Source organism: Streptomyces sp. NPDC001604 (assembly GCF_042893475.1).
GTDB lineage: Bacteria > Actinomycetota > Actinomycetes > Streptomycetales > Streptomycetaceae > Streptomyces.
In genome coordinates this window covers 901,943-1,012,351 of sequence record NZ_JBIAUY010000001.1, presented here as the reverse complement: position 1 = coordinate 1,012,351, position 110,409 = coordinate 901,943, and the positions used below count along the sequence as shown (strand labels likewise).

Below are 110,409 nucleotides of genomic sequence, written 5' to 3'. Positions count from 1 at the left end.
GCTGCCGCACGGCCTCGGCGCCTCCCTGCCGGCCGCCGACACCCGTGCCAAGACCGAGGGCACGTTCCCGTACGCGGCGGACCTGTGGGCCGAGGGCCTGCTGTGGGCCGCCGTACTGCGCTCCCCGCACCCGCACGCGCGCATCGTGTCCATCGACACGTCCCACGCGCGCGAGATGCCGGGCGTACGGGCCGTCGTCACGCACGAGGACGTGCCGGGCACCGCCCGCCACGGCCGCCGCAACGCCGACCGGCCCGTGTTCGCCTCCGACGTCGTGCGCCACCACGGCGAGCCCATCGCCGCCGTCGCCGCCGACCACCCGGACACCGCGCGGATGGCCGCCGCGGCCGTCATCGTCGAGTACGAAGTACTCGACCCGGTGACCGACCCCGAGCTGGCCTTCGAGGCCGAGCCGCTGCACCCCGACGGCAACCTGATCCGGCACATCCCGCTGCGGCACGGCGACCCGGAGGCGGCGGGCGAGATCGTCGTCGAGGGCCAGTACCGCATCGGCCGCCAGGACCCGGCCCCCATCGGCGCCGAGGCCGGCCTCGCCGTGCCCCGCCCCGACGGCGGCGTCGAGCTGTACCTCGCCTCCACCGACCCGCACGCGGACCGGGACACCGCCGCCGCCTGCTACGGCCTCGAACCCGAACGCGTCAAGATCGTCGTCACCGGAGTCCCCGGCGCCACGGCCGACCGCGAGGACCAGGGCTTCCAACTCCCGCTGGGCCTGCTGGCGTTGAAGACCGGCTGCCCGGTGAAACTCACCGCGACGCGCGAAGAGTCCTTCCTGGGGCACACGCACCGGCACCCGACCCTCCTGCGCTACCGGCACCACGCCGACGCCGAGGGCCGGCTGGTGAAGGTCGAGGCGCAGATCCTCCTCGACGCGGGCGCGTACGCCGACACGTCCTCCGAGGCCCTCGCGGCCGCCGTCGGTTTCGCCTGCGGCCCCTATGTCGTTCCGAACGCCTTCATCGAGGGCTGGGCCGTACGCACCAACAACCCGCCCTCCGGCCATGTGCGCGGCGAGGGCGCGATGCAGGTGTGCGCCGCCTACGAGGCCCAGATGGACAAGCTGGCGAAGAAGCTGGGCATGGACCCGGCGGAACTGCGCCTGCGCAATGTGATGGCCACCGGGGACGTACTCCCGACGGGCCAGACGGTGACCTGCCCGGCCCCGGTGGCGGAGCTGTTGCAGGCCGTCCGCGACTTCCCGCTCCCCCCGCTGCCCAAGGACACCCCCGAGGACGAGTGGCTGCTGCCCGGCGGCCCCGAGGGCGCGGGCGAACCGGGCGCGGTGCGCCGGGGCGTGGGCTACGGCCTGGGCATGGTGCACATGCTCGGCGCGGAGGGGGCCGACGAGGTCTCCACCGCGACGGTCAAGGTCCAGGACGGCGTGGCGACCGTGCTCTGCGCGGCCGTCGAGACCGGCCAGGGATTCACCACGCTGGCCCGCCAGATCGTCCAGGAGACCCTCGGCATCGACGAGGTGCACGTGGCGCCCGTCGACACCGACCAGCCGCCCGCGGGCGCGGGCTGCCGCGGCCGCCACACCTGGGTGTCCGGCGGCGCGGTGGAGCGCGCGGCCAAGATGGTCCGCACGCAGCTGCTGCAGCCCCTGGCGCACAAGTTCGGCATGTCGACCGAGCTGCTCCAGATCACCGACGGCAAGATCACCTCGTACGACGGTGTCCTGTCGACCACCGTCACCGAGGCGATGGACGGCAAGGAACTGTGGGCCACGGCCCAGTGCCGACCGCACCCCACGGAGCCGCTGAACGAGGCCGGTCAGGGTGATGCCTTCGTCGGCATGGCGTTCTGCGCGATCCGCGCGGTCGTCGACGTCGACATCGAACTCGGCTCGGTACGGGTCGTGGAGCTGGCGCTCGCCCAGGACGTCGGCCGGGTCCTCAACCCGGCCCAGCTGGCCGCCCGTATCGAGGCGGGCGTGACGCAGGGAGTGGGCATCGCCTTGACGGAGAACCTGCGCACCGCGCGCGGGTTGATCCGCCACCCCGACCTGACGGGCTACGCCCTGCCGACCGCCCTGGACGCACCCGACATCCGGATCGTCAAGCTCGTCGAGGAACGCGACGTGGTCGCACCCTTCGGCGCGAAGGCCGTCAGCGCGGTGCCGGTGGTCACCTCCCCGGCCGCCATCGCCTCCGCCGTACGGGCCGCCACGGGCCGCCCGGTGAACCGGCTCCCGATAAGACCGCAGGCCGCCGTGGTGACCGACCGGTGACCGTGCCGGGTGGCGTGTACTTCGCGTGAGGGGCGTCGTCGTCATCACCGGCGTGATCGCGTCCGGCAAGTCGGCGGTGGCGCAGGCGCTGGCCGTGGGGGTCCCCCCACGCCTTTGAGGCAGCGTGGGAGGCGCAGCTCCGGGGCGGGAACGGGCGAGGGTGCCTTGAGCGTCCTGTGGTCCGGGGTGTCCTGTGGTCCGGGGCGTTGTCAGTGGCGGGGCGTACTGTTCTGAGCAGTGGGGACGGCCGCCGGAGTCGTACGGCGCGACGACGCCTGCCCGGCCGCGCCCCGCACGGGGACTGTGAGCAGACACATGCGCCGAGGCACATGTGACGAAGCACATTCGGGGGATGCAATGAGCACGACCGGTGCCGCCACGGCGGTGATCACGCTGACCGAGGACCAACTCGATCCGTACGTCACGCACGGGGCGACGCGCCGCTGGCTGACGGGGCCCGGACTGCCGGGCGACAGCGGCCTGTTCACCTTCGAGGAGCTGGTCCGTGAAGGCCTGCGGACGGTCGGGGACTCCACGGGCGACCCCGACCGCCGGCTGGCGGCGGAGCTGCGGGACCAGCTGGTCATAGGTGCGCTGCTCGACCCCCGGGGCCTGGAGACGGAGTCGGTGCTGCTGGACGGCGCGACGGGGGAGATCGCGACGACGTACTTCCTGCACGACCGTCCCGACCTGATGGACAGCCGCCCGCTGGCCCCGTCGCTCGGCACGCTGGTGAGGTTCGCGACGGCGGCGGACGAACTGGCGGGGCTGCGCGGCAAGTTCGCGTCCTACGCCGGCCGCTTCGGCCCGAAGGCGGCGGCGGAGGCGTCCCGTCATCTGCTGGCGGTGTTCGAGGAGGGCACGGACGGCGAGGTGCCGCCGTTCTGGAAGATGGCGGCCCTGATCCGCCCCCTGTCCCTGGTGGCGGGTCCGGGAACGGCCTCCGGCCTCGCTCTCGACCTCCCCGCCCGCCTGCTGGACGGGGAGTTCGGCCACGGCAAGGTGTGGCGCTTCGAGGACGTCGACTTCCCCTCCACCCTCACGCACGAGCCGACCCGCCGCTTCCTGCGCGACACGGGCCTGCCGGAGGACGGCGTGCTCTTCCACCTGGACACGGACGTCCCCCTGCCGACCCTGGCCGAGCACTACGCCTACCAGGGCCCGGACGGCTTCGATCCCGCCCGACTCCCGCACAGGGCTTCCCACTTGATACGGCTCGGCCATCTCATCGAGGACAACAGCCTGGTGGTCGACGGCGAAACGGGCGCGGTCCTCAACTGGAGCGAGCCCGACGCCACCCTGTACCCGCTGAACACGGACGTCTCCACCCTGGCCTTCACCCTCTGGCTCCTGCACCGCGAGAGGGCCATCGACGAGGACCTGGCAGGCGAGCTGACGACCGAGGCCTACGACCAACTGGCCACGACGATGATCCACACCCTGTCGACCATCGACCCGACCACCCTCACGACGGAGCCCGGCCGGCACTACTGGACGGAGGCGTTCCAGGACGAGGCGGGCGGGGTTCTGTGACCGCGAACGGGGAGTGGGCCGGAACACGCTGAGGGCGGCACCCTCAGCGGATGCCGCCCTGTCGTTTTGCCTGGTCAGGCAGGAAGAGGCCGTGGCGGGAATTGAACCCACGTACCTCGCTTTGCAGGCGAGTCCCTAAGCCACTCGGGCACACGGCCGTGTCGATGCGGAGCGCCTGGCTCCGTTCCGAACTCGGTGAAACGACCGTACGGCGGGGCCGGGAGGGGGCTCAAGGGAAACACGGGGGCTGCAACGGGACTGCCATACGGCGTTCATGAACGGGTGGCTGCAGGCTTGGGTGAGTACGCGATTGCGTCGGCCGCCCGTCTGGTACCAAAGTGGCCCCAACAGTGGTACCGTCATGGTATGGCTATGAACCTTCGTCTGCGCGACGACCAGCAGGAGGCGCTCAAGCTGCGTGCCGAGGAGGAGGGGCGCAGCATGCACGCCATAGTGCTTCAAGCGATCGACCGGTATCTGGAGCAGGAAGCGGACCGCGCCACCGTCCGTCGGCTGGGGGCGAAGTACGCGGCGGGCCACGCCGATCTGCTGCGGAGGCTGGGAGAGTAGATGAAGTACCTCACGGTCCAGGAGGTCCTGGACCTGGCGGAGCTGGCGTGCGGGGAGCAGACGCAGGTTGCCGTGCGTGACCTGGGTCTGCTCACCTCGGCCGTCCACCGTCCGCAGTCGCAGATGTTCGGCGTGGAGGCGTACACGGACCTCTTCGAGAAGGCTGCGGCACTGCTTCAGTCGCTAGTTCTGAACCGTCCACTGGTGGACGGCAACAAGCGCATGGGATGGATGTGCACCGTCGTCTTTCTCGACGTCAACGGCACGGAGATGCTCGACGTCGATCAGGACGAGGCGTACAAGCTCGTGATCGAGGTGGCGTCCGGCGGCCTGGAGGACGTGGCGCTGATCGCTCTCCGTCTGAGGGCGCTCCACGACGCGATGTGACGTGAGTCCCACCCGCGGGCGGCCCGGCCATGTTCGCGCGTTGGCTGCGTCGGCCCGCCGGTAGGGTGGCCCGGTTGTCATACCCAGCCGAGCCGCCCCAACCACCCACGGAGACCGTGACTACCACCGCCGCCAGCTCTGCCTCGCACTCCCACCATCTCTCTCCCGCCTTCCCCGGCCGTGCCCCCTGGGGCACCGCCAGCAAGCTGCGTGCCTGGCAGCAGGCGGCGATGGAGAAGTATGTCCAGGAGCAGCCCCGCGACTTCCTCGCCGTGGCCACCCCCGGCGCCGGCAAGACGACCTTCGCGCTGACGCTCGCCTCCTGGCTGCTGCACCATCACGTCGTGCAGCAGGTGACCGTGGTCGCGCCGACCGAGCATCTGAAGAAGCAGTGGGCGGAAGCGGCCGCGCGCATAGGCATCAAGCTGGACCCCGAGTACAGCGCGGGCCCGCTCGGCAAGGACTACCAGGGCGTGGCCGTCACGTACGCCGGTGTCGGCGTGCGGCCCATGCTGCACCGGAATCGGGTGGAGCAGCGCAAGACGCTGGTCATCCTCGACGAGATCCACCACGCCGGTGACTCCAAGTCCTGGGGCGAGGCCTGTCTCGAGGCCTTCGAGCCGGCCACCCGGCGCCTCGCTCTCACCGGTACGCCGTTCCGCTCCGACACCAACCCCATCCCCTTCGTGACGTACGAGGAGGGCAACGACGGGATCCGGCGGTCCGCCGCCGACTACACCTACGGCTACGGGAACGCGCTCGCCGACCACGTCGTGCGGCCCGTCATCTTCCTCTCCTACAGCGGCAACATGCGCTGGCGCACGAAGGCCGGTGACGAGATCGCCGCCCGGCTCGGCGAGCCCATGACCAAGGACGCGATCAGCCAGGCCTGGCGCACCGCCCTCGATCCGCGCGGCGAGTGGATGCCCAGCGTGCTGCGCGCCGCCGACCAGCGGCTGACCGAGGTCCGTAAGGCCATCCCGGACGCGGGTGCCCTGGTCATCGCCTCCGACCAGGACTCCGCGCGGGCCTACGCCAAGCTGATCCGCGAGATCACCGGCAACAAGGCGACCCTCGTCCTCTCCGACGACGCAGGCGCCTCGAAGCGGATCGACGAGTTCAGCGAGAGCAACGACCGCTGGATGGTCGCCGTCAGGATGGTGTCGGAGGGCGTCGACGTGCCACGCCTCGCGGTCGGCGTGTACGCCACCACCATCTCCACTCCCCTCTTCTTCGCCCAGGCCGTCGGCCGCTTCGTGCGTTCGCGGCGGCGCGGCGAGACCGCCTCCGTCTTCCTCCCCACCGTCCCCGACCTCCTCACCTTCGCCAACGAGATGGAGGTCGAGCGGGACCACGCCCTCGACAAGCCCAAGAAGGAGGGCGAGGAGGACCCGTACGCCGAATCCGAGAAGGAGATGGAGGAGGCGAACAAGGAGCAGGACGAGGACACCGGTGAGCAGGAGGAGTTCTCCTTCGAGGCGCTGGAGTCCGACGCCGTCTTCGACCGGGTGCTCTACGACGGTGCCGAGTTCGGCATGCAGGCCCACCCGGGAAGCGAGGAGGAGCAGGACTACCTCGGCATCCCGGGGCTCCTGGAACCCGATCAGGTGCAGCTCCTGCTCCAGAAGCGGCAGGCCCGGCAGATCGCGCACAGCCGCAAGAAGCCGGACGCCGAGGCGGACCTGCTGGAGCTGCCCGCCGAGCGCCGGCCCGTCGTCTCGCACAAGGAGATGATGGAGCTGCGCAAGCAGCTCAACACCATGGTCAGCGCCTACGTCCACCAGAGCGGCAAGCCCCACGGCGTCATCCACACCGAGCTGCGCCGCACCTGCGGCGGCCCGCCGAGCGCCGAGGCCACGGCTGGACAGCTGCGGCAGCGCATCGCCAAGGTGCAGGAGTGGGCCACGCGCATGCGGTGAACGGCCGTTGCGGGCCGAAGCCGTTGCGCCGTACGTATCGGGACATACACAGGTACTCCCTCCCCGTGTGTGCCCGGATTCTGGACGGAGACTTCCGCTCAGCGAACCCCCTTCGCTACTGTCCGGCTACGCACACGCCCCGTGGCAGCGCCGCCGCGGAGCGCAGCCGTGAAGCGACGCGGCCCGGCAGCGGCCGGGCCGCCGGCCGATCGGCGGCCTCTGTTGCGCGTCACCGACGGGACTCGGTGACGCACTGCCGCTCGGAGGTCGCCGACCTCACCACTTGGAGGAGTGGGCGTCGTGACCGCGGAGACCTCTCAGACGCTCGACCGAGGACTGCGAGTCCTCAAGCTGCTGGCCGATACGGACCACGGGCTGACCGTCACCGAGCTATCCAACAAACTGGGCGTCAACCGGACCGTGGTGTACCGGTTGCTCGCCACGCTGGAACAGCATGCGCTCGTACGGCGTGACCTGGGTGGCCGCGCCCGGGTCGGGCTGGGGGTGCTCAGGCTCGGCCGACAGGTGCATCCGCTGGTGCGGGAGGCCGCGCTGCCGGCGCTCCGGTCGCTGGCCGAGGACATAGGCGCGACGGCCCATCTGACGCTGGTGGACGGGGCGGACGCGCTGGCCGTGGCCGTCGTCGAACCGACGTGGACGGACTATCACGTGGCGTACCGGGCCGGGTTCAGGCACCCCTTGGACCGGGGCGCCGCGGGCAAGGCGATCCTTGCCGCGCGGGCCAAGCCTGCGGGGGAGTGCGGGTACACCCTGACTCATGGGGAGTTGGAGGCGGGGGCCAGTGGGGCCGCGGCGCCGCTCCTCGGGGTCACCGGGGTCGAGGGCAGCGTCGGCGTGGTGATGCTGGCCGACGCGGTCCCGGAGCGGGTCGGGCCGCGGGTGGTCGATGCGGCCCGGGAGGTGGCCGAAGCCCTTCGCTGAGCCGCGGGAGGGTTTGGCCGATGCGCCAAAACGCTCCCCTCACCTCTGGCCGATCCTCTCGCCGCTGTCCGCCCGTCCGGCCGCATCATCAGGGGCCAGGCAGTGGAACAGCGGAGAGGGCGACCAGTGGACGCAGTCAGCATTCAAGCCGAGGTCGGGCGGCAGACAGTCCCGCTCGACCTCACCGCCGATGTCGTCGCCCTCACCCGCGCCCTGGTGGACATGCCCTCCGAGAGCGGGCAGGAGGGCCGGATCGCGGATGCCGTCGAGGCCGCCCTGCGGGCCCTTCCCCATCTCACCGTCGAGCGGATCGGCAACTCGGTCCTCGCACGTACCGACCTCGGCCGACCTCAACGAGCTGTGCTCGCCGGGCACTTGGACACCGTCCCGGCCGCCGGGAACCTCCCTTCACGGCTCCACCAAGACCGCGTCCACGGCCTCGGTGCCTGCGACATGAAGGGCGGCGTCGCCGTCGCCCTCCGCCTCGCGGCCACCGTCCCGGCCCCCACCCGCGACCTCACGTACGTCTTCTACGAGTGCGAGGAGGTCGAGGGCGACCGCAACGGGCTGCACCGGATCGCCGCCGAGCGGCCCGAGCTCCTTCGAGCGGACCTGGCGATCCTCATGGAACCCTCCGACGCGGGCGTCGAGGCCGGCTGCCAGGGCACTCTCACCGCCGACATCGTGGTGCACGGCTCCCGCGCCCACACCGCCCGCTCCTGGATGGGCGTCAACGCCGCGCACCTCGCCGCCCCGGTCCTCCAGCGGCTCCACGACCACACGCCCGAGCGCGTCGTGATCGACGGGCTGGAGTACCGGGAGGGCCTGAGCGCGGTCGCGGTACGCGCCGGGGTCGCCGGGAACGTCGTACCGGACGAGTGCGTGATCACCGTCAACTCCCGCTTCGCGCCCAGCCGTTCGCCGCAGGAGGCGGAGGAGTACGTGCGCGGGCTCTTCCCCGAGTACGAGGTCCGTGTCACCGAAGTGGTGCCCGGCGCCCTCCCGGGGCTGGACCGCCTCGACGGCCTCGTGTCCGCTCTCGGCGCCCCGCCCCGCCCCAAGCTCGGCTGGACGGACGTGGCCCGGTTCGCCGCGCTCGGCACACCCGCCCTCAACTACGGCCCCGGAGACCCGACACTGGCGCACACGGCGGGGGAGTACGTACCGGTCGAGCACCTGCGCTCCTGCGAGGAGCACCTCAGGAAATGGCTCCTTCAGTCCCTTTGAGCCCTGTGATCCCTTTGAGCCCTGCCAGTGTCCTCAACTGAAGCCACAGCACCAGCCGTTCGTCGGGGTCGTCGAGGTCGATCCCGACGTGCTGCTGTGCCTGCTTCAAGCGGTAGCGGCAGGTGTTCGGGTGCACGGCGAGCAGCTTCGCCGCGCCCGCCATGTCGCAGCCCGCGTCGAACCAGCTGACCAGGGTGCGCGCATAGTCGGTGCCGTGCTGCTCGTCGTACGCCAGCACCCGCCGCCACGCCCCCGCGCTCAGCTCCCGCCGCTCGCCCAGCACTTCCGCGAGCCGCAGCAGCGTCACCCGCGGGCGCACCTCGTCCACCGTCGCCACCGGCAGCTCAGGTCCGAGCACCCGCAGCACCAGCTCGGCGTCCTCCCGCGACCCCACGACCTCCGCCGGCCCCGCCACCACCTCGCCCAGCGCCGCCCGCACGGGCACCCGCAGCGCCTGCCCGGCCCGCGCCACGATGTCCTCGGCCAGCCGCTTGTGCCGCGCGCCCGGCCCGGGAAGGACCGCGTACACCACCCCGTCGACCAGCACGCACGCGTGCCGCCCGTAACGGGCCTCGCACTGCAGCCGTACGACGTCCAGCAGGCGCAGGGCGGTCTGCTCGGCGTCCGGGAGGCTCGCGGCGTCCAGTACGAAGGCGGCCACCCGGACCGCGCCCTCGAGTCCCAGGCGGTCGAAGGCGGTCGACGGGTCCGCGGTGCCGTCGAGCAGCCGGCGCAGCAGGTCGCTGTTCTGGTGGCGGGCCAGCTCCTGGGCCGCTCGGGCCCGCAGCAGGAGCAGGGCCGCCGTGGACGCGCCCTGCGTCAGGGTTTCCTCGGCGTCGGGTGCGAGCGTGCCGTCGTCGACCACCCAGACCGAGCCGAGCGTCTCGCCGCCCGCGCGGACGGCGACCGCGAGACGCGGCAGGTCGCCGTCCCGGAGTGCGGGCATCCGTACCGGCCCGGGAGAAGCGAACAGCACCCGGTACTGCTCGCTGTTGGGTGTGCTGGCCGGCACCTGCAGGCCGAGGATGCTCTGCCGCCGGTCCTCGTCGACCGGCTGGCCCGGCACGGTGGAGTAGGCGAGGATCCGCTGGCGCGGGTCCTCCACGGCCGTCGCCCCGCCGGTCGCCGCGGCGACCGCGTCCGCGAGCGCGAACAGGTCCCCGAGCCCGTTCACCGACGGTGCGGGCCGGGCCGCGATCGCCGAGGACAGCAGCAGGTGGACGTGGTGCCAGGCCGCGTCCTCGTCGACCGACAGCAGCGCGAGGCCGTGTGCCTCGGCCTCGCCGACCGGCCCGTCCGGGCCGCGTACGACGAGCCCGGTCATCCCGGCCTCCGCGGCCACCCGGACGAGGGGACCGGCCGCCGCCGCCCGCACGCCCACGGCCAGCAGCAGCGCGCCCGGCACATGCGGCAGCGGGGCGTGGGCGTCGTACAGCAGGACCTCGGTCACCTGGGCGGCGAGTCCGTCGGGGGCCGTGTGCAGGCGCAGTGCGGGGCCGCCGATGACGTCCAGGAGGTCGCCGAGGGTGCAGGCGTCCATGGAGGGCTCCTCAGTGCGGGGGCTGTGGTCGAACGGCCGCGATTGGCCGATTCCCAAACGAACGTACGCATCCGTTGTGCAGACGCACAACCCGGAGCGGTCGCCTCCCCTCGAAACTCGACCCATGACCCTCGACAGCCCGCCCGGAGTGAGCATCCGCACCGTCCACGACGTCGCCGGTCTAGCCGCCGTCGCCGACTACTTCAGCGAGGTCTGGCAGACCCCGCGCAGCGCCCCGCCGTACCCGGCCGAGGTGCTGCACAGCCTCGCCCACGCGGGCGGCGCCGTGCACGCCGCGTACGACGGAACGCGGCTCGCGGGAGCGTCGGTCGCGGTGTTCGGGCCGCAGGGGGACGCGTACTCCCTGGTCGCCGCCGCCGACCGGGGGCTCGGGTACACCGTGAAGCAGGCCCAGCGCGCCTGGGCCCTCGGCCTCGGCGCCCGCACCATGCGCTGGACCTTCGACCCGCTGGTCGGCCGCAACGCCCGCTTCAACCTGGCCAAGCTGGGCGCCACCGGCACCGAGTACCTCGTCGACTTCTACGGCCCCATGTCGGACGGCGTGAACGACGGCGACGAGAGCGACCGGCTGACGGTGACCTGGGAGCTGGCGGCGCCGACCCCCACGTACGAGACCAGGGACCGGGACACCGCCCCCGGCACCCACACCGCCCCCGACGGCGCGACGCTCGCCCGCCGGGACCCGGCCGGCCGGCACATCTGGTGCCGGGTACCGGACGACATCGTCCGGCTCCGCGCCGCCGACCCGGAGCTCGCCCTGCGCTGGCGGTATGCCGTCCGTGAGGTGTTCACGGAGGCCTTCGCGCAGGGGTTCAGGGCGACGGGGATGTCCCGTGACGGCTGGTACACCCTTTCGAGAGAGGCAACGGCATGAAGCTGGAGCGTGTGGAGATCGTCCATGTGGAGATCCCGCTGGTCACCCCGTTCCGTACGTCCTTCGGAACGATGACGACGAAGGACACCTTCCTGCTCCATGTCATGACCGACGAGGCGGAGGGCTGGTCGGAGTTCGCCGCCGACCCCGAGCCGCGGTACTGCTCGGAGTTCGTGGCCGGTGCGGAGATCGTGCTGCGGGACTTCCTGCTGCCGCGCATTGCGGCCCTTCCGCAGCTCACCGCGGCCGCGCTCGCCCCGGCCATGGCGAAGACCAAGGGCCATGAGCTGGCGAAGGCGGCGCTGGAGACGGCGGTCCTGGACGCGGAGCTGCGCTCGTACGGCATGCCGCTCGCCACCTATCTGGGCGCGGTGCGCGAGCGGGTCCCCGCGGGGGTGTCCGTCGGCATCAAGGACTCCGTCCCCGAACTGCTGGACGACGTCGAGCGCTATCTCGCCGAGGGCTATGTCCGCATCAAGCTGAAGATCGAGCCTGGCTGGGACGTGGAGCCGGTCCGGGCGGTCCGCGAGCGCTTCGGCGACGCGCTGCCCCTCCAGGTCGACGCCAACACGGCGTACACCCTCGCCGACGCCGAGCATCTGCGGCGCCTGGACTCCTTCGGGCTGCTGCTGATCGAGGAGCCGCTGGACGAGAACAACCTGTACGCCCATGCCCAGCTCCAGCGGCGTCTGCAGACGCCCGTCTGTCTCGACGAGTCCCTGCACAACGCCCGTGACACCGCCTCCGCCATCGCGATGGAGGCCTGCCGGGTCGTCAATGTGAAGCCCGCGCGCGTGGGCGGCTATCTGGAGGCCCGCCGCATCCACGACGTGGCGCACGCCCACGGGGTGCCCGTGTGGTGCGGCGGCATGCTGGAGACGGGAGTCGGCCGCGCCCCCAACCTCGCCCTGGCCGCCCTGCCGGGCTTCACCCTCCCCGGGGACACCTCCGCCTCCAGCCGCTACTTCGCCGAGGACATCACCGAGCCGTTCGTCCTCAAGGACGGCCACCTGCCCGTCCCCACCGCGCCCGGGATCGGCGTCGAACCGCTGCCGGACGCACTGAGGCGGTTCACCAGGGAGAAGCGAGACCTGTACGTGAGCCGACCGACACCTGGCCGGAAGTGACCGTCACGTTAGATTGATCCCGTGCTCTCTCGCCTCACACGCCCCCAGGCCCTCGCCGTCTGTGCGCTGCCCGTCGTGGCGCTGATCGCCACCGCGGTCTTCGCGCCGCTGCCGTTCTCGCTGGCGCAGCCCGGGCTGACGGCGAACGTGCTCGGGGACAACAAGGGCACCCCGGTGATCACGATCTCCGGGGCGAAGACCCGGCACACGAGCGGGCAGCTGCGGATGACGACGATCGAGGCGACCAACCCGGACGCGCATGTCTCGCTGGGCGATGTGATCAGTGCCTGGTTCGCCACGGACCGGGCCGTCATGCCGCACGACTCGGTGTACCCGAGCGGGCAGTCCACCAAGGAGATCGAGCAGCACAACAGCGCGCAGATGAAGCAGTCCCAGAACGCGGCGACCCGGGCCGCCCTGGACTACCTGCACCTCAGCGACAAGAAGGTCAAGGTCACGCTGAAGCTCGCCGACGTCGGCGGCCCCAGCGCCGGGCTGCTGTTCACCCTCGGCATCATCGACAAGCTGGACGGGAACGGCAGCGGCGGCGACCTCACGGGCGGCCGCACCATCGCAGGTACGGGGACCATCGACGGCGACGGGACGGTCGGCGCCGTGGGAGGCGTGGCCCTCAAGACGCAGGCCGCGCGCCGGGACGGCGCGACCGTCTTCCTGGTGCCGAAGGCGGAGTGCTCCGACGCCAAGTCGGAGCTGCCCAAGGGCCTGCGGCTGGTCCCGGTGACCACGCTGAAGGGCGCGGTGAACGCACTGCTGGCGCTGGAAACGGGCAAGGGGTCCGTCCCCAGCTGCTGATTCAGGCGGTGTCCTCCAGGGGGTGCTGCCGGCGCAGGCAGCCGCTGGTGGGTCGACCGCATCACGATGCGGTCGGATGGATCGATGATGCGCAGAGTCGACCTACTTCACGAAACCCTCCGCCTTCATCCACTCCAGTGCCACCTGATGCGGGTCCTCCCCGTCCACGTCCACCTTCGCGTTCAGTGACTGCGCCACGTCGTTGTTCAGCTTCTTCGTCACCGGGTCCAGGACCTCGGCGATCGCCGGCCACTTCTTCAGGGTCTCGGTGTTGATCTCCGGTGCCACGTTGTAGTTGGGGAAGAACTTCTTGTCGTCCTCCATCACCGCCAGGTTCATGGACCTGATGCGGCCGTCGGTGGTGAACACCTCGCCGTAGGTGCAGCTCCCCTTCTTCACCTGGGTGTAGATGATCCCGGTGTCCATCTGGGTGACGTTCTGCGCGGGCACGCTCATCCCGTACGCCTTCTCCATGCCCGGCAGCCCGTCCGCCCGGTTGGCGAACTCGCTCTCCACGCACAGGGTCACCGCGCCCGGGTCCTTCTTCGCCAGCGCGGCCACCTCGGACAGCGTCCGCGTGCCGTACTTCTTGAAGTTCGCCTGGTTCATGGCCAGCGCATAGGTGTTGTTGAGCCGTGAGGGCGGCAGCCAGGTCAGGCCGTGCTTCAGGTCCGCGTCGCGCACCGCCTGCCACTGTTTCTGCGGGTCGGGGATCGGCTCGCTGTTGCCCTGGTACGTGATCCAGGCGGTGCCCGTGTACTCGTACATGGCGTCCACGTCGCCGGTCTTGACCGCCTCGCGTGCGCCGATCGAGCCCTGGATACCGGTGCGGTCCAGGACGTCCGCGCCGGCCGCCTGGAAGGCGATGCCCATCATGGCGCCGAGAATGAGCTGCTCGGTGAACGACTTGGACGTGACGGTCAGATGGGCGCCGTCGAGCGGCTTGCCATGGCCGATGGAGCCGGGCTGCACGGCGTCGACCATGGGGGAGCCGCTCTGCAGGCCGCAGCCGGAGGCGGTCACCAGGGCCCCGGCCAGCAGCAGGCACGTACGCCCTCTCATGTCCCCGCCTCCAGCCCGCGCGGCCTGAGCAGGAGTTCCGCCAGCGAGGCGAGCCAGTCCACCAGCAGTGCCAGGGAGACCGTGAGGATCGAGCCCAGCACCAGCACCGGCATCCGCTGGGTCGTGATGCCGGTCTGGATCAGCACGCCGAGGCCCCCGCCTCCGCCGAAGGTCGCCAAGGTCGCGGTACCGACGTTGAGGACCAGTGCGGTACGGACTCCCGCGAGGATCAACGGGACGGCGAGCGGCAACTCCACGCGCGACAGCACCCCCACGGGGGACATGCCGATGCCGCGTGCCGCCTCCAGCAACGTCGGGTCGTTGGCCTTCAGACCTGCGATGGTGTTCGACAGCACCGGCAGGACGGCGTAGATCGTGATGCCGATCAGGGCCGACTTCATTCCTGTGCCGAGCCAGATGACCAGCAGCGCCAGCAGGCCGATCGCCGGGGTCGCCTGGCCCATGTTGGCGATCGTCATCGCCACCGGGGTGGCCTTCCGGAAAGCCTTGCGAGTCAGCAGGATCCCCAACGGGATCGCGATGACCAGGACGAAGAACGTGGAGATCACGGTCAGTTGGATGTGCTGCCAGAGGGCCTTGGAGACCGCACCGCCCGAGAGCGCGTTCTCGGAGATCGAGTCGAGGTCGGCCTGCTGGAACCACAGCCAGGTCGCGAGCAGAAGGGCGACGATCACGGCGGGCAGGAACGTCAGCTTCTGCCAGGTGATGCGTGGCTTCAGGGGGCTCGGCGCCGGCGGCGGTGCCTCGGCCTCCTGCAGGGCCTCCTGTTCGGCCGGCCCGGGTTCCTCCAGCTCGTCGGGGGCGATCATGCCTTCGTCACCCCGCCGGGGCCCTCCTGCTCGGCGTGTGTCTGGGCGGCCCGCAACTCCTCCAGCTCGTGCTGGGCCTCCAGTGCCTCCAGCCGGTCCGCCTCCATCAGCTCGTGCACGGAGTTCATGAGCGTCTCCACGTCGACGACGCCCTCGTACTCGCCGCGCCGCCCGGTCACCGCGACCCGCCCGGCGTTGTCGGTGAGGACCGCCTCCAGGGCGTCCCGGAGCGTGGCGTCCCTGGTCACCGTGTCGTTCACCAGCGTGCCCGCCCGGGCGAGCGAGCCCCGCGCACGCATGAGGTCGCCGCGCCTGAGCCACTTGTAGGGGCGGCCGCGCTTGTCGAGCAGCAGGATCTCGTCGGTCCTGCTGCCGCGCAGCCGGTTGAAGATCTCCTGGAGCGGGTCGTCGAGGGTGACGGTCGGGTAGTCGGTGATCTCGACGTCCCTCACGCGCGTCAGGTTCAGCCGCTTCAGGGCGGCCCCCGCGCCCACGAACCCGGACACGAAGTCGTCCGCCGGGTTGGTGAGGATCGCCTCCGGGGTGTCGAACTGCGCGATGTGGGAGCGTTCGCGCAGCACGGCGATGCGGTCGCCGAGCTTGATCGCCTCGTCGAAGTCGTGCGTCACGAACACGATCGTCTTGTGCAGTTCGTACTGCAGCCTGATCAGCTCGTCCTGGAGGTGGTCGCGGGTGATCGGGTCGACCGCGCCGAACGGCTCGTCCATCAGCAGGACCGGCGGATCGGCCGCCAACGCCCGTGCCACGCCGACACGTTGCTGCTGCCCGCCCGACAGCTGCCGCGGATAGCGGGCGCGGAACTCGACCGGGTCGAGGCCGACCAGATCGAGCAGCTCCTCCACCCGCGACCGGATCCGCGCCTTGGGCCAGCCGATCATCTTCGGTACTAGGGCGATGTTCTGGGCGACCGTCATGTGCGGGAACAGGCCGGCCGACTGGATGGCATAGCCCACCTTGCGGCGCAGCTTGACCGGATCAATGTCGGTCACGTCCTCACCATTGATCCGGATGCGACCCCCGGTCGGCTCGATCAACCTGTTGATCATCTTGAGCGTGGTCGACTTTCCGCATCCGGACGGGCCGACGAAGACGACGAGCTCGCCCGCCCTGATCTCCATGTTGACGTTGTCGACGGCGGGGCTGGGATTGCCCGGATAACGCTTGGAGAGGTTCTCCAGCTCGATCGTCGCCCCATGGGTGGCCTCAGGCACGGATTCCCCTGGAGATGGTCAGCCTTCCGATCAGGACGTACGCGGCGTCGAACAGCAGTGCGAGGACGATGATCCCGAGGGTGCCCGCGAGGACCTGGTTGAGCGCGTTCTTGCTGCCCAGCGAGCCGATACCGCGGAAGATCTCGTTGCCGAGGCCCGGCCCGGAGGCGTAGGCGGCGATCGCGGCGATGCCCATCAGCATCTGCGTCGAGACCCGGATGCCGGTCAGGATCGGCGGCCAGGCCAGCGGCAGCTCGACCCGCACCAGCCGCATCAGCCGGGACATCCCGATGCCCCGCGCCGCGTCCACGAGCGACGGGTCGACCCCGCGCAGGCCCACGATCGAGTTCCGCACGATCGGCAGCAGCCCGTACAGCGTCAGCGCGATCACCGTGGGCGGCACGCCCAGGCCCACGATCGGGATGAGCAGACCGATCATGGCGAGCGAGGGAATGGTCAGGATGGTCGAGGTGCTCGTGGTGGCGAGGCTCCCGGCCCAGGTGCTGCGATAGGTGACGATGCCGATCAGTACGCCGATCACGGTCGCCACGACCATGCACTGGAACACTGCACTGGCGTGCTGGTAGGCGTCGGTGAGCAGCTGCTGGTGCCGGTTGCCCAAGTACTCCCAGAAGCTCACCCGCGCTCACCCCCGGCCGTCGGCTAGGTCCTCTCGACGTCCTGGGCCGCCTGTTCCACCAGCGGGATGATCCGCAGCGGAACCGGGTTCTCCATCACGATGGCGGTGGCGGCCCGGACAATGCCATCAAAACCGACAACCAGGTCGATGACCCGCTGGAGATCGGCGTTGGAGCGGGCCACCAGCCGGCACAGCATGTCCCCGCTGCCGGTGGTGGTGTGCAGTTCGAGCACCTCCGGCACGGTCGCCAAGTGCGCGCGGACGTCGGCCCCTTGGCCCTGCCGGATCTGCAGGGTGGCGAAGGCGGTGACGGGGTACCCGAGGGCCGCCGGGTCCACCTGCGGTCCGAACCCGCGGATGACGCCATTCGACTGAAGCCGGTCCAGCCGCGCCTGCACCGTCCCGCGCGCCACCCCGAGCCGCCGGGACATCTCGAGGACCCCGATCCGCGGCTCCCGCGCCAGCAGCACGATGATCCGGCCGTCCAGACGGTCGATCGCCACAGCCGCCTCCCTGGTGTGGTGGTCATCCTGTACAGAAGACCGGGAAATCCCGGCCACTGACTGAACACATTGCCCAGCAGAAAAAGAAACTATTGCGCACCTTGCCGCATGGGGATGAGGCTGCCGCTATGACGCAGACCACACACCACACTCCCGACACCGCCCGGCAGGCCGACCCCTTCCCGGTCAAGGGAATGGACGCGGTCGTCTTCGCCGTGGGCAACGCCAAGCAGGCGGCGCACTACTACTCCACCGCCTTCGGCATGAAGCTGGTCGCGTACTCCGGACCGGAGAACGGCAGCCGCGAGACCGCCAGCTACGTCCTGGAGAACGGATCCGCCCGCTTCGTCCTCACCTCCGTCATCAAGCCCGCCACCACCTGGGGCCACTTCCTCGCCCGGCATGTGGCCGAGCACGGCGACGGGGTCGTCGACCTCGCCATCGAGGTCCCGGACGCCCGCCGCGCGTACGCCTACGCGATCGAGCACGGGGCGAAGAGCGTCGCGGAGCCGTACGAGCTGAAGGACGAGCACGGCACGGTCGTCCTCGCCGCGATCGCCACCTACGGCGAGACCCGCCACACCCTCGTCGACCGCTCCGGCTACGACGGGCCCTACCTCCCCGGCTTCGTCGCCGCCGCCCCCATGGTCGAACCGCCCGCCCAGCGCACCTTCCAGGCCATCGACCACTGCGTGGGCAACGTCGAGCTCGGCAGGATGAACGAGTGGGTCGGCTTCTACAACAAGGTCATGGGCTTCACGAACATGAAGGAGTTCGTGGGCGACGACATCGCCACCGAGTACAGCGCGCTGATGTCGAAGGTCGTCGCCGACGGCACCCTCAAGGTCAAGTTCCCGATCAACGAGCCCGCCATCGCCAAGAAGAAGTCCCAGATCGACGAGTACCTGGAGTTCTACGGCGGCGCGGGCGTCCAGCACATCGCGCTCAACACGAACGACATCGTGCAGACGGTCCGCACCATGCGCGCGGCGGGCGTGGAGTTCCTGAACACCCCGGACTCGTACTACGACACCCTCGGCGAGTGGGTCGGCGACACCCGCGTGCCGATCGACACGCTGCGCGAGCTGAAGATCCTTGCCGACCGCGACGAGGACGGCTATCTGCTGCAGATCTTCACCAAGCCGGTCCAGGACCGTCCGACCGTCTTCTTCGAGATCATCGAGCGGCACGGCTCGATGGGCTTCGGCAAGGGCAACTTCAAGGCCCTGTTCGAGGCGATCGAGCGGGAGCAGGAGAAGCGCGGCAACCTCTGAGTAGTCTGGCCGCATGGCCAGGATCAACGACGTCGGAGGCACGGAGGGCTTCGGCGCCGTCGACATCACCGACGACGCCGAGCCCTTCCACGCGGACTGGGAGGCCCGGGTCGTCGGGCTCCTCGGGGCCCTGCGCGCGCAGGGGATCTTCAACACGAACGAGTTCCGGGACGCCATCGAGTCGATGCCGCCCAGGGAGTACCTGGCCGCGTCGTACTACGAGCGCTGGTTCGAGGCGATCCGCACCCTGCTGGAACGCAAGGGCGTGATCAAGCCGGGTGAGCTGGACGGGCTCGATGGCTGACGGCGACCGTTTCCCGCCGGGCACGGCCGTCCGCACCTTCCACCACGACCCGCCGCACCACACCCGCCTGCCGCGGTACGCCCGCGGCAAGCGCGGCATCGTGGTCGAGCCGGAGGGGCGGGCGGAACTGGCCGACGTCAGCGCGCAGGGTCGCGGGGACGCGCCCGTCGAGCAGGTCTACGCCGTCCGGTTCGCGGCCCGTGACCTGTGGGGCGAGGGCGACCACCACGTCGTACTGGACCTGTGGGAAAGCTACTTGGAAGCGGACGAAGAAGGTGCGGCCCGATGAGCGGTGACCACTCCGACGCGACGATCGCGCAGCGGGTACGGCGCCTGGAGACCCTGCTGGAGGAGAAGGGGATCGTCTCGGGCGCCCGGCTGGACGAGATCATCGACGCGTCCCTCACCGGCGCCTCGCCCGCGAACGGCGCGCGGGTCGTCGCCCGCGCCTGGACCGACGCCGACTTCAGGGCGCGGCTCCTGGCGGACGGCACCGCGGCGGTCCGAGAACTCGGCTACATGGAGGGCTCGTACCAGCGCCTGCGGGTCGTCGAGAACACCGCCACCACCCACAACGTCATCGTCTGCACCCTCTGCTCCTGCTACCCGCTGCGCCTGCTCGGCCCGTCCCCGAGCTGGTACAAGTCCGAGGCCTACCGCTCCCGCGTGGTCCGCGAACCCCGCGCTGTACTGGCGGAGTTCGGCCTGGAGCTGCCCGCCGGCACGGAGATCACGGTCTGGGACTCCAGCGCCGAGACCCGCTACATGGTCCTCCCGCGCCGCCCCTACGGCACGGACGAACTGGGCGAGGACGAGCTCGCGGCCCTGGTCACCCGCAACGCACTGATCGGAACGGCGGCCGTCTGACCTTCCGGCGGTTCCGGATGCCCTAGTCCTCCTCGGCGCTCGGACTGCCCGTCGGCACCGGCTCGTCCGGCGGGTCGCCCAGTGCCGCCAGCGCCTGCTTCGCCAGCGGCACCCGTAGCGGCGAGAAGGACGGATTGATCCGCAACGCCTCCTGCAGATGCCGCCGCGCGGGCCAGACCAGGTCCAGCTCCTGCTCGATCATGCCCCGGTGGTACGCGTACAGCGCGCTGCGCACGGCGCCCCCGTGCGCCCTGTCCGTCGCCGCCATGGCGAACTTCAGCGCCCCCTTGTCGTCCCCGGCCATGTGCAGTGCCCACCCCAGCGCGTCCGCCACCTCGGTCCCGGGCTGCCGCCGCCACTCGGCGCGCAGCAGCCGCACGGCCGTCTGCGCATCCCCGTGGTCCGCCTCGAACACACCGCGCACCAGGTCGTCGTCCACACCGCCCGCCACCTCGTCCTGCACCCGGGTGCCCAGCACGTCGTACTCCGCGCGGGCGGCATCCGCCATGCCCAGCGACTCGTACAACTCGCCCAGCTCCAGGGCGTACTGGGGGCACGGCTGCTTGTCGAGCGCCACCCGGTACGCGTTCAGCGCCTCCGTGGTACGGCCCAGTGCCGCCAGTGTCCTGCCCTGCCCGGCCTGCGCGGCCCGCTGGTCGGGGTCGAGCCGCACCGCCGCCTGGAAGTGCCGCAGCGCCTCCGCCAGGTCCCCGCGCTCGAACGCCAACTGCCCGGACCGCTCCAGCCATGCCGCCTGCTCGGCCGGTGTGCCCGCGGCCGCCGCAGCGTCCGACAGGGCGGCCGCTGCGTCCTCCCGCCAGCCCCGGTCGCGGTAGAGGGCCGCGGCCCGCGCCCGCACGGCGGCCGCCCCGGGGTGCAGCTCCAGCAGCCGGTCCAGGGTCTTCTTGGCCGCCTTGTAGTCGCCGAGCCCGGTGTAGGCGTCGATCAGCAGCGGATACGTCGTCCACCGCTTCGGCTCGAGCTTCAGCGCCGCCTCGCCCCAGGCCCGCGCCGACCGGAAGTCCCGGCGGGCGTTCGCCAGCGCCGCCATGCCGTCCCGAGCCGCCGTGTTCCCCTTCTCCCGGACCTTCAGCGAGGTCCGCAGCGCCCTCTCGGCCCGCGGATAGTTCGACGCGTCCGCGGTGCGCCGACCCTGCTCCACATAGGCCGTCCCGAGCACCGCCCACGACTGCGCGTCCTCGGGATGCGCCCGCACCCGGGCCTCGCGTCCCGCGATCAGCATGGCCAGGTCCGGCAACGCGGCCGGCACCCCGGAGGTCACCGCCGTCAGCGCCTGCGCGCCCGGCGCCGGAGCGGGCGCCACCGGCCGGGGCGCGGCCGCCCGCTCCCAGGGCCACAGTGCCAGCGCCCCGCCGAGCACGGCACACCCCGCCACGGCGGCGATCAGCACCCGCCGGACCGGACGCGGGCGGCGGCCCTCCGCTTGCTTCTCCATGGCGATCACTGTGCGTCAATACGACGAGCACATCCCGGCATACGTCCGGTGCCGTAGACGGGGTTCACACCGATGGCCCCGGGTGCGACGCTGTGATCATGAGCCGTATCGAAGCGCCTCGCGACGAAGTGACAGGCAACCTCGTCGACCGTCTGCTGGGCGGTCTGCCCGCCGAGGCCGTCCTGACCGACCCGGACGTCACGGCCTCCTACGCCAACGACATGGCGAGCTTCTGCCCGGCCGGCACCCCCGCGGTGGTCGTGCTGCCCCGCACGGTCGAAGAGGTCCAGCACGTCATGCGCATCGCCACCGAACTGCGCGTCCCGGTCGTCCCGCAGGGCGCCCGCACGGGCCTGTCGGGCGGCGCCAACGCCTCCGACGGCTGCATCGTGCTGTCCCTGATCAAGATGGACCGCATCCTGGAGATCAGTCCCGTCGACCGCATCGCCGTGGTGGAACCGGGCGTCATCAACGCGGCCCTCTCCCGCGCGGTCGGCGAACACGGCCTGTACTACCCGCCGGACCCGTCCAGCTGGGAGATGTGCACGATCGGCGGCAACATCGGCACGGCCTCGGGCGGTCTGTGCTGTGTGAAGTACGGGGTCACGGCCGAGTACGTGCTCGGCCTGGAGGTGGTGCTGGCCGACGGACGGCTCATGTCCACCGGCCGCCGTACGGCCAAGGGCGTCGCCGGCTACGACCTGACCCGGCTCTTCGTCGGCTCCGAGGGCTCGCTCGGCATCGTCGTCAAGGCGATCCTGGCCCTCAGGCCGCAGCCGCCGCAGCAGCTGGTGCTGGCCGCCGAGTTCGCGTCGGGCGCCGCCGCCTGCGACGCGGTGTGCCGGATCATGGAGGGCGGCCACGTTCCGTCGCTGCTCGAACTGATGGACCGTACGACGGTCAAGGCGGTCAACGACCTCGCGCACATGGGCCTCCCGGAGACCACGGAGGCCCTGCTCCTCGCGGCCTTCGACACCCCGGACCCCGCCGCCGACCTCGCCGCCGTCGGCGCGCTGTGCGAGGCGGCGGGCGCCACCCAGGTCGTCCCTGCCGACGACTTCGCCGAGTCCGAACTGCTGCTCCAGGCGCGGCGGTTGTCGCTCACCGCGCTCGAAGCCGTCAGCGGCACGACGATGATCGACGACGTGTGCGTGCCCCGGTCCCGGCTGGGCGAGATGCTCGAAGGCACCGAGCGGATCGCCGAGAAGTACCAGCTCACCATCGGGGTCGTCGCGCACGCCGGCGACGGCAACACCCATCCGACGGTCTGCTTCGACGCCGCCGACCCCGACGAGTCCAGGCGCGCCCGCGAGTCCTTCGACGAGATCATGGCCCTTGGCCTGGAACTCGGCGGCACGATCACCGGCGAGCACGGCGTGGGCGTCCTGAAGAAGGAGTGGCTGGCGCGCGAGATCGGCCCGGTGGGGGTGGAGATGCAGCGGGCGGTCAAGCAGGTCTTCGACCCGCTGGGCATCCTGAACCCGGGCAAACTCTTCTGACGGCCGGACTCCGTCACTGGGCGAGCAACTGGTCGAGCGCGGCGTCGATCCCCAGCTGCTCGCCCTCAGTCCCCGGGGGCACCACCCGCAGCGTCCGCTCCAGCCAGGCCGACACCTGGGCGGCCGGCGCCTCCAGCAGGGCGTCGCCGTCGGGTGAACTCAGCGCCATCAGAACGACGCTGCGCCCCTCCGACTTGGTCGGCCACACCCGAACGTCCCCGTGCCCGCAGGCCCGGAACACGCCCTCCACCAGGAGGTCGCGGGAGAACGTCCAGTACACGGGGTTCTCGGAGTTGATGTGGAAGGTGACAAGGACGGCGTACGGGTCGTCGGTGCGGTAGCCCAGCCGGGCCGGCACCGGAATGCTCCGCTCCGGCGACAGGATCAGTCTGAGCTCCAGCTCGCGCTCCACCACGGTGTAGTGCATGTTGTCCGGTTCCTCTCTCGGGCAGGTGTACGGGGCCCTGCGGGTGGGCCCGTACACGTGGAGAGAGGAGCGGGGCGCGAGCATTACGCGGGTCCGGAGAATTTTTTTCGGAACGTGTGTGTACGGTGCGCGGCGTTGCCCGGAAAGGGGTGGGACCGGCGGGGCTGTCGGTGGGGGTTGCGCCCGTCTGGCTGTGCTTTCCCGGGGGTCAACCCCCGGACCCCCGGCCGAACGATGCGTGGCTCCCCGGGTTCCACTCGTGTGAAGTACATGTACGAGGTTGCCCGGAAAGGGGTGGGACCGGCGGGGCTGTCGGTGGGGGTTGCGCCCGTCTGGCTGTGCTTTCCCGGGGGTCAACCCCCGGGCCCCCGGCCGAATGATGCGTGGCTCCCCGGGTTCCACTCGTGTGAAGTACATGTACGAGGTTGCCCGGAAAGGGGTGGGACTGGCGGGACTGTCGGTGGGGGTTGCGCCCGTCTGATAGATGTGGAGGCCCCCATATTCACCCCCGAGCAGATACGGGACGACGGACATGAGCGCCCCAACCCCGGCACCCGGTGACAACAGGCCCCGCGAAGGGTATTACCCGGACCCGTCCATTCCCGGATATGTCCGGTACTGGAACGGTGCGTCCTGGGTGCCGGGCACCAGCCGTCCGGCCCCGACGGACGGCGAGTCGCTCGCCCCGCCGCCCGGCAGCGACCCGGCTCCGATCGAGGAGACGGGACCGCACTTCTTCGACGAGGACCCCGTGCCGCAGTCGGCCCCGGCCCAGCACGGCGGCCGCCCCGAACCCGCGGCAGCCTGGGGCGCCGACAGCTCCCAACAGTCCGGCTTCGGCGGCGACCAGGACCGCCGGGTTTCCTGGGGCAGCCCGCGGTCCGCGGACCCGCGCCTCGCCGACGCCGCCCCGGCCCAACCGGACGGCCAGGCGTCCCGCACCGACGGCACGGCGACGATCCCCCCGGCGGACTCGGACGCGGACGCCCCGGCCCCGGACGGCACCTTCGTGTTCCGCAGGCCGACGGCGCAGACCGGGGAGACGGAGCCACCGGCGGCCGGCCGAGGCATCCCCGGCCCCGGTGGCCCCGCGGCCGACGAGGGCACCATGACGTTCCGTGCGCTGTCCCAGCGCACGGGCAGACAGGGCGGGGCGCAGAACGGCAGCACGGGGGCGCCCGGCTTCGGCGCGGGCAAGGCGGCCGCCGACCGCGCCGCAGCGGCGCAGGCGCAGCCCGCCCCTTCGGGCCCCCAGCAGGCCACCCCGGTGATCCCGCCGCAGGGCGGCGGCGCCCGGCCCGCAGCGGCTGCCCAGCCCCCCGCCCCCGTCGCCACCCCCATGACCAGCGGCCCCGGCGGCGGCCAGCACTCCTGGGCGCAGCAGGTCCACCGGCTCGCGGGCGCCGACGAGGACCAGCCCGTGGCCCCCTGGAAGCCGCCGGTCGAGGACATCTTCCAGGCGGCCGCCATGCGCCAGGCGGCGGCCCGCCCCGCAGGCCTCGGCAAACGGCTGGCCGCCCGGCTGCTGGACACCGTGGTCCTCGCGGGCGTCACGGCGGTGGCCGCCGTACCGCTCGGCGCCAAGGCCGTCGACCACGTCAACCAGAAGATCGACGAGGCCAGGCTCTCCGGCCAGACCGTGACCGTCTGGCTGCTGGACGGCACGACCTCGGTGTACCTGGGCATCGTCCTGGCCGTCCTGCTGGGCTTCGGCGTTCTCTACGAGGTGCTGCCCACCGCCAGGTGGGGCCGCACCCTCGGCAAGAAGCTGCTGGGCCTGGAGGTGCGGGACATCGAGGCGCACGAGCCGCCGACCTTCGGCGGGGCGCTGCGCCGCTGGCTCGTGTACAGCGTGCCCGGTCTGCTCGGCGTCGGGGTCGTGGGCGTCCTGTGGTGCCTGTTCGACCGTCCGTGGCACCAGTGCTGGCACGACAAGGCCGCGGGTACGTTCGTCGCGGGCTGACCGCATACGACGTCTGCCCCAGGTGATCCGGTACTCCGGACGGCCGTTCGCCGGATGCGGAGCCGGGAGGTTCGCGGTCCACTCGGGCCATGAGCAGCGAACCGCCCCCCGGATCCGGCGGACCGCCGGAGGACGACCCGTTCAGGAAGCAGCCCCCTCCTGGCCAGGGGTCGGGCTCACCGTACGACGGCCCCGGCGGCGGGCAACCCCCGCCGTACGGCGGTGACCCCTACGGCGGCGGCCAGTACCCCACGGACCCCCTCGCGGGTATGCCCCCGCTCGCCGACAGCGGCAGGCGCACGCTCGCCCGGATCATCGACCTGATCCTCGTGGGCGTCGTGGTCTGGCTGCTCACCTGGGCCTTCAACGTCCACGAGTACGACGTGAACGGCAACAACCTCTCCTACACCAAGTCCTTCGCGCAGTCGCTGATCGCCGCCGTGCTCTACATCGGCTACGACACGTATCTGATCAGCAGGACGGGACAGACGCTCGGCAAGAAGTGGCTGAGCATGCGCGTCGCCAACCTCGACAACGGCTCCACGCCCTCCGTACAGACCTCACTGACCCGCGCGGCGGTGCTGTGGATCCCGTTCGCGTTCTGCTGCGCGTGCATCTGGACCGCGATCGCGGGCGGCTGGAGCTACTTCGACCGCCCGTACAAACAGGGCCTGCACGACAAGGCCGCCAAGACCGTGGTGGTCAGCACCCATTGAGGCGGCGGGTCAGGACGCGGCGCGCTCGTGCACGGGCTCGGGGACCGTGGCCGGTACGGGGACCTCCTGCTCCGCCTCCACGGTCGCGGGCTGCCGGACCGCGACCACCCTGGGCCTGGGCAGTGGGACCGTCATGGCGACCAGTAGCCCGAGGGCGAGAGCCGCGAAGGCGATGACCGCGATCCCCACGCCCGAACTCGTCTGCGACAGCAGCAGCATGGCGAGCGTCGAGAAGATCACGGTGCACGAACCGTAGACGAGCTGGGCGGGCGTCGGACGAGGCATGGCAATCGTGTCCTCGGAAGTGGGGGTACACGGGGGAGTCGGCCTGGGTTTCTGCCGATTTCCGGGCAGTCCGCCAACCGACTCTAATCGCGTGCATGCCCGAGTGGAACGAACGGTAAGCGTGACCTAACCAACAGTGCCGGTGCACAGGGGGCGCACGGAGTCATGGCGTCCATCAAGTGGACGTTCGAACGCGCCGGTCAGGGTGTCCGTAAAGCGAACGTGAACTCCGCATAGTGCAATTGTTGTGTTCAAGTCAAGGTCTGTTTTTTCTTACCGACCTCTAGTCAAATTGCGTCACTTGACTTGCCACCTTGACCAAGAGGAACTCAAGTGACCCCAAAACCCTGGACGTTCAGAGCAACCGCGGTCGGCGTCGCGCTCGCTGCGGCCACCGCCACGTTCTCGACGTTCGCCGTGGCCCAGGCCGCCGACCCGGCCGCGACGGCCACCCGTGACCGCCATGACCCGGCGGCGGTCAGGAGCATGGAGCAGGACGACCTCGACGGTCCGCTCTCCAAGACCCGGGATGCCCAGCGCCAGGAGGCCCTGAACCAGGTCATATCCGGCCAGGCCCAGGTCAAGGACCGGGGCGGCTCGCAGGTCGTCCAGCTGAAGGGCAAGAAGGGCGACCGCAAGTACGTGGAACTGGGCCGGGAGAAGACCGACAAGATCTTCACGATCCTGGTCGAGTTCGGCGACAAGACAGACAGCACCTACGGCGGCACGGCGGGCCCCGCGCACAACCAGATAGCCCGGCCCGACCGGGCGAAGGACAACTCGACCGCCTGGCAGGCGGACTACAACCAGAAGCACTTCCAGGACCTCTACTTCGGCACCGGCACCGACTCCATGAAGTCCTTCTACGAGAAGCAGTCCTCGGGCCGCTACTCGGTGGACGGCGAGGTCGCCGACTGGGTCAAGGTCCCCTACAACGAGGCCCGCTACGGCAACAACGCCTGCGGCTCCACCAACTGCCCGAGCGTGTGGAACGTCGTCAGCGACGGCGTGAACGCGTGGGTCGCCCAGCAGAAGGCGGCCGGCAAGTCCGACGCCGCCATCAAGACGGACCTGGCGAAGTTCGACCAGTGGGACCGCTACGACTACGACGGCGACGGCAACTTCAACGAGCCCGACGGCTACATCGACCACTTCCAGATCGTGCACGCCGGCGAGGACGAGTCCGCGGGCGGCGGCGCCCAGGGCAAGGACGCGATCTGGGCGCACCGCTGGTACGCGTTCGGCAGCGACACCGGTGTCACCGGCCCCGCGGGCAACAAGCTGGGCGGTGCGCAGATCGGCGACACCGGCATCTGGGTCGGCGACTACACCATCCAGCCGGAGAACGGCGGACTCGGCGTCTTCGCCCACGAGTACGGCCACGACCTGGGCCTGCCGGACCACTACGACACCACCAACGCCGGTGAGAACTCGACCGGTTTCTGGACGCTGATGTCCAACGGTTCCTGGCTCGGCCGCGGCAAGGACGCCATCGGTGACCTGCCGGGCAACTTCAACGCCTGGGACAAGCTGCAGCTGGGCTGGCTGAACTACGACACGGCGAAGGCCGCGACGAAGTCGAAGCACAAGCTGGGTGTCGCCGAGTACAACACCAAGAACAAGCAGGCGCTGGTGGTCTCGCTGCCCGACAAGGCGGTCACCACCGACGTGGTCACCCCGGCGCAGGGTGCGTCCCAGTGGTGGAGCGGCAGCGGCAACGACCTCAAGAACACGCTGACCCGGTCGGTAGACCTCACGGGCAAGTCCAAGGCCACCCTCGCCCTCGACGGTTACTACGACATCGAGGCCAACTTCGACTACCTCTACGCCGAGGTGTCGACCGACGGCGGCGCCAACTGGACCCCGCTGGACGGCACGGTGGACGGCCAGGCCGTCCCGCGTGACGGCAGCGGCAAGCCGGCGCTGACGGGCACGGTCGACGGCTACAAGAAGCTGTCGTACCCGCTGGACGCCTACGCGGGCCAGAAGATCGGACTGCGCTTCCGGTACCAGACCGACGGCGGTGTGGCGCTGAAGGGCTTCGCGGCCGACGAGATCACGGTGACCGCGGACGGTACGGCGCTGTTCAGCGACAACGCCGAGAGCGCTGACCCGGGTTGGACCGCCACCGGCTTCTCCCGCATCGGCGCGTCCTTCACCAAGGACTACAAGCAGTACTACATCGCGGAGAACCGCCAGTACGTGTCGTACGACAGGACCCTGAAGGTCGGCCCGTACAACTTCGGCTTCTCGGCGAGCCGTCCGGACTGGGTGGAGCACTACCCGTACCAGAACGGCCTGTTGATCTGGAAGTGGGACACCTCGCAGCAGGACAACAACACCAGCCAGCACCCCGGTGTCGGCCTGGTCCTGCCCGTCGACTCGCACCCGGCGCCGCTGAAGTGGTCCGACGGCACGCTGATGCGCAGCCGTATCCAGTCCTACGACTCGCCGTTCAGCCTGTACCGCACGGACGGCATCACGCTGCACAACGCGGACGTCGAGACGAGGCTCCCGTCGTCGAGGGGCGTGCCGGTCTTCGACGATCACGCGAGCACGTACTACGACGAAGCGACCCCCTTCGCCGGCGTCAAGATCACTGACACCAACACCAAGATCAGGATCGTCAGGGAGGCCAAGGACGGCTCGACGATCAAGGTCGAGGTCGGCCCCGCGGTGAAGTAGTCGGCATTTCCGCAGGTCAGAAGCGTATCGGCGGCGACCCCCTGGCGGGTCGCCGCCGATCGTGTTTAGGTGCGTCCTGTGCTTCCCTTATTGACACCGGTAACGACATCGACTCGCACGGGGGTGTGACTGCATGGCCGCAGGAGGTTTCTGCAAGCTGCCGACAGGCAGCGTGGTGGTGGCGCTGAACCTGCCCAGCCCCACCGCCGACGGCACGGGCTGCATACGCTTCCTCGTGCACGCCCAGAACCGGGCGCGCGCCCTGACCAGGCTGCGCAACCTGGGCATGCGGGCGGTCTACCTGAGGGGCAACGCCGCCCCGCCGACCCCCGACGAGATCACCGCGGTCCTGCACCACCCCGACGGCCTCATATGGCGCACGGCACCTGACATCGGTGTCGTGCACGGCCCGGAGCTTCCCCAGGAGCTGTGGCACCCGGTCAGGGCCCTGCTGAGGCAGCGCCCTGAAGGGGCGCGAGGAACGGCGCGACCAGCCACAATGGACCTGTAGACGCCCGACCACCCAGCGCGGCACCCCAGAGCGCGCACGCTCAGGCAACCACAGGCTTCCCGGACAACTCCACACCCGCCGAGCGCAGCTCCTCCAGAGCCCGCTCGGTGGTGTCCTCGGCCACTCCCGCGGTCAGATCGAGCAGCACCTGGGTGCGAAACCCCTCCTTCGCGGCGTCCAGCGCGGTGGCGCGCACGCAGTGGTCGGTGGCGATCCCGACGACGTCGACCTCCTCGACCTCCCGGGCGCGCAGCCAGTCGGCGAGCTTCACGCCGTGCTCGTCGGCCCCCTCGAACCCGCTGTACGCCGCCGCGTACGCCCCCTTGTCGAAGACGGCGTCGATCGCCCCGGAGGCGACGGCGGGCGCGAAGTTCGGGTGGAAGCCGACGCCCTCGGTGCCCGCGACGCAGTGCGCGGGCCAGGAGTGCCGGAAGTCGGGGTTGTCGGCGAAGTGGCCGCCGGGTGCGATGTGGTGGTCGCGGGTGGCCACCACGTGGCGGTAGCCGGAGCCGCCCGCCTGCCCGATCAGCTCGGTGATGGCGGCGGCCACGTCGGCACCCCCGGCCACGGCGAGGCTGCCCCCCTCGCAGAAGTCGTTCTGCACGTCAACGACGATCAAGGCGCGGCGCATGGTGGGTGTCCTTCTCGACGATGGGGTCGGGGGAGGGGTGCGGGCCCGGCCATTGAACTTCCGAGCGTATTGAGTTCCCGTCCGGTAGGGGAGGGGGCGTCACGGGGCGTATCCGGCGGCACCTGCTTTAGCTACCCGAGCGCCCGTGTACGTACTCCGTCGGAATGACCGGTTCCCCGCGCGAGAGCTGGGTCGCGGACAGCGGCAGAGTGGCGCGCGCGGCCGTGTGCCGGTCGCGTACGACGTCCAGCGGCTCGCGCGCCACCACGTCACCGCCCTTGACCAGCTCGACCAGCAGCTGCCGGTCCGCCAGCTCGGGCGGGACGATGCCGGTGCCCACGACCTCGGCCTCCGCCACGCCGTCGGCGTCGAGGCGCCGCGCGGCCCACTTGCGGCCGCCGATGGACGTCTTGCCGCCGCTGGACTTCTTCGCCACCGGCACCAGCGGAGCCTTCGGGTCGTCGGACTCGGCGCGGGCCACCAGTTTGTAGACCATCGAGGCCGTCGGGTGCCCGGACCCGGTGACCAGCTGCGTCCCGACGCCGTACGCGTCCACGGGCGCCGCGGCCAGCGAGGCGATGGCGTACTCGTCGAGGTCCGAGGTCACGATGATCTTCGTGGCCGTCGCGCCCAGCTCGTCCAGCTGCTGCCGCACCCGGTGCGCGACCAGCAGCAGGTCGCCGGAGTCGATGCGTACGGCGCCCAGCTCGGGCCCGGCGATCTCGACGGCCGTGCGGACGGCCTCGGCGACGTCGTAGGTGTCCACGAGCAGGGTGGTGTTCCGGCCGAGCGAGTTCACCTGGGCCTGGAAGGCGTCCCGCTCGCGGTCGTGCAGAAGGGTGAAGGCGTGCGCGGAGGTGCCGACGGTCGGGATGTTGTAGCGGAACCCGGCCGCGAGGTCCGAGGTGGAGGCGAAGCCGCCCACGTACGCGGCGCGCGAGGCGGCGACGGCCGCGAGCTCGTGGGTGCGCCGGGCGCCCATCTCGATCAGCGGGCGGTGCCCGGCGGCCGAGGACATCCGGGAGGCGGCCGCGGCGATCGCGGAGTCGTGGTTGAGGATGGAGAGGATCACCGTCTCCAGCAGCACGCCCTCGGCGAACGACCCCTCGACCCGCATGATCGGCGAGCCCGGGAAGTACACCTCGCCCTCCGGATAGCCCCACACGTCACCGGAGAAGCGGTAGGAGGCGAGCCACTCGAGGGTCGCCTCGTCGACGATGTTCCGCTCGCGCAGGAAGCCGAGGACGCCCGCGTCGAAGCGGAAGTTCTCCACGGCGTCCAGGACCCGCCCGGTGCCGGCCACCACGCCGTAGCGCCGCCCCTCGGGCAGCCGCCGGGTGAAGACCTCGAAGACGCTTCGCCGTTCGGCCGTACCGGCCTTCAGGGCGGCCTGCAGCATCGTGAGCTCGTACTGGTCCGTGAAGAGCGCCGTCGAGGGAACGTCCACCGGCAGCCCAAGGTCCGCTGTGTTCATGGCAAGGAATGGTACACCCCTTTGCGTCAGTGTGACGATTTGTGGGGCCCGTGGCAGCATGGGCTGTGTGACGTCACCCGCTCCCCTTGAGATCGAACGGACCGAATCTGCGGAAGAGGTCTTCGCCGTACCCGAGCCGGACGTCCCCTGGGTCACGATCGTCCACAACGACCCGGTCAACCTCATGAGCTATGTGACGTACGTCTTCCAGACGTACTTCGGCTACACCAAGGACAAGGCCACCAAGCTCATGCTCGATGTCCACCACAAGGGCCGGGCGGTCGTCTCCAGCGGCACTCGCGAGGAGATGGAACGCGACGTGCAGGCGATGCACGGCTACGGACTGTGGGCCACCCTCCAGCAGGACCGGAAGTAGCGACTCAACCTGATGCCAGGAACCTTCGAACCGCTCCCCGGCGGCGGCGCGGCCGTCGCGCTCGACGACGTCGAGATCTCCATCATCCGGTCGCTGGCCGTCCAGCTCCTGGAGCTCGTCGGACCCGGCCCCGGTGAGGACGCCCCGGACGACCCGCTGGCCGAGCTCTTCGCCGAGGGCCCCAGCGAGCCCCCGAAGGACCCCGTCCTCCGGCGGCTCTTCCCGGACGCCTACAGCGACCCGGAGGGCAGTCCCGGGCCCGAGGAGGCGGAGGAGCAGCGGGCGTACTCCGCCGAGTTCCGCCGCTACACGGAGAACGACCTGCGCGCCGCCAAGCGTGAGAGCGCCCTCGCCGTGATCCGCTCCCTGGACGCACTCACACCGGCGGGCGACGGCGGGGCGATCCTCAAGCTGTCCGCCGAGGAGTCCCGGCTGTGGCTCGGCACTCTCAACGACCTGCGCCTGGCGATCGGCTCCCGCCTCGAGATCACCGACGAGGACGACACCGACCTCCTCTACCGACTCCCGGACGAGGACCCGCGCAAGCCGATGGTGATGGCGTATCTGTGGCTGGGCGGCCTCCAGGAGACGCTCGTCTCGACCCTTATGCCCTGATCCAAGGCGTGCGGCGTTCGCTCAGAGGACGCTCAAATCCGGATAACGATGAGGTCACCAGGGTCGCCTTCTATGCGCCCGTGGGGTGGCCTTTGTCCGGTTCTCCCTGTGGCGTGCGCCACATTTCGCTCGGACGATCAAGCTTGCGGCCGTGATAAATCTTCACGACCGCCCGGCGAACACCACCCATGTTCAGCCGGGTGCGCCACCGAGCCGGCGGATCGCCGGCCAGGCACGGGCGGGTCCGCAGAACCCGCCCAGCTCCATCTATCCGGGGGGATCGAGACCCGATCCGGGGCCGACGAGAGGCCCGGGGTCGGAATGGAGAAAGGCGCACCACCACATGACCTCCGCTCAGGTCGGTACGGACAACGCCCCCGAGGGGGCCGAAGAGGGGTACGAGCGCGGGCTCGGCAGCCGCCAGGTCCAGATGATCGCGATCGGCGGCGCCATCGGCGTCGGCCTCTTCCTGGGTGCCGGGGCGAACATCGCCAAGGCCGGCCCCAGCCTCATCTTCATGTACGCCCTCGCGGGCGTGATCATCTTCTTCATCATGCGGGCGCTCGGCGAGCTGCTCCTCTACCGCCCGGTCTCGGGCTCCTTCGCGGAGTACTCCCGCGAGTTCCTCGGCCCGTTCTTCGGCTACTTCACCGCCTGGACGTACTGGCTGATGTGGGTCGTCACGGGCATGGCCGAGCTGACGGCCGCCGCGATCTACGTCCACTACTGGTTCCCGCACATCCCGCAATGGACGACCGCCCTGGTCTTCCTGGTGATCCTCTTCGGGGTCAACCTGATCTCCGTGAAGCTCTTCGGCGAGCTGGAGTTCTGGTTCTCGATGGTCAAGGTCACCGCGCTGATCGGCATGATCGTGATCGGGCTCGGCGTCCTCACCTTCGGCTTCAGCGCCGCCGGTGACACCGCCTCGGTCGCCAACCTCTGGCAGTTCGACGGCTTCTTCCCCAAGGGCGTCGGCTCGTCCCTGATGACCCTGCAGGGCGTCATGTTCGCCTACCTCGCCGTCGAGCTGGTCGGCGTCACGGCCGGCGAGTCCGAGAACCCGGAGAAGACCCTCCCCAAGGCGATCAACACCCTGCCCTGGCGCATCGCGCTGTTCTACGTCGGCGCGCTCACCGTCATCCTCTGCGTGGTCAAGTGGACCGAGTTCGCCGAGGGGGTCAGCCCGTTCGTGAAGGCGTTCGCGCTGATCGGCATTCCGGCCGGCGCCGGCATCGTCAACTTCGTCGTCCTGACCGCGGCCCTGTCCTCCTGCAACTCGGGCATGTACTCCACGGGCCGCATGCTGCGCACGCTGGCGGACAACGGTGAGGCCCCGCGCGCCTTCGCCAGGCTGTCGGCCTCCAAGACCCCGGCCCTCGGCATCACCGTCTCCGTCGCCTTCATGGGCATCGGCGTGGTCCTCAACTACATCGTCCCGGAGAAGGCGTTCGGCTACGTCACCTCGGTGGCCACCGCGGCCGGCATCTGGACCTGGCTGATGATCCTGATCAGCCATGTCCTCTACCGCCGCGCGGTCGTCGCGGGCCGGCTGCCCGCCTCGTCCTTCCCGGCACCGGGCGGCGCGGTGTGCTCGTACATCGCGATCGTGTTCCTGCTCTTCGTCACCGGTCTGATCGCCTACGACGCCGACTCCCGCGTCTGCCTCTACGTGATGGCCGGCTGGGCGGTCGTCCTCGGCATCGGCTGGGCGGTCCTCAAGGCGAGCAACCCGGAGGTCACCCGGCGGCGCGAGCCCGAGCTGGAGAAGGTCGGCTGACCCAGCTCTCTGTTCGGCATCCGGGCCGTCCCGTACCACCCATCGGTACGGGACGGCCCATCTGCTTGTCCTGGCAGTCCCCCTGCATATCCTGACGAACATGCTGACCATCACCCAGGCCCTCGTCGACCAGATCGTCGCGCACGCGCGCAAGGACCACCCCGACGAGGCGTGCGGCGTCGTCGCGGGCCCGGCCGGTTCGGACCGCCCCGAGCGGTTCATCCCGATGCTGAACGCGGCCATGTCGCCCACGTTCTACGAGTTCGACTCCGGCGACCTGCTCAAGCTCTACCGCGAGATGGACGACCGCGACGAGGAGCCGGTGGTCATCTACCACTCCCACACCGCGACCGAGGCCTACCCCTCCCGCACCGACATCTCCTACGCCAACGAGCCCGGCGCCCACTACGTCCTGGTCTCCACCGCGGACACCGACGGCCTCGGCGACTTCCAGTTCCGCTCGTACCGGATCGTGGAGGGCGAGGTCACGGAGGAGGAGGTCACGGTCGTGGAGGCCTACTGATCTCGCGGTTCGGTCAGAATTCGTCCAGTATGCGAGATCACACTCCGGGACCGGCTCCGGGAATCGATACGATGACCCCATGGTTTTCCACGACGTGAGCGACAAGACGCCGGGCATGCTGCTCGTGGCGCGGCTGCACGTCGACCTGTGCAGGCTGCAGAGCGCCATCTGTACGCGCTGATCCCTGCCGCCGTACGGCCGTGAGCCGCGGCGCCTTGTGCACCACACGCTCCACTGCGCTGCCGCGCGCCCACCGACTGACTACTCCCGACAGGAGCCCTGAGCCATGGCCATCGAGGTCCGCATCCCCACCATCCTTCGCACCTACACCGCCGGCGAGAAGGCGGTGGAGGGCAACGGGGACACCCTCGCCGAGCTCTTCGCCGACCTCGAGACCCGGCATGCGGGCATCCAGGCCCGCATCGTGGACAACGGCGAGCTGCGCCGCTTCGTCAACGTCTACCTGAACGACGAGGACGTCCGCTTCCTCGAGGGCATCAACACCAAGGTCGCCGACGGCGACAACGTCACGATCCTGCCGGCCGTGGCCGGCGGCATGGCCTGATCCGCATGCGCTACGACTCCCCGCTGGCCGCGGTGGGCAACACACCTCTGGTGCGCCTGTCGCGGTTGTCGCCGTCCGAGGACGTCCGCATCTGGGCCAAGCTGGAGGACCGCAACCCCACCGGCTCGGTCAAGGACCGCCCGGCCCTGCACATGATCGAACAGGCGGAGAAGGACGGCCGTCTGACCCCGGGCTGCACCATCCTGGAGCCGACGAGCGGCAACACCGGCATCTCGCTCGCCATGGCCGCGAAGCTCAAGGGCTACCGCATGGTGTGCGTGATGCCCGAGAACACCTCGCAGGAGCGCCGCGACCTGCTCGGCATGTGGGGCGCGGAGATCATCTCCTCCCCGGCGGCGGGCGGCTCCAACACCGCGGTCCGGGTGGCCAAGGAACTCTCGGCCGAGCACCCGGACTGGGTGATGCTCTACCAGTACGGCAACCCGGACAACGCGGGCGCGCACTACGCGACGACCGGCCCCGAGATCCTCGCCGACCTCCCCTCGGTCACCCACTTCGTGGCGGGCCTCGGGACGACGGGGACGCTGATGGGCGTCGGCCGCTTCCTGCGCGAGAACAAGCCGGACGTGAAGATCGTCGCCGCGGAACCGCGCTACGACGACCTGGTGTACGGGCTCAGGAACCTCGACGAGGGCTTCGTACCGGAGCTGTACGACGCCTCCGTGCTGACGACCCGCTTCTCCGTCGGCTCGGCGGACGCCGTCACCCGCACCCGTGAACTCCTGCAGCAGGAGGGCATCTTCGCGGGCGTCTCCACCGGCGCGGCCCTGCACGCGGCGATCGGCGTCGGCAACAAGGCCCTCAGGGCCGGCGAGAGCGCGGACATCGTGTTCGTCGTGGCCGACGGCGGCTGGAAGTACCTGTCGACCGGCGTCTACACGGCGGCCACGACGGAGGAAGCCATCGAGACGCTGCAGGGTCAGCTCTGGGCGTAGTCCTTCCTGGGCCCGCCCGAAGGGCTCATGGCGCGGGGCTCAAGTAGCCAGGTGACGGACCTGGTCCCACAGGACCGGGTCCACCACACCCACCCTCCGCCGGAACTCCCACACCGGAACCTCGCGCAGCTCGTCCGTCTCCAGGAAGCTCGCGCGCCCCTGCGCATCGCCGACGGCCCCGGGGGGCAACGGGATCACCCCGGCCCGCTCGTCGTGGTACTTGCTGGTGATCTTCGCGACGACCGCCCGCTCCCCGTGCACCACCAGCACCAGACAGGGCCGGTCCTTGTTGCCCGGCCGGTCCTCGTAGGGAACGTTCGCCCACCAGATCTCCGCGGGCCTGGGCCGCCCGCCACCGCGTACGCCCGGCCGGCCCGGCGGCCGCGTCCGGCGCCCCGCGGGCCGTCGCCCCCGCCCCCAGCCGTCGACGAGCGTGGCGACCAGCGCGAGCAGTATCACCGCCGCGAGCGCGAGCCACCATGACGTGTCCATACGAAGACGTTACCGGCGCACGATCAGCGTCGCGCGCCCTCTGCGCAACCCGTGACGGCCCTCTCACGCCTCACCCGCCCCGCTTCCAGCCGAACCGGTGACACCACAGGTGAGTTCGCCCACAACAGCCCTTTCCTGAGGAGCGACCGGACGTTTTGCGCCTTACGCTCGACGGACCGCACGACCCCCGTTCTCCTTCCCGGAAAAGTTCCCGCCAGCGGAGGTTTCTGCTTCATGAAGCTCACCGTCGTCGGTTGCTCGGGGTCGTTCCCGTCCGCGGAATCGGCCTGCTCGAGCTACCTCGTAGAGGCCGACGGCTTCCGGCTGCTTCTCGACATGGGCAACGGTGCCCTTGGCGAGCTGCAGCGCCACTGCGGTCTCTACGACCTCGACGCGATCTTCCTCAGCCATCTGCACGCCGACCACTGCATCGACATGTGCGCCTACTTCGTGGCGCGCTACTACCGGCACGACGGCGGCCGCTGCGACCCGATTCCCGTCTACGGACCCGAGGGAACGGAACACCGGCTGACCACCGCCTACGCCGACACCCCCACCGCCTCCTCCATGAGCGAGGTCTTCGACTTCCACACGGTCAAGCCGTCCACGTTCGAGATCGGCCCGTTCACGGTGCACACGGAACGCGTGGCCCATCCCGTGGAGGCGTACGGCATCCGCATCGAGCACGGCGGGAAGTCCCTGACGTACTCCGGCGACACGGGCACGACCTCCGTCCTGGACGAACTCGCCCGCGACACCGACCTCTTCCTGTGCGAGGCCGCCTTCACGCACGGCAAGGAGAGCATCCCCGACCTGCACCTCAACGGCCGCGAGGCGGGCGAGACAGCGGCCCGGGCGGGCGCCCGGCGGCTGGTCCTGACCCATATCCCGCCGTGGACGGACCCACAGGTCAACCTGGCGGACGCCCAGGCGGTCTTCGACGGACCGGTGGCCCTGGCGGCGCCGAGGCAGACGTACGAGATCTGACGTCCGCACGTAGAAGAAGGCCCCGGCACCTGTTTCGGTGCCGGGGCCTGCTCATGCCCTGAGGGCGGGGCTCACGCCTTGGTGAGGTCCTCCAGCTCCTCCTCGGGCTCGCGGCCCGGGGTGGGGAGGTTGAACCTGACGATGGCGAAGCGGAAGACGACGTAGTAGATGGCGCCGAACACCAGGCCGACCGGGATCAGCAGCCAGGGCTTGGTGGAGATGCCCCAGTTGATGAAGACATCGGTCAGACCCGCCGAGAAGCTGAAGCCCATGTGCATGCCCAGCGCCCACGTCACGGCCATCGACACGGCGGTGAGCACCGCGTGGATCGCGTACAGCACCGGAGCGATGAACATGAACGAGAACTCGATCGGCTCGGTGACACCCGTGACGAACGAGGTCAGGGCGAGCGACATCATCATGCCCATCACGGCCTTGCGGCGCTCGGGGCGGGCCGAGTGCGCGATGGCCAGGGCGGCGGCGGGCAGGCCGAACATCATGATCGGGAAGAATCCGGTCATGAACATGCCTGCATGCGGGTCGCCTGCGAAGAAGCGGGGCAGGTCGCCGTGGAAGACGGTGCCGGCGGAGTTGGTGTAGTCGCCGATCTGGAACCAGGCCACCGAGTTCACGAACTGGTGCATGCCGATCGGGATGAGCGCGCGGTTGATCAGACCGAAGAGCGCCGCACCGAAGGAGCCGAGCCCGGTCATCCACTCGCCGAAGTTGGTGATGACGTCACCGATGGGCTGCCAGCCCAGGACGACCAGTACACCGAGGGCGGCACCGACGACGGCTGTGATGATCGGAACGAGTCGGCGGCCGTTGAAGAAGCCGAGCCAGTCCACGAGCCTCTTGCGGTGGTAGCGCTGCCACAGCACGGCGGTCAGCAGGCCGATGATGATGCCGCCGAGCACGCCCGGGTTCTGGAAGGTCGCGGCCTCCGCGACCCCGTGGCCCTTCTGCCAGAAGCCGCCGAAGGGGGCGACGGGCGTGTAGGTGGCGCCCTCGTGCCCGTCCTTGATCGGGAACTGGTGGATCACCGCGTAGTAGGTCAGGAAGCTGACCACTGCGGCGAGTGCCGTGGAACCGTCGGCCTTCTTCGCGAAGCCGATGGCCACGCCTATGCAGAACAGCAGCGGCAGTCCGAACGAGCCGTCGAACAGCACACCGCCGGCCCCGGCGAACACCTTGGCGACGTCGGTGGGCAGATGCAGCTTCGCCTGGACGTCGGGCTGGCCGAGTCGCATCAGCAGGCCCGCCGCCGGAAGCACGGCGATCGGGAGCTGGAGACTGCGGCCGATCTTCTGCAGGCCCTGGAGCAGGCCGGATCCCCACTTCTTCGTGGGGGCCGCCGTTGGCGCGGTGGCGGTGGTCATAGACTTCCTCCATCGGGTGGTGGTCTACACCACTCAGTGGTGTAGACCTGTTGTAGCAGATGAAGTCCGCATAAAGGAACCCGCGAAATCCGCAATCGGAACGCTACGCACCGTTCAGGTCGAGTGATCTTCCCCAGGGGCTCCGCAGGCCTTCCGTGCGCATGGGAAGGGCCCCCGAACCAGCGGTCCGGGGGCCCAACTCACTTGTGGCAGAAGGCTTTTGTCAGGGCTGCGTGACGTCCTCGTGCTCCTCCTCCGGTTCCCGCCCCGGAGTCTTCAGGTCGAACCTCGTGATCGCGAAACGGAAGATCGCGTAGTAGAGCGCGGCGAAGCACAGCCCGATCGGGACGATCGCCCACGGTTTCGTGGCCAGGTTCCAGTTGATGACGTAGTCGATCAACCCGGCCGAGAAGCTGAAGCCGTCGTGCACCCCGAGCCCCCACGTCACCGCCATCGACACACCCGTCAGCAGCGCGTGGATCGCGTACAGCAACGGCGCGACGAACAGGAACGAGTACTCGATCGGCTCGGTGATACCCGTGACGAACGACGTCAGTGCGACGGACAGCATCAGCCCGCCGATCTCCTTCCGGCGGGCCGGCTTCGCGCAGTGCGTGATCGCGAGGGCCGCCGCCGGCAGCGCGAACATCATGATCGGAAAGAACCCGGAGGTGAACTGGCCCGCGTTCGGATCGCCCGCCAGGAACATGTTGATGTCACCGTGCACGACCGTGCCGTCGGGCTTGGTGTAGCTGCCGAACTGGAACCAGATGGGCACGTTCAGGAACTGGTGCAGCCCCACCACCAGCAGCGCCCGGTTCGCCACACCGAAGATGCCCGCACCCCACGCGTCGAGCCCGTCGAGCCAGTCGCTGAAGTTCTCCAGGCCGTCACCGATGGGCGGCCAGACCCACAGACACAGCGCGGCGAACGCGATCGCGACGAACGCCATGATGATCGGCACCAGCCGCCGCCCGTTGAAGAAACCGAGCCAGTCCACCAGCTTCGTACGGTGATAGCGCGCCCAGAAGAACGCGGCCAGCAGACCCATCACGATGCCGCCGAAGACCCCCGGATTCTGGTACGTGAACGCCGTCACCGTGCCGTCGGAGACCTGGCAGCCGACCCCGGCGACCGCTTTCGACCCGCCCGGGCAGTCCTTCGGGAACTGGCGCAGCACGTTGTAGTAGACGAGGAAGCCCGCCACCGCCGCGAGCGCCGTCGAACCGTCCGCCTTCTTCGCCATGCCGATCGCTACGCCGATGCAGAAGAGAAGGGGAAGCCCGAGCGAACCGTCGAGCAGGGCGCCGCCCGCACCGCCCATCACCTTCGAGACGTTCGTCCACCCCAGCCCGTCGTCCCCGAAGACATCCGGCTGACCGAGCCGGTTGAGGATGCCCGCTGCCGGCAGCACCGCGATCGGGAGCTGGAGACTGCGGCCCATCTTCTGCAGACCCTGGAACAATGTGTTCCATCGCCGCCGGGCAGGGGAGATCTCCGTGGTAGCACTCATGGGTTGGCGACCGCCTGTCAGGTGGTGTAGACCAGTCACGGGCGATATGGCTGCTGTGACGTCATCCTTCGGTACGCACGACGCGATCGCTCGAGAAGTTGAGCCAACCGTGCGTGAGGAGACTGACATGGCCACCAAGGCTGAGAAGATCGTTGCCGGGCTCGGCGGCATCGACAACATCGAGGAGATCGAGGGCTGCATCACCCGGCTCCGCACCGAGGTCAGCGACGCCTCGCTGGTCGACGAGACCGCCCTGAAGGCCGCCGGCGCCCACGGCGTCGTCAAGATGGGCACCGCGATCCAGGTCGTCATCGGCACCGACGCCGACCCCATCGCCGCGGAGATCGAAGACATGATGTGAACCGACGTGAGATGAGCCACGGCCACCCCGGCCCGCACTCACTCATCGGGGCCCCTTCCCACCGGGGGAGGGGCCCTCTCCGCTTGTACGGCTAGGCTCATCGCCATGTCTCGAATCGACGGTCGCACCCCCGAACAACTCCGCCCGATCACCATCGAACGCGGCTGGAGCAAGCACGCCGAGGGCTCCGTCCTCATCGCCTTCGGCGACACCAAGGTCTTCTGCACCGCCTCCGTCACCGAAGGCGTCCCCCGCTGGCGCAAGGGCAGCGGCGAGGGCTGGGTGACCGCCGAGTACTCCATGCTGCCCCGCGCCACCAACACCCGCGGCGACCGCGAGTCCGTACGCGGCAAGATCGGCGGCCGCACCCACGAGATCAGCCGCCTCATCGGCCGCTCCCTGCGCGCCGTCATCGACTACAAGGCGCTCGGCGAGAACACCATCGTCCTCGACTGCGACGTCCTCCAGGCCGACGGCGGCACCCGCACGGCCGCGATCACCGGCGCATACGTGGCCCTGGCCGACGCGGTCGCCTGGGCCCAGGGCAAGAAGCTGATCAAGGCCGGCCGCCAGCCGCTCACCGGTACCGTCTCGGCGGTCTCGGTCGGCATCGTCGGCGGCGTCCCGCTCCTCGACCTCTGCTACGAGGAGGACGTACGGGCCGACACCGACATGAACGTCGTCTGCACCGGCGACGGCCGCTTCGTCGAGGTCCAGGGCACCGCGGAGGCCGAGCCGTTCGCCCGCGAGGAGCTCAACTCCCTTCTGGACCTGGCGGTTTCCGGCTGCTCGGAACTCGCTGTCCTGCAGCGCAAGGCGCTTGATACGGTCCTCGAAAAGTAAAGGACGCACCAAGCGGAACGGCGGCCCGAGGCAACCCCGAGGCCCGTCCCGGCGTCCCTACGGATGCGGGCGCACGGCACACCACCGTGCGCCCGACCAGTACGGGGGGCCCACGGGCCTGGACAACGGAGGGACCACAGTCATGGCCGGGAGCCGAGGCCGCCGCATCACCGTCACCATCGCAGCGCTGGCAGCCACAGTGCTGACCGCGGGCCTCACCACCGGCTGCGACGCCGTCGACAAGGCCCTGGACTGCGTCCAGACCGCCGACACCATCGCCGACAGCGTCACCGACCTCCAGCAGGCCGTCGAAAACGCCTCGAACGACCCGACCCAGCTCGACGAGTCGCTCGCCTCCATCGACAAGAACCTCGACAAGATCGGCGACAAGACCGACAACGCCGACGTCAACAAGGCGGTCGACGACCTGAACAAGGCCGTCGCGAACGTCCGCACCGCCATCAAGAACGGCGACAAGACCCCGGACGTCAGCCCCGTCACGGACGCGGCGGGCGAACTCACGAAGGTCTGCACCTCGTAGTACCCCCACCGGGCGCGCCGTACTGTTGCCCCATGACGACGCGCTTGATCCTCGCCACCCGCAACGCCGGAAAGATCACCGAGCTCAGGGCGATCCTCGCCGAAGCAGGACTCGCCCATGAGCTGGTCGGGGCGGAGGAGTATCCGGACGTCCCCGACGTCAAGGAAACAGGCGTGACGTTCGCCGAGAACGCCCTGCTCAAGGCCCACGCCCTGGCCCAGGCGACGGGCCTGCCCGCGGTCGCCGACGACTCGGGCCTGTGCGTGGACGTGCTGCACGGCGCCCCGGGCATCTTCTCCGCCCGCTGGGCCGGGCGGCACGGCGACGACCGGGCCAACCTGGAGCTGCTGCTGGCCCAGCTGTCGGACATCGCGGACGAACACCGGGGCGCCCACTTCGCGTGCGCGGCGGCACTGGCACTGCCGGACGGCCAGGAGCGCGTGGTCGAGGGGCAGCTGCGGGGCGTGCTGCGGCACGCTCCGGTGGGCACGAACGGCTTCGGCTACGACCCGATCCTCCAGCCGGAGGGGGAGACGCGGACGTGCGCGGAGCTGAGCGCGGGGGAGAAGAACGCGATCAGCCATCGGGGGAAGGCGTTCAGGGCGTTGGTGCCGGTGGTGCGGGAGCTGCTGGGCTGAGGCACGAGAGGGGCCGTCCTGGCGGACGGCCCCTCTGCACGTGCGGCCGGTGGGACTCGAACCCACACGGGTGTGAACCCACTGGGACCTAAACCCAGCATGACTGCCAAATTCCATCACGGCCGCTCAAAAACGGTCATCACGCTCGACCGGCAGCGTTCAGTGTACGGGTAGAGCAAGTTACGCGGCGAGGGGTGCCCTCCCCTTCTGGCGGCACCACGTCTCTGTCAGCGCATGGCAGTTGGGGCATAGATACCGCAGGTTCTCCCGGCGGTTGTCCCGAGCCCAATTGCGGGCCTCGGCCACCGCTTGTGTGATGCCCGAAACCTAAAGCGGCCCGCACCTGGGTGTCCCAGTGCGAGCCGCCCAGCAGCAGAAACGGACCTCAGATGCCGAGCTCCTTGATGATCTTGGCCACGTGCCCCGTCGCCCGCACGTTGTACAGCGCCCGCTCGACCTTGCCCTCCTCGTCCACGATCACCGTGGAGCGGATGACGCCCATGTACGTCTTGCCGTAGTTCTTCTTCTCGCCGTACGCGCCGTAGGCCTCGGTGACCGTCTTCTCCGGGTCGGCGGCCAGCGTGATCTTCAGGGACTCCTTCTCGCGGAACTTCGCCAGCTTCTCCGGCTTGTCCGGGGAGATGCCGATGACGTCGTAACCGGCGCCGGCCAGCAGTTCCAGGTTGTCGGTGAAGTCGCAGGCCTGCTTGGTGCAGCCGGGCGTGAGGGCCGCCGGGTAGAAGTAGACGATGACCTTGCGGCCCTTGTGGGCCGAGAGGGACACGTCGTTGCCGTCGGCGTCGGGGAGGGTGAAGTCGGGGGCCACGTCCCCCGGCTGGAGTCGCTCGCTCATCGGACCAGCGTAACCGGGGGTCCTGACGGTGCGGTGGCGGGCGGAACTGACAGACTGTCCAGAACAAGTAGCAGCAGGCAGGCATCAGGCGACTTCGGAGGCCCCACGGTGGCGGACACGTCGGACACCAGAACCCCGGCGCAGATCGAGGCGGACATCACGCGCCGCCGCGAAGTGCTGGCCGAGACGCTCGACGAGATCGGGGTGCGGGTGCATCCGAAGACGATCGTCGGCGACGCCAAGGCCAAGGTCGTGTCGAACATCGACCAGACCCTCGGGCGGGCCTACGTCGGGGTCAACAAGGTCGTGAGCGATGTGAAGGCGCAGTTCGTGGACGAGGAGGGCGCGCCCAGGCTGGAGCGGATCGTGCCGGTGGCGGTCGTCGCCGTAGGACTGGTCGGGCTGCTCGCGCTCGGGACCCGGCGGCGCCGGGGCTGAGCAAGGGCCGACCCGGCGGCGTACGGACGTGGCAAAGGCAGGTAGGTTCGAGGCGTGAGCGCCAAGAGAAACGAGCACAGCACCCAGCACGACAAGCTGCCCATCCGGATGCTGCACGACCGGGTTCTGGTCAAGCAGGAGAGCGGCGAGGGCGAGCGGCGGTCGGGCGGGGGCATCCTGATCCCCGCCACGGCGGCGGTCGGGCGTCGGCTGGCCTGGGCCGAGGTCGTAGCGGTGGGTCAGAACGTACGGACCGTGGAGCCGGGCGACCGGGTCCTGTACGACCCGGAGGACCGTGCCGAGGTCGAGGTCCGGGGCGTCGCCTATGTGCTCATGCGTGAGCGTGACCTGCATGCCGTGGCCGCGGACCGGTTCGAGGGGTCCGAGGACACGACGGGCCTGTATCTGTAGGAGCTGTTCAGCGGTGAAGAGGGCTGGTGACCGTCGTCACCAGCCCTCTTCGTCGTGTCAGGTCGGAGGTCCGCCCGTGCCCGCCGACGTGCCCACGTCGGTGCCGGCCGTCGTGCCGCCGTCGGCGGTGCCCCCGGTGTCCGTGCCCGCCGTGGTCCCGCCGTCCGTCGTGTCGCCGGTCGCGCCGCCCGTCGTGGTGTTCCCGCCGTCCGTCGTGCCGCCGGTGGTGTTGCCGCCCGTGGTGCCGCCGGTCGTGGTGTTGCCCGTGGTGTTGGTCCCGCCGTTGGTGGCGCCGCCGTTGTTCTGGCCCTGGGTCTGGCCCTGGTTGTTCTGGCCGTTCGTGGTGGGCGTGGGGCCGGTGGTGCCGCCCGTGCCCGGCTGCTCCGTGGGTTCGGTGGTGGCGGGAGGCTCGGTCTCCTCGGCGCCCGGCTGGAGCTGGAGGTCGAAGTCCGTCGCCGGCTTCCCCTTCAGGGCGGCCTTCGTGTACTGCGCCCAGATGTCCCCGGGCGGGCCGCCGCCGTTGATGCGGGGCAGGCCCAGCGCGCCGTACAGCGACTTGTGGGCGGCCGTGACCGGGTCCTGGCCCATGACGGAGACGACGGTCGCGAGATCGGGTGTGTAGCCGGCGAACCAGGCTGCCGTGTCCTCCTCCGCGGTGCCGGTCTTGGCGGCGGCGGGGCGGTCCGCATTCTGGGCCGCGGTCGCGGTGCCGTTGTCGACGACGCTCTGCAGGATGGAGGTGGTGGTGTCGGCGGCCTCTCGGCTGACGGCCTTCGTGTGGGTGCCCTTCGGCAGCGCCACGACGTCCTTGCCGTCCTTGGTGATCGAGTCGATCATCGTGTACGTGCTGTGCTCGCCGTGGTTGGCGAGGGTCGCATAGGCCTCGGCCATGTCGAGGACGCTGGCGGTGTTCACGCCGAGCGCGATGGAGGGCGTCGCGGTCAGGTCGGGGGTGTCGGACGGGATGCCGAGTGCGACCGCCGTGTCCTTCACCTTGTCGGGGCCCACGTCCACGGCCATCTGCGCGTACACCGAGTTGACGGACTTGTCGGTGGCGGTGCGCACGGTGATGTCGCCGTACGAGCGGTCGTCCTCGTTCGCGGGGGAGTAGCTGCCGCCGGACCAGCCCTGCACAGGGCGCTTGTCGGTGCCGTCGTAGTAGGTGTTCGGGGTGATGGTCTCGCCGTCCTGCGTCATGGAGTGGTTCTGGACGGCCGAGGTGAAGACGAAGGGCTTGAAGGTGGAGCCGACCTGGAAGTCGCCGCGGGTCGCGCCGTTCGTGTACTGCTTGACGTAGTCGATGCCGCCGTACATCGCGACGACCTTGCCGGTCTTCGGGTCGACGGAGGCGCCGCCCGCGCGGACGTAGTTGTCGACCTTGTTGTTCTTCTTGTCGAGCTTGGAGATCAACTTGTCGTTGACGGCCTTCACGAAGGCGTTCTGCTTGCTCTTCTGCAGGGTCGTGGTGATGCGGTAGCCGCCGGCCTCGAGGTCGTCCGTGGTGACGATCTTGTTCTTGGTGAGGTAGTCCCTGATGGCGGTGACGATGTAGCCGCGCTGTCCGGACATGCCGGTGGAGACGGTCTGTTCCTTCGGCATCGGGAACTTCAGGCCGGCCCGCTCGGCCTCGCTCAGCCAGCCCTTCTTGACCATGCCGTCGAGGACGTAGTTCCAGCGGGCCACGGCCGCCGTCTTGTTCTCGGGGTGCGCGATCACGTCGTACTCGCTGGGGGCGTTGACGAGCGCGGCGAGGTAGGCGGCGTGGGCCGGGTCGAGGTTGGTGGCGTTCTGGCCGTAGTAGGCCTGGGCGGCGGCCTGGATGCCGTAGGCGTTGCGGCCGAAGTAGCTGGTGTTGAGATAGCCCTCGAGGATCTTGTCCTTGGGCTGCTCCCGGTCCAGCTTGATCGAGATGAAGAACTCCCTGGCCTTGCGGGTGAGGGTCTGCTCCTGCGCGAGGTAGTAGTTCTTCACGTACTGCTGGGTGATCGTCGAGCCGGACTGCTTGCCCTTGCCGGTGGCGGTGTTCCAGGCGGCGCGCAGCATCGCCTTGGGGTCGATGGCGGACTCGGAGTAGAAGTCGCGGTCCTCGGCGGCCAGGACGGCGTGCTGGGCGTCCTTGGAGACCTGGGCGAGCGTCACGTTCTCGCGGTTGATGTCACCGTCGCGGGCGATCTGGGAGCCGTCCGCGTAGAGGTAGACGTTGGCCTGCTTGGTGGCGAGGGCGTTGGCCGGCGGGATCTGCACCAGGGAGTAGCCGAGGAAGAACAGGCCGATCAGCAGCAGTGTGCCGATGACGAAGGTGCCGAGCACCATCCGCCAGGTCGGGATGAGCCGGCGCCAGCCGGTGCGCCGGGGCCGCTTCGGCTTCCCGCCGCCCGGCAGGGGAGCGCCCGGCTCGGCAGCGCCTTGCGGGTCTCTCGGTGCCCAGCCCTGGTTCGGCTGCTGCGGCTGCGGCTGGTCGCTCATCTCGTGCACGGACTCCTGTTTCGCGTCGTACGTTCCCGTACGCCCTCGTACGCCATCTGCGCCCCCTCTTGAAGACTCTCGCACCATGCGTTCCGTTCCCGGATCACGGCACGCGTCCCCTCGGGAAAATGCGTGGCGTACGTCACTACCAGCGGACTAGGCTCCTGCGCTTCGGTGTCGGGCGGTCCGGGAGGTTGACTGACGTGGGCTCGGGACGGTTGTACGCGGCCGTCGTAGCGGGCGGTTTTAGACGTTACGCGACGTATCGGGCGGCCACTGCGGCAGGGGTGTTCACCAACACCGTCTTCGGAGTGATCCTCGTCTACACGTATCTGGCCCTGTGGGACGAGAAACCGCACCTCGGAGGGTACGACCAGGCACAGGCCGTCACCTATGTGTGGGTGGGGCAGGCGATCTTCGCGGCGCTGGCGATCGGGGGCGGCGGCGTCGAGGGCGAGTTGATGGAACGGATCCGGACGGGGGACGTCGCGATCGACCTGTACCGGCCCGCCGATCTCCAACTGTGGTGGCTGGCGGCCGACGTGGGGCGCGCGCTGTTCCAACTGCTCGGCCGGGGCGTCATCCCGTTCGCGTTCGGTGCACTGGTCTTTCCGGTGGCGCTGCCGGCGGATCTGGCGGCCTGGGCCGCGTTCCTGGTGGCCCTGGTGCTGGCCATGGTGGTCGGCTTCGGTATCCGGTACCTGATCGCGCTGTTGACGTTCTGGCTGATGGACGGCACCGGCGTGACACACATGACCATGCTCGCGGGGTTCTTCTGCTCGGGGATGATGCTGCCGCTCAATGTGTTCCCGGGCGCACTCGGTGATGTCGTACGGGAGTTGCCGTGGTCGGCGCTGCTGCAGAAGCCGGCCGACGTGCTGCTCGGGGAGGCCGATCCATGGGCCACGTTCGCCTTCCAGGGCATGTGGGCGGTGGTGCTGCTGGGGGCCGGGCGGCTGCTGCAGTCGGTGGCGACGCGGAGGGTGGTCGTTCAGGGTGGCTGAGGTGAACCGGGTGGTGGACGGGCTGCGGGCCTACCGCCTGATCGGCGGGATGTGGATCCGCTCCACGATGGCGTACCGGGCGTCCTTCGCGATGACCACGTTCGCGAACTTCGCGGTGACCGCGCTGGACTTCGTGGGGATCCTGCTGATGTTCTCGCGGGTGAAGGTGCTGGGCGGCTGGCCGCTGCCCGAAGTCGCCTTCCTGTACGGCCTGTCGAGCGTCGCCTTCGGGTTCGCGGACCTGGCGATCGGCTCGATGGAGCGGCTGGGGCAGCGGGTGCGCGACGGCACGCTGGACACGCTCCTGGTGCGTCCGGCGCCGGTGCTGGCGCAGGTCGCGGCCGACCGTTTCGCGCTGCGCCGGCTGGGGCGGATCACGCAGGGCGCGCTGGTGCTCGGCTATGCGCTGGCCGCCGTCGACATCGACTGGACGCCGCTGAAGGTGCTGTTGATGCCGGTGATGGTGCTGAGCGGCGCGGGGATCTTCTGCGCGGTGTTCGTGGCGGGCGCCGCCTTCCAGTTCGTGGCGCAGGACGCGTCCGAGGTGCAGAACGCGTTCACGTACGGCGGCGCGACGCTGCTGCAGTATCCGCCGACGGTGTTCGGCAGGGAGCTGGTGCGCGGGGTGACGTTCCTGCTGCCGCTGGCCTTCGTCACCTGGCTGCCCGCGGCCTATGTGCTGGGGCGGCCGATACCGCTCGGGCTGCCGCAGTGGGTGGCCTTCGCGCCGCCGCTGGTGGCGGTGGCGTGCCTCGCGCTGTCCGGTCTGGCGTGGCGGGCGGGCCTGAGGTCGTATCGGAGTACGGGGAGCTAGCAGGGAGTTGACAGGGTGACGATGGACGCCTTCATTGAACTGGACCGCGTCGAGAAGGTCTTCGACGTACGCAAGAAGACCGGCTTCCTCAAGCGTGAGCGGCGGCAGGTGCGGGCCGTCGACGGCATCTCCTTCACCGTGGCGCGCGGCGAGATGGTCGGCTACATCGGCCCGAACGGCGCCGGGAAGTCGACGACGATCAAGATGCTGACGGGGATCCTCACCCCGTCCGGCGGGCGGCTGCGGGTCGCCGGAATCGACCCGTCCCGCGAGCGGACGCGCCTCGCGCACCGTATCGGGGTGGTGTTCGGGCAGCGTACGACGCTGTGGTGGGACCTGCCGCTGATCGACTCGTACAAGCTGATGCACCGCATGTACCGCATCCCGGACGCCCGCTACCGCGAGAACCTCGACCGCTGTGTCGAACTCCTGGAACTCGCCGACCTGTTGGACGTCCCGGTACGGCAGCTGTCGCTCGGCCAGCGGATGCGCGGGGACATCGCGGCGGCGCTGCTGCACGACCCGGAGGTGCTGTACCTGGACGAGCCGACGATCGGCCTCGACGTCATCTCCAAGGCCAAGGTGCGGGGATTCCTGCGGGAGTTGAATGCCGAACGGGGCACCACCGTGCTGCTGACGACGCACGACCTCCAGGACATCGAGCAGTTGTGCTCGCGGGTGATGGTCATCGACCACGGACGGCTCATGTACGACGGTGCGCTCGCCGGGCTGCACGAGGTGGGCGAGAGCGAACGCACCCTGGTGGTGGACCTGGAGCGGGAGACGGCGCCGATCGACGCGGCGCCCGCCCGGGTGGTGAAGGTGGAGGGACCGCGGCAGTGGCTGGCGTTCCCTGCGGGGGAGTCGGCGGCGGCGCTGGTGGCGCGGATCGCGGCGGAGTACCCGCTGGCGGATCTGTCGGTACGGGAGCCGGACATCGAGGACGTGATCGCCAAGATGTATGCCGGTTCGGCCCCGGGACAGGCCGAGAAAGCGGTCTCGTAGCCGCGGGGCGGGCGAACTCGTAGGCTGCCTTGTATGACCGACGACGCCGCAGTCCCGGAGCTTCGCGCATCCGACGCCGATCGTGAACGAGTCGCCGAGGTCCTGCGGGACGCCCTCGCGGAGGGGCGTCTCGACATGGAGGAGTTCGAGGAGCGGCTGGAGGCCACCTACAAGGCGCGGACGTACGGCGAACTCACGCCGATCACCCGTGATCTGCCGGCCGCCGGGGTGACCCCGCCGCCTCCCGTGTCGCTGGTCAAGGAGCCTGTACCGAGCGGGAGTTGGACCGGGCGGGTCGTCGGCGGTGAGGGGGCCTCGTCGTGGGCCGTCGCCGTGATGTCGGGGTTCCAGCGCAAGGGGCGCTGGACCGTGCCGAAGGTGTTCAACTGCTTCGCCTTCTGGGGCGGCGGGGAGATCGATCTGCGCGAGGCGAACTTCGCGGACCACGAGGTCGAGATCAACTGCGTTGCGATCATGGGCGGGGTGAACATCATCGTGCCGCCGGGAGTCGAGGTCGTGGTGCGCGGCATCGGGATCATGGGTGGGTTCGACCACAGCGAGGAAGGCGTGCCGGGGGAGCCCGGGGCGCCGCGGGTGATCGTGAACGGGTTCGCCTTCTGGGGTGGGGTCGGGATCGAGCGGAAGCTGACCCGGGAGGAGCGGCGGCGGCTCAAGGAGGAGCGGCGGCAGGAGAAGCTGGACCGCAAGGGGGCGCACCCGCTGGGGGAGGGGTTCGCGGATCACCGCCGGATGCTGGAGGAGCATCGGGAGTGGCGGCGCGACCTGCATGAGGAGCGCCGTGAGCGGCATGAGGAGCGGCGGGAGCGGCAGCGGGAGCGGCGGGATCGGCGGCGGGGCGAGTACTGAACCGGCGGTGGGGCCGGCCTGAGGGGGGTTCGCTCACGGCGCCGGCCGGTGCCGCCTCTCTTTGGGTCGGGAGCCGCCCCAGGCGGCACGCATGCCCGCAGGCTGGGGCGGTGCGGCTGCCCGCAGGCTGGGCGGGGCGGCGCGATCGCCCGCAGACGCGTGAGGTGCGATTGCCGCAGGCTGGGCGGGGCGGCGCGGTGCGTGTCCGCGGGCTGCAGCGGTCGGTTACAGCTCCGCCGGGGCCGAGCCCTTGAGGTCATCCAGGTCGAAGGCCTCGGCCATCCTGGCGAAGCCCTTGTCCGTCGGGTGGAGGTGGTCGCCCGAGTCGTAGTCGGAGCGGAGGCGGCGCGGGTTGTACGGGTCCCTCAGGGCCCTGTCGAAGTCGACCACCGCGTCGTAGATGCGGCCCGAGCGGATTTCGGCGTTGATCCGTTGCCGGACCGCCTCGCGGGCCGGGGTGTAGCCCCGGTGGCTCTGGAACGGCATCAGGGTGGCGCCGATGACCTTGATGCCGCGGGAGTGGGCCCCGCGGACCAGGGTGCGCAGGCCGTCGAGGATCTTGTCCGGGTCGGCGAGGCGCGGGTTGCGCAGGATGTCGTTGACGCCGAGGTCGATGACGACGACCTTGACGTTCGTACGGGCGAGGGCGTCACGGGAGAACCGGCTGAGGCCGCTCTGGTTGTCGGCGGGGCGGCCCAGGCCGCTCGCGAGGACCTGGTTGCCGCTGATGCCCTCGTTGACGACGCTGTAGCGGGGCAGGTCCTCGCCGGAGCGGATCGCCGTGCGCAGCCGCTCCGAAAGGACGTCCGTCCAGCGGTGGTTGGCGTTCTGCGTGGACGTTATGCCGTCGGTGAGGGAGTCGCCGAACGCGACGACGGTGCCGTCCGACTCGTTGCTCAGCACGTCCAGCGCGGTGAGGTAGCGCCAGAACGGCGTCTGCTCGGTGTAGCCGGTGCCGGTCACGTCCTCGGTGAGGTCGCCCTCGGCGACGTAGGAGATCTGGCGTGCGTGCCGGTGGTAGGTGACCGGGCCGGACGGAGTGGGGGAGTACGTGGTGACCAGTAGGTCGCTGCCCGCCGGGATCACGATGCGGACGGCGTCGCTGAGGACCTGCTGTCCGGCCGGGACGACGACCGTCGTGCTGCCGCCGAAGGTCAGCCGCCGCATGGTGTCCGGGGAGGCCGCCGCGGTGTCGGAGGCGAGGGCCACGGCCATCGAGGCATGTGTGACGGTCAGCGCCGTCCTGCCGTAGAGATTGGAGAGCGTGATACGGGCACTCGTACCGCCCACGCTCGTGTGCACGACGTTGCGCACCGAGCGGCCCGCCATGCCGAACGCCTCGGTGCCGGGCTCGGCACCGGCCGGGGAGGCCGACCAGGAGCCGACCCAGATGCCGGTGGACGCGGGGGCGGCGGGGTCGCGCGGGGCGCCTGCCCTGCCGAGGGCGTTGGTGCCGGTGCTGCCGTCGTCGGCTGCGACCCCGACGTATATGGCGGTGGAAAGGCCCACGATCACGGCAATGATCGCAGAAAGCAGGGCACAACCGTGACGCCTGGTCATGCGGTGCGGGTCTCCTCGGGAAAGCGGAGCCCGAGGCTCCGAAGTGATCAACCCCATGATGCGGCATGGGGAGAGGGGTGGCCGAACAGGACCCCCCTTTGGGCCACCGGAGTTCACGAAGAGCCAACCCCTGCTGACAGACGCCGGGAACTCTCGTTTTGTTCCGGTAGTCGGTCAGGAAGGGACAATATGTGCAGGGGATCACGAACGGGTGGAGTGTATGGAGCGCACGAATCCGGTGGGGAAGGGTGTCACCGCCCGCACGATGACGACGTTCAGCGCAGCTGACGAGGAGAAGCAGCGCGGGGTGCGCCGCATGAAGCTCACCGCGGCCGGGCTGCTGCTCTTCGTGGCGCTGGTGTACGCCCTCGCCAAGTGGGCGGAGAACTCCGGGGCGGGTCCCTGGGCGGGCTATGTCGCGGCGGCCTCCGAGGCGGGGATGGTGGGCGCGCTCGCCGACTGGTTCGCGGTCACCGCCCTCTTCCGGCACCCGCTGGGCCTGCCGATCCCGCACACGGCGATCATCCCGACCAAGAAGGACCAGCTCGGGGTGTCCCTGGGCGAGTTCGTCGGCGAGAACTTCCTCTCCGAGGACGTCGTACGACAGCGGCTGCGCGCCGTCGGCATCGGCAGCCGGCTGGGCGCGTGGCTCGCCGATCCCGAGCACGCGGACCGGGTGACGGCCGAGCTGTCGGCGGCCCTGCGGGGTGCGCTGACCGTGCTGCGCGACTCGGACGTGCAGGCGGTGGTCGGCGAGGCGATCACGCGGCGCGCGGACGCCCAGGAGATCGCACCCGGCATCGGGAAGATGCTGGAGAAGATCGTCGCGGACGGCGGCCACAAACGGGTCGTCGACCTGATCGTGACACGGGCGCACGACTGGCTGGTCTGGCACGACACGGAGATCATGGAGGCCGTCCAGGGCGGTGCCCCCGGCTGGACGCCCCGTTTCGTCGACAAGAGGGTCGGCGAGCGCGTCTACAAGGAACTGCTCCGCTTCGTCAGCGAGATGCGCGACATGCCGTCCCACCCCGCGCGGGGAGCGCTGGACCGGTTCCTGTCGGACTTCGCCTCCGACCTGCAGTCCGACACCGACACGCGCACACGTGTCGAGCGGCTCAAGGGCGAGGTCCTCGGCCGTGGCGAGGTCCAGGACCTGATCGCCTCCGCCTGGACCGCCGTACGATCCATGATCGTCTCGGCGGCGGAGGACGAGCGCAGCGAGCTGCGCCTGCGGGTGCGGGCCTCACTGCTGTCGCTCGGCGCGCGGATGGCGTCCGAACCGAAGGTGCAGGCCAAGGTGGACGGCTGGGTGGAGGGCGCGGCGGTCTACGTGGTCACCACCTACCGCAAGGAGATCACCTCCCTGATCACCGACACCGTGGCCGGCTGGGACGCCGAGCACACCACCCGCAAGATCGAGGCCCACATCGGCCGTGACCTGCAGTTCATCCGGATCAACGGCACGGTGGTCGGCTCGCTGGCCGGCTTGTTGATCTATACGGTGTCGCGGGCGCTGGGGGCGTAGGGCGAGCCTCTCGGCCCGGGCGGGGCAAGCCGGCCCGGGCGTAGAGCGGCGGCTCCAGGGCACCCGGCCGGGGTTCCGCTCAAGGAGGAGGGAGCCCATGCCCAGCGCTCAGCCCGGCGGCAGCGTCACCGCCGCAACCGGCCACACCGTGACCACCGACATCCCCGCCCGCCTCGACCGTCTCCCGTGGTCGCGCTGGCACTGGACGATCGTCATCGGCCTCGGCACCGTCTGGATCCTCGACGGCCTGGAGGTCACGGTCGTCGGCAACATCGCCAGCCGGCTCTCCGAGTCCGGCAGCGGCCTGCCGATCTCCTCGGGCCAGGTCACCGGCATCGCGGCCGCCCTGTATGTGGCGGGAGCGTGTGCCGGTGCCCTGTTCTGGGGCCGGCTGACCGACAAGTGGGGCCGGAAGAAGCTCTTCATGATCACCCTGGCCGTGTATCTCGCGGCCACCGCCCTGACCGCCGTCTCCTTCTCGAGCTGGTGGTTCTTCGCCTTCCGCTTCCTGACCGGCTTCGGCATCGGCGGCGAGTACGCGGCGATCAACTCGGCGATCGACGAACTCATCCCGGCCTTCTACCGCGGCCGCGTCGACCTGATCATCAACGGCAGCTTCTGGCTCGGCGCGGTGGGCGGCTCACTGCTGTCGATCCTCGCACTGAACACCGACATCCTGCCGAAGGACGTGGGCTGGCGACTGACCTTCGCCCTCGGCGCGCTCCTGGCGTTCGTGATCCTTCTCGTACGACGGCACGTCCCGGAGAGTCCACGGTGGCTGCTGATCCACGGCAGGGACCGTGAGGCGGAAGAGATCGTGACGTCGATCGAGGAACGGGTGGAGGCGGAGAAGGGCCGGCCGCTGGACCGCCCCGAGGGTGAGATCACGATCCACCAGCGCCGCAGCGTGACCTTCGTGGAGATCGCCCGCACGCTGTTCTCCGACTACCGCCGGCGCTCGGTCCTCGGCTTCTCGCTCTTCATCGGCCAGGCCTTCCTCTACAACGCGATCACCTTCGGCTTCGGCGCGATCCTGACGAAGTTCTTCGACGTCCCGACCGGCGACACCGGCTACTACTTCGCGGTGATCGCGATCGGCAACTTCTGCGGCCCGCTGCTGCTCGGCAAGCTCTTCGACACGGTCGGCCGCCGGGTGATGATCTCGTCGACGTATCTGATCTCCGGTCTGCTGCTGTTCGGCACGGCATGGCTGTTCGACCGGGGCTCGCTGAGCGCGGGCACACTGACGGCCTGCTGGTGCGCGGTCCTGTTCTTCGCGTCCGCGGGAGCGTCCAGCGCCTACCTGACGGTCTCCGAGGTCTTCCCGATGGAGACCCGCGCGATGTCCATCGCCTTCTTCTACGCACTCGGCACCGCGGCCGGCGGCATCAGCGGCCCCCTGCTGTTCGCCGACCTCACCGGCACGGGCAAGGTCGGCGACACGGTCCTCGCCTTCCAGATCGGCGCGACCCTGATGTGCGCGGCGGGCCTGGTCGCGGCGTTCCTGGCGGTACGGGCGGAACGCCGCTCCCTGGAGGACATCGCAAAGCCGCTCACCGCGGCGGCAGCGACGGTGACCGGGAAGGCCCGGTCGGCGAAGGAGGGGCAGGGCAGGTCGCGACCGGCTACGGCGTAGGGCTGCGACGCGTCACCGGGCGTCGCCCTGCCGGACCCGGTCACGGCGCCGCAGGAACAGCAGCCCACCGGCGACGGCGGTGACCCCCGCGGCGGCCGCCCACCCGACCACGTCCTCGGACCCGGTGGCGGCGAGGTCGCCGCCGGCGGGGGATGCGGACGCGGACGCGGTGGCCGCCGTCCGGGGCCGCGCACCGGATCCGGCGTCGGAGGCCGACGGCGTGGGCGTGGCGGCGGTGGTCACCCCCTTGTCCCGGGTGAACGCCAGCGTCCCGAAGCCGAGTTGGTCGTACCCGCCGCTGTTGGGCCCGTAGTCCCCGCCGCCGCCCTCGGGCGCGGCCTTGGCGGCGATCTGCGTGAGGTAGGTGGCGGACAGCCCGCGCCGCTTGGTGTAGTGGTTGGCGATCATCGCCCAGACGGGCCGCATCATCGCCGGGTCGGCGGGGGCGACCCGGCTGGGCTGCTGGATGCCCGGCCGACGGTCCACGAGGGCGTAGGGCGTGTACGGCACACTCCCGCCCAGGCTCCACTTGGCCACGTACTGGGCGCCCTTGAGGAAGCGGTTGTCGTCGTAGCCGTACAGGTCGATGCCCTGGTTCCAGGCCATCTCGCAGACGGTGCCCATCAGGCCGACGCCCAGCAGCGCGTGACCCTGGTCGCGCCCGGCCTCCATCCACTCGGCGAGCCCGTCGTCCTGCACGACCGGGATGGCGTGCCTGATCGAGCCCATGCCGACGCCGTGCTTGAAGTACTCGACGGCCTGCTCGACCTTGGCCCGGTCGTCGCAGAAGATGCCCGTGGCCAGCGCGCAGGCCATGTTGGACAGGTCCCAGTTGGGCCAGTAGTGGGGGGCGGGAGTGCCGTTGTGGCGGAGGAGGAAGTCCTCACTCACCGAGTAGAAGACGTCGAGCAGCATCTTCTGGAACCGGCCGAGCTCGAAGTCGGGGTGGTCGCGGACGAGTTCCGCCGCGTTGGCGGCCTGGTACCCCTGCAGCCCGGCGAGCAGGAACCGGTCGGCGCTGCCGCCGATCTTCGTCAGCTTGGCCGACCAGGCGTTGAGGATCGCGACGGCGGTGTCGGCGTGCGCGCTGTCGCCACCGACGTGGTAGCGCAGGGCGTTCTGGTACGCGGCGTGGATGTCGTTGTAGAGGATCCCGTAGTTCTGCGGCCATGTGCTGCGGGGGCGCAGTTCCACGCCCCGGTACACGATGGCCTGCGGATTGGGCGTCCAGTCGCTCTGTGCATGCCGGTTGGCGGTCAGCTTCGCGTACCCGGCGGTGTAGGGGGAGGCACCGGCCTTCACTTTGGCGGCCATACGGGCGAGGTCGGCGCCGGTGTGGAGGAGTCCGGGATGCGCGAAGGCCCCGCCCGCGGCCACCGCGGGGGTGGCGACAGCGGTGAGGCCGACGGCTCCGACTCCGGCTGCGGCGCCCGTCGCCTTGAGCATGGTGCGGCGGCTGATCTGTCGTGTCACGTGCATGGTACGGAGACGGGCGGGGCGGCGCCCGATAACGAAAACCGGGCGGGGACCTCTACCGACCCGTCCGCCGGAGATGCTCCTCGATGAGACCGAGCGTGGCCTCCGGCTGCTCGATGTGCGGCAGATGCCCGGCCTTGGGCACGACCTCGAGCCGCCCGTCCCCGAAGGCGGCGGCGTACGCGGCCCCGTACCCGGGCGTCACGATCCGATCGCTCTCGCCCCACACCAGCAGCGCAGGCGTCCGTACCCGCCCCAGTCGCCGCAGCAGCTTCGGATCGTGCATGTTCGGCTCGCCCGCGAGCAGCCGCATGGTGGCCATGTTGCCCTGCCGGACGGCAAGTTGCTCGGCGGGCAGCAGGGCCGGGTCGACGTAATAGCGGTCCGGGTCGTGCCAGGAGAGCTCCGCCGCGGCGCGGGGGTCGAGGGCGAAGTAGTCCGCGATCGGCTCGGACTCGACGTGCACACCGACCGCATCGATCAGCACCAGCCCGCTGATCCGCTGCCCGGCGTCCCGTACCGCCATCTCCGCCGCGATCCACCCCCCGAGCGAGGACCCGACGACCAGGACGTCGTCCAGGTCACGGTCCTGGAGGAGATGGAGATACGAGAGCGCGAGGTCGTCGACGCCCGTACACCAGTCTGGGCGGGGAGTGCCGTCCCACCCGGGGTGTACGGGAGCCAGGACGTGAGCGGAGCCGGACAGGTGCTGGACGATCCCGGCGACGGTGGCGGGACCTCCGCCGCCGTGCAGGACAAGGACAGGACGAGCGGAGCTGTGATCTGAAGGAGTCATGACCGAGACTCTAACTAAAGATGCTTATATAAGCTAGCTTAGTTTTCAGATAGACTTCCTCCATGCACGCTGACCTGCAACTCCTCGGCCGAGCGGTCAAACAGGCCCAGTACCGCCAACACCGCGCACTGGACAGCGCCCTGGCGGCGGTCGGCTCGACCCTCGCCCAGTGGGACGCGCTCCGCGCGATCGCCCGCACCCCCGGCGCATCGGCCCGCGAACTGGCCGCCGCCACCTTCCAGACCGAGCAGGCCTTCGGCACCCTGGTGGGCCGCCTGACCGCACAGGACCTGGTCGAGCGCCGCCCGGGCCACGGCCGCCGTATCGAGCACCACCTCACACCGGCGGGCGAGCGGGTCCTGAAGGCCGGACACAAGGTGGCCGACGAGGTGCTGGCCGAGGCCTTCGCGCCGCTTCCCGAGCCGGACCGGGCAACGCTGCTGGACCTGCTGCAACGCCTGAACGGAGCGGCCTCGACCCCCTGACCGAGCGGCACTCCCGCCTGTTCGGTCGAATGAGTTGCCGAATGAGCTATCGTGCCTCTTCGATCTCCCTCATTTTCTCTCGTTCGCGAATGGGAAGCGCAGCAGGAGAGGTCGGAAGGGGATTCAGAAGGAGACACGGTGTCCGATCTTGGGCGGCTCGTCGCCGGCCGCTATCTGCTGGTCGAGCGGGTGGGCAGTGGCGGCATGGGCACCGTGTGGCGCGCCGAGGACAAGGTGCTCGGCCGCCATGTCGCCGTGAAGAAGCTGCACGTCCCGCCGCACCTGCACGACGACGAGGTCCGCACCCTCCACGAGCGCACCCGGCGCGAGGCCCGCAGCGCCGCCCGGATCACCCACCCCAACGTGATCGTGGTGCACGACGTCGTCGACGACGAGGGACTGCCCTGCATCGTCATGGAGTACATCCCCTCCGCCACCCTGAGCGACGTCCTGAAGCGCCGGGGCGTGCTGCCGCCTCACGAGGCCGCCGGGATCGGCCGCGCCATGGCCGCCGCACTGCGCGCCGCCCACAACGCCGGGGTCCTGCACCGGGACGTCAAACCCGGCAACGTCCTGCTCGCCGAGGACGGCCGGATCGTCCTCACCGACTTCGGGATCGCCATGGAGTCGGGCACGTCCTCGCTGACCAAGTCCGGCGAGCTGATCGGCTCCATCCGCTACCTGGCCCCCGAGCGCCTCAGGGCGTCAAGTGCCGGACCCGGCCCCGCCGGCGACCTGTGGGCCCTGGGTGCGACGCTCTATCAGGCGGTCGAGGGCCACCACCCGTTCCAACGCCCCACCCCCATCGAAACCGCGTACGCCATTGCAACCGATCCCTACGAGCCCCTGCGCAACGCCGGCGACCTGGCCCCGGTGATCGAGGGCCTGCTCCTCAAGGAGCCGGACCAGCGCATGGACGTACACGAGGTCGAACGCCGCCTCGGCGACCTGACGACCACCCGAACCGCACCCCTCGACCCACCCACGCGCCGGGAACCCCTCAGCACGGTGGTCGAGGCTCCCGCTGGAAAGGGAACCGGCAACCGCCGTCGTACGGCGCTGCTGACGGTCTCGGCGGTGGCGCTGGCCGCCTGTGTGGCAGGCGGCGCACTGTGGTGGTTCAAGGGCGGCGCGGATGCAGAGGGCGGCCACACCTCCCCGACGACCGCCTCGACGCCGCCTCCTTCCCCGAGCACGAGCCCCACGGCCCCCGCCGTACCCGCCGGCTACCACCTGGTGCAGGCGGACACCGGCATTTCCGTACCCGTGAGGGACGGCTGGACCCGCAAGACGCTCCCCGGCGGCGAGGTCGGCTACATAGACCGGTCCGGCCTGGTCGGCCTGAGGGTCAACGTCGTCCAGTTCGCGGGCACCGACCCCGTGCAGCACTGGCGCGAGACGGAAGAGGACCAGACCCGCCGGGACAACCCCGGCTACGAACGCGTCCGGATGACCAAGACCACCTTCCGCGGACATCCCGCCGGGTACTGGGAGTTCACGTTCGACGGCAGAGCCCGCAAGTTCCGCGCAGCAGAACTGGCCTTCGCCGGCACCGACGGCACCCAGTACGTGATCTACCTCTCCGCTCCGAACGCCCAATGGGGCGAGTACCGCCCGGCGTTCGACACCGCGGCGAACGGGGCGCGGCTGACTTCGGCGGGGTGACGGTGCGGGTAGGGCGACGAGGGGTGGATTCCCTGTCCCCGCAGTGCTCAACGCGTCTCAAGGGGAAAGGAGACCCGATGGCGCGCGTAGTGGTGCAGTGCACGGCGGGTCACTTGTTCTCGACCGAGTGGGTCGACTTCGTCTCGTTCAAAGCTGTGCGGCTCGGCCGGAAGCGCTATCAGAGGTGCCCTGAGTGCGGTCGATTCCGGATGGTGGAGAAGGCGTCCCGGCAAAGCCTCGGCGATGCCCGGCATCGTGAGGCGATGCAGCGTTTCGACGGCAAGGGTCTGTGACCGTCCGGCGGTAAGGACCCGTGACCGCTGAAGGCCACGCCGCCCGCTCCGTCCCAAGGGACCCGCCGCGAGGCTCAGTTGTAGAGCGCCACCCTCGGGGCCACCGTGCCCTTGGCCTGTGGGTTGACGACCGTGAGGCGGTAGACCTGGGTGAGGGTCTCGCCCGCGTGCAGTGTGCGCCGGCCGGTCGACAGGTCCGAGAACAGTGTGCCGGTCTGCGCGCCGACCTGGACGGCCTCCCAGCAGCCGTCCGCCGTGCGGCGCTCCAGCCTGAGGTCCGACGGCGCGAGGAACGGCCCCGCGTCCGGCGACTCCACCAGCAGCTGGGGAGCGACGGTCCGGTCCGCCGACGAGTCGTTGCGGTAGGCGACCGTGAACTCGTGCTGCGCGCTGTCCGCCGGGACGGCGCGCACGGGCAGGTCCACGAAGCCGGTGGGTGTGGCGGGCGCCTGCTCCTGCGCCCCCGCGGCCGCGGCCGTTCCCGAGACGGTGTGCTGCGTGGCAGCCATGGCCGGGCTCGCCATACCCAGGCCGCCGATCGCCACGACGAGAGCCACGGAAGCAAGCCTGAGACGACTGTTCTTCAACGACACGTTCGATGTTCCTTCGTTCGGGTTCGCTGGGGTGAACTGGCGTGCCCGGTAGGGCCATCGCTCACGGACGTACTCAAGACTACGCAGCGCAGCATAGGCAGCCGGAGGCGCCCGGCGGATCGGTCGAAAGAACGAGGTAGACGGGCCGGATCCTGGCCGAGGGGCGGAAGAAGGCGGATTCGGCCTCTGAATGGACGAGCTAGGCGGAGGGGGCGCCACAGCCCTCGATCGAGTTAGGTGCAGATGTGAAGACCGTTCGCAGGGGCGCATCACTGCGGCTGTCCATGCCTGCGCACGGACAGACGGACAGACGGACAGTCGGACAGCGATTTCCGCAGCTGAGGCGACAGTTGCTCCGGAACGCGAGGGCCGCTCGCAGCTTCGCAGTAACGTCAGGGCGCATGGTGTCCCTGTTCGCCACCTTCGGCCCACCCGCAATCACCGTCCTCCTCTTTGCCGTTGGGGTAGTGCCGTACGCGCTGTGGGTCACCCAAAGGAACCCCTCGCGGCCGACCCGCTGGGCCGTGATCGGGACGGCGGCAGCGATCGCCGCGTACGGCGCCGGAACCGTCTACGGCCTCGCCTTCACGAACCCGCTCGACGTCTGCGCGGACCCGACCGGCGACGGCGTGTACATGGACGCCGGCCGGGACTACCACCTGACGTCGGTGAGCGTGGACAGCTTCCCGCCGTCCATCACCTGCCACTGGAGCAGCGGGTACAGCACCGAGGAGGTGTGGTTCTGGGTCGGGCCCCTGCTCCATGCGGGGGTGGCGTGTTCCTTGGTCTGCTCCGCCTTGCTTCTCATCCACCGCTGCCGGTACGGAAAGGCCCGCCCCGGCAAGGAGGTTGAGGCGTAGGCCGGTGGGTCAAGGATGTCCGCCGCAGCCGCAACCCGTCATGGCCGTCCCCTCCTGGGGCGGCGGGGTCTGTGCGGCGGCCTCTTCCACCGCCGCGAGCAGTTGGCGGCGTTCCTCCGGCGGGATCCAACTGCCGTCGACGACCACGCCGTGGATGGGTGAACGCCAGCGGCCCGCTGCCTGCGCCGCTTCCGCCCCTCGTCCCGGCCGCGCGCGCCGTACCTGCGACCCACGTGCCCGCCAGCGCCCTACCCGTCACGGCGGCGGCCCCGGCCAGAAAGCCCCGCCGGCCCATCCCACGACGTGCCCCAACTGCCCCTTCGGACATGCTGTTTCCCCCTCCTGCTCGTGAACCTGCCGACTGTGTCTGCCGACTGTGTCCGCCGACCACCACGACTCTGGCGGACATGGGGCGATCGGACAGTGCGGCCAGGCGGTGCATACGGGGGTGTTGCTGGGTCCACCGAGGGAATGTGGGCTCCCTGGAGCCGGACCTCGCGAGGTGGCGACGGGCCCAAGGAGGAGACGCCTCGCGCGTCAGTCAGGCACTCACTCAGTCACCTGTAGATCTTGCCGGGCTCCGCCTTGGAGGGAGCGAGCAGCTGGGAGACGGTCACGAAGGTGTAGCCCTGCTTGCTGAGCGCCTTCAGGATGGAAGGCATGGCCGGCACGGTGCCCTTGTGCAGCGGGTGGAGCAGGATGATCCCGTCGCGGTCGGCGCCCGCGAGCACGCGCTTGGTGATCAGCGCGGTGTCGTCCGTCTCGTAGTCCTTCGCGGTCACCGTCCACAGCACCTGCGCCATCCCCAGTTCTTTCGAGACCTTGGAGACGCGGTCGTCGGTGCGGCCCTGGGGCGGGCGCATGAGCGTCGGCTCGCTGCCGGTGATGGTGGAGATGGCCTTCGCCGTGCGGCGCAGTTCGTCGCGGATCTGCGCATCGGAGACATCGGTCAGCACCGCGTGCGTCCAGGTGTGGTCCCCGATCTCGTGGCCTTCCCTGGCGATCCGTCGCACCACATCCGGGAACTTGGGGATGCGCCGGCCCTCGAGGAAGAACGTCGACGGCGCCTTGTACTCCTTCAGGAGGTCCATCAGCCGGTCGGTGGGTTCGCCCGGGTTGCCGTCGAAGGTGAGCGCGATGCACTTGACCTTCCGGCAGTCCACCTGGCCCGACGGTACGACCGCTCCGGACGCGGCCCGGTCACGTTCCTCGCGCGGGGAGACCGTCTCCATCTTGTTCGCCTGGATGACCAGGGCCACGGTCGCCGTCACGGCCGCCACCACGGCCAGGGTCAGGAGTATGAGCAGGCGAGGTCTTCTCTTCAGGATCTTCACCCCAAGGAGAGGATTTCAGCGCGTGAAAAGTTGCCCGGAGGCCTCGATAGTGAGGTAGAACACGTGTGCCCAGCGCGTTTCCAGTGAGCTGCGCACCACCTCGGTTACTCGCGGACCTCAGCGTTCCCCGTGGGATGCGCGTCCCTGCGGTCGAGTCCCTGCTGTGCGCGTCACCGCTGTCCGCGCCCAGGCCCGAGAGCAGGCGCAGCCCGTCCGCGGCGGGGCTGGCGGCGGCCGGCGCCAGGGTCGGGCTGAGCGAGAGGAACCCCGGCTGATGCTCGGCCGGGGTTCCTCAAGGCGGTGAGTACCGGTCAGCGGGTGGAGCCGCCCACGCCGTAAACCGCGGGTTTACGCGTCGGAGGACCACACCGCATCGCGATCACCGTGGATCGGGTGGGTCAGCGCTGCAGGGTGAGGAGACCCGGCCGCCACGGCAGCAGGTTGTAGGGGGTGTCCGGCGGTGTGTTGGGCGACAGGCCCTGGTAGAGGAGCTGCAGGTTGCAGGGGTCGATGGTCATGGTCTGGTCGGGGTTGTTGCGGACCAGGTCGCCGTGGCTGATGTCGTTGGTCCAGGTGGCACCGCTGTTGGCCTTGCCCGCGAAGGGGTTGGACTCGGTGGCGGCCTGCGGGGTCCATGAACCGCTCAGGCTGGAGGCCGTGAACGAGCGGAAGTAGCGCTGTTCACTTGCACCCCGTGCCTCGACGATCATGAGGTACTGGTTCTGGCCCTGGACCTTGTAGACCTGCGGCGCCTCGAAGAGGTTCTTCACCGTGTCGCTCATGACGGTGGTGTACGACGAGCCGAAGCTGCCCGGGAAGTTCCCGATCGGCATGCTCGCCCGGTAGATGCTGCCGTTGTCGCCGGCGAAGAACAGGTACATGTTCTGGCTGTCGGCGATCAGGGTCTGGTCGATCGGAGAGGCGCCGCCGGGGAGGCTGCCGGTGAACAGCGCCTGCGGCGCGGACCAGCTGTTGGGGTTGGTGGGGTCGCTGGAGATGCGGTAGAAGAAGGGCCACTGACCCCACTGGGACGCCAGGACCCAGATGTTCTTGGGCGCGAAGTAGAACAGCGTGGGCGCCACCGTTCCCTGGTTCATCCCGGTCTGACCGGCCGACGCCATGTCGGACCAGTTCGTGAAGGGAGCGAAGCCCATCGAGCCGTACGACCCGGACTGGTTGACGGTCGAGGCGTAGACCAGGTGCTTGCCGTTGTACGTCACATTGGTGAAGTCCTTCAGCGAGACCCAGCCGTTCGCCGGCTGCGCCAACGGACCGGTCGAGCTCCAGCGGTATGTCGACGGAAGGGAACACGTGCTGCCTGTCCCGGACAGGCCGGTCCACTTCTGGTTGCTGCCGCCGGTGCAGTTCCAGAGCTGCACCGCCGTGCCGTTGGCCGTGGCTCCGCCCGACACGTCCAGGCACAGCCCGGACTCCACGCCGACGACCGTGCCGTCGGAGTTCACCCGCCACTGCTGGTTCGTGCCGCCGTTGCAGGACCAGATCTCCACCTTGGTCCCGGCCGCGGTGGCATGGCCCGGAACGTCCAGGCACTTGTTGCCGTACACGGTCAGCTGATTGCTGTCCGTCAGCGTCCACTGCTGGTTGGCTGCGCCGTTGCAGTCCCAGATCTGCAGGAACGTGCCGTCGGTCTGGCTGGCGCCCGGTACATCGAGACACCGACCGGCACCGACACCGCGTAACGCGCCGCTGGTGGCGGCCTGAGCTGGGCCGGCGACGAGCAGCGCCGCCAACGAGACCAGGACCGCTACCGCGGCGGCGAGCACCGCAGACGGATGCCTGCGGCTGAAATGTCTTCTGCGCATGGAGACCTCGTACTCCTCGTAGTCCTCGAGCAAGCGGTTCCGGTTGACCCCGACGGGGCTGTGCGGGGCTGTGCGGACTGTCGATGCAGTGCGGGTTTGCATGTTCGCTATTTCGAACAAGGATCGAAGGGTCGAGCAACCGGATCATAGGGAACCCGTGAACGGCGTCAATACCCCTCGCACGATTCGCGAGCAGAAACCTTCGCAGGCTGAAACCGGGCGGCTTCAACTTCCCTGGTGCGGCAGGGCCTTGGGGTGAGTTGGAGATGGCGTACGGGTGGGCCTCGGCGGAGGCCTGTGCTCGCGGGTATCTCCAGCTCAGAGGTGAGGCAGCTCGATCCGGCCGGTCATCAGGACGTTGTGGTTTGCGAAGAGGGCGTCGAGTGCGAAACGTCGGCGAATGTACGCCGTCCATGCGGCGTTCCGGGGCACCGAAGTGGTGTGGCCGCTGGTTCCGCACATCCCCGGCTCACTTACCCCTCCCGGCCACCGCCACGTCACCCGAAGGCAGAAGCTGCCGCAGTAGCGTGTGAGCATGGCGGAGTTCACAGGTGTTCAGGTGAATCTGTGGTGCGACGATGTGGAACGCTGCGCTGCGTTCTTCCGCCGCCTCGGGATGCCCGAGCGCTTCCGCTTTCCGCCGGACGGCGAGCCGCACCAGGTCGAGGTGGATGCTGCGGGAGTGCGGATCGGCTTCAGCTCGGCCCGCGTGGGCGCCGAACTCTTCGGCATCGCCACAATTCCCGGGGAGAACACCGAGGTCGTGTTGTGGTGCGACGACGTCGATGGCCTGCACCGGACGGCACTCGACGCGGGAGGCGAACCCGTGACGAGCCCGACCGACTCACCGGACGGACGTCTTCGATACGCCTGGCTGCGCGATCCCGAGGGGCACCGCGTGAAGCTCGTTCAGGAGCGGGGCTGAGGGCCGCCCCGCAAGTTGCCACACGAGTGCGATGTCGTGACGTGCCCGGCGGTGGATGGACGTCGGTGAGCTAGTCGCGGACCTGAGCGTTCCCTGTGGGATGCGCGTCACTGCTGTGCGCGTCACCGCTGTGCGCGTCACCGCTGTGCGCGTCACCGCTGTCCGCGCCCAGGCCCGCGAGCAGGCGCAGCCCGTCCGCAGCGGGGCTGCCGGGGGCCGCGGACAGCACCAGCAGCTCCACACCCGACTCGTCCGGCAGTGCGAAGTTCTCCTGGTGCAGTTCCAGCAGACCGACCAGCGGGTGCCGGTACGCCTTGCGTCCATGTGTGCGGGCGCGCACGTCCGCGCGGGCCCACAGGCGGCGGAAGCGCTCGCTGCCCATCGCCAACTCGCCGATGAGCGAGGCAAGTCGGGAGTCCTCTGGATATTTACCGGCGGCCAGGCGCAGATGCCCGACCACGTCGAGGGTGCACTGCTCCCAGTCCGCGTACAGGCCGCGCTCGGCCTCCTCGAGGAAGATGTGCCGCGCGGTGTTCAGGCCCGGCATCGGCCGGCCGTAGAGGAGCCCGGCCAGGCGGTTCCCCGCGAGCACGTCCAGGCGGTGGTTCATGATCAGTGCGGGTGCGTCGGCGACCAGGTCGAGGACCCGGAGCAGCTCCGGCCGGATCCGCCCGCCCGGAGCCTTGGCGCGGCGGCGGCGCTGCCGGGCGAGCCGGTAAAGGTGCCCGCGTTCGGTCTCGTCGAGGCCGAGGACGCGGGCGAGTGCGTCGAGAACCTGCTCGGAGGGCTGGGTCGCGCGGCCCTGCTCCAGGCGTACGTAGTAGTCGACGCTGACTCCGGACAGATGCGCGACCTCCTCGCGGCGCAGCCCTTCGACCCGGCGGCGGCTGTCGGTGGGGATACCGGCGGCCGCCGGGTCGACCCGGGAACGCCGGGTCCGCAGGAAGCCCGCGAGATCGTCCATGTCCCCAGTATGGCCTCGGAGTTGCCCGTAAGGGTGGTCCTGCCGATACCAGGAATTCCAGTCTGACGGAAGAGGAGCCCCTGAACGCCAGAGGCCGCGGCGCCCAGGATCGAAGGCACCCGATCCGAAGGAGTTCCCATGAAGACGCTGATCGTCTACGCGCACCCGGAGCCGAAGTCGCTCAACGGCTCGCTGAAGAACCTCGCGGTGTCCACACTTGAGACCGCCGGGCACGAGGTACGGGTGAGCGATCTGTACGCGATGAACTGGAAGGCGGTCGTGGACGCCGCGGACTACGGCCCCCACGCCTCAAGTCCGCTGAAGGTCGCGCTCGACTCGGGCCGGGCCTTCGACGCGGGAACGCTCACCCCGGACGTACGCGCCGAGCAGGAGAAGCTGCTGTGGGCCGACACGATCATCTTCCAGTTCCCGCTGTGGTGGTACACGATGCCCGCGATCCTCAAGGGCTGGGTGGACCGGGTGTTCACCTACCACTTCGCCTACGGCGTCGGCGAGCACAGCGACACCAGGTACGGCGAGCGCTTCGGCGAAGGCACCCTCGCGGGCAGGAAGGCGCTGCTGTCGGTGACCGCCGGCGGCCCGGAGTCGCATTACTCCGCCCGCGGCATCAACGGCCCCATCGACGACCTCCTCTTCCCGATCCACCACGGCATCCTCTACTACCCGGGCATCGAGGTGCTGCCGCCGTTCGTGCTGTACGGCGCCGACCGGATGACCGACGAGGACTACCCGGACGTCGCCAAGGCCTGGGAGCAGCGCCTGCTCACCTTGGAGTCGACCGAACCGATCCCCTTCCGGCCGCAGAACTTCGGCGACTACGAGATCCCGTCGCTGCACCTGAAGGAGGGCCTGGAGCCCGCGGGCCGTTCGGGGTTCGGGCTGCATGTGCGCGGCTGACCGCCGACCCGACACCTGTCACGGCCGATCAAGCGATCAACGCGCCAACGTTTCAAGTGTCCAGTCCAGCGTCATTGCCGACTTGCTCGTAGTGGAGGCAGTGAACATGGTGCCGCCGGAATCGGTTTGCAACTCGACAGAGCCGCTGCACTGGACGTCTGTGGCCTGTCCTTCGCTGGGCCGGATACGAGCGTGCCGGGCCCGTTTCTGCGACTCACCCCTCATACGCCCGGAACGGCACGGCGTTCTCCAGAGCACGTTCGCGCCACGCGAGGTACTTGCCGATGTCCGGATCCCGGATCAGCTCTCGATTGATCTGTGTTCCGTCCGGGCGGTAGTTGAGGTGTACGACGGTCGTCTCGTCGAACATCCAGAAGTCCTGTTCCGGCAACCCGGGATTCGGCCGCTCGGTGACATCGAGGATTCGGTAGTCCTCCCCGGCCTCGACGTTTCCGGGGATGCCCCACGCGAACAGATAGCGGCTGTACGGCGTGAGCGGGCGCCGAACGATCTTTGCGCGGGTCATCGTCCGCCCCGACGAGACGTTGACCCGGATGGTCTCGTGCCAGGCCTTGTTGAAGTCCGTCGGCATCGGTCCCCCGGAGCGGAAGGCGCGGAACGTCTCGCCCTCGCCGGGCATCGTGTACGTCTGGTGCACTTCGAGCCGGAACGCGGACCGCTTGAAATCGCGGAAGTACGTCTTCCAAGCGTCGCCGGCCAGGTAAACGGGCTCGGAGCCGGTCTCGTGCATGTGCAGCCTCCTCAGGGTGAATGCGTGCAGTCGGCGCGGGTCGTCAGCTCGATCCGGCCGGTCATCAGGACATCGTGGTTGGCGAACAGCGCGTCGAGGGCAAAGCGTCGGCGGATGTACGCCGTCCAGGTCGCGTCCGGCAGGTCGCGGTAGGCGCTGACCATCCGGGCGCGGCCGGCCTGGGTGAGGATCCACCGGGCCTGGTCCCCGTCGGTAGTACGCCCGCCGAGGTCTCGCGCGAGCTGCCACAACTCGTCGCCGCTGTGGCCGAGTTCGTCGCCGTCTTCGCGAACGACGGTGACGAGTCCGATGTCGCCCAGGCCGCGCTCGTCACTGGACTGGGTCGTGTAGGCGACGGTGAGCTTTTCGAGCGGGAAGACCGTCACGCGGCTGGTCGCGGTCAGCTCGGTCAGGGGCATGGGCAGGATCCGATCTGGCGCAGGGGGAGCGGGCGGGCCGACCTGGGGAAGGCCGGCCCGCCCTGTCGGGGAGTGGTCAGGGGAGTGCGCTCAGCAGCAGGGGCCGTCGCCGCAGCAGGCAGGCGGGTTGCAGTCGGCTGCCGTACCCCACAGCCGTTCGTCGACCTCGAATCCGGCCGCGCGGATCTTCCCGACGACGTCCGTCATCAGGCCGCGCGTGCGGGTCTTGCTGTTCGGCTGGTGGTGCAGGAAGTAACCGAACTGCTCCTGGCACCAGTTGGCGTACCAGTCGGTGTGCAGGATCAGCGTGTGCCAGCCGGGGTCGACCTGCTGGGAGGGGGCCATGGCGGCCCCCTCGCCGGTCGAGCCCATCACATGGACCAGGGCGAGCGCCTGGTCCATGACACGGTCGGCGACGCTGCGTTCGAGGTTGTACTCGTCGGCACAGAAGGCGGCGAGCATGTCGAAGTCGGGGGCGGTGACGAGGGAGCGGCCGGTGCGGAGGGCGGTGGTGACGGTGGTGGTCATCGCGTCGCCTCCGTTGCGTTCCGCTCCGGACTTGACGGGGTTGTGCAGAGCACGGATTCACCTCACAGTGGGGGGACCTTCGGGTAGACCTCTCCCTGAGTGCCGAATGCCTGTCGTTGCTCGGGGAGGGGAAATCTGTGTCCGCCATGGGGCGCATGCTGGTCACGCGCCGCGGCGCTTTGGCTCAGCTCAGCATTCGGCGGAAAACCAGGTCGGAGCCCAGAGCTCACGCGTTTTTCGGCGAGGCGCTCACGTCCTCGCGATTCGTCCGTCGAAGGCGTCTCGACGGGCAATGCTTGTGAAGGTAGATCGTGATCCCTCCAGCGGACGACGAGACCTTGTCATGTCGGTCGTAGGCCTCGCCGACCTCGATTGCCTGGTCACACTTCCCGCAGATCATGATGGAGGGACTCCTTCCACACGGCCTTCCAGGAGCGATACAGCTGCTGCGCTTCGCGACACATCCGGTCAGGCGTGGCTCGACAGCTGTGGCAAGCGAGACAGTGATCAGCAAGGGTGTTGAAGGCATCGACCGCTTCAGTGGAAAATTCAATGCCCATCAGGAGCGCCCAACACGTGTTTCGTACTGCGCATCGACTGCTGCCTTGAGTGCTTTGCGCAGCTGATCTGTCGGAGTGAACGGACGATCCGGCATCGGCCTCACTGCCCAGTGCAGGTTCAATTCGCTGGAGTTGAGCGGCGGGACTACGACATACGTGGCAGCCCCGCACGCGGTGGTCCCGCACAGGTTCCAGCCAGATGTCGAGGACGGCTCCGCGAGAAAATATTGGATCCGGCTCCATGGGTCGCAGATCACTGACCCGGACTCGCCTCCGAGTAAGGCGAGCGCCGCGATGCCGAGAGTTCGGCTGACGCGGATGGCGTCGAAGTGGGTTCCGGCCTCGACATGCCAAATGGTTCCCTCGGGCGGCAGCCACGGCAGTTGGGCTTCCACGACGGCATTCATGCCGTCACCGCATTGAATCGGCATCCACAGGTCATGATCTGCCACACGCGGCTGCTGCCGCGGAGCGTCCCGCGCCCATCTACGAGCAGCTTCTTGGCGACGGCTCCGCAGTCGAAGCAGGCTTCCCCGTGCAGTCGAGCGATGCTCACGCTGTCCTCAATGAGAATGAGCGCGAGCGTGTTCGCGTCAGGCATCCCCGTTCCCATCTGCTGGTCTCAAGTGCGTGAAACAGATGGTGGAGGCCTGTAAGGGGCACAAGTACCCCAGCCAGGGGTAGTTGGGGCAGGTTTCAGGTGGCGGCGCACCACTCGGTGAAGTTCGTGAGCGACTCGGAGTCGGCGCGCTTCAACCGTCGCAACGTGGCCGCATCCTCACGGACCCATGGGTGTTCCCGCGTGTGTTGTGGAGCGATCTGACGGGCCACCTTCAGGGACTCGAAAGCATGGTCAGCGAGTCCGGACCACAGCTGGGCTCGGGCCAGTTCGATGTAGAAGCCGGAGCGTCGCTCAGCCGGCAGATCGGCCGGTGGCATCCAATCCCGCGCGACAGTAAGAGCGCGGCCCACGTGGTCGTCCCCCAGACTTACGGCGACGGACACCTCGTGAATGCGGACGGAGTCAGGCCCGAAGGCTGTGCCGTGGTAGACGGACTCGGTCACTTGATCCGCCAGGATTCGAGCTTCGCCGATATGCGCCTGTGAGGCAGTGGCGTCACGTGCCCGCCCTGCGATGACGGCAGCCCTCATGTGGAGTGCACCCCTTGCCGCGATGGCAGACGCCGTGTCCGGCACGGGTGCCGTGTCGATGGCGTGCTCGAGAGCACGCAGCCCGGCGGCATGAGCGCGCGCGGCGAAGAAGGTCTCTGTTCGTACGTAGGCGACAGCTGCGTTGAGCAACTGATCATCTGTGTCGCGCGCAGCCCAACGCATTAGTTCAACCAAGCGAGCGGACAGGTCGAGGGCACCGAACTTGAAAGCGACGGCATCCGCTGAGCGGTAGGCGGTGACCAAGAGCGCGGCCAACTCCTGCCTCTGGTTTGCATAGGCTCCGTGATAGGCGCGAGCCAGGTCGATGAGCAGGTCGGGAAGTTCGCGGACGATGCGTGTGTATTGGGAGGCCAGGCGCCAGCGAGCGGCCTCAGCGACGGCAGTTCGAAGTTCCTCAAGGGGACGAGCCGGATCGTCGTCAGGAACGTCGTACGTTGCGATCGCTGCGGAGAGTGTAGGTAACGCGTCGCGAACCTGGGTGTGCGCAGGCGCGCGTTCAGTGCGCAGTCGGCTTGGATCGACGCCGAGAGCAGCCGCGAGGGCTTCGAGTGTGGCATCGGTGACGCCACGCTCACCCCGTTCGATCTTTCGGATAGTGCCGAGTGCGACGCAGGCCGCGTCCGCGAGTTGCTGCTGCGTCATCTTCGGGCGCATGACGCTGCGGTAGTAGGCGATTCGCTTGCCTACCCCACCGTTGACGTGTGCTGGCATACCGGCTCCAGTCCGAGGCGCGTCTGCTCCGAACGGTACCTGCGTCGAGACGCAGCGTGTTCACAAACGATGTCGCCGGTCCTGGCTGGTGGGGTCCGGCCTCGTCGGCTTGCCCTCAGTCCGCGATGATCGTGGTGAGCTGAGTCAGGCTGTCGATCTGCCAGTCGGTCACCGCTCTCAACTCCGGATCGTTTGCCCAGAGATGGCCCCACGGACCGCGGCGGATGTGCGCTGTCCGGAGCCCAGCCGCCTTCGCTGGGAAGACGTCATTGGCAGGATGATCACCGACGTACACCGTCTCCCGCGGCGTGGCTTGACCCACGTCCAGCACACGCTCGAAGAACTCCGCGTGAGGTTTTGCCACACCCCAGTCCCCAGACGTGACGATGAGATCGACGGGCAGGTCGAGGTCGCGCAACAGCTCGCCTGCGCGGGAGGTCTGATTTCCGGCGATGATGACGCGGACGCCGAGCTTGCGCAGCTCGACCAGGGCGGGACGGACGTCGTCGTACAGGTCCGACTCATCAAGGAATTCACCCCGGCCGGCCGCCTCGCGGGCGTGGTACTCGGCTGCGACGTCGATGCCGGGGCGAGCGAGGCGTACGGCATCGGCGTTGTCGCGACCTTGGGCGACCACAGCTCCCACGAGAGCCGAGAGGGTATGGCGGGGCACACCGAGCCAGTCCGCCCAGGAGTGCCAGTAGCGGTCGTCGCGGGTGATGGTCTCGCCGACGTCGAAGACGATGGTCTCAATCACTCCGGGAAGCCTACGGTGTTGCGCCTGACTAGGAGGGGGTCGGAAGTGCTACCGGGGTCGTTGTCCATGGATCAATTGGCAGTTCGATCCCACGTCATGGCTAACTGAGCAGGCCTTTTGAGGATCTCGAGCGGGGCGAATCTGTCAATTGAGGTCCCTCGCAGAGGCGGCTACCCAGTAGCAATCGCCGAGTAGCCCATGCATCGGCAAAAGCTTGTGCTGGAGGTCCTTCGCGATTGCCGTTGGCTTGCTGCCTGTGTGCTTCGCCTACACAGCCGAGCCCATGTGGTCGCCCTGCTCGTCATGCCGCTGGTAGTGCAGGTCTGTTGGGGAGTGCTTGCCGGTGCTGCCCTGCGACTCCCAGTGGGAGCGCCTGGATGCAGGCTCACATAGACGGTGATTGATCAGATTCGGCATCTCGTGTGACACAAGTGATCGCCGCAGGGCAGTATGGTGCGATGGGAGAGCGAGTCATCGGTCACATACACGGCGTCGTCCCTGGTGCGGTCTTTCCGCGTCGAAGGGATGTGAAGAACGCCCACCTGCACGGCGACACCATGCGGGGTATCTCTCGGCTGAAGGCTGAGGACGGCAGTTTCGTCGCGGACGCCATCGTGCTCAACGGTGGCTACGAGGACGATGAGGATGGCTGGACCTGGGTCCAATACACCGGCGCTTCGCCTGACGATCACAAGGGCAATGACGGTAAGACGCTTCTGCGGAGTCAATCCTGGGAGTATCGCGACAATGCCGCGCTCAAGCTCAGCTACGAGCGAGGGCTTTACATCCGGATCATCCGAGGCCCCAAAGGCGACTCGCGATATTCACTGCCCGAGGGCTACAGATATGACGGGCTGTATGAGATCACGGCCGTCCGTACGGCCATATCTAAGTCGCCTGCGCCCGATGGCTCGCCCATTGAGATCTGTCAGTTTGATTTGCAACGCCTCCCTGGTCCCGAGCAGGAGTTGACGTCTGCGGAACGCAGGGTCGCCGAGGTGTTGGAACAGCAGGAAGGGCTTCTCCTGGCGGACGAAGAGGCTAAGGTCGCGCCTGGCGAGCAAGACGATTTGGAGTTCACTAGCGAGGAGAAGTTCCCTACTACCCGAGCAACGCGCATCCAGCGCATCGTGCGCGACGCTGCCGCTGCTAGGCGCGTGAAGGACCTGTACGACCATGAATGTCAGGTTTGCGGCCTGCGCTTGGTTGGTCCGGACGGGAGGCCGTACAGCGAAGGGGCTCACATAAAGCCCCTAGGGGATAACGGTCCTGACGTTGAGCGAAACATCCTCTGTCTCTGCCCTAACTGTCACGTGCGGCTCGATATCGGGGCTATCGTCATTGACGATGATTGGTCCATCGTCGTACGTGCCGGAGTCATCGGCGGAAACGTGCGTGCGGAACTCAAGAGGCACAAGAAGCACAAGGTCCACGAAGAATACGTCCGTTATCACCGGAAGCGCTGGCTAGGAGTTGGTGACCCCAGCCAGCTGTAGGGCCGGGGCACACCCCCTTACGGGAGCCCGCATACGGGGTTGGGCTACCTACTCGACCCCGTGGCACTCGCCATAACCCCGCCCCGACCCACACCAACACCCAGCCCCCCGCTGCGGCGGCCACTCCACAGCGCGCCCCCGGGCCGCCAGGGTCGTCGCGTACTGCGGCAACAACTCCGCCTCGCCCGGGGAAGCCATCTCCGACGCCGCGAACGCCTCATAAGAAGGGACCGTCCCCGTGACGATCCCCAGGTTCGGTGTACCGGAGGCGGCAAGCTCCCGCAGCGACCCCTCTATCGTCGCCAGGTGCTCCTCATGCGACGGGTACTCGGCGGCCAGAGCCGGATACGCCTCCACCAGTTCCGTCAGTTCCCCCGCCGGCCAGTGCAGCACCGCCACCGGGAACGGACGGGACAAAGCCTCCCGATACGTCCCCAATTCCGCCCGCAGCCGCGAGATCTCCGCCGCCAACTCCGCAGGGTTGTCCGAGCCCAGGGACCACACCCGTTTCGGGTCGTGCAGCTCGTCCAAGGACACCGGGGACGAGTGGAGCAGGTCCGCCACCGTGTCCCATTCGTCGTGGGCCACGCCCAGCATCCGGCGCACCCGGTGGCGGCCGAACAGCAGCGGGTGCGTCGAGTACGGGGGTTCCTCCACGCCCGTCAGGAGCACGGTCGCCCCCTCCGTGAACGTCTCCTGGGCCGCCTCCAGTTCGTCATGCGACTCCAGCGCCTCCGCAACGATCACCCAGGGGGCCGGGTCGCGCGGGGCCGCTGCCCGGACGCCGTCGATGATCGCTCGGGCCTCGGCCTCGTGGCCGTACTCCCAGAGGTTCGAGGCCTTGAGGGCCCGTACCAGGTAGGGGTTCTCCAGGCCCGCCTGGGACGACAGCAGGCGGTCGTAGAGCGTGGTCGCGGCGGGGCGGTCGCCGGCCAGTTCCAGGTGGGCCGCGGCCTGGAGGAGCAGGGCCTCGGCGTCCTCGGGATACAGGCCTGCGGTCCGCTCCAGGCGGGCCGCTTCGGCGGTGTGGTCGACGTTCTCGGCAGGCGTGTCGGGGCGCATGAGGGAAACCGTACTGCCCATCCGTGGCGAAGAAGAGGTATGTGCTGGTCAAAGGGCGGGGATCACGTGGCCCCCTCGACACGCCCGCTCGCCGCCCACACCATCGTCACCAGCGCTGCCGCGACGATGCCCGCCCCTACGTACAGCGGAGCCGTGTAGCCCAGGCCCCCGCTGATCGCGATCCCGCCCAGCCACGCCCCCAGCGCATTGCCCACGTTGGACGCCGACACGTTCGCGCTCGCCGCCAGCGGGACCCCCTGGGCGTGGTCCGTGACGCGGGTGATCATGCCGGGGACCTGGGCGAAGCCGAACACTCCCACGAGGAAGACCAGGACCACGGAGGCGGCCGGGCTGCCTGCCAGCAGGCCGAACAGCGCGAGGGTCGCCCCCAGCGCCGCCAGGGAGATGATCAGCGTGAGGTCGCGGTTGTGGTCCGCGGCGCGGCCGCCCGCCAGGTTGCCGAGGACCAGGCCGCTGCCGTAGACGACAAGGAGCCAGGCCACGTCTGTGGCCGAGAAGCCGGTGACCTCGGTGAAGGTGTACGCGAGGTAGCTGAAGGCGCCGAACATGCCGCCGTAGCCGAGGGCGGTCGCGGTGAGGGTCAGCCAGACCTGGCGGGAGCGCATCGCCCGTAGCTGTCCTCCAAGGGCGCTCCCCGACCCGGCGGCCCTCCCCGCCCAGCCCGGCACCAGCACCGCAATCGCGACCGCCGCCGCCACCCCGATCCCCGTGATCGCCCAGAACGTCGCCCGCCAGCCCCAGCGCTCGCCGACCAGCGCCCCGAAGGGCACGCCCAGCACGTTCGCCACGGTCAGGCCCGCGAACATCACCGCCACCGCCCGCGACGCCCGTTCCGGTGGGACCAGGCGGCGGGCGACCAGGGAGCCGATGCCGAAGAACGAGCCGTGGCACAGGGCGGCGATCACCCGTCCCAGCATCATCACGGGATAGTTCGGCGCGAGGGCCGAGATGAGGTTGCCGAGGACGAACAGCACCACCAGACCGATCAGGACCGGCTTGCGGGGCAGCCCCGCCGTCGCGGCCGTCAGCGCTATCGCGCCCACCGCGACGGTCAGGGCGTAACCGGAGATCAGCCGGCCCGCCGCGGCCTCCGACACGGCGAGGCTCCGGCCCACCTGTGGCAGGAGCCCCGCGATCACGAACTCCGTCAGACCGATCCCGAAACCGCCGAGCGCGAGCGCGACCAGCCCGGCCGGCATCCCGCCAGAGGGAACGGACGGTGAGGACGTCAGATCGTCACCCCGTCTATCTGCAAGGTCTGCACCGCCTTCCCCGCCAGCGACACCGAGACCGACTTCCCGCTCAGGAACGTGTCCGAGTACGACTTGTACAGGTCCCCGCCCGTCGTCACCGTGTTCCAGCGGGGGACGAGTCCGCCCGAACCGCCGGTCACCGTGGTGAAGTTGGAGAGGTTGAAGGTGAAGGTCTGGGCCGAGGTCGAGGTGTTCAGCGCCACGATCACCAGGCGCTTGGCGCTCGAATCGTAGGCCGCGACCGCGTTGCTCACGCCCGTGTCGAGGATCTTCATGCCGGGGCGGATGTGCCGGCTGAACTGCGCCATCGTGTAGTACTTCGTCTGCACTGCGCCCGCCTGCAGCGTGTTCGCGTCGTACGCGATCATCGCCCAGTTCGTGGAGGGGTCCATGACCTGCCAGTAGACCCAGGCGGTGGGGTGCAGCCAGCGGAAGTCGTAGAGGAGGTTGAAGGCGAGGGTGTAGCCGGTGCCGTCGTTGTCGCCGGTCTCGGAGTTCCAGAGGGCCTTGCCCGCCGTTGTCACGACATCCGTGTAGAGCAGGTCCCTGCGGCCGCCCGAGCCCTGGTAGCCGTGGACGTTGACCCGGTCCACATAGCCCTTCGTCGTCGAGGAGAAGGAGTTCCAGGTCGTGCGGGCGAGGTCGTAGCTCGTCTCGTCCGAGGCCGAGATCTTCGTCGAGGTCAGACCGCGCTTGTCCAACTCGCTGCGGACGTACGGAAGTACGGCGGACTGGACGGTCGAGTCGATGTGGCAGCCCTCCTGGGTGCCGGTCGCCGTCCACCAGCTGGAGCTCGGCTCGTTGAAGGCCTCGACCGTCGCGAAGTTCACGCCCCAGTTGTTCTTCGCGTAGAGGGCCACCGCCGCCAGGTGGGAGGCGTGCTGGCGGTAGTTCCAGGACTGGAGGTTGTTGCCGCCGTCGGAGGCGCCGGACGGGTTGTGGTTCAGGCACATCCACCACATGGGGGAGTTGGCGAACAGCTCGGTCGTCGCGCCGCGGGCCACGGCCTTCGTCAGCATCGCGCGCTGGGTGGCGTCCGCCGTCCACTTCCAGGCCGAGGACGTGGGGTCCTCGTTGTTCCAGTCCTGCCAGTAGCCCTCGATCTGCTTGAACGCCGGGATGTTGGGGGAGGCGACCATGCTCTCGCCGCTCACGGTGTTCGAGCTGCACGCGCCCAGGTTGTAACGGGCGATGTTCAGGCCCAGGCCGGGGAGCGAAGTGCCGTTGTACGTCGTCGACTTGGTGGTGAAGAAGATGTCGGCGAAGTCGTCCCGCGCGCCGAACACATTGGCCCACCAGGCCAGTGAGGTGCCCCACCCCTCCCAAGTTCCGTATGACGTCCCGGGGTTGACGGCGATCGTGGCGTCCGCGCGTGCGGTGCCGGTCGCGAGAGCGCTGCCGAGGAGGGTGCCGCCCGCTGCGGTCAGCAGGGTTCTGCGTCGGATCATGGCTTCTCCGCCTTCGCTGGGACCTGGCCCGTCAGGTCACTGGAGGGAAGCATCGGGTGTGACGGGTGGGGTTGTCGAGGGTTGTGCCAGCCCTTTCTAAAACCGCTGTACGAAGCCCGAACAGTCCCTGTCGTACAGCCGTCGCACGACTGTCTTACGGCTGTCCCGCGCCCGGCGCCGTGCGGGTCTGGTGACTTCGACCTCCCGCCCTTATCGTGCGGGCGGTCCGGTGAAGGAGGCGTACGGATGCGCGTTCCGGTCGTGCAGCACACCACCCGGCGGCAGCGCGCGCGCCGCCGACGTGCGCTGTGGACCGGCGGCGAACTCCTCGTCACCGCGGGCCTCGTGCTCCTGCTGCTCGTCGTCCACCAGCTGTGGTGGACCAACCGGGAGGCCAAGCGCGGCGCCGAGCGCAAGGTGGAGGCGCTGGAGCGGGAGTGGGGCGGCGGGGCCACCGGCAAAGGCGGCGAGTCCGGCGACTCCGGTACGTCCGACCCGTCCGCGACGCCCCGGCCGCGCACCGGCACCAGCACCCGCGAACGGACCACCACCGTGCCCCCGCAGCCCCGTCCCTCCTGGTCCCAGGCCTACGCCGTCCTCGTCATCCCCCGCCTGGGCCTGCGCGTCCCGGTCGCCGAGGGAGTCAGCAAGCAGGACGTCCTCAACAAGGGGTACGTCGGCCACTACCACGGCACCGGGCAGCCCGGCCAGGTGGGCAACTTCGCGCTCGCGGGGCACCGGAACACGCACGGCGAGCCGTTCCGGTACATCAACCGGCTGCGGGCGAAGGACCTCGTGGAGGTCGAGACGAAGACCGCGACCTACACCTACGCCGTCGACAAGACGCTCCCGCAGACCTCGGCCGGTGACTCGGGTGTCGTACGCCCGATTCCCCGCTCGATCGTCGAGCCCGGCCACGGGTACTCCGAGCCCGGGTACTACATCACGCTGACGACCTGCACCCCGGAGTACACGTCGAGGTACCGGCTGGTGGTGTGGGGGAGGCTGGTGTCGATGCGGCCTCGGGCCTAGACGGCGGAAAGGGCCCGTCAGCAGGCTGACGGACCCCGTCCATTGAGCGAGCGAGGTCAGGCGTACAGCCTGACGGAGTTCGTCGGTGTGAGGTCCGTCGAGAAACCCCACCCGCAGTTACTGCTGCTGAGATCCCATGCCACGCTGCCCGTGCCGTTGTATCCCGTGAACCCCTTGACGCCCGCGCCGCCCGTCTGGCAGTTCATCACGGTGTATTCGCCGATGAGGTTGTGCACGTTGTATGTGCCGTAGTAGTAGAAGTCGTACACCTTCGGGTGGTTGGGGCTGTCGTCCCAGATGTCGCCCTGGTAGATGCAGACATGACCGGCGTTGCAGGCGGCGGTCTGCGCGGTGCGCGGTGACAGGGCCGGTGCGGCGGACGCGGCCGTGGATGCGGTGACGACCATGGGGACGGCCAGTCCCAGACAGGCCAGTAGCACGACGAGGACGCGACGCATGGTGAACTCCTGACGGGATTGCGTGGGCGGGTGGGGGTGCTTGCTGCGCTGTGTCACCGGCACTCAGGTACGTGCGGCTTCCACTGCGAAGGCGAACCAGTCGTCACGTACCAGTCGTTGATGAATCCGCCGTCGCTGTCGAAGTCGAGCGCGAACCAGTAGCGGTCGCCGTGGCCGTCCGCGTCGCCGTCGCCCGTGGTCCAGCAGGCCAGCATCATGGTCTGGCCGTTTTGGTAGCGGTGCCCGGTGGTGCCCGAGCCGTAGCTCGGCCCGTTGTGGGAGGCCAGATAGGACCCGGCGGATATACCGGTCACCGAGGCACACCACACCGTGTGCCCGTCGTGGTCACAGGCCCAGCCCGCGGCCGAGGCCGGCGAGGCGGCCGTGCCCACCGCAACCGCGGCCAGCGCCAGCGTGCCGGCCAACGCGGCGGTGCGTCGGCGTATGGGTCCGACCTGGCGGACGTGACTCTTCATGGGGGTCCCCCGATCGTCGATTCCTCGGCGCCTCACCGTAGGTGCGGCCCGAAGGCGGCCGCCAACACTTCGAAGGCCGTCGAAAGGTGCCGGACCGACCGGCTCCGCCACATCGTGGAACGCAGGCCGATGAACCGGAACCTGAGACTTCTCAGGGTGACTTGAGGTTCTCAGGGTGACTTGGGGGTTCTCAGGGTGACTTGAGGTTCTCAGGGTGACTTGGGGGTTCTCAGGGTGACTTGGGGGTTCTCAGAGTGACTTGGGGGGGGCGGGCTCTACGCTCGACCCCGCTCGCGCAGCACCAGCACCGCCACCGCGGCCGTCAGCGCCAGACCCGCCGACACCAGCAGGGCGATGTTCGCTCCGTGCCCCAGGCCCCCGCCCGACGACGTCACGATCGCGATCGTCAGGGCGACGCCCGCGCAGGAGCCGATGTAGCGGAAGGTCTGCTGGGCGCCGGAGCCCATGGCCGCGCGGGCCGCCGGTACCGACTCCACCGACAGCAGGGGCAGGGCGGCGTTCAGGAGGCCGCTGCCGATGCCGCCCAGGACCAGGCCGGGCAGGAGGCGCTGCCAGGAGCCCGAGTCGATCGCACCGAGCATCGCCAGGACGCCCGCCGCGTGCAGGGCGAAGCCGACCGCCAGCTGGTGGCGGGGCGGCACGCGGCCCGCGAGGCGCTTCGCCTGCAGCGCCACGGTGAAGGACAGGCCGGACCAGAGCAGGAACAGCCAGGCCGTGTCCATGGGGGACAGGCCGAGCGCCTGCTGGAACAGGACCGGCAGGAAGCTGAAGAGGCCGATCACCGCGAGGCCCGTGAACAGACCGCCCGCGGACGAGGCCAGGAACCCGGGGCGGCGCAGCAGGCCCAGGTCGATCATCGGGGTCGTGGTGCGGTGCTCCACCAGTGCGAACACGGCCACCAGGACCACGGCCGCCAGGAAGAGCAGGCCCACCTCGGGGCGCAGCCAGCCGTCCCGGCCGAGGGTGAGGGCCGCGACCAGGGAGACCAGGGCCAGGCCGAAGGTCAGCGCGCCCGGGATGTCCGGGCGGCCGCCCCTCGGTGAGCGGGATTCGGTCAACGTGCGTGTCCCCAGGGCCGCCACGATCACCGCCGCCGCGCCCAGCACGCCGTACGACACCCGCCAGTCGGGCATCGCGCCCGCGACCAGGGGCCCCGCCGCGATGCCGCCGCTCACGAAGGCTCCCCACACGCCGGTCGCGTGGAGCCGGCCCCGTGGGGTCGGGAAGGCGTGCACCAGCAGGCCCAGGCTGCTCGCGAGGATCGCCGCGCTGGCGGCTCCCTGCGCTATCCGGGCCAGCGTGAACTGCAGCGTGGAGGAGGCCAGGGCGCCGAGGGCCGTGGTGATGCCGAGGGCGAGGGTGCCGATGAGGAAGATCCGGCGGCGGCCGTAGTCGTCGGCCAGGCTGCCGGCGACCAGGAGGAGCGCGGCGAGGCCCAGCGGGGTGCCGTTGATGAGCCAGGCCTGTGCGGAGAGGGGGGTGTGCAGGGCGATCGCCGTGTCCCGGAGCGTGACCACCGGGGCGGTGTACGTCATGAGGGTCACGGCCGTTGCCGCGCTGGTCAGGGCGAGGGTGGCGCGCGGGTGCGGGGGCGCCTCCGCGGGCGGGGCGGGCTGCTGTGCCTGCGCTGCCCTGCCGGCCGCCTTCGGCACCTCGGCTGCTTCGGTCCCCGGGAGAGTTCGTTCATTGAACCTAGTCATGTCCTGAACCGTAGCACCCTGGGTTCGGTCACTGAACCAAGCTTGCGAAAAATGGTTACAGTGGGCGTCATGGCACTCGGCAAGGACTACGCGACACAGGAGTGCTCCATCGCCCGCGCGCTGGAGATCGTCGGCGAGCGGTGGACGCTGCTCGTCATCCGCGACGCGCTCTACGGTGTGCGCCGCTACAACGACTTCCTCGTTCACCTCGGCATCCCGCGCGCGGTCCTCGCCGCCCGCCTCCAGTCGCTGACGGCGGAGGGGATCCTGGAGAAGCGGCGCTACCAGGAGTCGCCGCCGCGGGACGAGTACGTCATCACCGAGCGCGGCATCGCCCTGTGGCCGGCCCTCCGCTCCCTCGGCCTCTGGCGCCGCGAGCAGTACGCCGAGACCCAGCTGCGCTACTTCCGGCACGCCGACTGCGGCACCGAACTCGGGCCGTACGGGGAATGCCCCGCCTGCGCAACCGTCGTACCCGTCGAGGACGTCCTCATGGTGCCGGGCCCCGGACTCGACCCGGACCCGGCGGATCCGGTCAGCCGGGCGCTGCTCAAGCCGCGGAGGTTGTTGCAGCCCCTGGAGCTGCCCGCCGAGGGCAGTCAGGTATAACCGAGAAACACGAACAGCACGGACGAGTGGCAGTACGTACCCGCAGGAGGGGGCAGTCGTGATCCGCAGCCGGATGTCGCTGCGTCCGGTCGCCGTACTGCTGCTTCCGCTGCTCGTCCTCCAGGTCGCGCTGCTCGACACCGGCAGCCTCACCGCCACGGTCGCGCTCGCCGCGACCGCCGCGGCCGGCTCCGCGCTCGCCGCCTGTGCCCTGCTCACCGCGCGCTGCGCGCCCGCGGTGCCGCCCACGCGGGTGCGTACAGCCATCCGCGACCGTGCCCGCCGTACCGCGTTCCTGCCGCAACGCGACCCCGACGCCAAGGGGCGCACCCGGCCCCGAGCCCCCGGATCCGCCCTTCCGGCGACCGCCGCGTAGGGCTCACTCACACACGTAACCGGCCCCGCGCGGGTCGTTATGCCGCTCTGTCCCAGTACCGGCACGACGAGACCCCCGGAGGGCTCATCCATGTCCGTTTTCGCTGTCTTCGCCGACCTGGTCGGACACTTCGCCGACCTGCTCCAGCCCCTGTTCGGCGCCTCGGCGGCGGCCGCCGCCATCGTCCTGTTCACCGCTCTCGTACGACTGCTCGTGCATCCCCTGTCCCGGGCCGCCGCCCGCGGGCAGAAGGCCCGTACCGCGCTGCAGCCGAAGATCGCCGAGCTGCGGAAGCAACACAGGAAGGAACCCGAGAAGCTCCAGAAGGCGGTGCTGGAGCTGCATGCCGAGGAGAAGGTGTCACCGGTCTCCGGGTGCCTGCCGTCCCTGCTGCAGCTGCCGGCGTTCTTCCTGCTGTACCACCTGTTCTCCAGCACGCACATCGGCGGGCAGGCGAACGAACTGCTCACGCACCAGCTGCTGGCCGCTCCGCTGGGCGGGCGGTGGGCGGACGCCCTCGGGGGCGGTGGAGTGTTCGGGGGTGCGGGGCTGGTCTATCTCGGGCTGTTCGCCGTGGTCACTGTCGTGGCCGTCTTCAACTACCGGCGTACGAAGCGGATGATGGCCGCCAGCAATCCCCTCCCCGTGCAGGACGGCGAGTCCGTGCCGGGGCTCGGTGCCGTCGGCAAGGTGATGCCGTTCATGTCCTTCTTCACCTTGTTCACGGTGGCGGTGGTGCCGCTGGCCGCCGCGCTGTACGTGGTCACCAGTACGGCGTGGAGCGCTGTGGAGCGGGCGGCTCTGTACTCCTGATCCGGTGGTTACGGTCCAGTCCGTGAACCGGGTATTGCGGACTGGACCGTGACCTTGGAGGATCGACCAGTCCTCCGATGGCTGCACCCATCGGTCGGGCGCCCCGCGATCGAGGGAGAAAGTGATCATGAAGCTGCTGCGAGTCGGTACGGCGGGAGCGGAGACGCCTGCGCTGCTCGACGCCGAGGGGGTTCTGCGGGACCTGTCCGGTGTCGTGACCGACATCGACGGGACATTGCTCGCCGACGACGAGGCGCTCGGCCGGATCCGCGCCGCCGCCGACGCCGGCGAGCTGCCCGCGCTGGACGCCACCGGGCTGCGGGTCGGGCCCCCGGTGGGGCGGATCGGCAAGATCGTGTGCATCGGGTTGAACTACCACGACCACGCCCGCGAGACCGGGGCCGAGCCGCCCGCCGAGCCGGTGATCTTCTTCAAGGCGGCGGACACGGTGGTCGGGCCCTATGACACCGTGCTCGTGCCGCGGCGGTCGGTGAAGACCGACTGGGAGGTCGAGCTGGCCGTCGTCATCGGGCGTACGGCCCGGTATCTGTCGGACGACGAGGATCCGCTGGCGTACGTCGCCGGGTACGCGGTCGCGCACGACGTGTCCGAGCGGGAGTTCCAGATCGAGCGGGGCGGGACCTGGGACAAGGGGAAGAACTGCGAGACGTTCAATCCGCTGGGGCCGTGGTTGGTGACGGCGGACGAGGTGGGTGATCCGCAGGATCTGTCGTTGAAGCTGTGGGTCAACGGGGAGTTGAAGCAGGACGGGACCACGGCTGAGCAGATCTTCTCCGTGCGGGAAGTTGTGCGGTACGTCAGCCAGTTCATGACGCTGTACCCCGGGGATGTCATCAATACGGGGACTCCGGCCGGGGTTGCCATGGGGGCGCCTGAGCCGAAGCCGTTCCTGCGGGGCGGGGATGTTGTGGAGCTGGAGATTTCGGGGCTTGGGCGGCAGCGGCAGGAGTTCAAGGACGCCTAGGCGCTCCGCCGGGAGAGCCGGGGAACTGCGGTGGTTCGTCGCCTGCGGGCCGTCTGTGGCTGGTCGCGCCCACGCGGCGGAGCCGCAAATCGATACAGCCCCGCGCCCCTTGCGGGGCGCTGCTCACCCCTTGTGCAGGAACTCCTCCAGGGCCTCCACCACGAAGCGGTGGTCCGCCAGTTGGGGGAGTCCCGATACCGTCACCGCGCCGACGACTCCCACGCCCAGGACGTTGATCGGGAAGGAGCCGCCGTGGGCCGCGTACTCGTCGGGGTCCAGGCGGGAGGAGTCCTCGAAGGTGGTGCCCTTGGCGCGGAAGCGGGCGCCGACCAGGTAGGAGGCGGAGCCGTAGCGTTCGACCACGCGGCGCTTGCGGGTGATCCAGGCGTCGTTGTCCGGGGTCGAGCCCGGCAGCGCCGCGTGGAAGAGCTGCTGGCCCGCGCGGTGGATGTCGATCGCGACCGGGGCCTGGCGCTCGCGGGCCATCTCCACCAGCAGGGAACCCAGCGCCCAGGCGTCCTCATAGGTGAACTGGCTGAAGACCAGGTGTCGTTCCTGCGCCTCCAGTTCCTCCAGGGGCGGGGTGAGCTCCGGGTGGAACTTCGGGGTGATCTCCTGGTTGTGCGTCACAGCGCCACCGCCACTCCGTCTCGGGCCGAACGGCGGGCCGCCTCGAGCACATCGAGGGCGGCGGCCGCCTCCAGAGCGGTCACCGGGTTGGGACCGTCGTCGTTGAGGGCCCTGGTCACGGCCGCATAGTAGGCCGGATAGTCGCCGGGCAGGGTGGGTTCGGCGCGGCCTCCTCCGGTCAGCGGGGACTCGCCGGAACCGACGCGACCCCACAGCGACTCGGGTTCCGTGCCCCAGTCGGCGGTCGTCCCCGGGCGCTCGCCGTCCCGCAGCGCCGCCTCCTGCGGATCGAGGCCGTACTTGACGTAGCCCGCCTTCGAGCCCAGCACCCGGAAGCGCGGCCCGAGTTGGGCGGCCGTGGCGGAGACGTACAGGTGGGAGCGCACGCCGCTGGTGTGCGTGACGGCGATGAACGTGTCGTCGTCCGTCTCGGCGCCCGGGCGGCGGATGTCCGACTCGGCGTAGACCTGTGCCGCAGGGCCGAAGAGGACCAGCGCCTGGTCGACGACATGGCTGCCGAGGTCGTAGAGCAGACCTCCGATCTCTGCGGGGTCGCCGGACTCGCGCCAGCCGCCCTTCGGCTGTGGACGCCAGCGCTCGAAGCGGGACTCGAAGCGCCACACGTCGCCCAACTCGCCCTCGGCCAGCAGCTTGCGGAGGGTCAGGAAGTCGTTGTCCCAGCGGCGGTTCTGGTAGACGGAGAGCAGCAGGCCGCGGTCCTCGGCGAGGGCGGCCAGCTCACGTGCCTCGGCCGCCGTGCCCGCGACGGGCTTGTCGACGACCACCGGGAGGCCGGCCTTCAGGGCGGTGGCCGCCAGCGGGACATGGGTCCTGTTCGGGGACGCGATGACGACGAGGTCCAGCTCGGTGGCGCGGTCGAACAGCTCCTCGGGGGCCGCCGCGATCCGTACGTCCGGGTACTCGGCGCGGGCCTGCTGCTGCCGCTCGGGGTTCGAGGTGACCACCGTGTCGAGGGCGAGGCCCTCGGTGGCGGTGATCAGCGGGGCGTGGAAGACGGAGCCCGCGAGGCCGTAGCCGACGAGGCCCACGCGCAGAGGAGTGCGAGTCATGCACTCCACTTTCGCAACGCTGTTGCCAAAGTGCAAGCGGGGGAGAATGGAGTCGTGGACAGGACGAACGCTGGGGCGGCGGCAGGAACAGGGGCCGGACGGGCGGGGATGGCGGGCCCCGGCGGTGTCAATCTGCCGGTGCTGCGCAGCCACAACACGGCGCTTGTGCTCGATCTGCTGCGCACGGCAGGGGAGGAGGGCATCAGCCGGCTGGAGCTCGCGGAGCGGACCGGGCTGACCCCGCAGGCCGTCAGCAAGATCACCGGACGGCTGCGGGACGAGGGGCTGGCGACGGAGGCGGGTCGCAGGGCGTCGACAGGAGGCAAGCCCCCTACGGTGCTGCGGCTGGTGCCCGAGGCGGGCCACGCCGTCGGGCTGCACCTGGACCGCGACGAACTGCGGGCGGTACTGGTCGACCTCACGGGGACCGTGCTGGGGGAGCGGCGCACCTCGCTGGACATGGGGGCGGGGGCCGAGGCCGTCGTCGCCGCGCTGGCGGAGGAGACGGTCGCGCTCATGGCGGGGGACTCGGGCGCCGGTTCCGTCCTCGGCGTCGGTGTCGCGCTCCCCGGTCCGCTCGACCACAACCGGGGTGTCCTGCACCGCGTGACGGGGTTCCCCGAGTGGAACGGCTTCCCCCTGCGGGACGCGCTCGCGCGGCGGCTCGGGGGGCCGGTCGTCGTCGACAAGGACACCAATGCGGCTGCGCTGGCACTCGCCGTCGGGGGCGAGCGAGGGTCCTTCGCCTATCTGCATCTCGCCACAGGGCTCGGCGCCGGGCTCGTCATCGGCGGTGCCGTGCACCGGGGGGCCCGTACCGGGGCCGGGGAGTTCGGGCACCAGGTCGTCCAACTGGACGGACCGCCGTGCGGCTGCGGCAACCGCGGCTGCATCGAGGCGCTGTGCCTGGCCGCGATGGCACGCGGCGCGGTCGACGAGGCGGCGCACGTTCTCGGCATCGGCGCCGGCAACCTGGTCGCCCTGCTCGACATCGACCTCGTACTCCTCGGCGGCCGTACCGTCACCGCCGCCCCGGACGCCTTCCTGCGAGGAGTGCGCACCGTCCTCGTCGAACGCGCCGGCCGCCTGGGCGAGCCCCCGGTACCGGTCCGACTCGCCTCCGGCGGCGTGGCCGAGGGAGCGGCACAGCTGATCCTGGCAGGGCTTTTCAGCCCGTCCGGGGCCTGATTTCCAGCCCGTCCGGGGTTTGGTTTCCATCCCGTCCGGGGTTTGGTTTCCCCCCGTCCGGGGGTTGATTTTCAGCCCGTCCGGGCTTGGTCTTTCAGCCGGGGCGGGCTTGGTCTTCCAGCCTTCCGAGCTTGGTCTTCCAGCCCTCCGGGCTTGACCTCTCAGCCCGTCCGGCGTTTGAGGACGAGGCCGTTCAGGCCGAAAGCGGGGGTCTGGGGGCGCAGCCCCCAGGGTCGGGAAGGGAAGGGGCGGCGGGGGCGAAACACCCCCGGACGCCCGGCGGCGCCTCCCGCATGCGCTGAACGAGCGGACCTCACCCCCCGCACGGAGCGGCACCGCCCCCCACCGGCCGGCCAAAGGCAGACTCACGTGTCCATGCGACCCTGCACGCCCGTCTCCCTCTGCCTGGCGGCAGCCGCCCTGCTCCCCGCGGCACCCCCGGCGCATGCCGCCGACGCCCCCACCTGCGCCGCCCCCGACGCCCGCCGCTTCCCCCTCACCACCCGCATCCACGGCGGCCCCGACACCTATGAAGCGGGCGGCGGATACGGCATCTGGTATCTGGACCTCACCAACACCACCACCCGGACCTGCGGAAACATCCACCCGGTCGTGGTACTCGTAGACGACAGGCACGAGCTGACGCCCTCGCAGCCCCACCTGGAGTTCTACGACGGCCCCCACCCGCACCCCGTCCAGTTCGAGACCACCGACGAGGACGAACTGGTCGGGCCCTTCGACGACGGCTTCCCCGGGTTCACCGTCGGCCCCCGACGGACCGTCACCGTGAAGATCCGCCTCGCCATCACCTCGGACGCGGCACCCAACCAGGTCACCGCCGACGCCGCCGTAGTCCAGCGCCGGGGCGACGACGGCGACTGGGTCGGGCAGTCCAACGACTACGCCTTCCGCATCCACAACGACGCGAGCCCCACACCCGACCCCACCACCACGGGAACCGGCACCACTCCGCCCAGCCGCGCCCCCCGCCTCCCCTTCGCCGACGAACTCGCCCGCACCGGCCTCGGCACCCCCGGCGTCGCCCTCGCCACCGCCTCGGTCCTCGTCACCGGCGGTGCGCTGCTGCTGGCCCGCAGACAGCGCAGGCGCCGCTGAGACGCCCATTCCGCAAGATCCGGCCAGTGTCTACGCTGGGGGCGCACGCAGCACCGCGTACATGCGTACGGCAGGAGATCCCGCACATGGCAGAACGCAGGCCCATCGAGTCGTGGCTCACCGACATGGACGGTGTGCTCATCCACGAGGGCGTACCGATCCCCGGCGCCGACGACTTCCTCAAGAAGCTGCGCGAGTCCGGCAAGCCCTTCCTGGTCCTCACCAACAACTCGATCTACACCCCACGCGACCTGCACGCCCGGCTGCGCCGCATGGGTCTGGACGTGCCGGTCGAGTCCATCTGGACCTCCGCCCTGGCCACCGCCCAGTTCCTGGACGACCAGCGGCCGGGCGGCTCGGCCTATGTCATCGGCGAGGCGGGCCTGACCACGGCCCTGCACGACATCGGCTACATCCTCACCGACCACGAGCCGGACTACGTCGTCCTCGGCGAGACCCGCACGTACTCCTTCGAGGCCATGACCAAGGCCGTACGGCTGATCAACGACGGGGCCCGCTTCATCTGCACCAACCCCGACGAGACCGGCCCCTCCACCGAGGGCCCGCTGCCCGCCACCGGCGCGGTCGCCGCGCTGATCACCAAGGCGACCGGCAAGAAGCCGTACTTCGCGGGCAAGCCCAACCCGCTGATGATGCGGACGGGTCTCAACGCCATCGGGGCGCACTCCGAGACCAGCGCGATGATCGGCGACCGCATGGACACCGACGTACTGGCCGGCATGGAGGCCGGAATGCAGACGTTCCTGGTGCTCACGGGGCTGACCCGGCCGGAGCAGGTCGAGAACTTCCCGTACCGGCCGTCCAAGGTCGTGGACTCGATCGCGGACCTCGTCGACCGGGTCTGAAACCCTGATTGACCCATTCGGAGCAATGCGGCCCCGCTGAGGATGCGGGGCCCCGGTCCGCGGGGGAGTCTCCAGATATCTGGAGGTTTCACGATGGGTTCACTACGTCTCACACTCTGTACGGGGGCCCTGGCCGTCTGCGCCCTCGCCCCGCCGGTGTACGCGGTCGACGCGGGCGGAGCCGGTATCTCTGTGAGCCCCTCGTCCCCCGCACCGGGGGCGGACGTCGCGCTCCATGTGGCCGGCTGCTCGGCGAAGGCGGGGAGCGCCTCGTCCAGGGCGTTCGTCGCGGACGTGCGACTCGCGGGCGTCGACGGCACCCTCACCGGGAACAGCCGCGTGCGCGCCTCGGCCGAGCCCGGCTCCTACGACGTCAAGGTCACCTGCGGGGGCGCCGTCACCACGGGCAGGATCACCGTCGTATCCCCGTCCCCGTCTCCCTCCCCGTCCAAGTCCCAGCCGGCCTCGCATCCCGCGGAGTCCCCCGTCGCCCCTGTCCACGCGGGCGGGGGTGGCACCGCGCACTTCGCCACCGTGGACGTCCGCGAGGCCGGTCCCGGCACGGGGCAGGCGGTGACCGGGCTGGTGCTCGTGGCCGCGGCCGCGGGTGCCGTCGCGGTCCTGAGCGCGCGCCGGAGCCGCGGAACGGACTGACCCCATGTCCGACGAAGAACACCCCTCCGGCTCCGGGCGCCTCCTGATGGCTCTGACCTGGGCGGCGCTGCTGTTCGCGCTGTGGCAGTGGGGGGTGCAGGTGACCGACGTACGGCAGGACACGACCGCACCCGCCACCGGTGACATGGGCGCGGTCGGACGGCCGCCCGACACGGAACTGCCGCCCGCCGCCCGCCCGTTGGGGAACGCGCTGCCGCAGCGCATCGACATTCCCGCCCTGGGTGTCCAGGCGCCCGTGGCGCCTCGAGGCCTGGACCGGCAGGGAGCGATCGAACCGCCGCCCTTCAACCAGGCGGGCACCGTCGGGTGGTACGCGGCCGGGACCCGACCGGGCGCCGCCGGGGCCGCGCTGATGGTGGGTCACCTCGACACCGAGACCAAGCCCGCCGTCTTCTACAAGCTGAGCTCCCTGCGACCGGGCCAGACCGTCCGGGTCACCCGCGACGACGGCAAGGCCGCCGAGTTCACCGTCGAGGACGTCCAGGTCCAGAACCGCGACCACTTCGACGCCCGGCAGGCCTACGGACCACGCCGACCCGGGCGGGCGGAGCTCCGGCTGATCACCTGCGGGGGCACCTTCGACCGGGACAGCGGCAACTACACGGCGAACGTGATCGTCTCGGCCTACCTCACAGGAACCGGCCACTGACCGCCTACACCTGGCCCGACCGGCGGCCTGGGCTGGTCCTCGACCGCGCGCGCTCGGGTTGAGGGAGTGCTGCACGATTCCGGGGGCTGACCCGCGGACCCCCAGCTGGGGCGTCTGGTGTGGAGATCGCGAGGCAGTCCTGGCTACCGGCGCCGGGGCGTCCGCACCCGGCCGGGCCGGTGGCCTGCTCCCCCCCTGAAACCCTTGACCGCGGGCGCACGGTTTGCGGGAGTGCTGGACCATTCCGGGGGCTGGCCCCCGGGCTCCCAGCGGAAAGGCAGGTCGCCGGGGTGTGTGGTGTGGAGATCGCGAGGCAGTCCTGGCTACCGGCGCCGGGGGCGCCTGCACCTGGCCCGGTCGGCGGCCTGCTCCCCCTGAAGCCGCCGACCGGGCTGGTCCTCAACCGCGCGCGCTCGGGTTGCGGGAGTAACCCGGCGACCGGCGCGGGAGGTCATGGGGCCACAGCGGCGAGGACCGGCCGGGGGCTGGGGCCGTCTGAGACGACTCTAGAACGGATGAGCGCCACAGCCTAGAGGCCGTATGACGCCAGGTCCCGTTACCGTGGCTCTCCGTCATACACGCTGGTGAACGACGGTCCATCAGGGGTTCTACGACGATCCGCCGGACCGGCCGGGTGCTGCCGTGCCACCCCGGCCGTGCCGCTGTAACAGCTCGCCGACAAGGCCCGGGCGACCTCGTGGGCGAAGGGGGCCGTATGTCAGGATTGAGACTCGGACCAGTGCACCCAAGGGGGAGTTGGATGTACGGCATGAGGGGGGCCGGAGTGAGGGCTTCCGCGGCGGTGCTGGGGGCGGCGCTGCTGGTCGCGGGATGTTCCTCCGGGGGCGGCGACGACAAGAACGCCGGCGCGAAGATCACCCAACAGCCCAAGGACAGCGACCCGTTCTGGGTCAACCCGGACGGCAACGCGGCACGTCAGGTCGCCGCCTACGCCAAGTCCGGCAAGGACTCCGAAGCCGAGCAGATCCGCAAGATCGCCGAGCAGCCGACTGGCGAGTGGATCGGCCCGGAGAACCCCGAGCAGGAGGCACAGGGCTTCACGGAGGCCGCCGACAAGGCCGGCCGCACGGCCCTGCTGGTCCTCTACAACATCCCGCACCGCGACTGCGGCCAGTACTCCCAGGGCGGCGCGGCCGACGGCAACGCCTACCGCGCCTGGATCGACGGCGTGGCCACCGGCATCGGGGACCGCGCCGCCATGGTGATCCTCGAGCCGGACGCCGTACTGCACCTGGTGGACGGCTGCACCCAGCCCCAGTTCCAGGAGGAGCGCTACAGCCTCCTCAACTACGCCATCACCAAGCTCAAGTCCCTGAAGAACACCAAGGTCTACCTGGACGCGGGCAACGCCGGCTGGGGCCACCCCGACCAGATCTTCCAGCCCCTCCAGCGCGCGGGCGTGGGCCAGGCCGACGGCTTCTCGGTCAACGTCTCCAACTTCTACTCCACCCAGGACTCCATCGCGTACGGCAAGCAGCTGTCCGCAAAGGTGAACGACAAACACTTCGTCATCGACACCAGCCGCAACGGCAACGGCCCCTACACGGCAGGCAAGCCGGACGAGAACTGGTGCAACCCGCCCGGCCGCAAACTGGGCGAGACCCCCACGACGAAAACAGCGGATCCCCTGGTGGACGCGTACCTGTGGGTCAAACGCCCCGGCGAATCGGACGGCACCTGCAAGGGCGGCCCCAAGGCAGGCGAATGGTGGCCCGCCTACGCATTGAAGCTGGCGGAAGGGTCAGGTCTTTAGGGGCGCGGGGCTGTGACATGTGCGGCTCCGCCGCGGGAGCGCGACAAGCCACAGCGCTCCCGCACCCCGAAAACAACCCGCGGGAGCGCTACGGAACCCTCACCCACTGCGCCTTCGACGGCGTCCCCTGATCGTCATCGACGAACAGCATGTACCACCCGGACGTCACCAGATTCCGGTTTTTCGGCACAGTAACCGTGATCTTGTCCCCGGACACCTTGTAGTCCAACGCAATGGACCGCTGATCGACATCAGTCACATGCGTCGACGCACTGGGTCGAATCAACCGCACCTTCTTGATCGCCGAAGCCTGCGGTGACGTGAATGTCCCCGACCCGCCCCGGGCAATGGTCTGCGGCCCCCCGGACAGCGAAGGCCGCGAATCCCGATAAAGATAGGGCGGCGTGTACATCTCGATCCGCTGCTCGAACTTCCCCGGCTTCGTGTTCGCCTTGTCGCCGTACAGCGAGTCCGAGCCGAAGAACATCACCCGCCCGTCCGGCAGCAGAATCGACCCGGAGTGGTAGTTCCGCCCCACCTCGGGATCGGCGACCCGCTGGAACGTATTGGTGTCCGGGTGATAGATCCGGGCCTGCAGGATGTTGGAGTCGCTGCGCCCGCGATAGTCCTCCGACCCGCCGGACACCAGCACCGTGTCGTCCGGCAGCACCGAGGACTGCGGATACCGCGTCCCCTTCTCCAGAGTCGGCCCGTCCACGAACTTCGGGTTGCTGTCCTTCAGATCGATCAGCCGCGTCTTGTTGCTGGACAGCTTGGACTCGCCGACCCCGCCACCGCCGATCACCATGAACTTCTCGTTCTGTGCCGGAGGCAGCAGAACCGTTCCGGACGTCTCCATCTCGTTGGCGTCGCTCAGCCCGGGCAGCTTGGTGAACTGGTTCGTATCGACGTCCCAGATACCCGGAACACGGCCGACGTTGTCGGGCCCGTAGCCCGCATTCGAACCCGAATAGAAGATCTTGCCGTTCTGCATCAGGAACAACGCCGGATACGTCGGGAACTGCCGGATCTTCGACGTGTACGTCCACTTCTTGGTCTTCGGGTCGAAGACCTCGTTCTTGCCCGGCACCAGCTGCCCGATGTCGTCGAGCCCGGACACACTGAGGATCCTGCCGTCCGACAGAGTCGTCAGCGTCGGATACCAGCGAGCCTCGTTCATCGGGTCGACCTTGATGTACTTCTCGGCCACCGGGTCGAACTCGAAGGCGTCCCGGATTCCCTGGAAGTCCTTCTTGTCGAGGGCGAGCTTCTGCGCGATGCCGTACGTGTTGCGTGCGTCGGCGCCGTTCAGGCCCTGGATCCGGTAGTTGTCCTGGGTACCGGTCTCGTACTTCGATCCGCTCTTCTTCGCCTCAACGTAAATACGGCCGAGCCCCGGGTCGTTGCGCAGGAACTTCCCCGTCTTCGGGTCGAAGACCTTCTTCGCGCGCGGCACGAGCACCGGGTCCTTGGACACGAAGGTCTTGCCGTTCTCCTTGCCCGTGAACGCCGTTCCCGCGGGCAGCGTCATCGGCTTGTCCGGGTTCTCGTTGTGCACCACCATCAGGCCGCCGGCCTTGGTGACGTCACCCTTCAGCTTCTCGTACCGCTTCGTCCCGCCCGCGATCAGCAGATTGCCGTTCGCCAACTGGGTGTGGCCGGTGCAGAACAGGTCCTTGGGCGTCGGGATCTTCTTGATCGTGCCCTTGACCGGGTCCCAGATCCGGGTGTCGAACTTCTTCGCGTTGAAGTTGTCCTGGTTGTTTCCCGAGCCGGCGATCAGCAGCACCTTGCCGGTGCGCAGCAGCGCCGCGTGGATGGTGTCCTGGCGGAACTCCGGCGGGAACTCGATGATGTCCCAGTGCCCGTTCTTCGCCTTGTACTCGGGTCTGTTGATCTTGTACTGGTGGTATTTCTCGGTGCCGACGCGGTAGAGCCACGGCCCGTTCATCCCGGCCAGCGCGAGCACCACCGCCGTGCCGATCGCAAGTCGACGGGCGCGGCGGCGGCCTGCACGGTCGTTCATTCCTTACGTCCCCCAAATCCACCGAGAGCGATCTGCATCGTCTGGTCACTGCCTGCGCCCGAGCCCCCGCCGGAGGCGACCCAGCTGGGCTTCTGCCCCGAGCCGTGCGGCGACTGCGGCGCGTGCTGCCCGGGCAGCGGCTTCGGCTGGTACGCCGCAGCTGGCACCGCCGAGTCCTGCGGCTCCTCGTACAGCGGCACGGGCGGCTGCTTCTTCGCCTGCCTGAGGCCGTAGCGCCAGGCGAAGATCGGCGACGCGGTGATCAGCAGGGCGAAGGTGGCCCAGGTGATCATCGCCGGGTGCGAGTGCCCGAGTGTGATACCGGCGGCGATCGAGCCACCGAAGACCAGGATGAAGAACAGGTGGATCCGGAAGGTCCCGAACAGGGTGTCCGGGCTGGCCGATTCGCCCTTGGGCGTCACCACGAACTTGCTCTTGCGGCGCAGCACGGTGTCCATCAGTGAGCGTGCGTAGATGGGCGCCGAGAGAGCCGACATCACCATGCCCGCCACCCCGCCGGAGCCCTCGGGCTCGTGCGGGGAGACGTTGTGCCGGCGGTTCCAGACGTACAGGCCGATCTGCAGCGCGGACGCGTTGCCGTACAGCATCAGCCAGACCGTCGGGTCGATGTTCACACCCGAGGCCCCCAGACCGAGGAACAGCGCACAACTCAGCGCCGCCAGGATCCAGTTGAGAGCGGACATCGGGTAGAAGATGATCATCATCGTGTAGTTGAAGAGCTTGCCCGGAGGCAGGGAGAACCAGCCCTTCCAGTACTGCTTCAGGATCGTCTCGTAGGTGCCCCGGGACCAGCGCAGCTGCTGCGTGAAGAAGTCCGTCCAGGCACCCGGGCCCTCGCCCACCGCGAGCACGTCCGGCGTGTACACCGACCGCCACTTCTTCCCCGTCGCCGGGTTCCGGTGCCGGTGGATCTCGAAGCCGGTGGCCATGTCCTCGGTGATCGAGTCGTACAGGCCGCCGATCTGCTTGAGCGCCTTGATGCGTACGGCGTTCGACGTACCGACGAACATCGGGGCGCCGTAGCGGTTTCCGGCCCGCTGGATGAGGGCGTGGAAGAGGAACTGCTGGGATTCGGCCGCCTTGGTGATGGGGTTGTCGTAGTTGCCGTACACCTGCGGGCCGATGACGAAGCCGACGTCCGGGTCGCGGAAGAAGCCGAGCATCCGCTCCAGGTAGTTGGGCAGCGGCACGTGGTCGGTGTCGACGGAGGCGAAGAAGTCGTAGTCGTCGCCGTGCGCCTCGAGCCAGGCGTTGTAGTTGCCGTGCTTGGTCTTGGCGCGGTGCGGGCCCTTCTTCTGGTTCCACTTCTCGACGCCCTTGCGGGAGAAGTGGTGCACGCCGAGGCGCTCGCAGACCGCCTTCACCTCGGGGTCGTCGCCCTCGTCGAGCAGCCAGACGTGCAGAAGCCCCCGGTGGCGCAGCCGCACGGCCGCCTCCAGGGTCTTCGTCACCATCTCCAGGGGTTCCTTGCCGGGCACGTACGTCGTGATGAACGCCACTCTGGTGCCGGTCTCCGGGACCACCGGGATGGGGTCGCGGGCGACCAGCGTGGCGTGCGCGTTGGACAGCACGTTCATGCAGCGGAAGAACTCGATCAGACCGATCGAGACGAGCATGACGACGTCCAGCGCCGGCAGGAAGCTGAAGGCGGGGTAGTCGCGCTCGGTCCAGTGCTGCGGCTGCAGCAGCCAGCCGAGCAGGATCAGCGAGAGCAGCGGCGCGGCGCCCAGCATCAGGGCGGCGCGCAGCCGGTGGGGCTCCTGCGAGAGCAGCGAGCGGTACTGCACCTTGTACGGCTTGCTCGGGTCGGGCTGGGTGAGGGGACCGGCCAGCCGGCTGTAGTGCTCGTAGTCGTATCTCGGAAGGGTCTTCTTGATGCGCCGGAACTGGCCTGTCGTGCTGTTCCGGTGGGACTCCACCCTGAGCTGGGTTGTTTCTGACGGGTCGAAGTTATGCCGGGCGCCCGTCGGCGTCGACGTCATGAGTCATCCCCCCACACGCAGGTCGCCGCGTGTTGTGTCGGTTCCTTCCACCTGCGGTCGAGTCCCCCTCGACTCCCCACGGGCGGATCAGTGACCGGCCGCAGTCACCACACTTTCCACACCCAAAGACATGGAACCGCGACCTTCCGGTTGCATGATGCCCCCCTCGGCATCCGCTCGTGAACGGGGCCCCCTATCCCCACGAACCCGGCAACCGCTTACTTGCCCCCCAACTGCCGCGTATCCGCAGCATCTTGGAAAACAGGGTTCTACGGCGTTCATCATGATCGCAAGACGCGAAACGCGGTGTTTACCGGTCATACGCGTTCATTGTGGCGCGTGTGGGGGTCCTGTGGACCAGTTGTGGACAGCAGGGCGCAGATGTTGCCCGCGGGTCACCTTCAGGTCCTGGGGCGCGCCGCCCGGATCCGTCCGTACGCGGCGGAAGGCGTCGGGTGGCGTGAAACGCGCGGTCGGTGTCCGCGGGGCCGGCGCCTCCTTGCGGCGCTCCGTCGGGTGCGCGGGACGGGGTCGGTGTCCGCGAGGCCCGCGCCCCCTTGCGGCGCTCCGCCGGGTGAGCGGGACGGGGCCGTCGGGCGTCTGCGGCTCCGTCGTGGCTGGTCGCGCAGTTCCCCGCGCCCCTTCGGGGCGGCTGCCCTCCAGAGCACATGCAAGAGGCCCCCCGCTTCCGCGGAGGGCCTTGCTGTCTGTGCGCCGCCAGGGACTCGAACCCCGGACCCGCTGATTAAGAGTCAGCTGCTCTAACCAACTGAGCTAGCGGCGCCTGCTGACGTCGTAACTCTACCGGACGGTCGGGGGTGCTCCGGACCACCCGTCCCGGTGGGCCCCGGGGTCACGGGCGGCGCTTGTACATCATTCGGACCGTCAACATGCGCGTCGGGAAGAGGGTTGGGAAACTGATCATCGTGGACAGGCCCGGTCATTTTCATCTGGAGTGTGAGGGGAATCGCATGGCGACTCCGGTATTCGAGGAATTCGATCCGGCGAACGACTGCGACTGCCCGGGATGTGCGCACTGGCGGAGTGTTCTGCCGTATTCGCGGGCGGTACGGCACCCGGCGGCCCGCCGCGCCGTGATCGTGGCGGCCGCCGCGTCCGCGGCCCTCGGCGCCGGGCACGTGGCACCGGCGCTCGCCGCCCCGCAGGTACCGCCCGGGCCGGGCGTCTCCGCAGGCAGCGAGGTTGCCACCCCGCAGGGGCACCGGGCGCCGCTGCACGGCAGGGGCGGCCCGCCCGTCGAGCCCGCGAGTGACGTCAAGGCGCCCCAGACCACCCGCGCGGACATCATCACCCGGGCCAAGAAATGGGTCGACGCGAAGGTGCCGTACAGCATGGAGGCCTACTGGTCCGACGGTTACCGACAGGACTGTTCGGGCTATGTATCGATGGCCTGGGGACTGCCCGGAAACGAATGGACGGGGACCCTGGGCAAGTTCGCGGAGCGCATCACCAAGGATGAACTGCAGCCCGGCGACATTCTGCTGTTCCACAATCCGCAGAACCCGGAGAGGGGCTCGCACGTCGTCATCTTCGGCGGCTGGAAGGACTACACGCACACCTCGTACCTCGCCTACGAGCAGCGTCCCCCGCAGGCCCGCCGCAAGGAGACCCCGTACGCCTACTGGCACCAGTCGAACCGCTACGTCCCCTACCGCTACAAGGGGCTCAAGGAGGACCCGGCCGCCGGTCCGGACAGGCCGAATCCGCCGGGCGTCGTGGCGCCGTACCCGGGAGCGGCGTACTTCGGCCCCGGCGCGAACAACAAGTACGTGACCCAGCTCGGGCAGATGCTCGTCGCGCGCGGTGCCGGGCAGTACTACGCACTGGGCCCCGGCCCGCGCTGGTCGGACGCGGACCGCCGGGCCACCGGGGCCTTCCAGCAGGCCCAGGGCTGGAACGGCGCGGAGATGCGCGGGCTGCCGGGGCCGCAGACCTGGGACCTGCTGGTGTCGGGCAAGGGCAAGGACATCGCTCCGGCCGACGCGCCGGATCCGCAGGTGCCCTCGTCCCACGGGGTGCCGGGCTATCCGGGACGGGCGATGTTCCGCCCCGGCGCCTCCAACCCTTACGTCACCCAGCTGGGGGAGCAGCTGGTGAAGAAGGGGTTCGACAAGTACTACACGGCCGACCCGGGGCCGGACTGGGACGAGGAGGACCGGCGCAACGTCGAGGACTTCCAGCGCTCCCAGGGCTGGCGGGGCGGCGCGGCGGACGGCGTCCCGGGCCCTGAGACCTGGCGGCGCCTCTTCTCCTGAGCGCTTCCGCCACTGCCTGCTTTGTCTGTTTCCGAGCGGTTTGGTTGACCCATCTGTTGTGACCCATCTGTTGTGACGCATCTGGCGCGGAGGCTGGAGGCACGCATGAGTACGACGACCACTTCACAGACGCCCGAGTCCGAGGGGCCGGGCAGACCCGGTCGCCTCATCCAGAACGAGGCGACCACCGAGATCCCCGTCCATCTGCTGTTCCGCGACGAAACGGCCCCGGTGTCCGTGCCGCTCAGGCCGACGGTGGTCGGCCGCCGGCAGGGAACGGGCGAACAGCCGCGGTTCCGGCGCCCGACTGCGGTGAAGCCGCGGTCCGCGCCCGAGGTCGACCCGGACCTGGGCGAGCGGCCCGCCAGGGTGCTGCCCGCGACGGCGGGTGTCCTGGCCGGGGCCTGCGGGGCGGCGGGCTGCGTGGCGACCTCGTGGTGGGCTGGCGTCCTGCCGTCCCTCGCGGTGACGGCGCTACGGCTGCCGGTGCACCCGGGCGCCGGGCTCGGCCCCGCGCAGTGGGCGGCCTACGCGGGCGCCGCGACGCTGGGCTTCTTCGGGTTCGGCGGCCTCGCCCGCGGCCGGACCGGACGGGCCTGGGTGCTGGGGCTGTACGGCCGCTACCGGGGCACCGTCCGGCGCACCGGCCTGATGTGGGTCAACCCGCTGCATCTGCGCCGCCGGGTCGACGTACGGCTGCGGCACTGGCGCAGCGAGGAGATGCCCGCGGCCGACGGCAACGGGGTCGCACTGCGGGTCGTGGTGCTGGTGGTGTGGCGGGTGCGGGACACCGCACGGGCGGTGCTGGGCATCGAGGACCACGAGACCTATCTGCGCGAGTGCGTGGAGGCGGCCCTGGCGCGGGTCGCGGTGGAGGCGCCCGGTGCGTCGAAGGGTTCGGTGGAGGCCGTCACGGAGGCGCTGACCCGGCTGACGGCGGCGGACGCCGCGCCGGTCGGGCTCGAGGTGTTCTCGGTGCAGCCGGTCCGCGTCGAGTACGCCCCCGAGGTGGCCGCCGCGATGCAGCGCCGCCGTATCGCCGCCCTGGACGCAGAGCACCGCGCGACCGTGCTCACCTCGGTCGTCGACTCGGTGGAGGACACCGTGACGCGGCTGACCGTGCGGGGCCTGGTGGAGTTGGACGACTACGAACGCAAGGCGCTGGTGAAGGACCTGACGGTGGCGTTCTGTGCCGGGCGCACCGAACCGGGCCCGTGATGGCGCGGCCATGTCGTGTGCATGGACATGGCCAACAATCGGCAATAACCTGAGACTTGGTCTAGACCTGCACGCCTCATGGAACTTCCCCCACGTTCTTCAGGAGCGGCAGCATGCGCAAAAAGACCAAGTGGTACGCCGCCGCGCTCGGACTCGCCACGGCAGGAGCCTTCGTGCTCTCCGCCGGAGGCGCGAGCGGCCACGGCTACACCGACCTCCCCGTCAGCAGGCAGAAGCTCTGCCAGAACGGCACCGTGACCAACTGCGGCGAGATCCAGTACGAGCCGCAGAGCGTCGAGGGCCCCAAGGGCTTCCCCGCCGCCGGACCGGCCGACGGCGCCATCTGCTCGGGCGGCAACGCCCGCTTCTCCCAGCTCGACAGCCCGCAGACCCCCTCGGGCGGCGCCTGGCCCACCACCAGGGTGACCGGCGGGCAGAGCTACACCTTCCGCTGGCAGTTCACCGCCATGCACGCCACCACCGACTTCAAGTACTACGTCACCCGGCAGGGCTGGAACCAGAACCACAACCTGGCCCGCTCCGACCTCAACACGACACCGTTCCTGACGGTGCCGTACAACGGGCAGCGGCCGCCGGCCACCCTCTCCCACAGCGGCACACTGCCGTCCGGGCTGAGCGGCCACCACGTCATCGTCGCCGTATGGACGATCGCGGACACGGGCAACGCCTTCTACGCCTGCTCGGACGTCAGGTTCTGAGGGTTCCTTGAGCCAATGGCGCGGTCGGCGTGGGTAGGTTCCTGCCACGCCGACCGAACGGGGGCGGCGTACCAAGACCGGGGGACCCCCATGGACGTGATCTTCTACCTCGTGCCCAGCCTGATCCTGGCTGTGGTCCTCCTCGGCGCGTACGCCGTGGTGCGTCGCGCACTGCGGATCCGTAGCGCCTGGAACAGCGGGCTGACGGCCGAGGGCCGCTGTCTGCGGATGTTCACGACGACCCATGGCGGCGGTGGCGACTCGTCGGTGAGCACCACGCTGCACCACGTATACGAGTTCACCGCGCGCGACGGCCGTGTCGTCCGCTTCGAGGAGGAGAACGGCCCGTCGACGATCGTCGAGGGTGACTTCGTCACCGTCTACTACCAGGACGGCGGTAAGGGCGGCGCTGAGGTCGTCGCCACGGCCAAGCCGCCACGGCGGGCCGGGCTGGCGGCGTCCACCGTCGCCATGCTGGCCTTCCTCGGGGTGGTCGCGGTGTTCTGCGTCGGCTTCATGGTCACGTTCCACACGTCGTCCGACGAGTCCGGTTTCGGCGACGGCACCGACGACACCACCAACACCGTCGTGGTGGACGGCGTCACGATGACCCCGTGACCCTCCACATCTGACGGTCCATCAACTACCGTGCGCCGTCATGGAGTCCAGGGAGTCCATCAGGCGTACGGTAGCGGAGCTCGTAGCCGAGCGGTGGGGTGACCACCGCCCCGGCCTGTGGTACGAGGACCTGGTCCTCACCCACCACGAAGTGGCCGCCGGCGCCGCGGCCCGCGCGGCTCTGCTGGCCGACCTGCTGCCGCCGGGCGCCGAGCCGCACGTGGGCGTGCTGCTCGACAACACCCCCGAATACCCCCTGTGGCTGGGCGCCGCATCGCTGGCCGGAGCGGCGGTCGCCGGGATCAATCCCACCCGCCGGGGACCGGAGCTGGCCCGCGACATCCTGCACACCGAGTGCCGGATCGTCCTCACCGAGCGCACCCATCTCCCGCTCCTGCGTGGCCTCGATCTCCCGGGCGTACGCCTTCTGCTGACCGACGGCGAGGAGTACGACAACCTGCTCGCTTCGTATACGGACGCCGCACCGGACGCCTCCCGGGCCACTCCCGACGACCGCCTCCTCCTCTACTTCACCTCGGGCTCGACCGGGGCCCCGAAGGCCGCGATCTGCAGCCAGGGGCGGCTGGCCGCCGCGGGAGCCTCGCTGGTCGGCCAGTTCGGGGTGCGCCCCGACGACGTGCACTACATCTGCATGCCGATGTTCCACGGCAACGCGGTGATCGCCGACTGGGCGCCCGCGCTGGCGGCCGGCGCGGGTGTGGCGCTGCGGCGGCGGTTCTCGGCGTCGGGGTTCCTGACGGACGTGCGGAAGTACGGGGCGACGTACTTCACGTATGTGGGGCGCGCCGTTCAGTACATCCTCGCCACCGTGGAGCGCGAGGACGACCGGGACAATCCGCTGCGGCTCGGCTTCGGCACGGAGGCGGGGGCGGTGGACGCGGCGGCCTTCGAGCGGCGGTTCGGGGTGCGGCTGGTGGAGGGGTACGGGTCGTCGGAGGGCGGGGCGGCCGTGCAGTGGTCGCCGGGGACACCGGCCGGGGCGGTGGGGAAGGCGGCGCCCGGACTCGTCGTACTCGATCCACGGACCCGTGCGGAGTGCCCGCCCGCGGTGTTCGACGCGGCAGGGCGGCTGCTCAACGGGGACGAGGCCATAGGGGAGCTGGTGAACCAGGGGCCGAACCCCTTCGAGGGGTACTGGCGCAACCCCGCGGCGGAGGCCGAGCGGCTCCACGACGGCTGGTACTGGACCGGTGACCTCTTCTACCGGGACGCCGCCGGCTACCTCTACTTCGCCGGCCGCACCGACGACCGCCTCCGCGTCGACAGCGAGAACCTGGCGGCCGCGATGATCGAGAACATCCTCGCCCGGTACGAGGGCGCCGACGCCGTCGCCGTGTACGCCGTGCCCGATCCGGTGACCGGGGACCAGGTGATGGCGACGATCGCCGGGAGCTTCGACCCGGCGGGTTTCGCCGACTTCCTGGCCGCCCAGCCCGACCTCGGGACGAAGATGGCACCCAGGTTCGTACGGGTCGTGGACCGGATGCCGGTCACGGCCACGAACAAGATCCACCGCGCCCAGCTCAGAAGGGAGGGCCTCCGCTGCACCGACCCACTGTGGTGGCGCCCGCCGACCGACCAGACCCCCACCTACCGAAGGCTGCCCATCAACGACCGGAAAGCCGCCGACACCCCTCCCACTCCGGGGAGAGACCTCGCCTGAGGGGCCGCGGGCGACAATGCCCCGCCGTGGGCGGTGTCACGGCCGGGGCTGAGTCCTCTGCGCTGTGGCCGCGGGAGCCGCTGCCGCTGGTGGAAGGGGCGCGGGTGGCAACGCCCTCACCGTGCGGGGTGTCATAGCCGGGGGCTGGCTTCTTCACCCTGCGCCCGCGACGGCCGCCGGTGGAAAGGGGGACGGGTGGCAATGCCCCCACGGTGCGCCGTGTCCGGGAGGGGATTTCTTCACTCTGTGGCCGCGGGAGCCGCTGCCGCTGGTGAAGGGGGCGCGGGTGGCAACGCCCTCACCGTGCGGGATGTCATATCCGGAGGTTGACTTCTTCACCCTGCGGCCGCGGCACCGCTGGTTAAAGGGGGCCGCCGGTGGCAAACGCGCCTACCGCGCGGTGTCATGTCCGGGGGCTTCTTCACTCTGTGCCCGCGGGAGCCGCTAAAGAGGGACGCGGGCGGCAACGCGCCCGCCGTGGGCGGTTTCGCAGCGGGGGGCTGGCTTCTTCACCCTGCGCCGACGGCAGCCGCCGGTAAAAGGGGGGTGTGGGTGGCGAAGCCCCCACAACGCGCGGCGAAGCCGCGCAAAAACAACGATGGCGAGGTGGTTCGCGCTTTCCGCGAACACGCCTCGCCATCGCCATCGTGCGCCGCCAGGGACTCGAACCCCGGACCCGCTGATTAAGAGTCAGCTGCTCTAACCAACTGAGCTAGCGGCGCATGACTCACGCCGACCGCGTTTCACGTTTTTGTGTCTCGCGGGTGGCGACGAAGAAAATAGTACCTGGTCCGGAGGGGTGCTCCGGACCACCCTGCCGATGTCGGCCTAGATCGCCAGGGACAGCAGTACGGGCGCCGCGTTCCGGTTCAGGGTGTCCGCGGCCTGGCGGAGGCGGTGGGCGTCCTCGACGGGCAGGGAGAGGGCCAGGCAGCCGACCGAGGAGCCGGCGCTGATCGGGACGGCGGCGCAGACCGTGCCGACCGCGTACTCCTGGAGGTCCAGATGGGGCACGGTGGGCGGCTGGGACTCCAGGCGGGAGAGCAGGAGCCGGTCGCTGGTGATCGTGCGCGAGGTGAGCCGGGCCAGCTTGTGGCGGGAGAGGTGGTCGCGCCGGCTGTTGTGGTCCAGCTGGCCGAGGAGGCTCTTGCCGATCGCGGTGGCGTGGGCCGAGTAGCGGAAGTCGACCCACTCGTTGACCACCGGGGTGGTCGGGCCGTCGGCGTACTGGGCGATCTTGACCTCGCCGTCCACGTACCGGCTCAGGTACACGGCCGCACCCACCGAGTCGCGCAGCCGGTCCAGGGTGCGCTGGAGCTTCTCGCGCAGCGCCTGCTCGCGGCCCTGTGCGGAGCCGAGGCGGGTGAGCGCGTCGCCGGTGACATAGGCGCCGTCGGTGATCTGCTCGACGTAGCCCTCTCGGCGCAGCATCCTCAGGAGCGTGGTCAGCCGCTCCGGGGTGAGGCCGGTCAGCCTGGCGAGCTCGGTGTCGGTGACTCCGGTGGTGTGCCGTGCCACGGTCTCCAGGACGCGCAGGGCGTCCTGGGCCGAGTGGTACGGCGCGGTCGGCTCGTGCTTCAGCGCCACGGTGGTCCCCCTGCGCTCGCTCTACAACTGGGCCGTATTGCGGACAGCGAATCTCTTCCACGATAACGGTCAAGCGGCTTGTTGTGAGCGGTTGTTGACGAGATTAAGACCCCGGCGCACGGCTCTCAGCAGGGGCGCAGGCACTCTGGCATATGCCGTCGTCATGCCCCGGAGCCCGGACCTCGGAGATTGAATCCTGTTCAACCCCTGAAGCGGCGACATCGCGCCGGAAATTTCACCGCCCCCGGGCCCGGGACGAGACGTTCACCCGCTGTGGGAGCTTCTTCCCGGGCAGATCAGGTCGTGGTGAAGGTTGGCGACGACTGCCGCCTCCAGCCGGGTGCGCAGCCCCAGCTTCTCGATGATGTGCGCGACATGGGCCTTGACCGTTCGCTCCGCGATCCCCAGTTGGCGGGCGAGGAGCCGGTTGGGCAACCCCCCTCCGAGGAGGACCAGGACCTGTCGCTCGCGGTCCGTCAGTTCATTCACGGCCGGTTCGGACTCGATCGGCTGGAATGCGAGCCGACAGGGGCAGTGTGGATCTCCGGACTCGTGCGGTGTGTTGTGGCAGTGGTATTGCGTTGCATCCTTGATCGGCACGGTGATGGCTACCTTCCCCGTTTTCCTTCACCTTCGCTCGACACTCTAGGGCAGAGTCTTCGCGTTCGCGATCAATTGACGGTATCCATGGCCAAGTGAAAGGGGCTGCGGTTCATTTGAGGAAGGCGGGTGGTTATTTGCCGTCGTAGCCCGGTCGGTGAAATGCCGAAGGCGTGGGACGGCCGGCCTTCTGCAGGCGGGCCGTCCCAGGAGCACGGGGTGCAGTCGCAGCTCAGGCCTTGACGCAGACCTTCGCCTCACTGCGCACCGGGTTCGACTCGTCGAGGGGGGAGTTGACGTAGGCGAAGGCGCAGATGTTCTGCTTGCCCCTCGGGTTCGTCTCCTTCAGGGCCTTGGTGTACACCTTCTTGGCGGTGCCGCGGGCGGTGGTGTGCTTGATGTGGTCGTTGTTGATGCTGATGCCGACGACCACGACCTGGGACATCCGTACCTTGCACTCGCCCGAGGCCGCACCGTTGGCGGTCCCGCCTGCGCTGACGGCGACGTAGACGCGGCACTTGTAGCGGGCCGGGCCGGTGGCGACCCACTTCCCGTACGCGTCCTTCCCGACCACGGCGGCCGGACCGGAGTGCGCGGTGTCCGCGGACGGCGCAGCGGTGGCGGCCGGGTTCGCCGCGCCCAGCAGGGCGAGGGACGCGGCGGCTGCCAGGCCTGCGGCCGCGGTGCGGCCGACGGAAGTGCGGCGAGCGGTGGTCAATGCCATGGGGGGGATACCTCCAAGTAGCCGGGACCGGTGACTTGGTTGAAATTCTTCAACGCCGTGTTCCCGGTTGCCATGGGGACTTGGGGAGGTGTCCACAAGTGCAATGCCCTTATGGGCAGTCGCGTTCAGGGAAACGTGTGAAGGGAAAGTCGTCCACCCTTCACGCGACCGCCCCGCGCCGGTTACAGAACCGCGCTCAGGAATTGCCGAGTGCGCTCGTGGTCAGGCTCGGTGAATATCTTCTGCGGCGAACCGGACTCGATTACCCGGCCCGAGTCGAACATGAGGACATCGTCGGAAATGTCGCGCGCGAAGTTCATCTCGTGGGTGACGCAGAGCATCGTGATGTCCGTCGTGTGCGCGATGTCGCGCAGCACGTCCAGCACCCCGGCCACCAGCTCGGGGTCGAGTGCGGAGGTGACCTCGTCGAGCAGCAGCACCTGGGGGCGCATGGCGAGGGCGCGGGCGATGGCGACGCGCTGCTGCTGGCCGCCGGAGAGCTGGGTCGGGTACTTGTCCGCGTGCTCGGTCAGGTCGACCAGCTCGAGCAGCTCCCGGGCCCGCTCCTCGGCCTCGTCCTTGGACAGGCCGAGGACGTGCACAGGGGCCTCGGTGATGTTCCGCATGACCTTCATGTTGGGGAACAGGTTGAACTGCTGGAACACCATGCCGATGTTCTTGCGCACTTCACGGACGTGCTTCTCGCCGGCCGGGACGAGCCCGTCGCCCCGCACCTCGTGCGTGAGGTACTCGCCGCCGACCTTGATGGTGCCCTCGTCGGGCTTCGTCAGGGTCATCAGCAGCCGCAGGATCGTGGTCTTGCCCGATCCGGACGGGCCGATCAGCGTGACGTGCTTGCCGGACGAGACGGTGAAGTCCAGTGAATCGAGGACGGTGTTGGCGCCGAAGCGCTTGGTGACCTTGTCGAAGCGGATCAGCTCGCTGCCGTCCACCGCGGGATTGGCCGTTTCTTTCGAGAGGCTGCTGTCAGCGGACAAGACGACGCTCCAGGACTCGCAGGAGAAGGGACGCAGGGTAGGAGATGACGATGAAGGCGATGCCGACGATCGTGATGGGCTCGACCGTGTGGAAGGTCTGGGCGGAGTACTGCCGGGCCTCGCCCAGCATCTCCAGCACACCGATCACGAAGATCATCGGAGTGTCCTTGAGCATGGCGACGACGTAGTTGCCCAGCGCCGGCACAACGCGCCTGATCGCCTGCGGCAGGATCACCGCGAACCAGGTACGGGTGCGGGGCAGGCTGAGCGCGGTGGCCGCCTCCCACTGGCCCGCGGGCACACCGTCGATGCCGGTGCGGTACACCTCGGCGGTGTACGTCGAGTAGTGCAGGCCCAGGCCGATCACGCCGGTGCTGAGTGCCGAGAGCGTGAGCCCCCATTCGGGCAGCACGTAGAAGAGGAAGAACAGCTGCACCAGCAGCGGGGTGTTCCGTACGAACTCCGTGACCGCCATCACCGGCCAGCGCACCACAAGGTGTTCCGAGCGCTGCATCATGGCCCACACCAGGCCGAGGGCGAAGGCGAGCAGGGCGCCCAGCGCCAGTGCCTCGAGGGTGACCAGCAGACCGTGCCAGAACATCGGCATGAAGTCGCCGACCGCGTTCCAGTCCCACTTCACCGGACAGCACCTCCACCGGGAGTCGCGCCCGACCGCGCGAAGTCGTCGACCTGGCTGCCGTTCATCCGGACCCGCAGGCCCTCGCGCTTCTGCGGGGCCTGGCCGATGCCGGCCTTGGCGTGCCGCTCCACGACGCGCATGCCGCGGGTGAGGACGAACGCCAGGACGAAGTACATGACGAGGATGATCGTGTAGACGGGTGCGCTCTGGCCGGTGGCGTTGCGCACCAGTGAGGCGCCGAAGGTGATGTCGCCGACGCCCATGATCGAGACCAGGGCGCTGCCCTTGAGCATCTCGATGAGCAGGTTGTTGAACGGCGGAACCATCCCCGGCCAGGCCTGCGGAAGGATGATCTTGCGCAGTTGCTGGGCGGGGCTGAAGCTGAGCGCGATGCCCGCTTCACGCTGGGCCGGGGGCACCGCTTTGACGGCACCGCGCACGACCTCCGAGCCGTATGCGCCGTAGCTCAGGCCGAGGGCCAGCACCGCGGCCCACATCGGGACCAGCTGCCAGCCGAAGCCGATCGGCAGCACGAAGAAGATCCAGAACATCAGGATCAGTGCGGAGGTACCGCGGAAGATCTCGAAGTACGCGCCGGAGAGGAAGCGCACGATCCACAGCCGATGGGTGCGCGCCAGGCCGATGACGAAGGCCACGACGGCGGCGAGGGCGGCGCTGAAGACGGTGAGCTGGACGGTGACCCATATGCCGCCCAGGAGGAGTTTCCACAAACCCCAGCTGATTTCGCTCATGGCTTGCACTTCTCCTTGGCGGTGATGGTCGTCATCTGATCCTTCGTGAAGCCGAAGGGCCGCATGACCTCCAGGAGTTCACCGCTCCGCTTCATCTTGTGCAGCTCGCGGTTGAAGGCATCCCGGAGATGGGTCTCGGGGCTGCGGAACGCGAAGGCGCCGACGTCGATGACCGACTTTCCCTTCACATACGGCGTGACCTCCGGTGTGCCCTCCACCTTCCGGGACTTGCTCTGGTTCACGACATTGCGCACGGTGACCGCCGTACCGACGAAGACATCGACACGGCCCTGCTCGACCGCGAGGAGGCCGGCCAGCTGGTCGGGCAGGGTCGTGATGTGCTTGACCCCGGCCTCCTTGGCGTAGTCGATCTCCGCGTAGCCGAGGCCGGTGGCCATCCTGGCGCCGGTCCTGGCGATGTCCTTGTAGGTGCGGAGGTTCTTCGGGTTTCCCTTCGGCACGATGAAGGAATCGAGCATCTGGTACTCGGGGTCGGCGAAGATGACCTGATCGCAGCGCTCCGGAGTGATGTACATGCCGGCCGCGACGCAGTCGAACTGAAGGGAGTTCAGGCCGGTGATCAGTGAGCCGAACTCGGTTGCGAAGGGCTCTACGTGCTCGACCCCGAGCCGCTTGAAGATGCGCTCGGCGACGGCCGGCGCCTCGCCCGTCATCTTTCCGTCCTTGCCGATGTAACCGAAGGGCTGTTCGCCCGCCAGGCCCAGCCGGACGACGCCTTTCGCCCGCAGTTGGTCCAGCAGATGCCCGCCGTCGCCGGTGTCCGCCGTCGCCACCCTGCTGCATGCGCTGGTCGCGCCCATGGTGCCCACCGCGCCGAGCGCCGCCACCCCCGCGAGCAGCGAGCGGCGCCGGATGCCTTGTGTGCCGTTTCTTGTGTCGTTTCCTGAGTGCTTGCCCTGTGGTGGAGCCATGGGCGCGCGTCTACCCAGACCGATTGCACCTATGCCGATCGTTTGTGGCCCCTGATTCAGGTGGGCTGCGGGCAAAAACAGGCGTGCCCGATGCCCTGGCGCGGGCATCGGGCACGGCTGTGCGGACCTGTCACCACTGGAGTGCGACGGTGCTGTTCCTCTCGTACGAGGCGGTCAGCGTCAGCTTCCCCTTCGGCATGTTCTTGCAGGTGAAGGTCTTCGCCGGCCAGCGCTCGCGGACCTCTCCGGAGCACACGATCCGGCCGTTGTGGCGCAGGTCCCAACCGTACTTGTAGGCCTTGTCCCCTCCGGTGTTGTCGATCCTCACCTTCACGGTCCCCTTCATCGGGTGGACCTCGGCGAGGACGCAGTTGGCAGGACCACCACTGCACTTCTTGGTCGCGGTCGCGGCCCCGGCGGGGGCGGCACCGAGGGCCGCCGCGGCGGTCGCGGCGACGGCCAGGACTCCGAGCCGGGTCATGCGGCGACGGCGTACGGGCTGCGAGGTCATCGAGGGTGCCTCCTGGGCGGGATGTGCCGATGCTTCACATGAGGTCACGCGTGGCCTCCTCCTGTGCGGGCACCAAGAGTCTTGTGGCGCGGGCACCACTGCTGCCATTGGCTCTTGGGGAGGTGACCGAACGGGCAATCGCGGCGTCGGCGCGGCACACATGGCTGAAACCAGCTCCCTAGGAGGGCACCACATGGCCGACCGTCACATCGAAGTCTCGCTGGTCAAACGGGGCGTCCACTGCACGGCGAAGCTCCTCGACGAGCGCGCGCCGCACACCTGTGCGGCGGTGTGGGACGCCCTTCCACTGAGTGGCGAGGTCTATCACGCCAAATACGCACGCAACGAGATCTACGCGCTGTTCCCGCCCTTCGCAGACCGGGAGCCGCCCCTGGAGAACCCGACGGTCACGCCGATCCCCGGCGACCTCTGCTACTTCTCCTTCGCCGGCACGGAGCTGGGCACCAAGGCCTACGGCTACGACACCGACGTACGCCCCGGCACCACGATCGTCGACCTCGCCCTCTTCTACGAGCGCAACAACCTGCTGCTCAACGGGGACGTGGGCTGGGTCCCGGGAATCGTCTGGGGCCAGGTGACCGAGGGCCTCGACGCGATGGCCGAGGCCTGCAACGACCTGTGGCGCACGGGCGCGGCGGGG

Annotated in this window: 110 protein-coding genes and 4 tRNA genes (2 of these 114 only partly in view); 63 read left to right on the top strand and 51 right to left on the bottom strand. The window is 69.5% G+C overall.

Translation table 11 applies throughout. The features are described 5' to 3' along the window. Positions 1-2,251, top strand: the 3' portion of a protein-coding gene (locus ACFY1E_RS04675; RefSeq protein WP_389071338.1) for a xanthine dehydrogenase family protein molybdopterin-binding subunit. 59 nt of this gene lie to the left of the window's left edge; only the last 2,251 of its 2,310 coding nucleotides appear in the window; its start codon lies off the left edge, out of view; the stop codon is at positions 2,249-2,251. 357 nt (positions 2,252-2,608) lie between these two features. Then, positions 2,609-3,784 (top strand): SUKH-4 family immunity protein, encoded by a 1,176-nt coding sequence (locus tag ACFY1E_RS04670; protein ID WP_389071335.1) that lies wholly within the window; start codon positions 2,609-2,611, stop codon positions 3,782-3,784. An 86-nt stretch (positions 3,785-3,870) separates the two neighbouring features. On the opposite strand, the gene ACFY1E_RS04665 is transcribed toward ACFY1E_RS04670, so the two are convergent. Beyond that, positions 3,871-3,942 (bottom strand) — tRNA-Cys (locus tag ACFY1E_RS04665). A gap of 214 nt (positions 3,943-4,156) precedes the next feature. Between ACFY1E_RS04665 and ACFY1E_RS04660 the strand changes: the two genes are divergently transcribed. From ACFY1E_RS04660 to dapE, 5 genes are all read left to right on the top strand, one after another. Beyond that, entirely contained in the window at positions 4,157-4,354 is a 198-nt protein-coding gene (locus ACFY1E_RS04660; protein ID WP_013003224.1) for an Arc family DNA-binding protein, read from the top strand. Beyond that, on the top strand, positions 4,355-4,741 hold the full coding sequence (locus ACFY1E_RS04655; protein ID WP_389071333.1) for a type II toxin-antitoxin system death-on-curing family toxin: 387 nt from the start codon (positions 4,355-4,357) through the stop codon (positions 4,739-4,741). Positions 4,742-4,857: 116 nt separating this feature from the next. Then, a complete protein-coding gene (locus ACFY1E_RS04650) occupies positions 4,858-6,660 on the top strand; it encodes a DEAD/DEAH box helicase (RefSeq protein ID WP_389071330.1) in 1,803 nt (600 codons plus the stop codon). Between the two features lie 300 nt (positions 6,661-6,960). Next, positions 6,961-7,602: a helix-turn-helix domain-containing protein gene (locus ACFY1E_RS04645; RefSeq protein WP_344402896.1), complete on the top strand. Its 642-nt coding sequence runs from the start codon at positions 6,961-6,963 to the stop codon at positions 7,600-7,602. Positions 7,603-7,824: 222 nt separating this feature from the next. Further along, positions 7,825-8,829 carry a succinyl-diaminopimelate desuccinylase gene (gene dapE / locus ACFY1E_RS04640; RefSeq protein WP_389071644.1) on the top strand — a complete coding sequence of 335 codons (1,005 nt, stop codon included), beginning with the start codon at positions 7,825-7,827 and terminating at the stop codon, positions 8,827-8,829. Here the strand turns inward: dapE and ACFY1E_RS04635 are convergent. Next, a complete protein-coding gene (locus tag ACFY1E_RS04635; RefSeq protein ID WP_389071326.1) occupies positions 8,801-10,369 on the bottom strand; it encodes a PucR family transcriptional regulator in 1,569 nt (522 codons plus the stop codon). The genes dapE and ACFY1E_RS04635 overlap by 29 nt on opposite strands. A 124-nt stretch (positions 10,370-10,493) precedes the next feature. On the opposite strand from ACFY1E_RS04635, the gene ACFY1E_RS04630 reads away from it, so the two are divergent. The 3 genes from ACFY1E_RS04630 to ACFY1E_RS04620 are packed head-to-tail and all read left to right on the top strand — an operon-like array spanning position 10,494 to position 13,204. After that, positions 10,494-11,264 (top strand): chorismate synthase, encoded by a 771-nt coding sequence (locus ACFY1E_RS04630; protein ID WP_389071324.1) that lies wholly within the window; start codon positions 10,494-10,496, stop codon positions 11,262-11,264. Next, the gene (gene menC, locus ACFY1E_RS04625; protein ID WP_389071321.1) at positions 11,261-12,391 is read left to right on the top strand and encodes an o-succinylbenzoate synthase; all 1,131 of its coding nucleotides are present in this window, start codon (positions 11,261-11,263) and stop codon (positions 12,389-12,391) included. The genes ACFY1E_RS04630 and menC overlap by 4 nt, the downstream gene beginning before the upstream one ends. A gap of 21 nt (positions 12,392-12,412) precedes the next feature. Then, a complete protein-coding gene (locus tag ACFY1E_RS04620; protein WP_389071318.1) occupies positions 12,413-13,204 on the top strand; it encodes a PDZ domain-containing protein in 792 nt (263 codons plus the stop codon). A 102-nt stretch (positions 13,205-13,306) separates the two neighbouring features. On the opposite strand, the gene ACFY1E_RS04615 is transcribed toward ACFY1E_RS04620, so the two are convergent. The 5 genes from ACFY1E_RS04615 to ACFY1E_RS04595 are packed head-to-tail and all read right to left on the bottom strand — an operon-like array spanning position 13,307 to position 17,471. Beyond that, positions 13,307-14,266 (bottom strand): glycine betaine ABC transporter substrate-binding protein, encoded by a 960-nt coding sequence (locus ACFY1E_RS04615; protein ID WP_389071316.1) that lies wholly within the window; start codon positions 14,264-14,266, stop codon positions 13,307-13,309. Further along, positions 14,263-15,096, bottom strand: coding sequence for an ABC transporter permease (locus tag ACFY1E_RS04610; RefSeq protein WP_389071314.1), 834 nt, complete (start codon positions 15,094-15,096; stop codon positions 14,263-14,265). Before ACFY1E_RS04610 ends, ACFY1E_RS04615 begins: the two co-directional genes overlap by 4 nt. Continuing rightward, a complete protein-coding gene (locus ACFY1E_RS04605) occupies positions 15,093-16,328 on the bottom strand; it encodes a betaine/proline/choline family ABC transporter ATP-binding protein (protein WP_389071311.1) in 1,236 nt (411 codons plus the stop codon). The genes ACFY1E_RS04610 and ACFY1E_RS04605 overlap by 4 nt, the downstream gene beginning before the upstream one ends. Then, positions 16,321-16,968 (bottom strand): ABC transporter permease, encoded by a 648-nt coding sequence (locus ACFY1E_RS04600; protein WP_389071309.1) that lies wholly within the window; start codon positions 16,966-16,968, stop codon positions 16,321-16,323. The genes ACFY1E_RS04605 and ACFY1E_RS04600 overlap by 8 nt, the downstream gene beginning before the upstream one ends. Positions 16,969-16,991: 23 nt before the next feature. After that, complete coding sequence (locus ACFY1E_RS04595) at positions 16,992-17,471, bottom strand: Lrp/AsnC family transcriptional regulator (protein ID WP_389071306.1); 480 nt, start codon at positions 17,469-17,471, stop codon at positions 16,992-16,994. A 128-nt stretch (positions 17,472-17,599) separates the two neighbouring features. On the opposite strand from ACFY1E_RS04595, the gene hppD reads away from it, so the two are divergent. The 4 genes from hppD to nthA are packed head-to-tail and all read left to right on the top strand — an operon-like array spanning position 17,600 to position 19,916. Then, the gene (hppD, locus tag ACFY1E_RS04590) at positions 17,600-18,745 is read left to right on the top strand and encodes a 4-hydroxyphenylpyruvate dioxygenase (RefSeq protein WP_389071304.1); all 1,146 of its coding nucleotides are present in this window, start codon (positions 17,600-17,602) and stop codon (positions 18,743-18,745) included. Between the two features lie 13 nt (positions 18,746-18,758). Beyond that, on the top strand, positions 18,759-19,049 hold the full coding sequence (locus ACFY1E_RS04585; RefSeq protein WP_389071301.1) for a hypothetical protein: 291 nt from the start codon (positions 18,759-18,761) through the stop codon (positions 19,047-19,049). Next, positions 19,042-19,338 carry an SH3-like domain-containing protein gene (locus ACFY1E_RS04580; protein ID WP_115907904.1) on the top strand — a complete coding sequence of 99 codons (297 nt, stop codon included), beginning with the start codon at positions 19,042-19,044 and terminating at the stop codon, positions 19,336-19,338. The genes ACFY1E_RS04585 and ACFY1E_RS04580 overlap by 8 nt, the downstream gene beginning before the upstream one ends. Continuing rightward, positions 19,335-19,916, top strand: a complete 582-nt coding sequence (gene nthA / locus ACFY1E_RS04575) for a nitrile hydratase subunit alpha (protein WP_389071298.1) — start codon at positions 19,335-19,337, stop codon at positions 19,914-19,916. Before ACFY1E_RS04580 ends, nthA begins: the two co-directional genes overlap by 4 nt. Positions 19,917-19,938: 22 nt before the next feature. Here the strand turns inward: nthA and ACFY1E_RS04570 are convergent, their stop codons facing one another. After that, on the bottom strand, positions 19,939-21,372 hold the full coding sequence (locus ACFY1E_RS04570; protein ID WP_389071296.1) for a tetratricopeptide repeat protein: 1,434 nt from the start codon (positions 21,370-21,372) through the stop codon (positions 19,939-19,941). Between the two features lie 92 nt (positions 21,373-21,464). Here ACFY1E_RS04570 and ACFY1E_RS04565 point away from each other — a divergent pair, with 92 nt between their 5' ends. Then, on the top strand, positions 21,465-22,871 hold the full coding sequence (locus tag ACFY1E_RS04565) for an FAD-binding oxidoreductase (protein WP_389071293.1): 1,407 nt from the start codon (positions 21,465-21,467) through the stop codon (positions 22,869-22,871). Positions 22,872-22,884: 13 nt separating this feature from the next. Here the strand turns inward: ACFY1E_RS04565 and ACFY1E_RS04560 are convergent, their stop codons facing one another. After that, positions 22,885-23,298 (bottom strand): SsgA family sporulation/cell division regulator, encoded by a 414-nt coding sequence (locus tag ACFY1E_RS04560; protein WP_389071291.1) that lies wholly within the window; start codon positions 23,296-23,298, stop codon positions 22,885-22,887. Between the two features lie 532 nt (positions 23,299-23,830). Between ACFY1E_RS04560 and ACFY1E_RS04555 the strand changes: the two genes are divergently transcribed. Both ACFY1E_RS04555 and ACFY1E_RS04550 read left to right on the top strand, forming a co-directional pair. Next, positions 23,831-25,261 (top strand): RDD family protein, encoded by a 1,431-nt coding sequence (locus ACFY1E_RS04555; protein WP_389071288.1) that lies wholly within the window; start codon positions 23,831-23,833, stop codon positions 25,259-25,261. A gap of 89 nt (positions 25,262-25,350) precedes the next feature. Beyond that, complete coding sequence (locus ACFY1E_RS04550; RefSeq protein WP_389071286.1) at positions 25,351-25,977, top strand: RDD family protein; 627 nt, start codon at positions 25,351-25,353, stop codon at positions 25,975-25,977. A 9-nt stretch (positions 25,978-25,986) separates the two neighbouring features. On the opposite strand, the gene ACFY1E_RS04545 is transcribed toward ACFY1E_RS04550, so the two are convergent. Then, entirely contained in the window at positions 25,987-26,262 is a 276-nt protein-coding gene (locus ACFY1E_RS04545) for a hypothetical protein (protein WP_389071284.1), read from the bottom strand. Positions 26,263-26,595: 333 nt separating this feature from the next. Here ACFY1E_RS04545 and ACFY1E_RS04540 point away from each other — a divergent pair, with 333 nt between their 5' ends. Continuing rightward, positions 26,596-28,947 carry an immune inhibitor A domain-containing protein gene (locus ACFY1E_RS04540; protein ID WP_389071281.1) on the top strand — a complete coding sequence of 784 codons (2,352 nt, stop codon included), beginning with the start codon at positions 26,596-26,598 and terminating at the stop codon, positions 28,945-28,947. A 133-nt stretch (positions 28,948-29,080) separates the two neighbouring features. Then, the gene (locus ACFY1E_RS04535; protein WP_389071278.1) at positions 29,081-29,458 is read left to right on the top strand and encodes a hypothetical protein; all 378 of its coding nucleotides are present in this window, start codon (positions 29,081-29,083) and stop codon (positions 29,456-29,458) included. Between the two features lie 40 nt (positions 29,459-29,498). Here the strand turns inward: ACFY1E_RS04535 and ACFY1E_RS04530 are convergent, their stop codons facing one another. Both ACFY1E_RS04530 and ACFY1E_RS04525 read right to left on the bottom strand, forming a co-directional pair. Next, positions 29,499-30,089 (bottom strand): isochorismatase family protein, encoded by a 591-nt coding sequence (locus ACFY1E_RS04530; RefSeq protein ID WP_389071276.1) that lies wholly within the window; start codon positions 30,087-30,089, stop codon positions 29,499-29,501. 127 nt (positions 30,090-30,216) lie between these two features. After that, a complete protein-coding gene (locus ACFY1E_RS04525; RefSeq protein ID WP_389071273.1) occupies positions 30,217-31,563 on the bottom strand; it encodes a nicotinate phosphoribosyltransferase in 1,347 nt (448 codons plus the stop codon). A 58-nt stretch (positions 31,564-31,621) separates the two neighbouring features. Between ACFY1E_RS04525 and clpS the strand changes: the two genes are divergently transcribed. The 7 genes from clpS to ACFY1E_RS04490 all read left to right on the top strand — a co-directional run bounded on the left by clpS (position 31,622) and on the right by ACFY1E_RS04490 (position 36,375). Next, entirely contained in the window at positions 31,622-31,939 is a 318-nt protein-coding gene (gene clpS, locus ACFY1E_RS04520) for an ATP-dependent Clp protease adapter ClpS (protein WP_030943626.1), read from the top strand. Positions 31,940-31,951: 12 nt separating this feature from the next. Continuing rightward, positions 31,952-32,554: a DUF2017 domain-containing protein gene (locus ACFY1E_RS04515; RefSeq protein WP_389071270.1), complete on the top strand. Its 603-nt coding sequence runs from the start codon at positions 31,952-31,954 to the stop codon at positions 32,552-32,554. Between the two features lie 343 nt (positions 32,555-32,897). Next, on the top strand, positions 32,898-34,331 hold the full coding sequence (locus tag ACFY1E_RS04510; RefSeq protein ID WP_389071268.1) for an amino acid permease: 1,434 nt from the start codon (positions 32,898-32,900) through the stop codon (positions 34,329-34,331). Between the two features lie 100 nt (positions 34,332-34,431). After that, entirely contained in the window at positions 34,432-34,854 is a 423-nt protein-coding gene (locus ACFY1E_RS04505; protein ID WP_037710631.1) for a Mov34/MPN/PAD-1 family protein, read from the top strand. Between the two features lie 79 nt (positions 34,855-34,933). Beyond that, positions 34,934-35,035 (top strand): putative leader peptide, encoded by a 102-nt coding sequence (locus tag ACFY1E_RS04500; RefSeq protein WP_311736770.1) that lies wholly within the window; start codon positions 34,934-34,936, stop codon positions 35,033-35,035. A 105-nt stretch (positions 35,036-35,140) separates the two neighbouring features. Further along, a complete protein-coding gene (locus ACFY1E_RS04495; protein ID WP_115907918.1) occupies positions 35,141-35,419 on the top strand; it encodes a MoaD/ThiS family protein in 279 nt (92 codons plus the stop codon). 5 nt (positions 35,420-35,424) lie between these two features. Then, a complete protein-coding gene (locus tag ACFY1E_RS04490; RefSeq protein WP_389071264.1) occupies positions 35,425-36,375 on the top strand; it encodes a PLP-dependent cysteine synthase family protein in 951 nt (316 codons plus the stop codon). 39 nt (positions 36,376-36,414) lie between these two features. Here the strand turns inward: ACFY1E_RS04490 and ACFY1E_RS04485 are convergent, their stop codons facing one another. After that, on the bottom strand, positions 36,415-36,867 hold the full coding sequence (locus ACFY1E_RS04485; RefSeq protein ID WP_389071261.1) for a type II toxin-antitoxin system PemK/MazF family toxin: 453 nt from the start codon (positions 36,865-36,867) through the stop codon (positions 36,415-36,417). A 234-nt stretch (positions 36,868-37,101) separates the two neighbouring features. Between ACFY1E_RS04485 and ACFY1E_RS04480 the strand changes: the two genes are divergently transcribed. Further along, on the top strand, positions 37,102-37,854 hold the full coding sequence (locus ACFY1E_RS04480; protein WP_344402860.1) for an MBL fold metallo-hydrolase: 753 nt from the start codon (positions 37,102-37,104) through the stop codon (positions 37,852-37,854). Between the two features lie 71 nt (positions 37,855-37,925). On the opposite strand, the gene ACFY1E_RS04475 is transcribed toward ACFY1E_RS04480, so the two are convergent. Both ACFY1E_RS04475 and ACFY1E_RS04470 read right to left on the bottom strand, forming a co-directional pair. Continuing rightward, positions 37,926-39,233 carry a PTS transporter subunit EIIC gene (locus tag ACFY1E_RS04475; protein ID WP_099929181.1) on the bottom strand — a complete coding sequence of 436 codons (1,308 nt, stop codon included), beginning with the start codon at positions 39,231-39,233 and terminating at the stop codon, positions 37,926-37,928. A 223-nt stretch (positions 39,234-39,456) separates the two neighbouring features. Further along, positions 39,457-40,746 (bottom strand): PTS transporter subunit EIIC, encoded by a 1,290-nt coding sequence (locus tag ACFY1E_RS04470; protein WP_389071257.1) that lies wholly within the window; start codon positions 40,744-40,746, stop codon positions 39,457-39,459. A gap of 127 nt (positions 40,747-40,873) precedes the next feature. Between ACFY1E_RS04470 and ACFY1E_RS04465 the strand changes: the two genes are divergently transcribed. The 4 genes from ACFY1E_RS04465 to rdgB all read left to right on the top strand — a co-directional run bounded on the left by ACFY1E_RS04465 (position 40,874) and on the right by rdgB (position 43,129). Continuing rightward, positions 40,874-41,107, top strand: coding sequence for a PTS glucose/sucrose transporter subunit IIB (locus ACFY1E_RS04465; RefSeq protein ID WP_030053528.1), 234 nt, complete (start codon positions 40,874-40,876; stop codon positions 41,105-41,107). A gap of 105 nt (positions 41,108-41,212) precedes the next feature. Then, positions 41,213-41,950, top strand: a complete 738-nt coding sequence (rph, locus tag ACFY1E_RS04460; RefSeq protein ID WP_351476001.1) for a ribonuclease PH — start codon at positions 41,213-41,215, stop codon at positions 41,948-41,950. Between the two features lie 142 nt (positions 41,951-42,092). Further along, positions 42,093-42,491: a hypothetical protein gene (locus ACFY1E_RS04455; RefSeq protein ID WP_389071253.1), complete on the top strand. Its 399-nt coding sequence runs from the start codon at positions 42,093-42,095 to the stop codon at positions 42,489-42,491. Positions 42,492-42,523: 32 nt separating this feature from the next. Next, positions 42,524-43,129 (top strand): RdgB/HAM1 family non-canonical purine NTP pyrophosphatase, encoded by a 606-nt coding sequence (rdgB, locus tag ACFY1E_RS04450; protein ID WP_389071250.1) that lies wholly within the window; start codon positions 42,524-42,526, stop codon positions 43,127-43,129. 41 nt (positions 43,130-43,170) lie between these two features. On the opposite strand, the gene ACFY1E_RS04445 is transcribed toward rdgB, so the two are convergent. Both ACFY1E_RS04445 and bcp read right to left on the bottom strand, forming a co-directional pair. After that, positions 43,171-43,255 (bottom strand) — tRNA-Leu (locus ACFY1E_RS04445). Positions 43,256-43,514: 259 nt separating this feature from the next. After that, a complete protein-coding gene (bcp, locus tag ACFY1E_RS04440) occupies positions 43,515-43,982 on the bottom strand; it encodes a thioredoxin-dependent thiol peroxidase (protein ID WP_389071248.1) in 468 nt (155 codons plus the stop codon). A gap of 108 nt (positions 43,983-44,090) precedes the next feature. Between bcp and ACFY1E_RS04435 the strand changes: the two genes are divergently transcribed. Continuing rightward, positions 44,091-44,420 (top strand): DUF3618 domain-containing protein, encoded by a 330-nt coding sequence (locus ACFY1E_RS04435; RefSeq protein WP_389071246.1) that lies wholly within the window; start codon positions 44,091-44,093, stop codon positions 44,418-44,420. A 54-nt stretch (positions 44,421-44,474) separates the two neighbouring features. After that, complete coding sequence (locus tag ACFY1E_RS04430) at positions 44,475-44,831, top strand: co-chaperone GroES (protein ID WP_030943670.1); 357 nt, start codon at positions 44,475-44,477, stop codon at positions 44,829-44,831. 57 nt (positions 44,832-44,888) lie between these two features. On the opposite strand, the gene ACFY1E_RS04425 is transcribed toward ACFY1E_RS04430, so the two are convergent. Beyond that, positions 44,889-47,297, bottom strand: coding sequence for a transglycosylase domain-containing protein (locus tag ACFY1E_RS04425; protein ID WP_389071243.1), 2,409 nt, complete (start codon positions 47,295-47,297; stop codon positions 44,889-44,891). A gap of 203 nt (positions 47,298-47,500) precedes the next feature. Here ACFY1E_RS04425 and ACFY1E_RS04420 point away from each other — a divergent pair, with 203 nt between their 5' ends. The 4 genes from ACFY1E_RS04420 to ACFY1E_RS04405 are packed head-to-tail and all read left to right on the top strand — an operon-like array spanning position 47,501 to position 50,987. Next, a complete protein-coding gene (locus ACFY1E_RS04420; RefSeq protein ID WP_389071241.1) occupies positions 47,501-48,301 on the top strand; it encodes an ABC transporter permease in 801 nt (266 codons plus the stop codon). Positions 48,302-48,350: 49 nt separating this feature from the next. After that, entirely contained in the window at positions 48,351-49,115 is a 765-nt protein-coding gene (locus ACFY1E_RS04415) for an ABC transporter permease (RefSeq protein WP_389071641.1), read from the top strand. Positions 49,116-49,136: 21 nt separating this feature from the next. Continuing rightward, the gene (locus ACFY1E_RS04410) at positions 49,137-50,120 is read left to right on the top strand and encodes an ATP-binding cassette domain-containing protein (protein WP_389071239.1); all 984 of its coding nucleotides are present in this window, start codon (positions 49,137-49,139) and stop codon (positions 50,118-50,120) included. Positions 50,121-50,153: 33 nt separating this feature from the next. Continuing rightward, positions 50,154-50,987: a DUF1707 domain-containing protein gene (locus tag ACFY1E_RS04405; RefSeq protein WP_389071237.1), complete on the top strand. Its 834-nt coding sequence runs from the start codon at positions 50,154-50,156 to the stop codon at positions 50,985-50,987. Positions 50,988-51,212: 225 nt separating this feature from the next. On the opposite strand, the gene ACFY1E_RS04400 is transcribed toward ACFY1E_RS04405, so the two are convergent. After that, positions 51,213-52,547, bottom strand: a complete 1,335-nt coding sequence (locus tag ACFY1E_RS04400; RefSeq protein WP_389071235.1) for a GDSL-type esterase/lipase family protein — start codon at positions 52,545-52,547, stop codon at positions 51,213-51,215. Positions 52,548-52,767: 220 nt separating this feature from the next. Between ACFY1E_RS04400 and ACFY1E_RS04395 the strand changes: the two genes are divergently transcribed. Both ACFY1E_RS04395 and ACFY1E_RS04390 read left to right on the top strand, forming a co-directional pair. Beyond that, complete coding sequence (locus tag ACFY1E_RS04395) at positions 52,768-54,075, top strand: DUF445 domain-containing protein (RefSeq protein ID WP_389071232.1); 1,308 nt, start codon at positions 52,768-52,770, stop codon at positions 54,073-54,075. Between the two features lie 97 nt (positions 54,076-54,172). Continuing rightward, entirely contained in the window at positions 54,173-55,711 is a 1,539-nt protein-coding gene (locus tag ACFY1E_RS04390; RefSeq protein ID WP_389071230.1) for an MFS transporter, read from the top strand. Positions 55,712-55,723: 12 nt separating this feature from the next. Here ACFY1E_RS04390 and ACFY1E_RS04385 read toward each other — a convergent pair whose 3' ends face one another. Beyond that, entirely contained in the window at positions 55,724-57,190 is a 1,467-nt protein-coding gene (locus ACFY1E_RS04385; RefSeq protein ID WP_389071228.1) for an alginate lyase family protein, read from the bottom strand. 52 nt (positions 57,191-57,242) lie between these two features. Beyond that, complete coding sequence (locus tag ACFY1E_RS04380; RefSeq protein ID WP_389071225.1) at positions 57,243-57,983, bottom strand: alpha/beta fold hydrolase; 741 nt, start codon at positions 57,981-57,983, stop codon at positions 57,243-57,245. A 62-nt stretch (positions 57,984-58,045) separates the two neighbouring features. Between ACFY1E_RS04380 and ACFY1E_RS04375 the strand changes: the two genes are divergently transcribed. The 3 genes from ACFY1E_RS04375 (at position 58,046) to ACFY1E_RS04365 (ending at position 60,426) form a co-directional block, all read left to right on the top strand. Then, positions 58,046-58,468, top strand: a complete 423-nt coding sequence (locus tag ACFY1E_RS04375; protein ID WP_389071223.1) for a MarR family winged helix-turn-helix transcriptional regulator — start codon at positions 58,046-58,048, stop codon at positions 58,466-58,468. A gap of 138 nt (positions 58,469-58,606) precedes the next feature. After that, positions 58,607-60,133 (top strand): protein kinase, encoded by a 1,527-nt coding sequence (locus ACFY1E_RS04370; protein WP_389071220.1) that lies wholly within the window; start codon positions 58,607-58,609, stop codon positions 60,131-60,133. 77 nt (positions 60,134-60,210) lie between these two features. Next, positions 60,211-60,426: a hypothetical protein gene (locus ACFY1E_RS04365; RefSeq protein ID WP_389071218.1), complete on the top strand. Its 216-nt coding sequence runs from the start codon at positions 60,211-60,213 to the stop codon at positions 60,424-60,426. Positions 60,427-60,500: 74 nt separating this feature from the next. Here ACFY1E_RS04365 and ACFY1E_RS04360 read toward each other — a convergent pair whose 3' ends face one another. Continuing rightward, on the bottom strand, positions 60,501-60,983 hold the full coding sequence (locus tag ACFY1E_RS04360) for a signal peptide protein (protein ID WP_389071216.1): 483 nt from the start codon (positions 60,981-60,983) through the stop codon (positions 60,501-60,503). A 437-nt stretch (positions 60,984-61,420) separates the two neighbouring features. On the opposite strand from ACFY1E_RS04360, the gene ACFY1E_RS04355 reads away from it, so the two are divergent. Continuing rightward, positions 61,421-61,879, top strand: coding sequence for a hypothetical protein (locus ACFY1E_RS04355; RefSeq protein WP_389071214.1), 459 nt, complete (start codon positions 61,421-61,423; stop codon positions 61,877-61,879). A gap of 557 nt (positions 61,880-62,436) precedes the next feature. On the opposite strand, the gene ACFY1E_RS04350 is transcribed toward ACFY1E_RS04355, so the two are convergent. Both ACFY1E_RS04350 and ACFY1E_RS04345 read right to left on the bottom strand, forming a co-directional pair. After that, complete coding sequence (locus tag ACFY1E_RS04350) at positions 62,437-63,213, bottom strand: polysaccharide deacetylase family protein (protein ID WP_389071211.1); 777 nt, start codon at positions 63,211-63,213, stop codon at positions 62,437-62,439. A 398-nt stretch (positions 63,214-63,611) separates the two neighbouring features. Next, entirely contained in the window at positions 63,612-65,036 is a 1,425-nt protein-coding gene (locus ACFY1E_RS04345; protein WP_389071639.1) for a non-reducing end alpha-L-arabinofuranosidase family hydrolase, read from the bottom strand. Between the two features lie 535 nt (positions 65,037-65,571). Between ACFY1E_RS04345 and ACFY1E_RS04340 the strand changes: the two genes are divergently transcribed. Further along, positions 65,572-65,961, top strand: coding sequence for a VOC family protein (locus ACFY1E_RS04340; protein WP_389071636.1), 390 nt, complete (start codon positions 65,572-65,574; stop codon positions 65,959-65,961). A 70-nt stretch (positions 65,962-66,031) separates the two neighbouring features. On the opposite strand, the gene ACFY1E_RS04335 is transcribed toward ACFY1E_RS04340, so the two are convergent. After that, on the bottom strand, positions 66,032-66,925 hold the full coding sequence (locus ACFY1E_RS04335; RefSeq protein WP_389071209.1) for a helix-turn-helix transcriptional regulator: 894 nt from the start codon (positions 66,923-66,925) through the stop codon (positions 66,032-66,034). A 138-nt stretch (positions 66,926-67,063) separates the two neighbouring features. Between ACFY1E_RS04335 and ACFY1E_RS04330 the strand changes: the two genes are divergently transcribed. Beyond that, positions 67,064-67,843: an NAD(P)H-dependent oxidoreductase gene (locus ACFY1E_RS04330; protein WP_389071207.1), complete on the top strand. Its 780-nt coding sequence runs from the start codon at positions 67,064-67,066 to the stop codon at positions 67,841-67,843. A 214-nt stretch (positions 67,844-68,057) separates the two neighbouring features. On the opposite strand, the gene ACFY1E_RS04325 is transcribed toward ACFY1E_RS04330, so the two are convergent. The 6 genes from ACFY1E_RS04325 to ACFY1E_RS04300 all read right to left on the bottom strand — a co-directional run bounded on the left by ACFY1E_RS04325 (position 68,058) and on the right by ACFY1E_RS04300 (position 72,742). Further along, positions 68,058-68,594 carry a DUF6879 family protein gene (locus tag ACFY1E_RS04325; RefSeq protein ID WP_389071205.1) on the bottom strand — a complete coding sequence of 179 codons (537 nt, stop codon included), beginning with the start codon at positions 68,592-68,594 and terminating at the stop codon, positions 68,058-68,060. 11 nt (positions 68,595-68,605) lie between these two features. Continuing rightward, entirely contained in the window at positions 68,606-69,013 is a 408-nt protein-coding gene (locus ACFY1E_RS04320) for a hypothetical protein (RefSeq protein ID WP_389071202.1), read from the bottom strand. Between the two features lie 90 nt (positions 69,014-69,103). Next, a complete protein-coding gene (locus ACFY1E_RS04315) occupies positions 69,104-69,541 on the bottom strand; it encodes a hypothetical protein (RefSeq protein WP_389071200.1) in 438 nt (145 codons plus the stop codon). A gap of 559 nt (positions 69,542-70,100) precedes the next feature. Beyond that, positions 70,101-70,553: a hypothetical protein gene (locus ACFY1E_RS04310; protein ID WP_389071198.1), complete on the bottom strand. Its 453-nt coding sequence runs from the start codon at positions 70,551-70,553 to the stop codon at positions 70,101-70,103. A 244-nt stretch (positions 70,554-70,797) separates the two neighbouring features. Next, complete coding sequence (locus ACFY1E_RS04305; protein WP_389071196.1) at positions 70,798-71,985, bottom strand: helix-turn-helix domain-containing protein; 1,188 nt, start codon at positions 71,983-71,985, stop codon at positions 70,798-70,800. Positions 71,986-72,100: 115 nt separating this feature from the next. Further along, positions 72,101-72,742 (bottom strand): HAD family hydrolase, encoded by a 642-nt coding sequence (locus ACFY1E_RS04300; protein WP_389071193.1) that lies wholly within the window; start codon positions 72,740-72,742, stop codon positions 72,101-72,103. Between the two features lie 458 nt (positions 72,743-73,200). On the opposite strand from ACFY1E_RS04300, the gene ACFY1E_RS04295 reads away from it, so the two are divergent. Further along, positions 73,201-74,238 carry a YDG/SRA domain-containing protein gene (locus tag ACFY1E_RS04295; protein ID WP_389071191.1) on the top strand — a complete coding sequence of 346 codons (1,038 nt, stop codon included), beginning with the start codon at positions 73,201-73,203 and terminating at the stop codon, positions 74,236-74,238. A 48-nt stretch (positions 74,239-74,286) separates the two neighbouring features. Here the strand turns inward: ACFY1E_RS04295 and ACFY1E_RS04290 are convergent, their stop codons facing one another. The 3 genes from ACFY1E_RS04290 to ACFY1E_RS04280 form a co-directional block, all read right to left on the bottom strand. Next, positions 74,287-75,300: an SEC-C domain-containing protein gene (locus tag ACFY1E_RS04290; RefSeq protein ID WP_389071189.1), complete on the bottom strand. Its 1,014-nt coding sequence runs from the start codon at positions 75,298-75,300 to the stop codon at positions 74,287-74,289. Between the two features lie 62 nt (positions 75,301-75,362). Then, positions 75,363-76,520: an MFS transporter gene (locus tag ACFY1E_RS04285; RefSeq protein ID WP_389071187.1), complete on the bottom strand. Its 1,158-nt coding sequence runs from the start codon at positions 76,518-76,520 to the stop codon at positions 75,363-75,365. Between the two features lie 29 nt (positions 76,521-76,549). Continuing rightward, positions 76,550-78,022, bottom strand: coding sequence for a beta-1,6-galactanase (locus ACFY1E_RS04280; RefSeq protein ID WP_389071185.1), 1,473 nt, complete (start codon positions 78,020-78,022; stop codon positions 76,550-76,552). Positions 78,023-78,268: 246 nt separating this feature from the next. Between ACFY1E_RS04280 and ACFY1E_RS04275 the strand changes: the two genes are divergently transcribed. Further along, positions 78,269-79,054 carry a class E sortase gene (locus ACFY1E_RS04275; RefSeq protein WP_389071183.1) on the top strand — a complete coding sequence of 262 codons (786 nt, stop codon included), beginning with the start codon at positions 78,269-78,271 and terminating at the stop codon, positions 79,052-79,054. A 56-nt stretch (positions 79,055-79,110) separates the two neighbouring features. On the opposite strand, the gene ACFY1E_RS04270 is transcribed toward ACFY1E_RS04275, so the two are convergent. The 3 genes from ACFY1E_RS04270 to ACFY1E_RS04260 all read right to left on the bottom strand — a co-directional run bounded on the left by ACFY1E_RS04270 (position 79,111) and on the right by ACFY1E_RS04260 (position 81,709). After that, entirely contained in the window at positions 79,111-79,512 is a 402-nt protein-coding gene (locus tag ACFY1E_RS04270; protein WP_389071182.1) for a hypothetical protein, read from the bottom strand. A gap of 53 nt (positions 79,513-79,565) precedes the next feature. Beyond that, positions 79,566-79,988, bottom strand: a complete 423-nt coding sequence (locus ACFY1E_RS04265; protein WP_389071180.1) for a hypothetical protein — start codon at positions 79,986-79,988, stop codon at positions 79,566-79,568. Between the two features lie 275 nt (positions 79,989-80,263). Further along, a complete protein-coding gene (locus ACFY1E_RS04260) occupies positions 80,264-81,709 on the bottom strand; it encodes an MFS transporter (protein WP_389071177.1) in 1,446 nt (481 codons plus the stop codon). Between the two features lie 69 nt (positions 81,710-81,778). On the opposite strand from ACFY1E_RS04260, the gene ACFY1E_RS04255 reads away from it, so the two are divergent. The 4 genes from ACFY1E_RS04255 (at position 81,779) to ACFY1E_RS04240 (ending at position 84,492) form a co-directional block, all read left to right on the top strand. Next, positions 81,779-82,318, top strand: coding sequence for a winged helix-turn-helix transcriptional regulator (locus tag ACFY1E_RS04255; protein WP_389071175.1), 540 nt, complete (start codon positions 81,779-81,781; stop codon positions 82,316-82,318). Positions 82,319-82,391: 73 nt separating this feature from the next. Next, positions 82,392-82,694, top strand: coding sequence for a DUF6412 domain-containing protein (locus tag ACFY1E_RS04250; RefSeq protein ID WP_389071634.1), 303 nt, complete (start codon positions 82,392-82,394; stop codon positions 82,692-82,694). Between the two features lie 90 nt (positions 82,695-82,784). Next, positions 82,785-83,507 (top strand): YidC/Oxa1 family membrane protein insertase, encoded by a 723-nt coding sequence (locus ACFY1E_RS04245; protein ID WP_389071172.1) that lies wholly within the window; start codon positions 82,785-82,787, stop codon positions 83,505-83,507. 127 nt (positions 83,508-83,634) lie between these two features. Further along, the gene (locus tag ACFY1E_RS04240) at positions 83,635-84,492 is read left to right on the top strand and encodes a fumarylacetoacetate hydrolase family protein (protein WP_389071170.1); all 858 of its coding nucleotides are present in this window, start codon (positions 83,635-83,637) and stop codon (positions 84,490-84,492) included. A 123-nt stretch (positions 84,493-84,615) separates the two neighbouring features. Here the strand turns inward: ACFY1E_RS04240 and ACFY1E_RS04235 are convergent, their stop codons facing one another. Beyond that, positions 84,616-85,122: a heme-degrading domain-containing protein gene (locus ACFY1E_RS04235; protein ID WP_389071168.1), complete on the bottom strand. Its 507-nt coding sequence runs from the start codon at positions 85,120-85,122 to the stop codon at positions 84,616-84,618. Continuing rightward, on the bottom strand, positions 85,119-86,192 hold the full coding sequence (locus ACFY1E_RS04230; protein ID WP_389071166.1) for a Gfo/Idh/MocA family oxidoreductase: 1,074 nt from the start codon (positions 86,190-86,192) through the stop codon (positions 85,119-85,121). The genes ACFY1E_RS04235 and ACFY1E_RS04230 overlap by 4 nt, the downstream gene beginning before the upstream one ends. A gap of 108 nt (positions 86,193-86,300) precedes the next feature. Between ACFY1E_RS04230 and ACFY1E_RS04225 the strand changes: the two genes are divergently transcribed. From ACFY1E_RS04225 to ACFY1E_RS04200, 6 genes are all read left to right on the top strand, one after another. Then, on the top strand, positions 86,301-87,380 hold the full coding sequence (locus ACFY1E_RS04225; protein ID WP_389071632.1) for an ROK family protein: 1,080 nt from the start codon (positions 86,301-86,303) through the stop codon (positions 87,378-87,380). A 375-nt stretch (positions 87,381-87,755) separates the two neighbouring features. Next, positions 87,756-88,496, top strand: a complete 741-nt coding sequence (locus ACFY1E_RS04220) for a hypothetical protein (protein WP_389071629.1) — start codon at positions 87,756-87,758, stop codon at positions 88,494-88,496. A gap of 86 nt (positions 88,497-88,582) precedes the next feature. After that, a complete protein-coding gene (locus ACFY1E_RS04215) occupies positions 88,583-89,362 on the top strand; it encodes an HAD-IIA family hydrolase (RefSeq protein WP_389071164.1) in 780 nt (259 codons plus the stop codon). A 93-nt stretch (positions 89,363-89,455) separates the two neighbouring features. Next, positions 89,456-90,016 (top strand): hypothetical protein, encoded by a 561-nt coding sequence (locus ACFY1E_RS04210; protein WP_389071162.1) that lies wholly within the window; start codon positions 89,456-89,458, stop codon positions 90,014-90,016. Positions 90,017-90,020: 4 nt separating this feature from the next. Then, the gene (locus tag ACFY1E_RS04205) at positions 90,021-90,686 is read left to right on the top strand and encodes a class F sortase (protein WP_389071159.1); all 666 of its coding nucleotides are present in this window, start codon (positions 90,021-90,023) and stop codon (positions 90,684-90,686) included. Between the two features lie 760 nt (positions 90,687-91,446). Continuing rightward, a complete protein-coding gene (locus ACFY1E_RS04200; RefSeq protein ID WP_389071157.1) occupies positions 91,447-92,460 on the top strand; it encodes a glycoside hydrolase family 6 protein in 1,014 nt (337 codons plus the stop codon). Between the two features lie 88 nt (positions 92,461-92,548). Here the strand turns inward: ACFY1E_RS04200 and ACFY1E_RS04195 are convergent, their stop codons facing one another. From ACFY1E_RS04195 to ACFY1E_RS04185, 3 genes are all read right to left on the bottom strand, one after another. Continuing rightward, positions 92,549-94,486, bottom strand: a complete 1,938-nt coding sequence (locus tag ACFY1E_RS04195) for a galactose oxidase-like domain-containing protein (RefSeq protein WP_389071155.1) — start codon at positions 94,484-94,486, stop codon at positions 92,549-92,551. After that, positions 94,483-96,489: a glycosyltransferase family 2 protein gene (locus ACFY1E_RS04190; protein ID WP_389071153.1), complete on the bottom strand. Its 2,007-nt coding sequence runs from the start codon at positions 96,487-96,489 to the stop codon at positions 94,483-94,485. The genes ACFY1E_RS04195 and ACFY1E_RS04190 overlap by 4 nt, the downstream gene beginning before the upstream one ends. A 710-nt stretch (positions 96,490-97,199) precedes the next feature. Continuing rightward, positions 97,200-97,273, bottom strand: a tRNA-Lys gene (locus tag ACFY1E_RS04185). A gap of 187 nt (positions 97,274-97,460) precedes the next feature. On the opposite strand from ACFY1E_RS04185, the gene ACFY1E_RS04180 reads away from it, so the two are divergent. From ACFY1E_RS04180 to ACFY1E_RS04160, 5 genes are all read left to right on the top strand, one after another. Beyond that, entirely contained in the window at positions 97,461-98,765 is a 1,305-nt protein-coding gene (locus ACFY1E_RS04180) for a peptidoglycan-binding protein (RefSeq protein WP_389071150.1), read from the top strand. Between the two features lie 105 nt (positions 98,766-98,870). Then, positions 98,871-99,983, top strand: coding sequence for an SPFH domain-containing protein (locus ACFY1E_RS04175; RefSeq protein ID WP_389071148.1), 1,113 nt, complete (start codon positions 98,871-98,873; stop codon positions 99,981-99,983). Between the two features lie 113 nt (positions 99,984-100,096). Continuing rightward, positions 100,097-100,702 (top strand): lytic polysaccharide monooxygenase, encoded by a 606-nt coding sequence (locus tag ACFY1E_RS04170; protein WP_389071145.1) that lies wholly within the window; start codon positions 100,097-100,099, stop codon positions 100,700-100,702. Positions 100,703-100,792: 90 nt separating this feature from the next. After that, positions 100,793-101,320, top strand: coding sequence for a DUF3592 domain-containing protein (locus ACFY1E_RS04165; RefSeq protein ID WP_389071143.1), 528 nt, complete (start codon positions 100,793-100,795; stop codon positions 101,318-101,320). 40 nt (positions 101,321-101,360) lie between these two features. Then, on the top strand, positions 101,361-103,004 hold the full coding sequence (locus ACFY1E_RS04160; RefSeq protein ID WP_389071140.1) for a long-chain-fatty-acid--CoA ligase: 1,644 nt from the start codon (positions 101,361-101,363) through the stop codon (positions 103,002-103,004). Positions 103,005-103,652: 648 nt separating this feature from the next. On the opposite strand, the gene ACFY1E_RS04155 is transcribed toward ACFY1E_RS04160, so the two are convergent. The 9 genes from ACFY1E_RS04155 to ACFY1E_RS04115 all read right to left on the bottom strand — a co-directional run bounded on the left by ACFY1E_RS04155 (position 103,653) and on the right by ACFY1E_RS04115 (position 109,748). Continuing rightward, a tRNA-Lys gene (locus tag ACFY1E_RS04155) sits at positions 103,653-103,726 on the bottom strand. Between the two features lie 106 nt (positions 103,727-103,832). Further along, positions 103,833-104,591: an IclR family transcriptional regulator gene (locus ACFY1E_RS04150; RefSeq protein ID WP_389071138.1), complete on the bottom strand. Its 759-nt coding sequence runs from the start codon at positions 104,589-104,591 to the stop codon at positions 103,833-103,835. Positions 104,592-104,855: 264 nt separating this feature from the next. Beyond that, positions 104,856-105,080, bottom strand: coding sequence for a LuxR C-terminal-related transcriptional regulator (locus ACFY1E_RS04145; RefSeq protein ID WP_030943859.1), 225 nt, complete (start codon positions 105,078-105,080; stop codon positions 104,856-104,858). Positions 105,081-105,423: 343 nt separating this feature from the next. Beyond that, the gene (locus tag ACFY1E_RS04140) at positions 105,424-105,915 is read right to left on the bottom strand and encodes a hypothetical protein (RefSeq protein ID WP_389071135.1); all 492 of its coding nucleotides are present in this window, start codon (positions 105,913-105,915) and stop codon (positions 105,424-105,426) included. Between the two features lie 182 nt (positions 105,916-106,097). Beyond that, on the bottom strand, positions 106,098-106,868 hold the full coding sequence (gene ehuA, locus ACFY1E_RS04135; RefSeq protein WP_389071627.1) for an ectoine/hydroxyectoine ABC transporter ATP-binding protein EhuA: 771 nt from the start codon (positions 106,866-106,868) through the stop codon (positions 106,098-106,100). A 34-nt stretch (positions 106,869-106,902) separates the two neighbouring features. Then, positions 106,903-107,553: an ectoine/hydroxyectoine ABC transporter permease subunit EhuD gene (gene ehuD, locus ACFY1E_RS04130; protein WP_389071133.1), complete on the bottom strand. Its 651-nt coding sequence runs from the start codon at positions 107,551-107,553 to the stop codon at positions 106,903-106,905. Continuing rightward, on the bottom strand, positions 107,550-108,305 hold the full coding sequence (gene ehuC, locus ACFY1E_RS04125) for an ectoine/hydroxyectoine ABC transporter permease subunit EhuC (RefSeq protein WP_389071130.1): 756 nt from the start codon (positions 108,303-108,305) through the stop codon (positions 107,550-107,552). The genes ehuD and ehuC overlap by 4 nt, the downstream gene beginning before the upstream one ends. Continuing rightward, complete coding sequence (gene ehuB, locus ACFY1E_RS04120) at positions 108,302-109,237, bottom strand: ectoine/hydroxyectoine ABC transporter substrate-binding protein EhuB (protein ID WP_389071127.1); 936 nt, start codon at positions 109,235-109,237, stop codon at positions 108,302-108,304. Before ehuB ends, ehuC begins: the two co-directional genes overlap by 4 nt. Positions 109,238-109,367: 130 nt before the next feature. Further along, a complete protein-coding gene (locus tag ACFY1E_RS04115) occupies positions 109,368-109,748 on the bottom strand; it encodes a hypothetical protein (RefSeq protein WP_389071125.1) in 381 nt (126 codons plus the stop codon). Between the two features lie 193 nt (positions 109,749-109,941). Between ACFY1E_RS04115 and ACFY1E_RS04110 the strand changes: the two genes are divergently transcribed. Further along, on the top strand, positions 109,942-110,409 hold the 5' portion of the coding sequence (locus ACFY1E_RS04110; protein ID WP_389071123.1) for a DUF3830 family protein. Its footprint extends 27 nt past the window's final position; only the first 468 of its 495 coding nucleotides appear in the window; its start codon is at positions 109,942-109,944; its stop codon lies off the right edge, out of view.

Bases quoted from the DNA above. Each gene is read 5' to 3' on its own strand.
- ACFY1E_RS04210 (WP_389071162.1), top strand. From the start codon at position 89,456: ATGGGTTCACTACGTCTCACACTCTGTACGGGGGCCCTGGCCGTCTGC.
- ehuB (WP_389071127.1), bottom strand. From the start codon at position 109,237: ATGGCTCCACCACAGGGCAAGCACTCAGGAAACGACACAAGAAACGGC.
- ACFY1E_RS04615 (WP_389071316.1), bottom strand. From the start codon at position 14,266: ATGAGAGGGCGTACGTGCCTGCTGCTGGCCGGGGCCCTGGTGACCGCC.
- ACFY1E_RS04170 (WP_389071145.1), top strand. From the start codon at position 100,097: ATGCGCAAAAAGACCAAGTGGTACGCCGCCGCGCTCGGACTCGCCACG.
- nthA (WP_389071298.1), top strand. From the start codon at position 19,335: ATGAGCGGTGACCACTCCGACGCGACGATCGCGCAGCGGGTACGGCGC.
- ACFY1E_RS04315 (WP_389071200.1), bottom strand. From the start codon at position 69,541: ATGACCACCACCGTCACCACCGCCCTCCGCACCGGCCGCTCCCTCGTC.
- ACFY1E_RS04330 (WP_389071207.1), top strand. From the start codon at position 67,064: ATGAAGACGCTGATCGTCTACGCGCACCCGGAGCCGAAGTCGCTCAAC.
- ACFY1E_RS04255 (WP_389071175.1), top strand. From the start codon at position 81,779: ATGGCACTCGGCAAGGACTACGCGACACAGGAGTGCTCCATCGCCCGC.
- ACFY1E_RS04670 (WP_389071335.1), top strand. From the start codon at position 2,609: ATGAGCACGACCGGTGCCGCCACGGCGGTGATCACGCTGACCGAGGAC.
- ACFY1E_RS04535 (WP_389071278.1), top strand. From the start codon at position 29,081: ATGGCCGCAGGAGGTTTCTGCAAGCTGCCGACAGGCAGCGTGGTGGTG.
- ACFY1E_RS04205 (WP_389071159.1), top strand. From the start codon at position 90,021: ATGTCCGACGAAGAACACCCCTCCGGCTCCGGGCGCCTCCTGATGGCT.
- ACFY1E_RS04545 (WP_389071284.1), bottom strand. From the start codon at position 26,262: ATGCCTCGTCCGACGCCCGCCCAGCTCGTCTACGGTTCGTGCACCGTG.
- ACFY1E_RS04365 (WP_389071218.1), top strand. From the start codon at position 60,211: ATGGCGCGCGTAGTGGTGCAGTGCACGGCGGGTCACTTGTTCTCGACC.
- ACFY1E_RS04260 (WP_389071177.1), bottom strand. From the start codon at position 81,709: ATGACTAGGTTCAATGAACGAACTCTCCCGGGGACCGAAGCAGCCGAG.
- ACFY1E_RS04200 (WP_389071157.1), top strand. From the start codon at position 91,447: ATGTACGGCATGAGGGGGGCCGGAGTGAGGGCTTCCGCGGCGGTGCTG.
- ACFY1E_RS04480 (WP_344402860.1), top strand. From the start codon at position 37,102: ATGAAGCTCACCGTCGTCGGTTGCTCGGGGTCGTTCCCGTCCGCGGAA.
- ACFY1E_RS04285 (WP_389071187.1), bottom strand. From the start codon at position 76,520: ATGCCGGCCGGGCTGGTCGCGCTCGCGCTCGGCGGTTTCGGGATCGGT.
- ACFY1E_RS04180 (WP_389071150.1), top strand. From the start codon at position 97,461: ATGGCGACTCCGGTATTCGAGGAATTCGATCCGGCGAACGACTGCGAC.
- ACFY1E_RS04580 (WP_115907904.1), top strand. From the start codon at position 19,042: ATGGCTGACGGCGACCGTTTCCCGCCGGGCACGGCCGTCCGCACCTTC.
- ACFY1E_RS04190 (WP_389071153.1), bottom strand. From the start codon at position 96,489: ATGACGTCGACGCCGACGGGCGCCCGGCATAACTTCGACCCGTCAGAA.
- ACFY1E_RS04415 (WP_389071641.1), top strand. From the start codon at position 48,351: ATGTGGATCCGCTCCACGATGGCGTACCGGGCGTCCTTCGCGATGACC.
- ACFY1E_RS04400 (WP_389071235.1), bottom strand. From the start codon at position 52,547: ATGACCAGGCGTCACGGTTGTGCCCTGCTTTCTGCGATCATTGCCGTG.
- ACFY1E_RS04265 (WP_389071180.1), bottom strand. From the start codon at position 79,988: ATGAAGAGTCACGTCCGCCAGGTCGGACCCATACGCCGACGCACCGCC.
- ACFY1E_RS04515 (WP_389071270.1), top strand. From the start codon at position 31,952: ATGCCAGGAACCTTCGAACCGCTCCCCGGCGGCGGCGCGGCCGTCGCG.
- ACFY1E_RS04410 (WP_389071239.1), top strand. From the start codon at position 49,137: ATGGACGCCTTCATTGAACTGGACCGCGTCGAGAAGGTCTTCGACGTA.
- ACFY1E_RS04250 (WP_389071634.1), top strand. From the start codon at position 82,392: ATGTCGCTGCGTCCGGTCGCCGTACTGCTGCTTCCGCTGCTCGTCCTC.
- ACFY1E_RS04345 (WP_389071639.1), bottom strand. From the start codon at position 65,036: ATGCGCAGAAGACATTTCAGCCGCAGGCATCCGTCTGCGGTGCTCGCC.
- ACFY1E_RS04525 (WP_389071273.1), bottom strand. From the start codon at position 31,563: ATGAACACAGCGGACCTTGGGCTGCCGGTGGACGTTCCCTCGACGGCG.
- ehuC (WP_389071130.1), bottom strand. From the start codon at position 108,305: ATGAGCGAAATCAGCTGGGGTTTGTGGAAACTCCTCCTGGGCGGCATA.
- ACFY1E_RS04115 (WP_389071125.1), bottom strand. From the start codon at position 109,748: ATGACCTCGCAGCCCGTACGCCGTCGCCGCATGACCCGGCTCGGAGTC.
- ACFY1E_RS04290 (WP_389071189.1), bottom strand. From the start codon at position 75,300: ATGCGCCCCGACACGCCTGCCGAGAACGTCGACCACACCGCCGAAGCG.
- ACFY1E_RS04215 (WP_389071164.1), top strand. From the start codon at position 88,583: ATGGCAGAACGCAGGCCCATCGAGTCGTGGCTCACCGACATGGACGGT.
- hppD (WP_389071304.1), top strand. From the start codon at position 17,600: ATGACGCAGACCACACACCACACTCCCGACACCGCCCGGCAGGCCGAC.
- ACFY1E_RS04340 (WP_389071636.1), top strand. From the start codon at position 65,572: ATGGCGGAGTTCACAGGTGTTCAGGTGAATCTGTGGTGCGACGATGTG.
- ACFY1E_RS04465 (WP_030053528.1), top strand. From the start codon at position 40,874: ATGGCCACCAAGGCTGAGAAGATCGTTGCCGGGCTCGGCGGCATCGAC.
- ACFY1E_RS04630 (WP_389071324.1), top strand. From the start codon at position 10,494: ATGACCCTCGACAGCCCGCCCGGAGTGAGCATCCGCACCGTCCACGAC.
- ACFY1E_RS04280 (WP_389071185.1), bottom strand. From the start codon at position 78,022: ATGATCCGACGCAGAACCCTGCTGACCGCAGCGGGCGGCACCCTCCTC.
- ACFY1E_RS04225 (WP_389071632.1), top strand. From the start codon at position 86,301: ATGGCGGGCCCCGGCGGTGTCAATCTGCCGGTGCTGCGCAGCCACAAC.
- ACFY1E_RS04610 (WP_389071314.1), bottom strand. From the start codon at position 15,096: ATGATCGCCCCCGACGAGCTGGAGGAACCCGGGCCGGCCGAACAGGAG.
- ACFY1E_RS04230 (WP_389071166.1), bottom strand. From the start codon at position 86,192: ATGACTCGCACTCCTCTGCGCGTGGGCCTCGTCGGCTACGGCCTCGCG.
- ACFY1E_RS04175 (WP_389071148.1), top strand. From the start codon at position 98,871: ATGAGTACGACGACCACTTCACAGACGCCCGAGTCCGAGGGGCCGGGC.
- ACFY1E_RS04475 (WP_099929181.1), bottom strand. From the start codon at position 39,233: ATGACCACCGCCACCGCGCCAACGGCGGCCCCCACGAAGAAGTGGGGA.
- dapE (WP_389071644.1), top strand. From the start codon at position 7,825: ATGCCCTCCGAGAGCGGGCAGGAGGGCCGGATCGCGGATGCCGTCGAG.
- ACFY1E_RS04530 (WP_389071276.1), bottom strand. From the start codon at position 30,089: ATGCGCCGCGCCTTGATCGTCGTTGACGTGCAGAACGACTTCTGCGAG.
- ACFY1E_RS04635 (WP_389071326.1), bottom strand. From the start codon at position 10,369: ATGGACGCCTGCACCCTCGGCGACCTCCTGGACGTCATCGGCGGCCCC.
- clpS (WP_030943626.1), top strand. From the start codon at position 31,622: ATGGGCTGTGTGACGTCACCCGCTCCCCTTGAGATCGAACGGACCGAA.
- ACFY1E_RS04495 (WP_115907918.1), top strand. From the start codon at position 35,141: ATGGCCATCGAGGTCCGCATCCCCACCATCCTTCGCACCTACACCGCC.
- ACFY1E_RS04490 (WP_389071264.1), top strand. From the start codon at position 35,425: ATGCGCTACGACTCCCCGCTGGCCGCGGTGGGCAACACACCTCTGGTG.
- ACFY1E_RS04240 (WP_389071170.1), top strand. From the start codon at position 83,635: ATGAAGCTGCTGCGAGTCGGTACGGCGGGAGCGGAGACGCCTGCGCTG.
- ACFY1E_RS04550 (WP_389071286.1), top strand. From the start codon at position 25,351: ATGAGCAGCGAACCGCCCCCCGGATCCGGCGGACCGCCGGAGGACGAC.
- ACFY1E_RS04655 (WP_389071333.1), top strand. From the start codon at position 4,355: ATGAAGTACCTCACGGTCCAGGAGGTCCTGGACCTGGCGGAGCTGGCG.
- bcp (WP_389071248.1), bottom strand. From the start codon at position 43,982: ATGAGCGAGCGACTCCAGCCGGGGGACGTGGCCCCCGACTTCACCCTC.
- ACFY1E_RS04425 (WP_389071243.1), bottom strand. From the start codon at position 47,297: ATGAGCGACCAGCCGCAGCCGCAGCAGCCGAACCAGGGCTGGGCACCG.
- ACFY1E_RS04560 (WP_389071291.1), bottom strand. From the start codon at position 23,298: ATGCACTACACCGTGGTGGAGCGCGAGCTGGAGCTCAGACTGATCCTG.
- ACFY1E_RS04160 (WP_389071140.1), top strand. From the start codon at position 101,361: ATGGAGTCCAGGGAGTCCATCAGGCGTACGGTAGCGGAGCTCGTAGCC.
- ACFY1E_RS04165 (WP_389071143.1), top strand. From the start codon at position 100,793: ATGGACGTGATCTTCTACCTCGTGCCCAGCCTGATCCTGGCTGTGGTC.
- ACFY1E_RS04505 (WP_037710631.1), top strand. From the start codon at position 34,432: ATGCTGACCATCACCCAGGCCCTCGTCGACCAGATCGTCGCGCACGCG.
- ACFY1E_RS04660 (WP_013003224.1), top strand. From the start codon at position 4,157: ATGAACCTTCGTCTGCGCGACGACCAGCAGGAGGCGCTCAAGCTGCGT.
- rph (WP_351476001.1), top strand. From the start codon at position 41,213: ATGTCTCGAATCGACGGTCGCACCCCCGAACAACTCCGCCCGATCACC.
- ACFY1E_RS04570 (WP_389071296.1), bottom strand. From the start codon at position 21,372: ATGGAGAAGCAAGCGGAGGGCCGCCGCCCGCGTCCGGTCCGGCGGGTG.
- ACFY1E_RS04405 (WP_389071237.1), top strand. From the start codon at position 50,154: ATGACCGACGACGCCGCAGTCCCGGAGCTTCGCGCATCCGACGCCGAT.
- ACFY1E_RS04375 (WP_389071223.1), top strand. From the start codon at position 58,046: ATGCACGCTGACCTGCAACTCCTCGGCCGAGCGGTCAAACAGGCCCAG.
- ACFY1E_RS04470 (WP_389071257.1), bottom strand. From the start codon at position 40,746: ATGAGTGCTACCACGGAGATCTCCCCTGCCCGGCGGCGATGGAACACA.
- ACFY1E_RS04585 (WP_389071301.1), top strand. From the start codon at position 18,759: ATGGCCAGGATCAACGACGTCGGAGGCACGGAGGGCTTCGGCGCCGTC.
- ACFY1E_RS04245 (WP_389071172.1), top strand. From the start codon at position 82,785: ATGTCCGTTTTCGCTGTCTTCGCCGACCTGGTCGGACACTTCGCCGAC.
- ACFY1E_RS04320 (WP_389071202.1), bottom strand. From the start codon at position 69,013: ATGCCCCTGACCGAGCTGACCGCGACCAGCCGCGTGACGGTCTTCCCG.
- ACFY1E_RS04325 (WP_389071205.1), bottom strand. From the start codon at position 68,594: ATGCACGAGACCGGCTCCGAGCCCGTTTACCTGGCCGGCGACGCTTGG.
- ACFY1E_RS04305 (WP_389071196.1), bottom strand. From the start codon at position 71,985: ATGCCAGCACACGTCAACGGTGGGGTAGGCAAGCGAATCGCCTACTAC.
- ACFY1E_RS04335 (WP_389071209.1), bottom strand. From the start codon at position 66,925: ATGGACGATCTCGCGGGCTTCCTGCGGACCCGGCGTTCCCGGGTCGAC.
- ACFY1E_RS04220 (WP_389071629.1), top strand. From the start codon at position 87,756: ATGCGACCCTGCACGCCCGTCTCCCTCTGCCTGGCGGCAGCCGCCCTG.
- ACFY1E_RS04555 (WP_389071288.1), top strand. From the start codon at position 23,831: ATGAGCGCCCCAACCCCGGCACCCGGTGACAACAGGCCCCGCGAAGGG.
- ACFY1E_RS04355 (WP_389071214.1), top strand. From the start codon at position 61,421: ATGGTGTCCCTGTTCGCCACCTTCGGCCCACCCGCAATCACCGTCCTC.
- ACFY1E_RS04395 (WP_389071232.1), top strand. From the start codon at position 52,768: ATGGAGCGCACGAATCCGGTGGGGAAGGGTGTCACCGCCCGCACGATG.
- ACFY1E_RS04510 (WP_389071268.1), top strand. From the start codon at position 32,898: ATGACCTCCGCTCAGGTCGGTACGGACAACGCCCCCGAGGGGGCCGAA.
- ACFY1E_RS04195 (WP_389071155.1), bottom strand. From the start codon at position 94,486: ATGAACGACCGTGCAGGCCGCCGCCGCGCCCGTCGACTTGCGATCGGC.
- ACFY1E_RS04275 (WP_389071183.1), top strand. From the start codon at position 78,269: ATGCGCGTTCCGGTCGTGCAGCACACCACCCGGCGGCAGCGCGCGCGC.
- ACFY1E_RS04385 (WP_389071228.1), bottom strand. From the start codon at position 57,190: ATGCACGTGACACGACAGATCAGCCGCCGCACCATGCTCAAGGCGACG.
- ACFY1E_RS04140 (WP_389071135.1), bottom strand. From the start codon at position 105,915: ATGGCATTGACCACCGCTCGCCGCACTTCCGTCGGCCGCACCGCGGCC.
- ACFY1E_RS04500 (WP_311736770.1), top strand. From the start codon at position 34,934: ATGGTTTTCCACGACGTGAGCGACAAGACGCCGGGCATGCTGCTCGTG.
- ACFY1E_RS04270 (WP_389071182.1), bottom strand. From the start codon at position 79,512: ATGCGTCGCGTCCTCGTCGTGCTACTGGCCTGTCTGGGACTGGCCGTC.
- ACFY1E_RS04390 (WP_389071230.1), top strand. From the start codon at position 54,173: ATGCCCAGCGCTCAGCCCGGCGGCAGCGTCACCGCCGCAACCGGCCAC.
- rdgB (WP_389071250.1), top strand. From the start codon at position 42,524: ATGACGACGCGCTTGATCCTCGCCACCCGCAACGCCGGAAAGATCACC.
- ACFY1E_RS04380 (WP_389071225.1), bottom strand. From the start codon at position 57,983: ATGACTCCTTCAGATCACAGCTCCGCTCGTCCTGTCCTTGTCCTGCAC.
- ACFY1E_RS04455 (WP_389071253.1), top strand. From the start codon at position 42,093: ATGGCCGGGAGCCGAGGCCGCCGCATCACCGTCACCATCGCAGCGCTG.
- ACFY1E_RS04295 (WP_389071191.1), top strand. From the start codon at position 73,201: ATGGGAGAGCGAGTCATCGGTCACATACACGGCGTCGTCCCTGGTGCG.
- menC (WP_389071321.1), top strand. From the start codon at position 11,261: ATGAAGCTGGAGCGTGTGGAGATCGTCCATGTGGAGATCCCGCTGGTC.
- ACFY1E_RS04485 (WP_389071261.1), bottom strand. From the start codon at position 36,867: ATGGACACGTCATGGTGGCTCGCGCTCGCGGCGGTGATACTGCTCGCG.